Annotated in this window: 62 protein-coding genes and 8 pseudogenes (1 of these 70 only partly in view); 20 read left to right on the plus strand and 50 right to left on the minus strand. The window is 69.7% G+C overall.

Annotated elements, in window-relative coordinates:
• On the plus strand, nucleotides 1-1,015 hold the 3' portion of the coding sequence (locus EJ913_RS17890) for a sugar phosphate isomerase/epimerase family protein (protein ID WP_127000319.1). Its footprint begins 41 nt before the window's first position; 1,015 of the gene's 1,056 nt are visible here — the last part of the coding sequence; the start codon falls outside the window, past its left edge; it ends in the stop codon at nucleotides 1,013-1,015.
• A gap of 16 nt (nucleotides 1,016-1,031) precedes the next feature.
• Nucleotides 1,032-2,258, plus strand: coding sequence for a Gfo/Idh/MocA family protein (locus EJ913_RS17895; protein WP_127000321.1), 1,227 nt, complete (start codon nucleotides 1,032-1,034; stop codon nucleotides 2,256-2,258).
• Here EJ913_RS17895 and EJ913_RS33240 read toward each other — a convergent pair.
• The 4 genes and pseudogenes from EJ913_RS33240 to EJ913_RS17910 form a co-directional block, all read right to left on the minus strand.
• Nucleotides 2,182-2,666: pseudogene (locus EJ913_RS33240) on the minus strand (hypothetical protein); the annotation flags it as partial. The gene EJ913_RS17895 and the pseudogene EJ913_RS33240 overlap by 77 nt on opposite strands.
• A pseudogene (locus EJ913_RS33355) lies at nucleotides 2,662-2,979 on the minus strand (transposase); the annotation flags it as partial. The pseudogenes EJ913_RS33240 and EJ913_RS33355, both read right to left, overlap by 5 nt.
• Nucleotides 2,980-3,048: 69 nt before the next feature.
• A complete protein-coding gene (locus EJ913_RS17905; RefSeq protein ID WP_127000323.1) occupies nucleotides 3,049-6,408 on the minus strand; it encodes a response regulator in 3,360 nt (1,119 codons plus the stop codon).
• A gap of 26 nt (nucleotides 6,409-6,434) precedes the next feature.
• Nucleotides 6,435-7,517, minus strand: coding sequence for an HD-GYP domain-containing protein (locus tag EJ913_RS17910; protein WP_127000325.1), 1,083 nt, complete (start codon nucleotides 7,515-7,517; stop codon nucleotides 6,435-6,437).
• Between the two features lie 327 nt (nucleotides 7,518-7,844).
• Here EJ913_RS17910 and EJ913_RS32155 point away from each other — a divergent pair.
• Nucleotides 7,845-7,976: pseudogene (locus tag EJ913_RS32155) on the plus strand (IS3 family transposase); the annotation flags it as partial.
• 167 nt (nucleotides 7,977-8,143) lie between these two features.
• Nucleotides 8,144-8,278: pseudogene (locus tag EJ913_RS32600) on the plus strand (IS3 family transposase); the annotation flags it as partial.
• A 116-nt stretch (nucleotides 8,279-8,394) separates the two neighbouring features.
• Here EJ913_RS32600 and EJ913_RS17920 read toward each other — a convergent pair.
• From EJ913_RS17920 to EJ913_RS31710, 7 genes are all read right to left on the minus strand, one after another.
• A complete protein-coding gene (locus tag EJ913_RS17920; RefSeq protein ID WP_127000327.1) occupies nucleotides 8,395-9,165 on the minus strand; it encodes a hypothetical protein in 771 nt (256 codons plus the stop codon).
• 15 nt (nucleotides 9,166-9,180) lie between these two features.
• Nucleotides 9,181-10,536, minus strand: coding sequence for a tetratricopeptide repeat protein (locus EJ913_RS17925; protein WP_127000329.1), 1,356 nt, complete (start codon nucleotides 10,534-10,536; stop codon nucleotides 9,181-9,183).
• Between the two features lie 4 nt (nucleotides 10,537-10,540).
• Nucleotides 10,541-12,334: a DEAD/DEAH box helicase gene (locus EJ913_RS17930; RefSeq protein ID WP_127000331.1), complete on the minus strand. Its 1,794-nt coding sequence runs from the start codon at nucleotides 12,332-12,334 to the stop codon at nucleotides 10,541-10,543.
• Between the two features lie 29 nt (nucleotides 12,335-12,363).
• A complete protein-coding gene (locus EJ913_RS17935) occupies nucleotides 12,364-12,966 on the minus strand; it encodes a GNAT family N-acetyltransferase (protein ID WP_127000333.1) in 603 nt (200 codons plus the stop codon).
• Between the two features lie 72 nt (nucleotides 12,967-13,038).
• Nucleotides 13,039-13,362, minus strand: coding sequence for a DUF6916 family protein (locus tag EJ913_RS17940; RefSeq protein WP_127000335.1), 324 nt, complete (start codon nucleotides 13,360-13,362; stop codon nucleotides 13,039-13,041).
• Nucleotides 13,359-14,108 (minus strand): phage tail protein, encoded by a 750-nt coding sequence (locus EJ913_RS17945; RefSeq protein ID WP_238519598.1) that lies wholly within the window; start codon nucleotides 14,106-14,108, stop codon nucleotides 13,359-13,361. The genes EJ913_RS17940 and EJ913_RS17945 overlap by 4 nt, the downstream gene beginning before the upstream one ends.
• Before the next feature lie 704 nt (nucleotides 14,109-14,812).
• Nucleotides 14,813-15,085: a hypothetical protein gene (locus tag EJ913_RS31710; RefSeq protein WP_185909828.1), complete on the minus strand. Its 273-nt coding sequence runs from the start codon at nucleotides 15,083-15,085 to the stop codon at nucleotides 14,813-14,815.
• Between EJ913_RS31710 and EJ913_RS17955 the strand changes: the two genes are divergently transcribed.
• From EJ913_RS17955 to EJ913_RS17975, 6 genes are all read left to right on the plus strand, one after another.
• The gene (locus EJ913_RS17955; protein ID WP_185909829.1) at nucleotides 15,084-28,955 is read left to right on the plus strand and encodes an Ig-like domain-containing protein; all 13,872 of its coding nucleotides are present in this window, start codon (nucleotides 15,084-15,086) and stop codon (nucleotides 28,953-28,955) included. The two genes, EJ913_RS31710 and EJ913_RS17955, sit on opposite strands and share 2 nt — an antisense overlap.
• 86 nt (nucleotides 28,956-29,041) lie before the next feature.
• Entirely contained in the window at nucleotides 29,042-30,733 is a 1,692-nt protein-coding gene (locus tag EJ913_RS17960; protein WP_244939402.1) for a TolC family protein, read from the plus strand.
• Nucleotides 30,734-30,840: 107 nt separating this feature from the next.
• Nucleotides 30,841-31,083 (plus strand): SPOR domain-containing protein, encoded by a 243-nt coding sequence (locus tag EJ913_RS32605; protein ID WP_244939403.1) that lies wholly within the window; start codon nucleotides 30,841-30,843, stop codon nucleotides 31,081-31,083.
• Nucleotides 31,080-31,904 carry an efflux RND transporter periplasmic adaptor subunit gene (locus tag EJ913_RS17965; RefSeq protein WP_238519593.1) on the plus strand — a complete coding sequence of 275 codons (825 nt, stop codon included), beginning with the start codon at nucleotides 31,080-31,082 and terminating at the stop codon, nucleotides 31,902-31,904. Before EJ913_RS32605 ends, EJ913_RS17965 begins: the two co-directional genes overlap by 4 nt.
• Nucleotides 31,901-33,385, plus strand: a complete 1,485-nt coding sequence (locus EJ913_RS17970) for an efflux RND transporter periplasmic adaptor subunit (RefSeq protein ID WP_127000341.1) — start codon at nucleotides 31,901-31,903, stop codon at nucleotides 33,383-33,385. Before EJ913_RS17965 ends, EJ913_RS17970 begins: the two co-directional genes overlap by 4 nt.
• Before the next feature lie 45 nt (nucleotides 33,386-33,430).
• Entirely contained in the window at nucleotides 33,431-35,659 is a 2,229-nt protein-coding gene (locus tag EJ913_RS17975; RefSeq protein ID WP_127000343.1) for a site-2 protease family protein, read from the plus strand.
• Between the two features lie 95 nt (nucleotides 35,660-35,754).
• On the opposite strand, the gene EJ913_RS17980 is transcribed toward EJ913_RS17975, so the two are convergent.
• Nucleotides 35,755-36,744: a LacI family DNA-binding transcriptional regulator gene (locus tag EJ913_RS17980; RefSeq protein WP_238519623.1), complete on the minus strand. Its 990-nt coding sequence runs from the start codon at nucleotides 36,742-36,744 to the stop codon at nucleotides 35,755-35,757.
• A gap of 325 nt (nucleotides 36,745-37,069) precedes the next feature.
• On the opposite strand from EJ913_RS17980, the gene EJ913_RS17985 reads away from it, so the two are divergent.
• The 10 genes from EJ913_RS17985 to EJ913_RS33055 all read left to right on the plus strand — a co-directional run bounded on the left by EJ913_RS17985 (nucleotide 37,070) and on the right by EJ913_RS33055 (nucleotide 48,438).
• Nucleotides 37,070-37,843 (plus strand): SDR family oxidoreductase, encoded by a 774-nt coding sequence (locus tag EJ913_RS17985; protein WP_127000347.1) that lies wholly within the window; start codon nucleotides 37,070-37,072, stop codon nucleotides 37,841-37,843.
• 68 nt (nucleotides 37,844-37,911) lie between these two features.
• On the plus strand, nucleotides 37,912-39,141 hold the full coding sequence (locus tag EJ913_RS17990) for a CaiB/BaiF CoA transferase family protein (RefSeq protein ID WP_127000349.1): 1,230 nt from the start codon (nucleotides 37,912-37,914) through the stop codon (nucleotides 39,139-39,141).
• The gene (locus tag EJ913_RS17995; protein WP_127000351.1) at nucleotides 39,123-40,271 is read left to right on the plus strand and encodes a type 2 periplasmic-binding domain-containing protein; all 1,149 of its coding nucleotides are present in this window, start codon (nucleotides 39,123-39,125) and stop codon (nucleotides 40,269-40,271) included. Before EJ913_RS17990 ends, EJ913_RS17995 begins: the two co-directional genes overlap by 19 nt.
• A gap of 11 nt (nucleotides 40,272-40,282) precedes the next feature.
• Nucleotides 40,283-41,089: an enoyl-CoA hydratase/isomerase family protein gene (locus EJ913_RS18000; RefSeq protein WP_127000353.1), complete on the plus strand. Its 807-nt coding sequence runs from the start codon at nucleotides 40,283-40,285 to the stop codon at nucleotides 41,087-41,089.
• A gap of 13 nt (nucleotides 41,090-41,102) precedes the next feature.
• Nucleotides 41,103-42,290, plus strand: coding sequence for a fumarylacetoacetate hydrolase family protein (locus tag EJ913_RS18005; RefSeq protein WP_127000355.1), 1,188 nt, complete (start codon nucleotides 41,103-41,105; stop codon nucleotides 42,288-42,290).
• Nucleotides 42,291-42,327: 37 nt separating this feature from the next.
• Nucleotides 42,328-43,917 (plus strand): aldehyde dehydrogenase (NADP(+)), encoded by a 1,590-nt coding sequence (locus EJ913_RS18010; protein WP_127000357.1) that lies wholly within the window; start codon nucleotides 42,328-42,330, stop codon nucleotides 43,915-43,917.
• Nucleotides 43,918-44,056: 139 nt separating this feature from the next.
• A complete protein-coding gene (locus tag EJ913_RS18015) occupies nucleotides 44,057-45,310 on the plus strand; it encodes an ABC transporter substrate-binding protein (protein ID WP_127000359.1) in 1,254 nt (417 codons plus the stop codon).
• Between the two features lie 53 nt (nucleotides 45,311-45,363).
• Nucleotides 45,364-46,314 (plus strand): carbohydrate ABC transporter permease, encoded by a 951-nt coding sequence (locus EJ913_RS18020; protein ID WP_211098982.1) that lies wholly within the window; start codon nucleotides 45,364-45,366, stop codon nucleotides 46,312-46,314.
• 4 nt (nucleotides 46,315-46,318) lie between these two features.
• Nucleotides 46,319-47,140: a carbohydrate ABC transporter permease gene (locus EJ913_RS18025; RefSeq protein ID WP_127000361.1), complete on the plus strand. Its 822-nt coding sequence runs from the start codon at nucleotides 46,319-46,321 to the stop codon at nucleotides 47,138-47,140.
• Between the two features lie 62 nt (nucleotides 47,141-47,202).
• The gene (locus EJ913_RS33055) at nucleotides 47,203-48,438 is read left to right on the plus strand and encodes an ABC transporter ATP-binding protein (RefSeq protein WP_127000363.1); all 1,236 of its coding nucleotides are present in this window, start codon (nucleotides 47,203-47,205) and stop codon (nucleotides 48,436-48,438) included.
• Between the two features lie 138 nt (nucleotides 48,439-48,576).
• On the opposite strand, the gene EJ913_RS18035 is transcribed toward EJ913_RS33055, so the two are convergent.
• The 38 genes and pseudogenes from EJ913_RS18035 to EJ913_RS32635 form a co-directional block, all read right to left on the minus strand.
• Nucleotides 48,577-49,113, minus strand: a complete 537-nt coding sequence (locus EJ913_RS18035) for a hypothetical protein (RefSeq protein ID WP_127000365.1) — start codon at nucleotides 49,111-49,113, stop codon at nucleotides 48,577-48,579.
• A gap of 346 nt (nucleotides 49,114-49,459) precedes the next feature.
• A complete protein-coding gene (locus EJ913_RS18040; RefSeq protein WP_127000367.1) occupies nucleotides 49,460-50,242 on the minus strand; it encodes a LamB/YcsF family protein in 783 nt (260 codons plus the stop codon).
• Nucleotides 50,243-50,303: 61 nt separating this feature from the next.
• Nucleotides 50,304-51,326 (minus strand): 5-oxoprolinase subunit C family protein, encoded by a 1,023-nt coding sequence (locus EJ913_RS18045; RefSeq protein WP_127000369.1) that lies wholly within the window; start codon nucleotides 51,324-51,326, stop codon nucleotides 50,304-50,306.
• The gene (gene pxpB / locus EJ913_RS18050; protein WP_127000371.1) at nucleotides 51,323-52,090 is read right to left on the minus strand and encodes a 5-oxoprolinase subunit PxpB; all 768 of its coding nucleotides are present in this window, start codon (nucleotides 52,088-52,090) and stop codon (nucleotides 51,323-51,325) included. Before pxpB ends, EJ913_RS18045 begins: the two co-directional genes overlap by 4 nt.
• 41 nt (nucleotides 52,091-52,131) lie before the next feature.
• Nucleotides 52,132-52,881 carry a substrate-binding periplasmic protein gene (locus EJ913_RS18055; RefSeq protein ID WP_127000373.1) on the minus strand — a complete coding sequence of 250 codons (750 nt, stop codon included), beginning with the start codon at nucleotides 52,879-52,881 and terminating at the stop codon, nucleotides 52,132-52,134.
• An 83-nt stretch (nucleotides 52,882-52,964) separates the two neighbouring features.
• On the minus strand, nucleotides 52,965-53,750 hold the full coding sequence (locus EJ913_RS18060; protein WP_127000375.1) for a putative hydro-lyase: 786 nt from the start codon (nucleotides 53,748-53,750) through the stop codon (nucleotides 52,965-52,967).
• 69 nt (nucleotides 53,751-53,819) lie between these two features.
• Nucleotides 53,820-54,524: an ABC transporter ATP-binding protein gene (locus EJ913_RS18065; RefSeq protein ID WP_127000377.1), complete on the minus strand. Its 705-nt coding sequence runs from the start codon at nucleotides 54,522-54,524 to the stop codon at nucleotides 53,820-53,822.
• Between the two features lie 5 nt (nucleotides 54,525-54,529).
• Complete coding sequence (locus tag EJ913_RS18070; protein WP_127000379.1) at nucleotides 54,530-55,249, minus strand: ABC transporter ATP-binding protein; 720 nt, start codon at nucleotides 55,247-55,249, stop codon at nucleotides 54,530-54,532.
• Nucleotides 55,246-56,268: a branched-chain amino acid ABC transporter permease gene (locus tag EJ913_RS18075; RefSeq protein ID WP_127000381.1), complete on the minus strand. Its 1,023-nt coding sequence runs from the start codon at nucleotides 56,266-56,268 to the stop codon at nucleotides 55,246-55,248. The genes EJ913_RS18070 and EJ913_RS18075 overlap by 4 nt, the downstream gene beginning before the upstream one ends.
• Nucleotides 56,268-57,134: a branched-chain amino acid ABC transporter permease gene (locus tag EJ913_RS18080; protein ID WP_127000383.1), complete on the minus strand. Its 867-nt coding sequence runs from the start codon at nucleotides 57,132-57,134 to the stop codon at nucleotides 56,268-56,270. The genes EJ913_RS18075 and EJ913_RS18080 overlap by 1 nt, the downstream gene beginning before the upstream one ends.
• A 235-nt stretch (nucleotides 57,135-57,369) precedes the next feature.
• Entirely contained in the window at nucleotides 57,370-58,692 is a 1,323-nt protein-coding gene (locus EJ913_RS18085) for an ABC transporter substrate-binding protein (protein ID WP_211098983.1), read from the minus strand.
• A 157-nt stretch (nucleotides 58,693-58,849) separates the two neighbouring features.
• Entirely contained in the window at nucleotides 58,850-59,758 is a 909-nt protein-coding gene (locus EJ913_RS18090) for a LysR family transcriptional regulator (RefSeq protein ID WP_127000385.1), read from the minus strand.
• 151 nt (nucleotides 59,759-59,909) lie between these two features.
• Nucleotides 59,910-61,475, minus strand: coding sequence for a methyl-accepting chemotaxis protein (locus tag EJ913_RS18095; RefSeq protein ID WP_185909830.1), 1,566 nt, complete (start codon nucleotides 61,473-61,475; stop codon nucleotides 59,910-59,912).
• Nucleotides 61,476-62,276: 801 nt separating this feature from the next.
• The gene (locus EJ913_RS18100) at nucleotides 62,277-64,436 is read right to left on the minus strand and encodes a M48 family metallopeptidase (protein ID WP_244939404.1); all 2,160 of its coding nucleotides are present in this window, start codon (nucleotides 64,434-64,436) and stop codon (nucleotides 62,277-62,279) included.
• A 149-nt stretch (nucleotides 64,437-64,585) separates the two neighbouring features.
• Entirely contained in the window at nucleotides 64,586-66,211 is a 1,626-nt protein-coding gene (locus tag EJ913_RS18105; protein WP_127000391.1) for an MFS transporter, read from the minus strand.
• The gene (locus EJ913_RS18110) at nucleotides 66,208-66,663 is read right to left on the minus strand and encodes a DoxX family protein (protein WP_127000393.1); all 456 of its coding nucleotides are present in this window, start codon (nucleotides 66,661-66,663) and stop codon (nucleotides 66,208-66,210) included. The genes EJ913_RS18105 and EJ913_RS18110 overlap by 4 nt, the downstream gene beginning before the upstream one ends.
• A 28-nt stretch (nucleotides 66,664-66,691) precedes the next feature.
• Nucleotides 66,692-68,674 (minus strand): amidohydrolase, encoded by a 1,983-nt coding sequence (locus tag EJ913_RS18115; RefSeq protein WP_127000395.1) that lies wholly within the window; start codon nucleotides 68,672-68,674, stop codon nucleotides 66,692-66,694.
• Nucleotides 68,671-68,943 (minus strand): XapX domain-containing protein, encoded by a 273-nt coding sequence (locus tag EJ913_RS18120; protein ID WP_127000397.1) that lies wholly within the window; start codon nucleotides 68,941-68,943, stop codon nucleotides 68,671-68,673. Before EJ913_RS18120 ends, EJ913_RS18115 begins: the two co-directional genes overlap by 4 nt.
• A gap of 104 nt (nucleotides 68,944-69,047) precedes the next feature.
• Nucleotides 69,048-69,734, minus strand: coding sequence for a hydrolase (locus EJ913_RS18125; protein WP_127000399.1), 687 nt, complete (start codon nucleotides 69,732-69,734; stop codon nucleotides 69,048-69,050).
• Nucleotides 69,735-69,800: 66 nt separating this feature from the next.
• On the minus strand, nucleotides 69,801-70,808 hold the full coding sequence (locus EJ913_RS18130; protein ID WP_127000401.1) for an alpha/beta fold hydrolase: 1,008 nt from the start codon (nucleotides 70,806-70,808) through the stop codon (nucleotides 69,801-69,803).
• Between the two features lie 183 nt (nucleotides 70,809-70,991).
• Complete coding sequence (locus EJ913_RS18135) at nucleotides 70,992-71,948, minus strand: helix-turn-helix domain-containing protein (RefSeq protein WP_244939405.1); 957 nt, start codon at nucleotides 71,946-71,948, stop codon at nucleotides 70,992-70,994.
• A gap of 148 nt (nucleotides 71,949-72,096) precedes the next feature.
• The gene (locus tag EJ913_RS18140; protein ID WP_238519571.1) at nucleotides 72,097-72,732 is read right to left on the minus strand and encodes a response regulator transcription factor; all 636 of its coding nucleotides are present in this window, start codon (nucleotides 72,730-72,732) and stop codon (nucleotides 72,097-72,099) included.
• Between the two features lie 5 nt (nucleotides 72,733-72,737).
• Nucleotides 72,738-74,291 carry an ATP-binding protein gene (locus EJ913_RS18145; protein WP_127000403.1) on the minus strand — a complete coding sequence of 518 codons (1,554 nt, stop codon included), beginning with the start codon at nucleotides 74,289-74,291 and terminating at the stop codon, nucleotides 72,738-72,740.
• Nucleotides 74,288-79,396 carry an AAA family ATPase gene (locus tag EJ913_RS18150; protein WP_244939406.1) on the minus strand — a complete coding sequence of 1,703 codons (5,109 nt, stop codon included), beginning with the start codon at nucleotides 79,394-79,396 and terminating at the stop codon, nucleotides 74,288-74,290. The genes EJ913_RS18145 and EJ913_RS18150 overlap by 4 nt, the downstream gene beginning before the upstream one ends.
• Nucleotides 79,397-79,501: 105 nt before the next feature.
• Complete coding sequence (locus EJ913_RS18160; protein ID WP_342353709.1) at nucleotides 79,502-80,644, minus strand: SDR family oxidoreductase; 1,143 nt, start codon at nucleotides 80,642-80,644, stop codon at nucleotides 79,502-79,504.
• Between the two features lie 58 nt (nucleotides 80,645-80,702).
• Nucleotides 80,703-81,401, minus strand: a pseudogene (locus EJ913_RS33245) (thiolase C-terminal domain-containing protein); the annotation flags it as partial.
• Nucleotides 81,402-81,636: 235 nt separating this feature from the next.
• Complete coding sequence (locus tag EJ913_RS32165; protein ID WP_211098988.1) at nucleotides 81,637-81,795, minus strand: hypothetical protein; 159 nt, start codon at nucleotides 81,793-81,795, stop codon at nucleotides 81,637-81,639.
• A 3-nt stretch (nucleotides 81,796-81,798) separates the two neighbouring features.
• Nucleotides 81,799-81,945 carry a PhlB family protein gene (locus EJ913_RS32170; protein ID WP_211098989.1) on the minus strand — a complete coding sequence of 49 codons (147 nt, stop codon included), beginning with the start codon at nucleotides 81,943-81,945 and terminating at the stop codon, nucleotides 81,799-81,801.
• A 278-nt stretch (nucleotides 81,946-82,223) separates the two neighbouring features.
• Nucleotides 82,224-82,394, minus strand: a pseudogene (locus EJ913_RS33250) (hypothetical protein); the annotation flags it as partial.
• A 52-nt stretch (nucleotides 82,395-82,446) separates the two neighbouring features.
• Nucleotides 82,447-82,803, minus strand: a pseudogene (locus tag EJ913_RS33255) (PTS sugar transporter subunit IIA); the annotation flags it as partial.
• A gap of 31 nt (nucleotides 82,804-82,834) precedes the next feature.
• Nucleotides 82,835-83,533 carry a response regulator gene (locus tag EJ913_RS18180; protein ID WP_127000411.1) on the minus strand — a complete coding sequence of 233 codons (699 nt, stop codon included), beginning with the start codon at nucleotides 83,531-83,533 and terminating at the stop codon, nucleotides 82,835-82,837.
• The gene (locus tag EJ913_RS18185; RefSeq protein ID WP_127000413.1) at nucleotides 83,533-86,283 is read right to left on the minus strand and encodes a DUF4118 domain-containing protein; all 2,751 of its coding nucleotides are present in this window, start codon (nucleotides 86,281-86,283) and stop codon (nucleotides 83,533-83,535) included. The genes EJ913_RS18180 and EJ913_RS18185 overlap by 1 nt, the downstream gene beginning before the upstream one ends.
• Nucleotides 86,284-86,353: 70 nt before the next feature.
• Entirely contained in the window at nucleotides 86,354-86,962 is a 609-nt protein-coding gene (gene kdpC, locus EJ913_RS18190) for a potassium-transporting ATPase subunit KdpC (RefSeq protein ID WP_127000415.1), read from the minus strand.
• A 14-nt stretch (nucleotides 86,963-86,976) separates the two neighbouring features.
• Nucleotides 86,977-89,142, minus strand: a complete 2,166-nt coding sequence (gene kdpB, locus EJ913_RS18195; protein ID WP_127000417.1) for a potassium-transporting ATPase subunit KdpB — start codon at nucleotides 89,140-89,142, stop codon at nucleotides 86,977-86,979.
• Nucleotides 89,143-89,156: 14 nt separating this feature from the next.
• Nucleotides 89,157-90,866 (minus strand): potassium-transporting ATPase subunit KdpA, encoded by a 1,710-nt coding sequence (kdpA, locus tag EJ913_RS18200; RefSeq protein ID WP_127000418.1) that lies wholly within the window; start codon nucleotides 90,864-90,866, stop codon nucleotides 89,157-89,159.
• 10 nt (nucleotides 90,867-90,876) lie between these two features.
• Complete coding sequence (locus tag EJ913_RS18205) at nucleotides 90,877-90,966, minus strand: K(+)-transporting ATPase subunit F (protein WP_126997632.1); 90 nt, start codon at nucleotides 90,964-90,966, stop codon at nucleotides 90,877-90,879.
• A gap of 505 nt (nucleotides 90,967-91,471) precedes the next feature.
• Complete coding sequence (locus EJ913_RS18210) at nucleotides 91,472-91,669, minus strand: hypothetical protein (RefSeq protein ID WP_127000420.1); 198 nt, start codon at nucleotides 91,667-91,669, stop codon at nucleotides 91,472-91,474.
• Nucleotides 91,670-91,787: 118 nt separating this feature from the next.
• Nucleotides 91,788-91,901 (minus strand): annotated as a pseudogene (locus EJ913_RS32635) (IS5/IS1182 family transposase); the annotation flags it as partial.

Genomic DNA, 91,901 nt, shown 5'->3' on the forward strand with positions numbered 1-91,901 from the left:
CGCCGGCGACACGGCGCCGTTCGACAGCCTGGACGGAATCGCCCGCTGGGCCGCCGGGCTCGGCTTCAAGGGCGTGCAGATCCCGAGCTGGGACCGCCGCCTGTTCGATCTGGAGAAGGCCGCGACCAGCCGCACCTACTGCGACGAGATCCAAGGCGTGCTGGCCGAGGCCGGCGTCGCGCTGACCGAGCTGTCGACCCACCTGCAAGGCCAGCTCGTCGCCGTGCACCCGGCCTACGACGCCCTCTTTGACGGCTTCGCCCCGCCGGAGTTGCACGGCCGGCCGCTGGCCCGGCAGGCCTGGGCGGTGGAACAGCTGCGGCTCGCCGCCCGCGCCTCGGCCAACCTCGGCCTGACGGCCCACGCCACCTTCTCGGGCGCGCTGGCCTGGCCCTACCTCTACCCCTGGCCGCAGCGCCCGCCCGGCCTGATCGAGACCGCCTTCGACGAGCTTGCCCGGCGCTGGCGCCCGATCCTGGACGCCTTCGACGAGGCCGGCTGCGACCTCTGCTACGAGATCCATCCCGGCGAGGACCTGTTCGACGGCACGACCTTCTCGATGTTCCTGGACCGCGTGGGCGGGCACCGGCGCTGCAACATCCTGTACGATCCCAGCCATTTCCTGCTCCAGCAGCTCGACTATCTCGGCTACATCGACGCCTTCCACGACCGCATCCAGATGTTCCACGTCAAGGACGCGGAGTTCAACCCGACCGCCCAACAGGGTGTCTATTCGGGCTATGCGCCCTGGAAGGACCGGGCCGGGCGCTTCCGTTCGCTGGGCGACGGGCAGGTCGATTTCGGCGGCATCTTCTCCAAGCTCACCCAGCACGGCTTCGACGGCTGGGCGGTGCTGGAGTGGGAGTGCTGCCTGAAGCATCCGGAGCAGGGCGCCGCCGAGGGCGCCCGCTTCATCCAGGATCACATCATCCGCGTCACCGACCGCGCCTTCGACGACTTCGCCGGGGCGGGAAGCGACGAGGCGGCGAACCGCCGCATCCTCGGACTGGCGTAAGGAAACGAGGGGCATCATGAGCCGGGATTCCGCATCCTCCACACCCCGCCCCACGGCGGCGCCCGTCGCCGCTCCCCCTGCCCGGCGCCGCCTGCGCCTGGGCATGGTCGGCGGCGGACAGGGCGCCTTCATCGGCGCCGTCCACCGCATCGCCGCGCGGCTGGACGACCGCTACGAGCTGGTCGCCGGCGCCCTGTCGTCGGACCCGGAGCGCGCGCGCGCCAGCGGGGCCGAGCTGTTTCTGGCGCCCGACCGCTGCTACACCGACTTCCGCGCCATGGCGACGGCCGAGGCCGCGCGGCCCGACGGCATCGACGTGGTGGCCATCGTCACCCCCAACCACCTGCATTTCCCGATGGTCCGCGCCTTCCTGGAGGCCGGCATCCACGTCATCTGCGACAAGCCGCTGGTCCACACCGTGGAGGAGGCCGAGGAACTGGTGGCGCTGGTGCGGCGGAGCGGCCTCGTCTTCGTGCTGACCCACAATTACAGCGGCTACCCGATGATCCGGCAGGCCCGCGCCATGGTCGCGGAGGGCGTGCTCGGCGCGCTGCGGGTGATCCAGGTCGAGTACGCGCAGGACTGGCTGGCGACGGCGGTGGAGCGGTCCGGCAACAAGCAGGCGGATTGGCGCACCGACCCGGCGCGCAGCGGGGTCGGCGGCTCCATCGGCGACATCGGCACCCACGCCTTCCACCTCGCCGAATTCGTGTCGGGGCTGCGCTGCACGGCGCTGGCCGCCGACCTCCAGAGCTTCGTTCCCGGCCGCCGGCTGGACGACAACGCACACATCCTGATGCGCTACGAGTCCGGCGTGCGCGGTACGCTGTGGGCGAGCCAAATCTGCACCGGCGCCACCAACGGACTGCGCCTGCGCCTCTTCGGCGAGGCCGGCGGGCTCGACTGGCATCAGGAGCAGCCCAACGAGCTGCGCTTCACCCCGCTGGGCGAGCCGTCCCGCATCATCCAGCGCGCCGGGCCGCAAAGCCTGCCCGCCGCCACGGAAATCTCGCGCCTGCCGGCCGGTCATCCGGAAGGCTATCTGGAAGGGTTCGCGCAGATCTACCGCGACGCCGCCGACCGGATCGCCGCCCGGCTGGAAGGCCGCCCGGCACCGGCCGAGGCGCCGCTGCCGACGGTGGAGGACGGGCTGCGCGGTGTCCGCTTCATGCACGCCGCCGTGGACTCGAGCCGGCGCGACGCCGCCTGGGTCGAGCTGCCGGTGACGGAGAGCCTGTCGTGAACGTCCAGGCAAGGAGGCAAACCGGCGCCGGGTCGGGAGACTGAACCGCGCCGGGTTTCCCGGAGGCCATTTGGATCGAGTCCCGCCGCGATGGCGACGCCCTGGGTTCGAGCATAAGAGCGGGCGGAATGTTGCCGATGGGGTCGAGGCGGCGCCGGATCCCCTCGGTCTTGTCGAGGCCGTTGATGGTCTCGGCCAAGGCGTTGCTGCTGCGCTGCCCCTTCGGGTTCGTAGGAGTCGCCGACCCTGCCGACCGACGGTTCGGCGCCGGCGTCGGTGAGACGCTCGGTGTACCGAATGGCAACGGATCGCGACCCGCGCTCGCTATGGTGAATGAGGCCGCTGCCCTTGGGCTGGCCGGCGATCGTGGAGCGCCTGCCCCAGGGCATCCAGGACGAAGCCGGCGTGCTCCGCCTGGGCGAAAGACGCCGATGTTTTGCGCAGGATCTCGTTCGCCTGGCGCAGTTCGCGGTTCTTCCGCTCCAGCGCCTTGCTCCGGCTCCCGCTCCCGCTCGTCCGTTGTTGCACCGGAGCGCTTGCCTTGGTCACTCGCGGCCTGCCGGAGCCAGCCCCGCAGCGTCTCCGCCATTGCCGCCGATCTCTTCGCCGCGATCGAAGCGATCGGCGGCAATGGCGAAGCGTGCTCGCTCTCGTGCTCGAATACCATCCGAACCGCGCGCCCGCGCATTTCAGGGCCGTAGTTGCGTGATGCCGCTTTCATCAGGATGACCCCACCCTCTCAAGGAGCGAGGCCTCCGACAAACCCGGGACGGTTCACATTACCGATCCATTAAGAAACAGTCACCGTTCTCTGCAAAGCTTCGAGCGTTTCGGTGAAAATATCGTCAAGGTCAACGACAAGACGACGCGCTTCTCCCAGTGAATCGGTGCTTTCGATTTCCATGGCCATGCCGCCAAGTCTCTTGGCTCCGATGTTCCAAGCTGCCCCTTTCAATGCATGCGCGACGCGGCGATAATTCATGTCGTTGCTGTCCAGCATATGCCGGAGCGTGACGAGTTGGTTCCTCGCGGATGTAGCAAACCCATTGAGCGCCTCTTGCCACCCATCCGCCTCCAGCAGAGCGGCGATGGAGTCGATCTGCTCCTGGTCGATGAGTTGGCTTGTGCCCGGCACGGAAGCCAATGGCTGATCCGTCAACACCATCCTTCCGGAAAGCGCGTCCGCCATGGCCTGCCACAAGGCGGGGGGACGGATGGGTTTCGTGAGGAAGCCGTTCATGCCGGCGGCTAGGCATTCCGATTGGGTGCCGCCCGAGGCTTGGGCGGTTAGCGCGATGATGGGAACCCGGCTGCCCCGGTTCGCAAGCCGGCGGATACGGCGCGTCGTTTCCAAGCCGTCCATTTCCGGCATCTGCACATCCATCAGCACCAAGTCGATGTCGGATTCCTCCACCGCCCGGAGCGCTTCCCGACCATTCGACGCCGTAAGGACGGTGTGGCCGCTCCGTTCGAGCAACCTCCTTATGATGTCCCGGTTGACGTCGTTGTCATCCACCGCGAGCACTCGCGAAGGAGGAAGCGTCGGCATCGTCGTTGCCGTCTCCACGCCAAGGCTCTTATCGACTCTCCTGCGCGAGACGGCGGGGAGGCACGCGACCGAGAATGCGAACACGCTTCCCTTCCCGAACTCGCTCCGGACATTGATGCCACCGCCCATCGCAGCGCAGAGTTCGCGGCAGATGGCGAGGCCCAGCCCGGTCCCACCATACCGTCGCGTGATGGAACTGTCGGCTTGGGTGAACCGATCGAACAGCGTCGAGGTCGCTTCGGGCCGAAGGCCGATGCCAGTGTCCTCCACCTCGAAACACAGGCCGAAGCGACCATCCTCCCGATCTTCGCCGCGCCACGCCCGCACGGTGACGTGGCCGGTCTCGGTGAACTTGACAGCGTTGCCGACCAAGTTGAAGAGGATCTGTCTCAGCCGCGCAACGTCAGTGACGACGGCGTCCGGAACGGAGGGCGCCAGACACACGGATAGAGCGATGCCCTTCTCCCGGGCTTCCGGCTGAAACACCTCAAGAACGGCTTCCGTGACCTGCGCCGGGATGCAGTCAGCCTCCTCGATCGTGATCCGACCGGCCTCCAGCTTCGAGAAATCCAGGATATCATCCAACAGCCGCAGCAGGCTCTCCGCCGAACGCCGAGCGACCGTGGCCAGATGACGCTCCTCAGGCGCCAGGTGACCGTCGCCGAGCAAGGTGAGCGTTCCGAGCACCCCATTCATCGGCGTGCGGATCTCGTGGCTGATGGTCGCCAGAAACTGGCTTTTCATGCGGTTGGCGTGCTCGGCGCTGTCCCGCGCCTGACGAAGGCTGTCCTCGATCTGCTTGGTCAAGGTAAGATCCCTGAGGATCCCGATGAAATATTCGCCGCCGTCGCTATGCCAACTGGACAGGGCGATCTCGACGGAGACGCTCGTCGCATCCTTCCGCTGGATCGTCAACTCGTGCCGGCCCAGGTCCGGCGTGGGACGGCCAACCACCGGACAGCCTTTCAGAAGGCCGCCTTGGCTGGAGCGATGAGGCTCGGGCAGCAGCATGGCGATGCTCTGTCCGACCACCTCCTCTTCCCGATAGCCGAAGAGATGCTCGGCCGATGGGTTGAAGCCGATGACGACGCCATCCTCGTCGGTGGTGACGATGGGCTGCCCGACCGCCTGAAACATGGCACGGTAGCGCTGTTCGCTGGCCGCCAGCGAGCGCTCGGCCTGATAGCGCTTGGTGATGTCGGTTCCGGAGCCACGGTAGCCTTCGAACTGTCCGGCTTCGTTGAAGAGCGGCTTCCCGCTGACCGACCAGATGCGTGCAATGCCGGATGGCTCGACGCAGGTGACCTCGAAATTGCGGAACGGGCGACGCTCGTCCAGACAGCGCTGATGTTCCTGCCAGATCGCCTCGTCGCCCGGCACGCGCAGGGCGATTTCATCCCGGCGGCGGCCGAGGAAAGCCGACTCGTCCAATGCCTGACCGTCGACGGGCCCTGAAGCGCTGGTGAAACGAAGATCGGTGTCCATTTCCCAGAACCAGTCGGATGCGGTTTCCGCGATGTCCCTCAGCTTCTGCTTGTTGACTTTCGAATGCCGGATGGCCTCGTCCAGCGCCGCTTTCACGCGCTCCTGGACACGGCTTTGCCACGTCACCAGACTGGCCAGGACGGCCAGCAGGATCGATGCGCCGGTGGCGCCGATGACGTAGGCCCGCTGCCGGGTCCAGGTTTCGGCCATGAAGTCGGCCTCGGCGAAGCCGGCGGTGACCACCAGCGGATAGGAGGCAAGGGCGCGGTAGCCGATCAGGCGGGTCACGCCGTCGACCGAACTGGTGCTGCGCAGGAAGCCTTCCGGCGCCTCCTGCGACGCCTTGTAGGCGGAAGAGGCGGAAACATCATGGCCGATGATGTCGTTGGTGAGAACGTTGCGTGCCCGCAGGATGCCGTCGCGCCCGAAGATGGCGATCGTGCCGCGCTCGCCGACATCGATGTCGTCGAAGGTCCGGCTGAAATAGAACGGGTCGAGCGAGGCGACGATGATGCCGCCGAACGCACCGTCCGGGGCGTCGACCTTGCGGCTCAACTGGATCGACCATTTGCCCGAGGCCCGCCCGAACACCGGACGGCTGATGAACAGGCCGTTGACCGTGCCTTCCTTGTGGACCCGGAAATGGTCCCGGTCGGACAAATTCACCTTGGCTGGAGCCCCGTCGATGCTGGTCTGGATCAGGTCGCCGTTGCGATCCACGTGCGCCAGTTGGAGCAACAGGTCCGAGTCCAGGGAGGCGCTCTCCATCAGATCACGCAGCAGCGCGTTGTCGTTGCGCAGGCGCTGCAGATCGTAGCCGACGACATGAAGCATGCGGTCGGCGCTGGAAATGGCGCGGGTGGTCTGCTCGGCGATGATCCGGGCCAGATTGGCGGTGTCCCTCTCGGCCCGTTGCATGGCGTCGCGCTGATCCCGTTCGGACAGCATCCAGGCCGCCCACCAAGTTGAGGCTCCAAGGAAGACGGTCGCCAGCCACACCAGCACGATCAGCGTCTTGGAACGCGCCAGATAGGCGGCGGAGCCATTCCGATTGGCGGTTGGCGGCAGCACGGAGCGGATGGAAGCCGATACTGAGAGGGGAGGCGTGCTCGACATGGGGGCTGTCCGGTGTTGGTGCCGCGTTACGCGGAAAGGAAACCCTGGAGGGTTGCGACCTGTGCCGCTTCGGCGAGTCGATCCGGGATGGCCTGGAAGGTTTCGACCACGGCGCTCCATTGCGCCACGAAAGCGGCGACGCAGGATGGATCGAAGTGGCTGCCGCTGTTGGCGATCAGGAAGGCCCGGGCCTCCTCCAGCGACCAGGCGGGTTTGTAGGCGCGCGCCGAGGTCAGGGCATCGAACACGTCGGCGACGGCGACGATGCGGGCCGGCAAGGGGATGGCGGTTCCGCTCAGCCCTCTGGGATAGCCGGTGCCGTCGAACTTCTCATGATGGGCATGGGCGATCTCGGCCGCCATTTCGATCAGTTTGTGCGCGCTGCCGCGCAGGATGTCATGGCCGATGGCGGGGTGCTGCCTCATCACCAGCATCTCGGGGCCGCTCAGCCGGCCCGGCTTGAGCAGGATGGCGTCGGGAATGCCGATCTTTCCAATATCGTGCATCGGGGCCGCCTGGACGATCTGGTTGCACTCGTCCTCGTCGATGCCCAGTCCTCTGGCGATCAGGCCCGCATAACCGGCCATTCTTTCAAGATGCCCGCCGGTTTCCGGATCTCGGAACTCGGCGGCATGGGCGAGTCGGGTGACCAACTCCTGGGCCTGCTGGCGCAGCAAGGCCGTGGCATCATCGACCTGGACGCGAAGCATGGCCGCCTGATCATTCAGCAGGCGCTGTCCAGTCCGCAGCCGCAGGAGGTTCTGCGCCCGAACCAGAAGCTCCGGAACAATGATGGGTTTGGTCAGGAAATCGGTGCATCCGCGCTCCAAGGCGGCGACTCGCAAGGAGACCGAGGTTTCTGCGGTGATCATTACCACCGGGACTTCGGCCAGATGGGGCCATGACCGGATGCGCTCCAGCATCTCAAGACCATCGAGGGCGGGCATGATCTGGTCGATCAGGATCAGGTCTGGGTTGTTTTCCTTCAGCCAGTCGAGAGCCTCGACGGGGTTGGCGATGGCAACCGGATCGGCGCCGTCGATGCGGCGGAGGACGCAGCTTGCGATGTGCAGAGCCGTCGGGTCGTCATCGACCAGCAGGACTTTCATAATCGGGCTCGCCTTTTCGTCGTGAAGGATCAGACACCATGCCTTCGAAGCGTCCATCGGGCCTGTCAGAGGCCATGATGGCGCACAGAGTGGCATTTCATGGTTGACGAATCCTTGCAACGGCGATTGGTGATTGCACCAATGCGGCTTCCATGTTCAAAAAATTCGCAATATAATTTCAGGATATTATAAAATTATTCAAAGTCTCGGCAATAATTATTGTCAGCGTTCACATGATTACTCTTGAGCGGAACACGGTCCCGAGAGTCTGAACTGAACTGCCCTGGGTTTGTCGAAGGCCCCGCTTCTTGAGAGAATGGGGGCATCATGACGAAGGCGGCATCACGCAAATACGCTCCGGAAGTCCGCGAACACGCGGTACGAATGGTGTTCGAGCATGAGAGCGAGCACGCTTCGCCGTGGGCGGCCGGTTCGATCGCGGCGAAGATCGGCTGCAATGGCGGAGACGTAGCGGGGCTGGGTCCGGCAGGCCGAGCGCGAACAAGGCAAGCAGCCCGGCCCCGCTCACGCCGCCCGGCGAGCCGATCCGTCCAAGGTGCCGGCCCGTTTGCGAAGCGGCGCGGAGCTGAAGGGGGCTATCCGACGGGTCTGGGATGCGGCCCACGGCCGGCCTCGTCCTGAATGCGCTCGACCAAGCGCTCCACGACCGCCGTCCGGCCAAGGGCAGCGGCCTCATTCCCCATGGCGACCGCGGGTCGCGATCCGTTGCCATCCGGTACACCGAGCGTCCCACCGAGGCCGAAGCGCGCTCTTATGCTCGAACCGAGGGCGTCGCCATCGCGGCGTGACTCGATCCAAATGGCCTCCGGGAAACCCGGGGCGGTTCAGTTCCTGCGCGTCGTATTCCTGTGCGTCGTCAGGGATTGCCGTCGACATCCTTCAACCATTTTTTCGCCGCCGCCGCGATCAGCGCCGGATAGGCCGGCATCTCGGGGCCGATCAGCGGCAGGGCGAACTCGTCGACGATGCGGGCAAGACCGGCCGCATCCAGCGGGTCCAGCCCCAGCTCGTTGGCCCGGCGGGCGATATCCATCTCCTGGCCCCAGAAATAGACACGCCTGGCCCCGGTGTTGGCGGCCATGCGCTGGACCTGGGCCACCCTGCCCTCGACATTCAGCGGCATCCAGATATCGGCCAGCAGCGTGTCCGCCGGGGCGGCGGGCGTGTAGGACATCGCGTCGCCCTCGATCACCGAAATCTTCGCCGCCGCCTCGGGCGGCAGTTGGGCGAAGATGCCGAGTTCATCGATCAGCCCGATGATTTCCGGGTCCCGCTCGACGACGGTGACCCGTGTCACCTCCGGGCGCAAGGCGGTATTGGCCGCCGCCCAGCCCATGCCGAGCCCCATCACCACCGTGTCTCCGACCGCGGCGCGGCATCCCAGCTCCTGGCTTTCGACCTCCCGGGCCGACAGCGACATCCAGGTGCTGGAGCGCCCGTCGGCCTCCTTGCGCGCCAGGACTGCCATGTTCTGGATGAGGACGCCGCCGCTCCAGTAACCGGCGCCGAGATTGAGCGGCGACACCGACAGGAACCAGTTGGCGCCCTCGCGCGGCTGGTAGGACGGCATGAACAGGTCGGTCTGGAACAGGGTGGGCATGGACGCGGGGGTAGAGGTCTGGGACATCGATGTCTCTCGTGGTCAAGGATTGCTGCATGGCTCAAGCAGGTCCGCCGCCCGGCGCTCGGCCAGGGCATGCAGATCCCGTTCAACCGCGTCGAACACCGGCTCCCAATCCTCCTCGGGACCCTGGCGGTAGAGGCGCATCGACGGGTACCAGGGGGTCGTCGCACCGGACATGCCGTAGATCCAGTAGGGCACATGCTGGATCAGGGTCCACACCGGGGTGCCGAGCGAACCGGCGAGATGGGCGACCGAACTGTCGGTCATGATGACCAGATCCAACTGCTCCACCACCGCTGCCGTATCGGCGAAATCCTCCAGCTCCGGCCCCAGCGCCGTGATCGGCGTGCCGGAAGGAAGGGCGCTCAGCTCCTCTTCCGGCGGCCCCTTCTGCAGGCTGTAGAGGCAGACCTCGGGGATCCTGGCAAAACGCAGGAAGCGCTTCAGCGAAGTGGCGCGGATCGCGTTGTCGGCGAAGGCGTCGCTTCCCGACCAGACGATGCCGACCTTCAGCCCCCCGCCATCCGCCCCCAGCAGCCGCGCGGCCTTGGCCCGCGCCTCGTCCGGGACGGTCAGGCGCACCGGCGGCGGCACGCTGTCGATGGTGGTGCCGAAGCGCAGCGGCAGGCTCATGATCGAGGTGTGGACGTGGTAGATCGGCGTCGGCGCCGCGTCCTTCGCGATGAAGGCGTCCACCCCCTCCATCGCCGCGAACAGGCGGCGCAGCTCGTCGCGAAGCTCCACGATCACGCGCCGGACGCCCCGCGCCTTCAGCATCGGCAGGTAGCGGGCCATCAGCAGCGTGTCGCCGAAGCCCTGCTCCAGCGTCACCATGACGAAGCGCCCGTCCAGCGGCTCGCCGGCCCAGCGCGGCCCCTGGTGGATGCGGTAATGGTATTCCCGGAGCCAGTAGCGCGTCTCGTAATCGGCGAAGCCCTGCGCATAGTCGCCCTGGTGCAGACGGACCTGCGCCCGCCCCCAGGCCAGGCTGGGATTGTCCGGCTGCAGACGGACCAGCCGCTCCAGCACCGTGAGGTCGGTCGCGAAATCGCCCGACTTGTACAGCGCCGCGCTCAGGTTGAGACAGGCGGTCGGGTGGTCGGGGGCGAGCGCCACCGCCACGCGGGCGCAGGCGATGGCCCGGACGTGCCGGCCCGTCGCCGTCGAAATGAGGGCCAGATTGTTCCAGACCACGGCATGGTCGGGCGCCGCGGCCAGGGCACGGCGGTAATGCAGGATGGCCGCCTCGCGCTCGCCCTCCTGGTTCAGCAGGACGCCCAGCGAGTTCAAGCCGTCGGAATCGCCGGGATGCTCGGCCAGGAACCGCTTGACCTCCGCGAGGGTGGGCTGCGGCTGCGGCGGTTGCATGGTCATGGGTTCACACATCCCGATGCTGCTCCGGTTCGGGCAGGGCGGCCGCCAGGGCGATCCACGGGTCGTCCGCAGGGCCGTCGAGGAAGGCGACCGCCAGCCGTTCCGCCGCCGCCAGCGGATCGCCGGCCGGCAAGCGGGCGAGGCTGCCGTCGGCCAAGCCGTAAAGCGCCGCTCCACCGTCCGACAGGGCCGATTGGCGCCGGGCGACACGGTCGGGATAGGCGAGCGCCAGCAAGTCCCCGATCCGGTCGCAGCCGCTGCGCTCCACCGGCTGGTGGATGCCGATCCGCCACCGCCAAGCCTGCGCGCGTTCCAGGATCGGCCATTCCCGATCCGGAGCGCAGTCCCCCCCGCCTTCCTCGGCGAGCAGCCGGTCGACCCGTCCCCGCAGGTCGGTGCCGTCCCCGCCGCAGGGATGGTCCGGTTCCGCCAGCAGCGCGGCCACCGTGCAGGCGAGCCCGCCCAAGCCGATTTCCGCCCCGCACAGGATCAGCCGGGCCAACCGGGGATGCAGGCCGAGCCGGACCATGCGCTGCCCCAGCGGGGTGATCGCCCCGTCGGCGCCGACCGCTCCCAGCAGGGCGAGCAGGGAGGATGCATGGGTGCCGTCCGGCAGGACATCGGTGTCCTTTTCCCCCCAGGCGGCCAGTTCCAGGGCCAGCTCCAGCGGCGGCGGCTCGGGGGCGGGCGGTTCCGGCAAAACACCGGGCGGTGAAAGACGGTAGCAGACCCCCGGCTCCCGCCGGCCGGCGGCGATGGCCCGGCGCTGCGCCGCGTCGCGGCCGGAGGGCCGCGCGACCGGATAGGCCATGCCGCGGCGGCGGTCGTGGCGCGGCAGCCGGGTCAGGCCACAATCCACCACGATGCGGACATCGGCGATCCCGAGCCCCGCCTCGGCCGACGGTGTGGCCAGCACCAGCTTGCGCCGGCCGGGCGGTGCCGGGGCGATGGCGGCCGTCAAGTCGGACGCCGCCTCGTCGTCCAGGGCGAGGAGAAGGATGTCCGGACCGACCTCCTCCGCCCCCCGGAGCAGGGCGGCGACCCGGCGGACCGCACCGCCATCGGGCAGGACCGCCAGCACGCCGCCGCGCTCCTCCCGCAGGGCACGCCGGACCACCGCCGCCATTGCCACTTCCACTGCGGCGCCTGGGGCGGTGCCTGGGGCAAGAGCGTCGAGGGGACGGATCTCCACCGGGAAGCCGGCTCCGGCACAGCTCACCACGGGGACCGGACCGGCCGCGCCCCCCAGCAGGGAGGCCAGGGAAGCCGCCGGGGAAGCATCCGCCATCGGCTCCGTCATTCCCAGCAGCAGGGTGCGGCCGCACAGCGCCTCGCGGGCCTCCTGCGCGAAGGCGGCACCCAACAGGCCGTCACCCGGGAACCCATCGGTGCGCTGTCCGTCGAGGCCATCGAACAACACCGCGCCGACGTCGGCCAACTCGGGGGAGTCCTGGATGCGGCGCAGGAACACGGCGGCGGGGAGCAGATCGATCCGCGTGCGGGGACTGGTCACGCTGCCCGACAGGGTGTGGAAGCCGACGGTGCAGCCGGGTTCCTCTCCCAGCAGGGCGGCCATCCGCAAGCAGGCGGCGCGGGCGGCCAGCCCGTCGGCGGTCACCACGACGATTCGGTGGCCGGGCAGCCAGGGCTGCTCCAGCAGGACCGGGGGGACCCGCACCGTCTTGCCGGCGCCCGGCGGCGCCTGGAGCACCGCGCCGCCATGCCGGCGCAGGGCATCGAGCAGGCCGGGCAGGGCGGCGTCGATGGGAAACCGGGGTGGGGAGGACGGGGGAATCACATCAGCAACCGGGCGATTCGGGCGGGCGGTCAGGCCGCCGCGCCCGGAGAGGCATGCATGCCGGGAGGGGCAAATCCGGCAAGCGGGTCGGCGGTCACCGGGATCGCGCTGAGGGCCGCGTGCAGCGGATGGCCTGCCGGAGCCCAGGCCATGTGGAAATGCGGGGGATCGACGGCGGTGACGCGGAAGCCCAGCCGTTCGTAGACCTGCCGACCGTGCGAGCCGACGATCGGGGTGGACAGCGTGATCGGTGCCAGCATGTTGGCCGCCGCCGCCTGGATGCCGCGCAGCACGTCGGAGCCGATGCCCTTGCCCCGCGCCCTGGCCAGGATCTGGAGTTCCGACACCCGCCAGTCGGACCGGCCGAGATCGATCACCAGCCGGCCCACCCGGTCGCCGGACTTCTCGATGACGAGATCGACATGCTCGGGATAGATCGCCTCCTGCCCGGCGCGCATCGCCTTGTACTGCTGTTCGTACAGGCTGCGCAGGAAGTCGCGGTCGCCTTCCGCCCAGGACAGCCAGGGCCGGGCTTCGATGAACAGCTCCAGCAGGAAGGTCTCGTCGGACGGTGTGACGAAGCGAAGCGACAGGTTGCCCGGCAGGGCGAAGGATCCGGCGAAACCAGCCATGCGTCGGCAGTCCCTTGATTGAGGGCGTTCGCCCTGCCCCGCCCGACAAGGGACGGGACAGGGCGAACCGTGTCAGTTGAAGATGATCTGGAACCGCGCCACGTCGGGGCCGGAGGCGGCGGAGACGACCCGCTCGACATACAGCGGCCCGACGCTGCCCATCACCGGGTGGGTGATCGTGAACGAGGCGCCGTTGAAATGCGGCACCCCGTCCGCCGGGCATTCCAGGATCAGGTCGAAGGCCGTCCTGGCGGCCCCGCGCATGGTGTTGCGCGGGTATTCCGTGGAAACGACCAGCGTCGCGGCGATCTCCAACCCCTCTTCCGACACCAGCGTGAAGACGCTGTTCAGATGGGGGGTGAAGTCGGCGGACGAGAGGGAGCGCAGATCGGTCACGGGCGGTCCGGGTACAGGCCGTTCATGGCGATGATGAAGCTCATCGCCAGATAGGGCTGCATGGTCGAGAAGGGGAGGCCGCTACCGGTCGGGCCGATCGACACGATGCCGCCGGTGATGCCGCCGCCGCCGCCGCTCACCGGCAGGGTGACCGTGCCGGTGGCGCTGCCGGTGATGCTGCCGCCGCTCACGGTGAGGGTGGCATCCGTGTTCTGCAGGGGTACATCCGAGGCGTTGGGCGTGTAGAAGGTCGCCGAACTGGCGGAGACCCGGCCGATGGCATTGTTGGTGGCGTTCGGGAGGTTGACGCCACCCGATATCTGGGTCGACAGGGCCTTCGGCGCGATCGTGCCGGTGGCCTGAGCGCCGGAGAGGCTGCCCGCAACCGACAGGGTCACCGATCCGCTCGCCGACGCCGGGGTGCCGGAGCCACCGCCGGTGCCGGTGAAGCTGGCACTGTGGGTGTGGGCGGGCATGTTCGTCAGCGACAGGGTCGTCGCCTGCGTGCCGCCGGCGTTGCCCAGGGTGTATTGGGTCGCGTTCAGGATGCCGGTGCCGATCGGCGTACGGCCCTGAAGGTTCGGCAGGTTGAAGTTCGAGCTGCCGTTACCGCCGAACGTGAAGCCCATCAGCGAGTAGAGAGCCTCGTACTGCTGGACGGTCACAAGCTGGCCTTGGCAGAGCTGGTAATTCATCGGAGCCCAGTTCCAAGGCACCATGAAAATCATACCGATCATCGGATCCATAAAAAATCTCCTCCTTTGCAGCGAGCTTTCCTGCCGCGCACAATTGATTGACGACACTCTACGGTTGAAATTCGTAGAGATAGAATTTACATATCAAACATATTCTGTTAAGTCTATTCATTGCAACAATTTCTCGTATGATTTGCATTTCCGTCACAATAACGGATTGTCTTCCCGGATAATTTTTGAAGCGGCTGCCTTGAGAAACCACATACCTCGTAGGGTTTGGCTGTCCCGCCGCAATACATCCGTATGATTGGCGGGGTTGAAGGCGAAGCGTATCGGCAGGATAGGAAAACGTCCAAGCTCCGTCATCCTATCGCTGAAGCCGGATGATGCAAGACATCTCATCTGTTGACGATCCCCATTCCAATGTTCCGCGAAACGGGAGCCATGGCCAGCAGCCAGAACTGGCAAACGCTTGCGCAGGCAGAATATTCTCCGATTCGCACGGACGTGACGATCCTCCGAACAGCCAGGCGACCCCAATGATTTTTCGCAGTGCCGCATTCATTGGTGCAACACCCTTTCCCGATGACGCTCGCAATCTTACACGTCTTGTTAAGGATACAAACCATACCATTCCGCAGCATCCTTCGATGCGCGCGGAACAAGAACAGCGAAGCGTGTCATTCATCGCGGCATTCTTTGCCGTCGCCGTGCGCGGAGGGGCCGTGAGTGACGCCCCTTTGATGCCGAACTTGTCACAGGATTTTCCTTCTCCAGTTGTCAAATGACGGGAATAATTCTGGATCGCATGATACATTTCGGCACATGTTCCCCCGTTGTGTGCGGTGGGTTTCTTTTCTATCAATCAATGATTGGCTTAAACCCCCGATTTTCGGGTTTTTGGCGGGTGTGGTGATGAAGTCGATGTTCACGCGGGCGAAGGGCACGAAGGCCAGGACGGCGGGGCACAAGGCGGAAGCGGCTGCGACCAGGCCGCCGCTGGCCTTTGCTTTGGAACAGCGGTTCATGTTCGATGCCGCCGGCGCGGCAACCGCAGACCCGGCGGCGACCGATCACGCCAGCGATCACGCCATTGACCCGGCGGCGGCCGACCACACGGCCGACCAGTCCCAGCACGACGCGCTCGCCGCCGCCGCCGCGTCCGCCGCGTCCGTCGGCACCCCCCCGGCAACCGCCGCCGCTCCGGTGGAGATCCGCGCCGCCGAACCGGCGTTGAACGACGGCAAACGGGAAGTCGTCTTCATCGAATCCAACGTCGCCGATCGGCAGATCCTGATGAACGGGGTGGCGGCGGGCGTCGAGGTCGTGCTGCTGGACAGTGGCCAGGATGGCTTGTCGCAGATGGCGCAGTGGGCGCAGACCCATACGGGCTACGACGCCGTGCATGTGATCAGCCATGGCGGAGAGGGGCGGATCTATCTGGGAGCGCTCACCCTCGACACGGCGACGGCCGAAGCGCGCGGTGCCGATCTCGCGGCCCTGGGTTCGGCGCTCACCGAAAACGGCGATCTGCTGCTGTATGGCTGCGACGTGGCGACCAACGCCGGTCAGGGCTTCGTCGCGGCGGTCGCCGCCGCCACCAGGGCCGACGTGGCGGCTTCGACCAACGAAACGGGCGCGGCCCGGCTGGGCGGCGACTGGGTGCTGGAATCGGCCTTCGGCTCCATCGAGACGGCCGCCCTCTATGGCGCCGGAGAAGCCGACGGTTACGACCATGTCCTGGGCACCACGCAGGTCGGCACCGAGGCTGCGCTGAACACCGCGATCGCCAACGCGGCGGACGGCGACATCATCGAACTGACGGCGGACATCACGCTGACCGGCGCCCTAAACACCGCAACCAAAAGCATCACGATCCAGGGGAATTACCACAAGATCGATGGCGCCAATGGATACACTGGTTTCTTCGCTGAGAACGCCCCAGCAGGGTCATCAATGTCCATTACCCTCACCGTTGAAAAAGTGGAATTTGTCAATACCAGCGCAGCCGTTGGCGTGGCAGACAATCAAAATACTGACGGCTATTCGATATCCGCCATTGTCCGTGACTGTATCATCCACAATGCCATCGACGACTTTTCAGGATATGGCACCGTCAGCGCGATGGATAATGGCAGGGGCAAGGGGGCGGTATCCCTGACAGTCGAGCGAAGTGTATTTTACGATAATGCTATTTACTCTGTCTACATCAAAACCAATGACAGCCCAACAAATTCAAGCAATACCGTTTCGTCAACCATTCGAGATTCTCTGATTTATAACAACGCGGCAGGCACTTCGGCGGTTTATATTGATTCTCAAGAAACCACTGGAGGATCTTCGTATCTCACGGTCAATTTGATCAATGATACCATTGTCAAAAACGATACGGGCGTAACGGTCAACAAAGCCGGATCAGTCGCACCGACCGTCAACGTCAAAAACTCCATCGTCATCGGCAACACCACCGACACGGTGGGCACCATCACGGCGACGACGAACAGCATCACCACGGGCGCCATCACGGCGGTCAACTTCGTCGACGCCGGCGCCAACGACTACCGCTTGGCTTCGACGGCCTCAAACGCCCTCAATCAGGGCAACAGCAGCGACGCCACCGGTTCCACCGATGTGCGCGGCATGGACCGCATCCGCCAGGGGACGGTGGACATCGGCGCCTACGAGTCCCCCTACACCAACGCCGGCGTCGCCGGCATCGGCCCGGCGAGCGACCTGAACGGCGCCGGCGGCGGCACCAACAACACGGTGACGGTGGCGAACGGCGCCGCGACCAACGTGCCCCTGTTCGACGGCGCGGCGACGGTCACCCAGCCCGACAGCGAACTCAACCTCACCCGCATCACGGTGGCGCTGACCGGCGTCGCGGACAGCGGATCGGAAAAGCTCGCCCTGACGGCGGCCCAGATCGCCGCCGCGCGGCTCAACAACATCACGGTGACGGGCAACGACAGCGCGACGCTGACGCTGTCCGGCGGCGCGTCGCTGGCGAACTACCAGACGGTGCTGCGGCAGATCCTCTACAGCAACGTCGCGGGGACGCCGACGGCCGGCAACCGCACCGTCACCGTGACGCCGACGGACGACATTGCCGGCGCGTCGCCGTCGACCACGACCCTGACCATTCGCGCGGCCAACACCGCCGCCCCGGCGCTCGACGCCTCCAAATCGCCGGCCTTCACCACGCAGGCCCTGTCCACCTCCACCGCCGTGCCGACCGGCGCCGTCGGCACCCTGGTGTCGGCCCTGGTCAACACGACGGGCGTCGCCAACTTCAGCGACGGCGACGGCGATTCGCCGGGCATGGCGATCACCGCGACCGACACGACCTCCGGCAGCTGGTATTACACCACCGACGGCGGCACGACCTGGACCGCGGTCGGCACCGTGTCGAACACCAGCGCCCTGCTGCTGGCGGCGGACGCCAACACCCGCCTGTTCTTCAAGGCGAACATCGGGTACAGCGGCACCCTGTCCAGCGCCGTCACCTTCCGCGCCTGGGACCAGTCGACGGGCACGGCGGGAAGCAAGGTGACGACGGCCACGAACGGGGCCGCCACCGCCTTCTCCACCGCCACCGACACGGCCAGCCTGACCGTCACCGACGACGTCGCGCCGACGGTCAGCGGCGTCACGTCGTCCACCACCGACGGCACCTACGGCATCGGCGGCACCGTCTCGATCCAGGTCAACTTCTCCGAGGCCGTGACCGTCACCGGCACGCCGCAGCTGACGCTGGAAACCGGAACGACCGACCGGACGATCAACTATGCCGGCGGATCGGGGACCGGCACGCTGACCTTCACCTATACGGTCCAGGCCGGCGACACGTCGGCCGATCTCGACTACCAGTCGATCTCCGCCCTCACCCTCAACGGCGGGACGATCAAGGACGCGGCCGGCAACGATGCGACGCTGACCCTGCCGGCGACCGGCAGCGGATCGTCGCTCGGCGGGGCGAAGAACATCGTCATCAACACCGCCCCCACCATCACGTCCGCCACCTACGACGCCAGCACCAACACGCTGGCGGTGACCGGCGCCAACATCACCGACGGCGCCACCATCGACGTCACCAAGTTCACCCTGACCGGCGAGGGCGGCAGCACCTATACGCTGACATCCGACTCCTCGGTCACCTCCACTCCCGGTTCCAACAGCTTCACCATCACGCTGGGCGCGACCGATCAGGCCTATGTGGAAGGGCTGTTGAACAAGAACAGCACCAGCTCCCAGGACAGCACAGCCTACAATCTGGCTGCCGCCGCCAACTGGAACAGCACGCAGTCGGCGGCGTCCGACCTGACCAGCAACGGCATCACCGTGTCCAACACGCAGAAGCCGGCCATCAGCTCGGTCACCTACGACGCCACCACCGGCGTGCTGACGGTCACCGGCACCAACCTGGTCCACCAAGCGGGCGCCGGCAACGACATCGATCTGTCGAAGCTGACCATCGCCGGCCAGGGCGGAACCGTCACGCTGAGCGGCGCGGTGGAGATCACCAGCGCCACCAGCTTCACCGTGACACTGACCGGCGCGGACAAGACCGGCCTCAACGCCAAGCTGGACAAGAACGGCGGCACGTCCACGGGCGGCACCGCCTACAAGATCACCTCGGCCGACAATTGGAACGGCACGATCTACGGCGACATCTCCGATTCCACCGGTGTCGGCATCACCGTGTCGGGCAACAACTCCGCCCCGGCCATCAGCGACCTGAACACCGACAGCGTTGCCTGGGCTGGCGTGGGCGGCACGGTGACGCTGGATGCCGGCACCGCCGTCACCGTGTCCGACGCCGAGAACGGCACCAACAACTGGAGCGGCGCCAGCCTGACCGTGCAGCGGTCGGCCACCAGCGGCACCGCCAGCAATGCTTGGTTGGCCGATGTCTTCGGCTTCGGCGGCGGCTACACCGTCGACACGACGGCGCACACCATCTCCGACGGCGGCACACAGTTCGCGACCTACACCAACACCGGCGGCGTGCTGACCGTCACCTTCGACGGCAACGCCACCGCGGCGCGGATCGGCGCGCTGATGAGCGGCATCAGCTATCGCAACGACACGCCGGCCGGCGACGCGACGATCCGCTTCACCCTGAACGACGGGCACGGCGCCACCACCACCGCCGACGTGACGGTGACGACCAACGTCATCCACGTCACCGTCGACGGCGACGGCGGCACCATCGACGCGACCGACGGCGTCGACCTGCGCGAGGCCGTCGCCATCGCCAACGGGCAGACCGGCACCCAGACCATCGTCTTCGGCGGCGGGCTGGCCGGCCACAGCATCACGCTGGGTTCCGACCTGGCGATCGGCGAGAACATCACCGTCGACGCCGATGCGGCAAGCGGCCTGACCATCACCGGCAGCACGATCACCGTCGCGTCCGGCACCACCCTGACGCTGACCAACGGCAGCGGCGACACGCTGTCCATCGCCAGCAAGATCACCGGCAGCGGCGCCGTCGCCAAGACCGGCGCCGGCACGGCGACGCTGAGCGGCGGTAACGACTACAGCGGCGCCACCAGCATCGGCGCCGGCACGCTGACGGTCAACGGCGGCATCGGCGACAGCAGCGCGGTGACGGTGGCGAGCGGCGCCACGCTGGCCCTGTCCGGCGCCGAGACCATCGGATCGCTGACCGGCGCCGGCGCCGTGACGCTCGGCAGCAGCACGCTGACCGCTGGCGGCGACGACACCAGCACGACCTTCGACGGCATCGTCAGCGGCACCGGCGGCCTGAGCAAGGCCGGCAACGGCACCCTGACCCTGACCGGCGCCAACAGCTACACCGGCACCACCACCGTCGGCGCCGGCACGCTGGAGCTGAACAGCAGCGCCGGCACCGCGCTCGCCGACAGCGGTGCGGTGACCCTGTCGGGCGGCACGCTGAAGCTGTCGTCGGCGAACGAGACCATCGGCACGCTGAGCGGGGCCAGCGGCACGCTGGCGCTGGGCGCCAACGCGCTGACCATCGCCCAGGCAAGCAGCCAGACCTTCAGCGGCGCCATCACCGGCACCTCGTCGGGCAGCCTGACGCTGAACGCCGCCGTCAACAGCACGAGCCTGACGCTGGACGGCACCACCAACAGCACCGGCTTTCTCGGCGGCATCACCGTCACCAAAGGCTGGCTGCAGGTGTCCGCAGACAGCAATCTCGGCGCCGGCACCCTGACGCTGAACGGTGGCACCCTGCGGTTGACCGGAACCGCCGGCACCATCGACAACGCCATCGCCATCGGCAGCGGCGGCGGCACGGTCAGCGTCGCTCCCAGCGGCAGCGCCACCCTGTCCGGCGTCCTCAGCGGGTCGGGCGCCCTGGTCAAGGCCGCACCAGGCGACCTGACCCTGTCGGGCAACAACAGCAGCTTCAGCGGCGCCTTCACCATCAACTCCGGCACGGTGACGGTCAGCAACGCCAACGCGCTGGGCGACACCACCGGCGGCACCACGGTGGCAGACGGCGCCGCACTCGCCCTGTCGGGCGGCATCACCATCGCCGAGAACCTGACCCTGTCGGGCAGCGGCGTTTCGTCGGGCGGCGCGCTGGTCAGCGCCAGCGGCACCAACACGGTCAGCGGCACCGTCACCCTGAACGCCGACGCCACCGTCACCGCCACCAGCGCCCTCACCCTGTCGGGCGTGGTCAGCGGCGGCAACGCCCTGACCAAGGCGGGCAGCGGCACGCTGGCGCTGTCGGGCAACAACGGCTACACCGGCGCCACCACCGTGTCGGCCGGCACGCTGGTCGCCGCACACGCCAACGCGCTCGGCACCACCGCGGCCGGCACGACGGTCAGCAGCGGCGCGGCGGTGGAGATCGCCAACGGCATCACGCTCGCCGAGGCTTTCAGCATCGCAGGCACCGGCGTGTCGAGCACGGGAGCGCTGACGGTCGCTTCGGGCTCCACCGTCACCCTCAGCGGCACCGTCACCCTGACGGCCGATGCGAGCATCGGCGGGGCGGGCACCCTGACCGTCAGCGGCGTGGTCAGCGGCGGCAACGCCCTGACCAAGGTCGGCAGCGGCACGCTGACCCTGTCGGGCAACAACGGCTACACCGGCGCCACCACCGTGTCGGCTGGCACGCTGGTCGCCGCACACGCCAACGCGCTCGGCACCACCGCGGCCGGCACGACGGTCAGCAGCGGCGCGGCGGTGGAGATCGCCAACGGCATCACGCTCGCCGAGGCTTTCAGCATCGCAGGCACCGGCGTGTCGAGCACGGGAGCGCTGACGGTCGCTTCGGGCTCCACCGTCACCCTCAGCGGCACCGTCACCCTGACGGCCGATGCGAGCATCGGCGGGGCGGGCACCCTGACCGTCAGCGGCGTGGTCAGCGGCGGCAACGCCCTGACCAAGGTCGGCAGCGGCACGCTGACGCTGTCGGGCAACAACGGCTACACCGGCGCCACCACCGTGTCGGCCGGCACGCTGGTCGCCGCACACAACAACGCGCTCGGTACCACCGCGGCCGGCACGACGGTCAGCAGCGGCGCCACCTTGGCGCTTGCCAACGGCGTCACCCTGGCCGAGGCGCTGACCATAGGAGGCGTCGGCGTGTCATCGGCCGGCGCCCTGCAGGTCACCAGCGGCAGCGCCACCGTCAGCGGCGCCATCACCATGAGCAGCGCCACCACGATCGGCGTGTCGGGCACCGGGCTGACCCTGTCGAACGCCATCGGCGGCGCGTTCAACCTGACCACGGACGGCAGCGGCACGCTGACCCTGTCGGGCACCAACACCTATACGGGCACCACCACCGTCGGCGCCGGCACGCTGATCGTCACCGGCACCCTGAACGATGCCGCGGCCGGTGCGGTCACCGTCGGCAACGGCGGCACGCTGGCAGGAACCGGCACCGTCAACGGCGGGCTGACCGTGCAGTCCGGCGGCACGCTGTCCCCCGGCATCGCCGGGACCAACAACGGCGTCGGCACCCTGACCGTCAACGGCGGCCTGACTATCCAGTCGGGCGGCACCCTGGCGGTCGATCTGGTCAGCACCGGCAGCCACGATCAGGTGGTGGTCACCGGAGCGGTCGACGTCAGCAGCGCCACCCTGACCACCGGCGGCAGCTACGCGCCGGTGAAGACGGTCAGCGGCGACAGCTTCGCCATCGTCACCAACGACGGCAGCGACGCGGTCACCGGCAGCTTCAACGGGCTGACATCCGGGGCGTCGATCACGCTGAACGGCGGGTCGATCACCGTCAGCTATGCCGCCGGCACCGGCAGCAACGACATCGTGCTGAGCGGACCGGTCAACCAGGCGCCGGCGCTGGGCGGCACCTTCACCACCGCCGGCACGGTCAACGACAACGCCACCACCACGCCTTTCAGCGGCGTGACGGTGGCCGATGCCGACGACACCACCGGCAGCTTCACCGTCATCATCACCTACACCGCGGCCAACGGCACGCTGTCCAGCGGCACCCCCAGCGCCCTGACCGGCAGCGCCGGCAACTACACGCTGACCGCCACCACGCCGGGCGGGCTGCAGACCCTGCTGCAGGGGCTGGTCTTCACCCCCACCGCCAACCAAGTGGTGCCCGGCTCCACGGTGGCGACCAGCTTCACCCTGACCGCCAGCGACGGAACGACCAGCAGCAGCGCCAACAGCAGCACGGCGGTCACCGCCACCTCGATCAACGACGCGCCGGCCGACATCCTCCTGTCGAACAGCTCGGTCAGCGTCTATGACGGCAGCAGCGCCACGGTCGGCACGCTGTCGGCGACCGATGCCGATACCGGCCAGACCCTGACCTACACGCTGGTCAGCGGCGGCGGCGATACCAACAACGGCCTGTTCACCGTCTCCGGCACCTCGCTTGTGGCCAACGACGCCTCCACCCTCACCGCCGGGCAGAGCTATTCGGTCCGCGTGCAGGTCAGCGACGGCACCGCGACCTACGAGAAATCCTTCACCATCAGCGTGAACAACGACTTGGTGGTGGACGTACTCGCCGTCGACAGCAGCGCGCCGGCCGGCACCTACAGCGCCGACAAGGCCGACGGCGGCGGCCTGGATTTGCGGGAGGCGATCACCCTTGCCAACGCCTTCCTCAACGCAAACCCGTCGAGCAGCGTCACCATCCGCTTCGCCGGCACGCTGACCGGCACCATCACGCTGCCCTCCAGCCTGACGGTGAGGAGCGGGGTGGCCCTGGCGATGGACAGCACCTCCGACAACCTGTCGCTCACCATCCAAGGCATCAGCAGCAGCCTGACGATGAACGGCACGCTCAACGTCAGCGTCGCCACCGGCGACACGCTGACCATCGACAACACGCTGACCGGCAGCGGCGCGGCGCTGACCAAGAGCGGCAGCGGCACGCTGGTGCTGGGCGGCAACAACAGCTACACCGGCGCCACCACCGTCAGCGGCGGCGGACTGACGATCAACGGATCGCTCGACGTCAACAACGCGGTGACGGTCGGGACCGGCGCGACCCTGACGGTGGGTGCCAGTGCGCTGGAGATCGGCTCGCTGGCCGGTGCCGGCACCGTGGCCATCAACTCCGGCAAGGAGCTGACCGTCGGAAGCTCAAACGCTCCGACCAGCTTCTCGGGCAACTTCAGCGGGGCCGGCGGCCTGACCAAGATGGGCAGCGGCACGATGACGCTGTCGGGCACCAGCAGCGGCAGCTTCAGCGGCACCATGGCGGTAAGGGAGGGCACGCTGAGCGTCGCCGGCGACGCCAATCTGGGCAGTGGCGCCGTGACCTTGAACGGCGGCACGCTGACGGTGACCGGGGCGGGAACGATCGACAACACCATCACGCTCGGCGTCAACGACGGGTTCATTGACACCTCGGTTGCAGTGACGCTGTCGAACGTGATCAGCGGCAGCGGCGGCCTGACCAAGAGCGGCAGCGGCACGCTGACCCTGTCGGGTGCCAGCACCTACAGCGGCATAACCACCGTGTCGGCCGGCACGCTGCTGGTGACCGGGGCGCTGAACGGCACCAGCGGGGTCTCGGTGGCGTCGGGGGCGACGCTGGGCGGTACCGGCAGCATCTTCTCCTCCGGCTCCAACCAAGTGACGATCAACAGCGGCGCCACCCTGGCGCCGGGCGTGGCCGGGACCAACAACGGCATCGGCACCTTGACGATCAACGGCAACCTGCGGCTGAGCGGCACGCTGGCGGCCGAGATCGGCGGCGGCGGCGGGGTGGGCGGCACCGATTACGACCAGGTGGTGGTCAACGGCACCGTCAGCCTGAACGGCGGCCCGCTGACCGTCAGCCGGATCAACGGATATACGTCGACCAACGGGGCGACCTACCGCATCATCGACAACGACGGCAGCGACGCGATCGCCGGCGCGTCCGGCACCTTCGGCACCATCGCCGAAGGCACCGACACGACGAGCAACGGCGACATCTACACCGTCAGCTACCTGGGCGGCACCGGCAACGACGCGGTGCTGACAGCCGTGGTGAATCCGACGGTGTCCTCGGTGTCGGCGACGACCGCCAACGGCAGCTACAAGGCCGGCGACACCGTCTCGATCACCGTCACCTTCAACCGGGCGGTGACGGTGACCGGCACGCCGACCCTGGCACTGGGCACCGGGCGGACGGCCACCTACTCCAGCGGATCGGGCGGCACCACCCTGACCTTCACCTACACGGTGCAGGCCGGTGACACCTCGGCCGACCTCGACTACGCCTCCACCAGCGCGCTGGCGCTGAACGGCGGCACGATCGCCGACAGCTCCAGCAGCCTGGCGGCCCTCCTGACCCTGGCGGCGCCGGGGGCGGCGAACTCTCTGGGCGCCAACAAGGCGATCGTCATCGACACCACGGCGCCGGGCGCGCCGACCGCTCCGGACATGACCGCGGGCACCGACAGCGGCAGCTCGAGCACCGACAACGTCACCAGCAACACCACGCCGACCTTCACCGGCACGGCGGAGCCGAACAGCACGGTGACGCTGTACGACACCGACGGCACCACGGTGCTGGGCACCGGCACGACCGACGGATCCGGCAATTACTCGGTCACCCCCACCACGGCGCTGACGCCGGGGACCCACACCCTCACCGTCAAGGCCAGGGACGCGGCCGGCAACGTCTCCAGCGTCTCGGGCGGACTGTCGGTGATCATCGACACCAGCGCGCCGGCGGCACCGGGCACGCCGGTCCTGCCGGCGGCGAGCGACACCGGCATCTCCGGCAGCGACGGCATCACCAGGACCGCCACCCCGACGATCACCGGCACGGCGGAGCCGAACAGCACGGTGACGCTGTACGACACCGACGGCACCACGGTGCTGGGCACCGGCACGGCCGACGGCTCCGGCAATTATTCGGTCACCGTCGCCACCGCGCTGTCGACCGGGCCGCACACCATCACCGTCAAGGCGACGGACGCGGCCGGCAACGTCTCCACCGCCTCGCCGGGGCTGACGGTGACGGTGGACACCACGGCGCCGACGGTGACGAGCGTCACCTCCCCCACCGCCGACGGCAGCTACAAGGCCGGCGACACCATCTCGATCCAGGTCAGCCTGTCCGAGGCGGTGATCGTCAACGGCACGCCGACCATCACGCTGAGCAACGGGCGGACCGCCACCTACAGCGGCGGGTCAGGGACCGGCACGCTGACCTTCACCTACACGGTGCAGGCCGGCGACACCGCCGCCGACCTCGATTATGCCTCCACCACCGCGCTGGCGCTGAACGGCGGCACGGTCACCGACACCGCCGGAAACGACGCGGCGACGACCCTGCCGGCGGTCGGCGGCGGATCGTCGCTGGGCGGCACCAAGAACATCGTCATCGACACCACGGCCCCGACCGTGTCGTCGGTGTCGGTGCCGACCGGCGGCACGTACAAGGCCGGTGACGTGATGGAGTTCACCGTCGCCTTCAACGAGGCGGTGACGGTGACGGGCAGCCCGACCCTGCCGATCACGCTGGACGACGGCACGGTGGTGCAGGCGGCCTACGTGTCGGGATCCGGGGGGACCAGCCTGACCTTCCGCTACACGGTGCAGGGCGGGCTGAGCGACACCGACGGCGTCCGCCTGGTCTCGGCCCTGAGCGGCGGCACGATCACCGACCTGGCCGGGAACGCCGCGGTGCGGACGCCGGGCAACGTCGCCGACACCAGCGGCGCCCGGATCGACAGCGTCGCCCCAACGGTGACCAACGTCACGTCGGGCACCGCGAACGGCACCTACACCACCGGCGAGACCATCTCGATCCAGGTGACCTTCAGCGAGGCGGTGACCGTCAACGGCACGCCGACGCTGGCGCTGAACACCGGCCGCACCGCCACCTACAGCGGTGGGTCGGGCAGCAACACCCTGACCTTCACCTACACGGTGCAGGCCGGCGACACCTCGGCCGACCTGGATGCGATCGGCACCGGTGCCCTCGCCGGCTCGGTCGCCGACGCCGTCGGCAACGCCGGAATCCTGACCTTGACGGCACCGGGCGACGTCCGCTCGCTGGGGCAGAACAAGGACATCGTCATCGACACCACGCCGCCGTCGATCCGCGGCGTCGTCGTGCCCAACGATGGCCCGTACGGCGTCGGCAAGACGCTGAGCTTCTTCGTCCAGGTCAGCGAGGTGGTGCTCGTCAACGGCACCCCGACGATCACGCTCGACATCGGCGGACAGACCCGCCAGGCGGTGTACAACGCGGCCGCCAGCACCGGTTCCAGCCTGCGCTTCGACTATGTGGTGCAGGCTGGCGACAGCGATACCGACGGCATCGCCGTCACCGGGCTGAACCTCAACGGCGGCAGCATCACCGACCAGGCCCGCATGCCGCTGCCAACGACGCTGACCGGCCTGCCGAGCACGCAGAACGTCCTGGTCGACACCGTGGCCCCGGACACGCCGTCGGCCCCGGCACTGGCGGCCGGACAGGACACCGGAGTCTCCGCCACCGACGGGGTGACCGGCATCAGCCGTCCGACCCTCGGCGGCACGGCGGAAGCCGGGGCCACCGTCACGGTGCTGATCGACGGTGTGGCCGTCGGCACCACCATCGCCGGATCCGACGGCAGTTGGAGTTTCACGCCGACCACCCCGCTGGCCGACGGCACCCATGCCGTCACCACCCAAGCGACCGACCGGGCCGGCAACAGCAGCGGCACCTCGGCGGCGCTGACCCTGACCATCGACGCCACGGCGCCGGTGTTGTCGACCCCGGCCATCTCCGGCGTCGACAACGCGGCCAACGTCGTCCCCACCCCCCGTCCGACCCTGACCGGCACCGCCGATCCGAACAGCACGGTCACCGTCATCCTGGACGGCGTCACCGTCGGCACGGCCACGACCGGCAGCGATGGCCGCTGGAGCTTCGCCGTCGCCACTCCGCTGGCCGACGGCGCCCACAGCGTCGTCACCACCGCCACCGACCGCGCCGGCAACATCGGCCGGTCGGGCACGCTGAGCCTGACGGTCGACACCCAGGCCCCGACGGTGTCCACCGGCGGGACCGCCCCGACGTTGAACGCCGGTGGCACGGCGACGCTCGGCTCCGCGGTCTCGCTGTCGGACGCCAGTTCGCTGAACCGGGTGACGGTCACCCTGACCGACGCCCACAGCGGCGACGAACTGGTGATCGGCGCCCTGCCGGCCGGCATCACCGCGACCCGCGACGGCAACAGCATCGTGCTGACCGGCGTGGCATCCGCCGCCGACTATCAGGCGGCGGTGCGGGCGATCGCCCTGCGGTCGGGCGCTACGGACCCGAGCTTCGCCGGCACGGCGAGCAGCCGGTCGATCAGCATCCAGGCCCGCGATGTGGTCGGCAACAGCTCGACCGCGGCAACGGTGACGGTCGCCGTACCCCGCGTCACGACAACGACGACGACGACGACCACGACCACCACGACGACGACGACCACGACCACCAATACGACCAACATCAATACGACCAACACTCCGACGACGACCACGCCCGTCACCAGCAGCGGCAACGGCCCGTCGCAGTCCAGCAGTTCGGTGACCGGCTCCTCGTCCAACGGTCCCTCCTCCAACAGCTCGTCGGGCGGGTTCAGCACCGGCGGGTACGGACCCACCCTGCCGGGCGTCAGCGTCGGCACCAACGGCGGTGGGCTCCCCGGCAGCTCATCCAGCACGGACGCCGGCCGGTCGGTGACGCTGGGCAGTGTCGGCGGCAGCTCGTCCAGCACGGATGCCGGCCGGTCGGTGACGCTGGGCAGCGTCGGCGGCAACTCGTCCAGCACGGATGCCGGCCGGTCGGTGACGCTCAACAGCGTCGGCGGCGGCTCTTCCAACTCCAGCAGCGGACTGGGAGGAAGCGGCCTCAGCAACAGCCTGGGTGGCGGTGGCCTGGGTGGCGGGTTGGGCAGCGGCCTGGGCGGCGGCCTGGGCGGCGCTGGCTTGGGCGGCTCTCAAGGCTTCGGCCCCGGAACAGGAACCAGCACCGGCACGGGCGGCACGACGCGCACCGGTACCAACGGCCAGGGTACTCCCGGCCAGACCGGCACGCAGGGCAACGGCCAGAACAATGGTCAGGGCCAGGGTCTTGGCCAGGAACGGAGCAATGGCACCGGGCAGGGCCGCGGCCCGACGGCCGGGCAGCCGGGCTCCGGACAGCCGGGAACCCAAGGGCAAGGCCAACAGGGACAAGGTCAGCAGGGACAGGGCGAGCCGCAGGGCCAGCCCCAGAACCAGGACGCTCCCCAGGATGGCGGTGGCACTCCGGCGGACGGCACCGGCCAGCCGGCGGAACGTGGGGCGGACAATCGCGCCCAGATCATGCCGGCCTCCCCTGGTTTCGCCAGTCAGGTTGCCCGCGCCCATGGCGGTCCGGCCGGCGCCGCCGACCTGCTGGCAGCACTCGCGAGCCACGTTCTGCCCGACAGCTGGGCCGCCTGACGGCGGCCCACCCCCTCCCGGTCCTTTCCTTTCCAGCGTCGCTTTCCTCGTCCAATCCTTTTCCGCCGAACGGAATTGCTCCCACCATGAAGACTTCGACCGTTCACCTTCGCCGCCGCTTGCTTTCTTCGGTGGTTCCCGTCGCCGTCCTGACGGCATCCCTGCTGGCTGCGGGCTGCGCGGTCAAACCCGAGCCGCTGACGGCCGAGGAGAATCTGGCGCGCGTGCGCACGGATCTGGGCGTCGTGCTGGCCCCGCAGGAGCCGCTGACCAAGGCGGTCTCGATGGATGAGGCGATGGCCCGCGCCATCAAGTACAACCTCGACGAACGCGTGAAGCTGATGGAGATGGCGGTCGCCACCGACCAGCTGGAGCTGTCGCGCTATGACATGCTGCCGCGCGTCGTGGCCGCCGCCGGCTATGTCGGGCGCAACAACGATGCCGGGTCGGAGAGCCTGAACCTCGCCACCGGCCGGCGGACGGGCGAAAGCACCACCGCCACCGACAAGCACCGCCGCACCGGCGACCTCGCCTTCACCTGGAACGTTCTGGACTTCGGCGTCAGCTATCTGCGGGCGCGGCAGAACGCCAATCTGGTGCTGATCGCCGACGAACGCCGCCGCCGCGTCGTCCAGGGCATCATGCAGGACGTGCGCACCGCCTATTGGCGCGCCGTGGCCGCCGAACGGCTGCTGAAGCGCCTGGCGCCTCTGGAGAAGCGGGTGGAGGGCGCACGCCGCGACGCCCGCACGCTGGAGGCGCTGCGCGTCCAGGCGCCGCTGCAGGCGCTGAACTACACCCGCACCCTGGTCGAGACGCTGCGCCAGCTGCAGTCGCTGCGCCGCGAGCTGGTGGCGGCGAAGTCGCAGCTGGGTGCGCTGATGGGCTTGCCGCCGGGCGAGCCGTTCGAGATCGAGATGCCGGCGGCCAGCGTCATGCAGGCGCCGCCCAAGCTGGACGTCGGCACCGAAGCGCTGGAGACCTACGCCCTGCTGAACCGGCCGGAGCTGCTGGAGGAGAGCTACAACCAGCGCATCTCCGCCGACGAGACCTGGCGGTCGCTGCTGAAGCTGCTGCCGGGCATCGACGTCAACGCCGCCCTGCGCTACGACAGCAACAGCTTCCTGCTGAACCAGCGCTGGGCCGATTACGGCGCGCGGATCAGCTGGAACCTGATCAACCTGATCTCCGCCCCCGCCACCAAATCCTACGCCGAGGCGCAGGAGGAACTGGTCTCCTTCCGCCGTCAGGCGCTGAGCATGGCGGTGCTGAGCCAAGTGCATGTGGCTGTGCTCCAGTTCCGTGAACTAAAGCAGGAATTCGCCCTGACCGCCGAGCAGGCCGATCTCGACACCCGCATCCGCTCGCAATACACCAACGTCGGCGAGGCCGGACAGGTGGGCGAGCTGGGCGTGATCCAGTCGGAGGTGACGGCGCTGCTGTCCGACCTGCGCCGCGATCTGGTGCTGGCCGACCTGCACAACGCCTATGCCCGGGTCATGGTGTCGGCCGGCGTCGATCCGCTGCCGGAGACGATGGCCGCCAACGACCTGGCCAGCCTGACCCAGGCGGTGGGCAAAGGCCTGTCCTCCTGGCAGGAACGCGCCAACGGCATGCTGCGCGTCAAGGACCTGATGGCCACGCCCAAGGCCGCCGCCAAGGATGCCCCAAAGGATTCAAGAACCGAAACGGTGAAGCCGGAAGCTCCCAAACAGGAGCCGGCCAAGCAGGTGGCTCCGGTTCCGGTGGCCGCTTCGGCACCTGCTCCGGCGGCATAACCAAAGCTTCTGTTGCAGCCTCGGTTGCGACGGCGTCCTTCTCTCCCGTCATCCAGGTCAATCCCGGGGCTTACGCAAGCCACAGGTTTGCAAAGCAGGAATGGGGTATGATCGCCAAACGCCTGGGAACGGACGGCAGCGGGGGTGACGCCCTGTATGTCTCCAGCCGGCGCAGCCAGGACGGCACGACCATCGTCCAGCTGCGTGCAGGCGGCTTCGCCGACCGCACCGCGGCCGAGCGGTTCTGCCATCGTGTCAAGGATAGTCAGCGGGAATGCACCGTTCGTACCCTTTCGGCCCAGGAACAGCCGTCCGACAGCCTGCCGGCCGACCGGCTCGCGTCGCTGTGATCCGTTCCAGAGTTCGGCCCGGCGCCGTGTTCGGCGCCGCCGCCCTCCTGACCGTGCTGCTGGGTGGTGGCCTCGCCTCCACCCCGGCAGCGGCCCAGGACGCTTCGCAGGGACAGGTCCGCGCCCTGATCGAGGCGCGGCGGCACGCCGTCCTCTCGTCCGAGATCCCCGGCCGCATCGCCCGCATGGGCGTCGATGCCGGCCAGAGCTTCAAGGCCGGCGACCTGCTGGTCGCCTTCGACTGCTCCAGCTATCAGGCGGAGCTGGACGGCGCCCGCGCCCAGCTGAACGCGGCCGAGGTGACGGCGCGGGTCAACCGGCGCCTGAACAGCCTGCGCTCCATCGGCGAGGCGGAGGTGCAGCTGGCCGAAGCCAAGGCCCAGGTCGCCCGCGCCGACGTCCGCAAGGCCGAGGTGCAGGCCCGGCGCTGCGACATCAAGGCCCCCTTCGACGGCCGGGCGGTCGAACGCCGCATCCAGGAGCATGAGTCGGTCGCCGCCGGCGCGCCACTGCTGGAGATCCTGTCCGACCGCGACCTGAAGGTGGAACTGATCGTTCCCTCCTCCTGGCTGGTATGGCTGAAGCCGGGGCAGCGCTTCGACCTGCGCGTCGACGAGACCGGGGCCACCCTGCCCGGCGAAGTGGTGCTGCCCGGCGCCAAGGTCGATCCGGCCAGCCAGTCGGTGAAGGTCACCGCCAAGCTGACGGGCAACGGCGTTCCAGCCGGCATGATCGCCGGCATGAGCGGCACCGCCATCTTCCCGGAACCGGCCGTATCGTCGCTTCAGGGAACTCCCAAGCCAGAAACAGTGAGGCCATGAGCGCCGCCATGGCCCAGATCCCTCCCCAGCAGGCGGCTCCGGCGCAGGGCGCTCCCCAGGGGACGCCGCATGGGGCGCCGCAGGGAGGGGCGCCGCAGCCGGTGAACGGCCTGCTGCTGCTGCTGGAGCTGCAGCGGCAGGCCTGGCGGCAGGCGACGGCGCCGGAGCTGCGCTATCACATCGTCAACCAGACGCGCCGGCTGATCGCCTATCGGCAGGCGGCCTTCCTGACGGTGGGCGAGCGGGGGCGGGCGACGCTGGAGGCGGTGTCGAACATCGCCGTGCTGGAGCCGAACACCCCCTTCGCCCAATGGCTGGAGGAGGCGGTGCGCGCCGTCGCCACCGGGGAGCACGCCAACAGCGTCCATGTCGTCGATCCCGCCGCCCTGCCCGCCTCCGTGCGCACCGCCTGGGGCGAATGGGGGCCGGCGCAGGTGCTGTGGTGCCCGTTGCGCAAGCCGGAAGCCCCGCGGGAGGTGCTGCCCGGCGCTGCGGCGGAAAGCCGGGACAAGGCCGTCCCGCCGCCGGCCGGCCTGTGGCTTGGCCGTGACGAGCCCTGGACCGACGGCGAACTCCTGCTGCTGGGCCATCTGACCGAAGGTTACGGCCATGCCTGGTGGGCGCTGTCGGGCAAGCGGGCGAAGCGGCAAGGGCTGCGCCGCGCCCTGCTGCCTCTGGTGCTGCTGCTGGCCATCGCCGGGGCGCTCGCCATCCCGGTGCCGATGTCCACCCTGGCCCCGGCCGAAATCCAGACCAGCAACCCGGTGATCGTCGCCGCACCGCTGGATGGCGTGATCGAGCGCTTCCATGTGCAGCCGAACGAGGCGGTGGCGGCTGGCCAGCCGTTGTTCAGCTTCGAATCCACCGTTCTGCGCAGCCGCTTCGAGGTGGCGCGCAAGGGCCTGACCCAGGCGGAGGCGGAACTGCTGACCGCCTCGCAGGCCGCCTTCGCCGACCCGCAGACCAAGGCCCGCGTCGCCCAGCTCCGCGCCCAGGTGGAGTTGCGCCGGGCCGAAATGGCGCTCGCCCGCGACCTGCTGGACCGGGTGACGGTGAAGGCCGACCGCGCCGGCATCGCCGTCTTCACCGACGTCAACGACTGGCTGGGCAAGCCGGTGTCGGTGGGCGAGCGCGTGCTGACCCTGGCCGACCCGCAGGCGCCGGAGATCGACATCATGGTGTCGGTCGGCGACGCCCTGGTGCTCGAGCCGGGATCCCCGGTGGAGCTGTTCCTGAACGTCGACCCGCTCCACCCCTTGCAGGCGCGGCTGACCCATGCCAGCTACGAAGCCGGCCTGTCGGCCGCCGGCGTGCTGTCCTACCGCGTCAAGGCGGCGCTCGAACCGGGCCGGAGTCCGGGGGAGGCCCCGCCGCGCATCGGTCTGCGCGGCACCGCCAAGATCCTGGGCGACCGCGTGCCGCTGGCCCTCTACCTGTTCCGTCGCCCCCTGGCCCTGCTGCGCCAGTCGATGGGGATCTGAGGCTGCCCCCAAGGCAATGTCCCCCAAGGCAACACAAGGACGCCCGTGTCCATCGCGATTCCCCCCGCTGCCAGTCCCCCCGCCGGTCTCCGCGCCGTCGGTTCCGCCCCGGCCGATCCGCTGGACTCCCTGCGGCTGCCGGGGCTGCGCGACGATCTGGTCCTGCTGCCGGCGCCGGCGGGGCAGGACGGGGCACCGGGCTGGACCATCCATGATCCGGTGCGCAACCGCTATTTCCGCATCGGGCCGGAGGCCTTCGCGCTGATCGCGCACTGGCACCACGCCAACCCGCGCGCGATCGCGGCGGCGGTGGCCGACAACAGCCTGTTCGAGCCAACGGCCCAAGACATCATGGGCTTCTACCAGTTCCTGGTGGCCAACAACCTGACCGTTACCGTCGACACCGCCTTTCTAGCGCGTCAAGCAGCGGCGCGGCACACCGGCTGGTTCTGGTGGCTGGTCCACAACTACCTGTTCTTCCGTATCCCGTTGGTGCGGCCGGACCGTTTCCTGTCGGCGACGGTGGGGTTGGTGGCGCCGCTCTACAGCCGGGGCTGGATGGGCTTGGTGCTGCTGACCGCCGTGCTGGCCGGTCTGCTGGTGGCGCGGCAGTGGGACGCCTTCCTGCACACTTTCCAGCATTTCTTCTCCCCCGAAGGGCTGGCGCTCTACGGCGTTACGCTGCTGGGCACCAAGATCTGTCACGAGCTGGGGCATGCCTACACCGCCAAGCGCTTCGGCTGCCGGGTGCCGACCATGGGGGTGGCCTTCCTGGTGATGTGGCCGGTGCTCTACACCGACACCACCGACGCCTGGAGGCTGGTCTCGCGCCGGCAACGGCTGGCGGTGGGGGCGGCCGGCATGCTGACCGAACTGATGATCGCGGTCTTCGCCACGCTGGCCTGGAGCTTCCTGCCCGATGGGCCGCTGCGCAGCGCCGCCTATTTCCTGGCGACGGTCAGCTGGATCACCACGCTGGCGATCAACCTAAGCCCCTTCATGCGCTTCGACGGCTACTACCTGCTGTCCGACGCGCTCGATGTGCCCAACCTGCAGGAGCGCGCCTTCGCCATGGCGCGCTGGAAGCTGCGGGAGTGGCTGTTCGGCCTTGGCATGGCTCCACCGGAGCAGATGCCGGCGGCGCGGCGCCGCATCCTGCTGGCTTATTCCTACGTCACCTGGGTCTACCGGCTGATGCTGTTCCTCGGCATCGCGCTCCTGGTCTACCATGTCGCCATCAAGGTTCTGGGGATCCTGTTGTTCGCCATCGAAATCGGCTGGTTCGTCGCTCGCCCCTTCCTGAACGAGACCAAGGCTTGGTGGGGCTTGCGCGACCGCTTCCATGTGAACCTGCGCACCGGGCTGACGCTGGCCGGGCTGGCGGCGGCGGTCGGGCTGACGCTGCTGCCGGTGACCTCGACCGTGTCGGTGCCGGTGGTCTGGCGGGCCTCCGGCTTCGCCACCGTCTACGCCCCCTTCCCCGCCCGGCTGGAGGAAGCGCTGGTCGCCCGCGGCCAGAGCGTGGTGGAGGGCGAGCCGCTGTTCCGCCTGACCGCCCCCGACCTGGAGGGCAAGCTGCGCCAAGCGGAGCTGCGCATCGCCTGGATGCAGGAGCAGATCGCCCGCCTGACCGCCAGCCGCGAGCAACTCGACCGCGTGCGGGCGATGGAGGAGGATCTGGCCGCCGCCCTGGCCGAGCGGCAGGGGCTTCTCGACAGCCGCAACCGGCTGGTGGTGCGGGCTCCGCTGTCGGGCACCGTGCGCGACATGGAGGATGCGCTGACCCCCGGCCGCTGGATCGGGCCGAAGCTGCCGCTGGCGATGGTGGTGGCGCCGGGCAACGGCGAGCTGGTCGGCTATGTCGGCGAGGGCGATTTCGACCGGCTGAGCCTGGGGGCCGGGGCGCAGTTCCACCCGGACGACCCGCTGGCTCCCCGCCGCGCGGCGAAGCTGCGCGCGGTCGATCCAGTCGCCGTCTCGGTTCTGGACGTGCCGGCGCTCGCCTCGGTCAATGGCGGCCCGGTGGCGGTGGAGGGGCAGGCGGGACCCCAGCCGGGCCAGCAGCATGGCGGGAGCGGCCGCAGCGCGCTTGCCCCGGTGGAGGCGGTCTACCGCATCACCCTGGACGTCGAACCGGCCGCTGCCAGTACCGCGCGGGAGGGACCGGAGCGCGTCACCCGCGGCATCGTCCGCGTGGCGGGCGAGGCGCGAAGCATCGCCGAACGCTTCTGGCGCATCGCCGCCTCCGTGCTGATCCGCGAGACAGGGTTCTGACCGGCTCTTTCCGGATTGCGTCAGGCGGTTAGCCTACGCCATCCCCACCGACAGCCCCCCTCAGACGCCACCGCGAGCCGGTGGATGCGCCCCGTTCAGGTGCTCCCCCGCACCAGAAGCTCGAATCCGACGTCCAGCGCCCGGTCGTCGACGGTCGCGCCCTGCATGCGGCGCAGCAGCAGCCGGGCCGACTCCACCCCGATCCTTTTGCTGGCGATGGCGACCGTGGTGAGCCCCGGCGTCAGCTGCCCGGCGATGTCGTAGTTGCCGAAGCCGGTGATCGCCAGATCGCCCGGCACGGAAATCCCGAGGCCGCCGCAGGCCAGGATGGCCCCCGAGGCGAGCACGTCGCTGGCGAACACGACGGCGTCGGTTTCCGGGTGCTGCGCGCGCACCAGCGCCAGAAGCTCCACCCCGGTCGCCATCACCATCGGGCTGCTGGCGACGGTCACGACGCGTGGGGTCTCGCCCGGAAAATGGCGGGCGTGGGCATCCTGGAAACCCTTCAGGCGCTCCTTGGCGCGGTGATCGCCCGGCTTCATCACCCCGGCGAAGGTCAGGCGGCGGTAGCCGCGCTCCACCAGATGGTCGACGACGCGGATCAGCGCCGCGTGGTTGGAGAAGCCGACCAGCAGATCGACCGGGCGCGGGGTCCAGCTCCAGCTTTCGACCACCGGCACGCCGGTGCGCTTGAGCAGCGCCGTGGTCTCCTGGGTGTGGCGGGTGCCGATGATGAAGAAGCCGTCCGGCCGCCGTCCGCTGAAGCTGCGCACCAGCGATTCCTCGCGCGCCGCCACGTAGTCGGTGTGGCCGAGGAACACCTGATAGCCCTCCGGCAGCAGAACGTCGGACAGCCCCTGGATGGTTTCCGCGAAGATCGAGGCGGAGATCGTCGGGATGATCGCTGCGACCGTCATGCTGCGGTTCGAGGCGAGGTGACTCGCCGCGAAGTTCTGCACGTAGCGGGTCTCGCGCACCGCCTCCTCGATGCGGGCCAGCGTGTCCGGCCCGACGCTGCGGGGATCGCGCAGCGCGCGCGACACGGTCTGGGTCGAGACCCCCGCCGCCCGCGCCACATCGGCCATCGTCACCGCTTGGGTCGCGGATCTCCGCCGGGAGTCCGCCTTCCTGACCGACAACTGTCCTTCGTCCGACACGTGGGATGACCTCGTTCCTGCCGCCGGTGCCTCCGGGAAGCGGAGGGGCGGCGTTCCTTCTTGTGCAGGACCCCGCCGGCGGTTGCAAGCCGGGCGCTGACCTCCCGCCACCATAGCCGGAAAAATGTTAGCGGTCACGCGAACGCTAACGCACACCATCGACAAAGACGCTTGATCCGTCCAACCAACCATGTTACCGGTCACGTTAGCGGTCACTTTGAAAGGCGGCCGCGGACGGCAACGGAAGGCAGCCATGAACATCCTTGCGGACAGCGTCGTCTGGATCACTGGCGGAGGAAGCGGCATCGGCGCGGCCGGCGCCAGGGCGCTGGCGGAAGCCGGCGCCACCGTCGTCGTCTCCGGGCGACGGCGGGAGGAGCTGGAGCGCGTCGTCGGCACCATCCGCGAAACCGGCGGCCACGCCGAGGCGGCGGTGCTCGACGTGACCGACGAGCCGGCGGTTCGGCGCACGGCGGCGGCGATCCTGGAGGCGCATGGCCGCATCGACACGCTGGTCGCCAGCGCCGGCCTGAACCTGCCCAACCGCAGCTTCCAGTCGCTCGGCCCCGGCGACTGGGCGCGGTTGGTCGACGTCAATCTCAACGGCGCGATGCACGCCATCCAGGCGACTCTGCCCTCGATGCGCGAGCGCCGGTCCGGCACGATCATCCTCATCTCCTCCTGGGTCGGCCGGCACGCGGTGCGGCTGGGCGGCCCCGGCTACAACGCGACCAAGCAGGCGCTGGTGGCGCTCGGCCACTCCCTGAACATGGAGGAGTGCGGCAACGGCCTGCGCGCTTGCGTGATCATGCCGGGAGAGGTCGAGACCGACTTCCTGACGCAGCGCGCCGCCCCGCCGCCGCCCGACGAGCTGGCGCGCCTGCTGCGGCCCGACGACCTGGGCCGGACCATCCGCTTCGTCGCCGAGATGCCGCCCCACGTCTGCGTCAACGAGATCCTCATCAGCCCGACCTGGAACCGCAACTTCCTGCCCCCCGCCCCGGCGGCGGCGGCAGCGTCGGTCTGACGGAACGGCCCCGACCCCACCCTCCGCGCCTCCCTGCGCGGACCGCAAGGCAAGAAGACCCGGAAACCATGGACAACAAACGCAACATCCTCAGCGGTTACCGCGTGCTGGACTGCTCCATCGCGATGGCCGGCCCGCTGGCCGCCCAGCGCCTGGGCGACCTCGGCGCCGACGTGGTGAAGGTCGAGCCGGTGACCGGCGAGTGGCAGCGCCACACGGCGGCCGGCGGCATCACCGGCAATAAGGTGAACGTGTCGTTCCTGTCGCTGAACCGGAACAAGCGCTCGCTGGCGGTGGACCTGAAGAAGCCGGACGGCAAGGCCCTGCTGCTGGATCTGGTGAAGACGGCCGACGTCTTCCTCCAGAACTACCGGCCCGGCGTGGCCAAGCGTCTGGGCGTCGATTACGAATCGCTCTCGGCGATCAACCCGCGCCTGATCTACGTCTCGATCTCCGGCTATGGCGAGACCGGCCCCTACGTCGACCGGCCGGGTCAGGATCTGCTGCTCCAGGGCATGTCCGGCGCCATGCTGTCGGCCGGCCGCGACGGCGAGGCGCCGACCCCCGCCGGGCAGTATCTGGTGGACGCCGTCACCGGCTACACCGCCTTCGAGGGCGCGCTCGCCGCCCTGCTCCACCGCGAGCGCACCGGCGAGGGCCAACTGGTCCAGGTCAACATGCTGGACGCGATCACCACGCTCCAGATGCAGGAATTGTCGGTCTTCACGGTCGGGGCCAAGCCGCAGACCCGCTCGGCCGAGCCGCACGCCCATGTCTACATCCGCGCGCCCTACGGCGCCTTCGCGACCAGCGACGGCTTCATCATCGTCGCCTTCCCCTCGCTGCGGCTGCTGGGCGAGCTGATCGGCGAGCCGTCCTTCCTCGACATGGTGGACGAGACCGACAGCTGGTCGCGCCGCGACGAAATCTTCGCCAAGACCCGCGCCCGGCTGACGGCGAAAACCTCGGCGGAATGGCTGGCGCTGTTCAAGGCGAACGACATCTGGGCCGGGCCGGTCTACGGCTACGCCGACCTCGTCAACGACCCGCAGATCGCGCACAACGGCACCTTCGTCGAGTACGACCACCCGACCGAGGGGCGGGTCAAGACGCCGGGCTTCCCGATCAGGTTCTCCAAGACGCCGTCGGCCGTGGAGCGCGGCGCGCCGCTGGCCGGCGAACACACCCGCGAGGTGCTGGAGGCCGCCGGCTATTCCGCCGCCGACATCGACCGCCTGCTGTCGTCCGGTGCCATCGCCGCGACGGAAGAGGAGCCGGCATGCGTTACCGCGCCCTGACCTGGGACCACCCACGCGGCTACAACGCGCTGGCCGCCGCCGCCGCGCGGTTGGACGAGAAGCGCGACGGGCTGGCCATCGCCTGGGACAAGCAGCCGCTGGAGGGCTTCGAGGAGCACCCGATCGGCGACCTCTGCGCCCGCTACGACCTCGTCGTGCTGGACCATCCCCACATCGGCGAGGCGGTGGCGCAGCGTTGCCTCGTGCCGCTGGAGGATCTGTTCCCGGAAGACGAGATCGCCGCCTGGGAACGCGACAGCATCGGGCCGAGCCTCGCCAGCTACCGCTTCGGCGGACGCCATTGGGCGCTGCCGCTGGACGCGGCGACGCAGGTGACGGCGTTCCGCGCCGACCTGACCGGCGGGCCGGCGCCGGCCACCTGGGACGGTGTCGCCGCGCTGTCGGACCAGGCGCCGGTCGCCCTGTCGCTGGCCGGGCCGCACGCCTGCCTGAGCTTCCTGTCGATGGCCGCCGCCTTCGGCGAGCCGCCGGCCGTGGCCGATCCCGACCGGCTGGTCTCGGCCGAGACCGGCAAGCGCGTGCTCGACCTGATGGCGCTGCTGGCCGGACGGACTCCGGATTTGGTGCGGGGCAGGAACCCCATCGGCCTGCTCGGCCACATGGCGCGCCACGACGACGTGGCGCTCTGCCCGCTGGTCTACGGCTACGTCAACTACGCGGCCCCGGCCGATCCGGCGGACAAGGCCATCGCCTTCGCCGACGCGCCACGCGCCACGGCCGATGGCCGGCCCGGCTCGACGCTGGGCGGCACCGGCATCGGCGTCTCGATCCGCTGCGAAGTGACGCCAGCCCTGCGCGACCATCTGCGCTGGCTGCTCGGCGCCGAGGCGCAAGACCGCTTCATCCCCGATCACGACGGGCAGCCCAGCCGCCGCGCGGCGTGGCACGACGACCGGGTCAACGCGCGCTGGGGCGGCTTCTACCGCAACACGGCGGCGACGCTGGAAGCGGCCTACGTCCGCCCCCGCCATGACGGCTACATCGCCTTCCAGGCCGCGGCGTCCGCCATCCTGCGCGACGGCCTCGCCGGGGGCGAGCCGCACGCCGCGATCCTCGACCGCCTGCAACGCCGCTACGCCGAAAGCCGGACCGTCGGCACCGAACGATAAGGCAACACACCATGGACACCAGCATCGCCCCGCCGGCCACCACCCCGGCCACCGGTGAAATCTCCTTCACGGTCGACGGCTTCGTCGCCACCATCGTCCTGAACCGCCCGCAGAAACTCAACGCGGTGACGCCGGAGATGGCGGCGGATCTCGTCGCCGCCGTGCGCCGCTGCAACGAAGACGATCAAATCCGCTGCGTCGTGCTGACCGGGGCCGGGCCGAAGTCCTTCTCCTGCGGGTCCGACATCCGCGACCTGGACCGCTACGACACCGCCTGGAACTTCCGCAACCGCGAAGACTATTGCGACGCCGTCCGGGCGCTGCGCAAGCCGTCCATCGCCGCCGTCAACGGCTACGCCTTCGGCGGCGGGCTGGAGACGGCGATGAGCTGCGACATCCGCCTCGCCTCGGAGAACGCGCAGTTCGCGGCGCCGGAGATCAAGCTCGGCTGGATCGGCGGCGGCGGGGTCGCGGCCTTCCTGTCGCACTCCATCGGCGCGTCGAACGCGGCGCTGATGATCATGACCGGCGACCCGGTGGACGCCGCCCGGGCGCTGGCCTGGGGGCTGGTCAGCGAGGTGGTGCCGGCCGACCGCCTGCTGGCCCGCGCGCAGGAGATCGCCGCCGTCATCGCCAGCCGCGCGCCCATCGCGGCGGAAACGGCCAAGCTGAACCTCAAGGCCGCCCACACCATGCCGATCGAGAAGGCCATCGGCTACGAGCGCGACCTCCAGACCATCTGCTTCGCCACCGAGGACGCGCTGGAAGGCCGCGCCGCCTTCAAGGACAAGCGCCCGCCGGTCTTCCGGCGCAAGTGAGGGGAACCGGACCATGAGCAAGCGCCCTCTGCACCTCGACCCGGCCGTCGCCCTGCCGGCCGACCGCGACGCCCTGCTGGTCGGCCGCGTCTGGCGGCCCGAGCTTGGCGGCCCGTCGGTGGTCGCGATCCGCGACGGCGGGGTGTTCGACATCACGTCGCGCGACGCGCCGACCGTGCGCGACCTGATCGAGACCGGCGAGGCCGCCGCGCTGGCGCGCAGCCTGCCCGGCGAACGGATCGGAAGCATCGCCGACCTGCTCGCCAACGCCGACGAGGACATGCGCCGGACCGACCGGCCCTGGCTGCTGGCGCCCATCGACCTCCAGGCGGTGAAGGCGTCGGGCGTGACCTTCGTGGTCAGCCTGCTGGAGCGCGTCATCGAGGAGCAGGCGCGCGGCGCCCCGGAAAAGGCGCTGGCCATCCGCGCCGACATCGACGCGCTGATCGGCCGCGACCTGTCCACCCTGAAGCCCGGCTCCCCCGAGGCCATGGAGGTCAAGAAGGCGCTGATCGCGCGGGGCGTCTGGTCGCAGTACCTGGAGGTCGGCATCGGCCCCGACGCCGAGATCTTCACCAAGGGCCAGCCCCTGTCGGCGGTCGGCACCGGCGCCCATGTCGGCATCCCGCCCAGCTCGACCTGGAACAACCCGGAGCCGGAGGTCGCCATGGTGGTGTCCAGCCGGGGCGTCATCGTCGGCGCCACGCTGGGCAACGACATGAACCTGCGGGATGTGGAGGGCCGGTCCGCCCTGCTGCTCGGCAAGGCCAAGGACAACAACGCGAGCTGTTCGCTCGGCCCCTTCATCCGTCTGTTCGACGACCGCTTCACCCTGGATTCGGTGCGCAACGCCGAGCTTGGGCTGACGGTGGAGGGCAGCGACGGCTTCCGGCTGGAGGGCGCCTCCTCCATGGCGCGGATCAGCCGCGACCCGGTCGATCTGGTGGCGGCCACCATCGGCGAGAACCACCAGTACCCGGACGGCTTCATCCTGCTGCTGGGCACCATGTTCGCGCCGGTGCAGGACCGCGACCGGCCGGGCGAGGGCTTCACCCACAAGATCGACGACGTGGTGACGGTCGCCACGCCGGCGCTTGGTGCCCTGTCCAACCGGGTCCGCCATTGCGCGGCCTGCGCGCCGTGGGAGTTCGGCGCCGGCGCCCTGATGCGCAATCTGGCCGGCCGGGGCCTGCTCGGCTGAGGCCGGGCGACCGGAACGAGGAAAAAGGACGACGTCCATGACCACCGCCACCATCACCGGCTCCATGCTGATCGGCTCCACCGCGCTGCGCGGCGGCGACGGCGACCTTTACGCGGTCGACCCGGCCACCGGCGAACGGCTCGACCCCGCCTTCGGCGGCGGCGGGGCGGCCGAGGTCGAACGCGCCTGCGCGCTCGCCGGGCAAGCCTTCGACGCCTACCGCGAAACCGGCCTGGAACAACGCGCCGCCTTCCTGGAGGCCATCGCCCAGAACATCCTGGACATCGGCGACGCCCTGATCCAGCGCGCCATGGCCGAGAGCGGCCTGCCGCGCGCCCGTCTGGAGGGGGAGCGCGGCCGCACCGTCGGCCAGCTCCGCCTGTTCGCCCAGACCGTGCGCGAGGGAAGCTGGCTCGACGCCCGCATCGACCCGGCCCAGCCCGAGCGCAGCCCCCTGCCCCGCGCCGACCTGCGCCAGCGCCAGATCCCGCTCGGTCCCGTCGCGGTGTTCGGCGCCAGCAACTTCCCGCTGGCCTTCTCGGTGGCCGGTGGCGACACCGCCTCGGCGCTGGCCGCCGGCTGCCCGGTGGTGGTCAAGGCGCATTCCGCCCATCCCGGCACGTCCGAGCTGGTCGGCCGCGCCGTCCAGGCCGCCGTCGCGTCCTGCGGCCTGCCGGAGGGCGTGTTCTCGCTGCTGTTCGGCGCCGGCAGCCGCATCGGCACGGCGCTGGTCGCCGACCCGCGCATCAAGGCGGTCGGCTTCACCGGCTCGCGCCGGGGCGGCGTCGCGCTGATGCGGGTCGCCGCCGACCGGCCCGAACCGATCCCGGTCTACGCGGAGATGAGCAGCATCAACCCGGTCTTCCTGATGCCGGCGGCGCTGGCTGCCCGCGCCGACGCGTTGGGCCGGGCCTTCGTCGCCTCGCTGACCATGGGCGCCGGACAGTTCTGCACCAACCCCGGCCTGCTGCTGGCGGTGGACGGTCCCGACCTCGACCGCTTCCTGGCCTCGGCCGCCGAGGCGCTGGACGGCAGCGCCGCGCTGACCATGCTGACGCCGGGCATCCACGCCGCCTACGACGAGGGCGTCGCCGCTCTGACCGGCAACGCGTCGGTCGAAACGCTGGCACGCGGCACGGCCTGTTCCGGCCCCAACCAAGCGCGGGCTGCCCTCTTCGCCACCTCGGCCGCCGCCTTCCTCGCCGACCCGGCGCTTCAGGAGGAGGTGTTCGGCTCGGCCTCGCTGGTCGTCCGCTGCCCGGACCTCGCCACGTTGCGGACGGTGGCGGAACGGTTGGAGGGGCAGCTGACCGCGACACTCCAGATGGACGCGGACGACGCGGCGGCGGTGGCGGCCCTGCTGCCGGTGCTGGAGCGCAAGGCCGGCCGCATCCTCGCCAACGGCTGGCCGACCGGGGTGGAGGTCTGCCACGCGATGGTGCATGGCGGCCCCTTCCCGGCCACCTCGGACAGCCGCTCCACCTCGGTCGGCACGGCAGCGATCAAGCGCTTCCTGCGCCCGGTCTGCTACCAGGACCTTCCGGCCGCCCTGCTGCCCGAAGCCTTGCGCGACGGCAACCCGCTGGCCCTCTGGCGGCGGATCGACGGCGCGCTCGCCAAGGCCTGAAGCGGGGGATGGGATCGGGGGATTCACGAACGATCCCAAGGCGCAACAAACGAGCGACATACTCTGGTAGGCTCCCCAAAACGCCGCCCGAGACACGACAACCGAACAAATCGAACGAAAATCCGGAGGAGGACGCAGCATGAAGCCGTTTCTGACCATCATTTCGAGCGCGGCACCCATCCTGGCGGCGGGCGTGGCGCTGGCGACGGCTTCCGGCGCCATGGCCCAGTCGCCGGGCAAGACCGTGGTGACCTTCGCCGCCTCCCACTTCGCGGAGGTCGGACGCGGCGACCGGCTGAAGGCCTGGGTCGAGACGTTCAACAAGGCCAACCCCGACATCGAGGTCAAGCCGGTCACCATCCCGTTCTCCTCCTTCGCAACCACCATCTTCACGCAGATGGGCGGCAACGGCGGCCCCGACATCGTCCGCTTCGATCTTCCCGAATTCTACGCGGCGGTCGCCGCCAAGTCGGTGCTGCCGATCGACGACATCGTCAAGGACGGCGAGCACAACTTCACCAGCGCCGACACGTACATGAAGATCGACGGCAAGCGCTACGGCTTCGCCTTCGACACCGCCAACTACGCGATGGTCTACAACGCGGCGCTGCTGCCGGGCGGCACCCCGCCCAAGACCTTCGAGGAGTTCGTGAATCTCGCCAAGGCGGCGACCAAGGACGGCAACTACGGCTACGCCTACCGCGCCACCATGGCCGAGCGGGGCGGCTTCTGGTACGACCTGACCAACTTCGTCTACGGCTTCGGCGGGCGCTGGTCCAAGCCCGACGGCACCCCGACCTTCAACAGCCCGGAGGTCGTCGCCGGCGTCGCCGCCTACAAGACCGTCTACGACGCCGGCATGACGCCCAAGGGCACCGACGCCGCCACCTATCGGCGGATGTTCTGGGAAGGCAAGGTCGCCATGGAGATCGACAACGGCGGCGTCGCCACCATCCTGACCTCGCAGGGCAAGGCGCACCCGATCTCCGCCGCCCCCTCGCCCTTCCCGCACAAGGAGCAGGGAATGATCCTGGCTCCGGTCACCATCAACGCCAACACCAAGGTGAAGGAGGCCGCCGGCAAGTTCCTGCGCTGGAGCCTGCAACCCCAGCAGCAGCAGGAGTTGCAGACCCTGCTCGGCGCCGCCAACGTCGCGATCACGGTGGAGCGCACGCCCGAGGAGCTGGCGGCGATGCCCTGGCTGAAGGTCTACGACGCGCAGACCCCCAACAGCGTCCCGGCCCTGCCCCAGGGGCTGGAGACCAAGGCGCCGGAGATCCAGCAGGTCGTGGTGCAGCAGGTGCTGAAGGTGCTGCAGGGCGGCGTCGCCCCGCAGGCCGCCATGGACGAGGCCCAGCGCCAGATCACCTCCCGCGTCCTCGCCCAGAAGTAACGCTCCGGCCGGCGGCGCCCCGGCGCCGCCGGCCCTTTTCCGGAAACCGCATCATGATGAGCAGGACCGCGAACCAACCCAAGGCCCGGCCCGAGGCCGTCCCGCGCGCCGCGCCGCTCGACCACGGCCGCTGGGTTCCCGCCTTCTTCGTCGCCCCGGTGGCGCTCTATCTCCTGGTCTTCCAGGGCTACCCGCTGATCCAGGAATTCCTGCTGAGCGTCACCTCGACCTCGCTGCTGGATCCGACCAAGCATGCCTTCGTCGGCTTCGAGAACTACCGCGAGCTTCTGCTCGATTCCGAATTCCATCAGGTGCTGCGCGTCACCGCGATCTACACGGTGGTCTGCGTCCTCGCCTCCATCGGGCTCGGCCTGCTGGCGGCGCTGCTGCTCGACGGGGCGTTTCCCGGGCGCGGCCTCGCGCGCGCCCTGGTGACCATCCCCTGGGCCGCCCCGCCGGTCGCGGCGGCGCTGATCTTCGTGTGGATGTTCAACGCGCAGTACGGGCTGTTCAGCCATCTGGCCCAGTTCCTCGGCCTGTCCTCGGGCGGCACGAACTGGCTGGACGAGCCGTCCTACGCCCTGCCCGCCATCCTCATCACCACGATCTGGCAGATCTTCCCCTTCTCCTCCGTCGTCATCCTGGCCGCCCTCCAGGGCGTGCCGTCGGAACTGCGCGAGGCGGCGGTGATCGACGGGGCCGACCGGCTCAGCGTGTTCCGCGCGGTGGTCTGGCCGACCATCCGCCCGTCCGTCGCGCTGCTGACGCTGCTGATCACCGTCTGGTCGCTGCGCCGCTTCGACGTGATCTGGCTGATGACCCAGGGCGGCCCGCTGGGCGAGACCAACACGCTGGTCATCGACCTGTACCGCCGCGCCTTCGTCTACCTCGACCTCGGCCGGGCGGCGGCGGTCGGCATCGTCGGGCTGGTGATCGCCATCCTGGTGACCTTCGCCTATTTCTGGCTGTCGCTGCGCGCCGAAAAGGCCAGCGGGAAACGGTGACCCCATGATCAAGACCCATACCGCCCGCCTGATCGCCGTGCTGGCCCTGCTGGGCGTCGCGGCCTTCCCGCTCTACTGGATGTTCGTCACCTCGCTGACGCCGTCCGAGCAGCTCTTCTCCCCCTCCCCCCGGATGCTGCCGACGCTGTCGCAGATCGCCACCTACGCCGACGCCTTCACCGAAACCTCGCTGCGGCTCTGGCTGGTCAACAGCCTGATCGTCGCGGTCGGCACGACGGCGCTCAGCATCGGTCTGGCGGTGCTGCCCGCCTACGCGCTGTCGCGGCTGGACTTCCGGGGCAAGCTGCTGCTGGGCTTCGCGCTGTTCATGACGCAGATGCTGCCCGAGGCGATGCTGGTGGTGCCGCTCTACGACATCTTCACGCAGCTCTCGCTGCTCAACACGCTGCTCGGCCTGATCTTGGCCAACACGGCCTTCACCGTCCCGGTGGTGACCTGGATCCTGAAGGGCGCCATCGACGGCGTGCCCTCGGAGATCGAGGAGGCGGCGCGGATCGACGGCTGTTCGCGGCTCGGCATCGTGCTGGCGGTGGTGCTGCCGCTGATCGCGCCGACGCTGGCGGCGGCGGCGGTGATCGCCTTCTTCCACGGCTGGAACGAATACGTCTTCGCCCAGACCTTCATCAGCGACGACACGTTGCGCACCGCCTCGGTCGGGCTGGCCAGCTTCGTCGGCGAGCTGAGCACCCCGGTCCACACCGTCATGGCGGTCGGCATCGTCTACACGCTGCCGGCGGTCGTCTTCTACCTGTTCGTCCAGCGCTACGTGGTCGCCGGCATGACCTCCGGCGGCGTCAAGGGCTGATCCCGCCCCTCCCCCATCCTCCCGGCCCGCGCCGGACCGCAAGACTTCGAAGGGAAAAGCCCATGGCTATCAAATTGGAGAATGTGACCAAGTCGTTCGGCGCCCTGACGGTGATCGACAACGTCAGCCTGGAGGTCGGCGACGACGAGTTCCTGGTGCTGCTGGGGCCGTCCGGCTGCGGCAAATCCACCATCCTGCGCATGATCGCCGGGCTGGAGACCGTCAGCAGCGGCCAGATCCATCTGGGCGGCAAGCGCGTCGACCAGTTGCCGCCGAGCGGCCGCGACATGGCCTTCGTCTTCCAGTCCTACGCGCTCTACCCGCACATGACGGTGCGCCGGAACATCGCCTTCCCGCTGATCATGCGGCAATTCCGCTGGTGGTTCCACATTCCGGTGATCGGCGACCTCTTCAAGCGCCGCATCGAGAACTCGCCCGAGGTGCGCGGTCTGGTGGAGCGCACCGCCGACATGCTGGCCCTGACCAAGGTGCTGGACCGCCACCCCCGCACCCTGTCGGGCGGCCAGCGGCAGCGCGTGGCGCTGGGCCGCGCCATGGTGCGCCAGCCCTCGGCCTTCCTGATGGACGAGCCGCTGTCGAACCTGGACGCCAAGCTGCGCACCGCCATGCGGGCGGAGATCACGCAACTGCATCAGCGGGTCGGCGGCAACTTCGTCTACGTCACCCACGACCAGATCGAGGCGATGACGATGGGCACCCGCATCGCGCTGATGCGCGACGGGTCGCTGCAGCAGTTCGGCACCCCGCGCGAGATCTACGAGAAGCCCGCCAACACCTACGTCGCCCGCTTCATCGGCACGCCGCCGATGAACCTGATCGAGGCCGAGGTGGAGGGCATGACCGTTCGCGTCGGAACCAGCGTTCTCCCCCTACCCGACGGGGCCGAAAGACCAGTGTCCGGGGCGGCCTCCGGGACGGGGCGCAGCCGGGTGTGGCTCGGCCTGCGGCCCGGCGCCTTCGGCATCGTGCCGCCGGGCCAGGGCAAGAGCCTGGCCGGCACCGTCACCCTGGTCGAGCATGTCGGTGCGGAATCGCTGATCTCGGTGAAGCTGTCCGGCATCCGCACCGCGCACGACGACGACGGCGCCCCGACCGACGAGGTGATGGTGTCGGTCCCCGGCTACAGCGAGCTGCGCGTCGGCGAGGCGGTCGGCCTCGACTGCCACCTGAAGGACTTCTCGCTGTTCGACCAGGACAGCGGCCTGCGCGTCGGCGGGCGCGCGGCCGAGGACTTCACGACGAACGGCCGGGTCGGCGCCATCCGCACCGCCTCCTGACGGCCGTTCTTGCCGGGGATCGCATCCCGGCGGGAGGCGCCAGCGCAGCCTGCCGGGACCGGACGGGGCACGGCCATCGGCGGTTCCTCGGGAAGCCGGGCCGCTCCGCCCGGCGCGTCGAAACGGTCGCGCCGGGCGTCATTCGATCTGGGACGTCATGACGAAGACCCCCGGCTGCGCCACCGTCTCATAGGAGATGACATAGAGCGAGTTGGCGGGGAAGGAGCAGGCCTGCTCCGGAATGACCCCGGTGCCCGGCCGGAAGGCGTAGGGGCGGGGTGGCGCCGCCGTTTCCGAACGTTTCGTCCGCATGACCGCCGGGGAGGCCAATGCCGTGGACTCCTCCGTCCAAAGCCATGCCGCCGGATCGCCGGAGCCGAGCTCATCGGCAAAGCTCCGCAACATATGCTGGCAGGTTTCCCGGCTCAGGCTGTGCACGGCCCGCTCGGTCAGCGTTCGTTCCGGCACCGCCGATGGGCCGGGAAGGAGCATGGTCACGACCAGGGCGCTGGAGAGAAGGCCAGCCAGCCCCCAACCGGCGGCGATGGAGAAATCCTGACCATCGATCATGGCATCACCCCCCTCCTTTCCCATGCGCGCCCACCAAGGCGGCGCGGCCCGTTGCCGTGCCCACGCCTGCAACCACAAACAGCCGACGACCGCCACCGGCACCATCGGGGACTCCCCCAGCCGCAGTCATCAACCATCTCTGTGGACAGATGGTCCAGGAGCGCTCGACGAAACCCGTCCGACACCAAGCGACGTCATCGGTTTCGGTGCGCGGGGCTGGATTGCCCCACGGGCGCCCCAAGGATTGCCAATCCAAGATAGGGCGCCGGTCGACACAGGTAAAAGGAATTTGCTTGATGCCATCCATCGACGAAATCGATGGATCTTGGGAAAGACCGACCTTTCATTTCCCGGCACCGCGACGGCACTCCGATTCACGTCCGCATCGGCACCACCCACGGTCACCCCGCAGCCGAAACCTTCCTTCGCCCGATCCTCTGGGTGGCGGGCCTCAGGCCGTCGCGCTCTGCACCGGATGCGGGGGACGGACGAGAACGCCCGCCTTCTCCAGCGCCACACGCACCGCTCCGGCCATGGCGACGGCCGTCGGCGTGTCGCCGTGGACGCAGATGGTGTCGGCGACGATCGGGAGGCGGGTGCCGTGGCGGCTGGTCACCGCTCCGTCCAACACCATCCGGACCACCCGCTCCGCGGCCAGTTCCGGCGCGTGGATGACCGATCCGGCCACCGAACGCGGGGTCAGGGTGCCGTCGTCCTCGTAGGTGCGGTCGGCGAAGGCCTCGCGCAGGACGCGCAGGCCCAGCGTCGTGCCGGCCTTGTCCATCGCGCTGAGCGGCGGAACGACGAACAGCAGGGCCGGGTCCACCGCCTTGACCGCGCGGGCGATGGCCATCGCCAGATCCGCCTCGACCGCCGCCATGTTGTACAGCGCCCCGTGCGGCTTCACATGGGTGACGCGGTGGCCGGCGAGCGCGGCGCAGCCTTGCAGCGCGCCGATCTGGTAGGCGACCATGCGCTCGATCGCCGCCGGGCTGTCGCCCCGGATGGTGCGGCGGCCGAAGCCGGCGCGGTCGTCGAAGCCGGGATGGGCGCCGATGCGCACCCCCTTCTCCAGGGCCAGCCGGGCGGTCTCCGCCATGATCGACGGATCGCCGGCGTGGAAGCCACAGGCGATGTTGGCGGAGGTCACGATGTCGAGCATCGCCCGGTCGTCCCCCATCGCCCAAGCGCCGAAGCCTTCCCCCATGTCGCAGTTCAGATCGATGACCGCCATGCAAATGGTCCTTTTGTTGCGTTCGCGTGCGTCTCTCCCGGAGCGGGACAGGGAAGACGGATCAGTCCCAGCCCGTCACCACGCCGCCGATCAGGTTGAAGCCGAGCAGCCGCTCGCTGCCGTAGAGGGCGAAGGCGCCGGCCGGGCGCAGCAGGCCGGGCAGCCCCGCCAGGACGTCCCGGTGGCGGGCGTGCAGGGCCTGGGCCTCGGCGGTGGCGACGGCGCGGAAGCGCAGGCGTTCGCCCGGCCGCTTCTGCGCCAGCGCCCCCACGTCCGGGCCGATCACGCAGGCGATCTTCGGGTAGCCGCCGGTCGTCTGCCGGTCGGCCAGCAGCACGATCGGCTGGCCGGTGCCCGGCACCTGCACCGCCCCCAACGGGATTCCGTCCGAGGTGATGTTGAAGCCGCGCGCGTGCTCGATGACCGGGCCGTTCAGCCGGTAGCCCATCCGGTCCGCCTCGTGGCTGACGGTGAAGCTCTCCTCCAGGAAGGCGGCGATGCCCGCCGGGGTGAAGGCGTCGTCCTGCGGGCCGAGCACCACGCGGATGTCCGCCCCGCGCGCCGGCAGCAGGGACGGATCGAGCGTCAGTTCGCCCCGGTCGGCGGCGTCGTCGAGACGCAGCGGCAGGCGGTCACCCGTCTTCAGCGCGCCGCCGGCCAACCCGCCGAGCCCGGTGCGGGCGTGGGTGGCGACGCTGCCCAGCACGGGGGCCAGGGCAAGCCCGCCCTCCACCGCCCAATAGCCGCGCGTGCCCTCGCGCAGGGCCCCGATCCGCAGGGTCTGGCCGTCGCGCAGCCGCAGGCTGGTCCAGGCCGGGGCCGGCTCGTCGTCGATGGTGAGGGCGGCGTCGCCGGCCACCGCGACGCGGACCGGACCGCCCTCGACCGTCAGGCTGTCGCCGGCCATCGTGAACTCGACGGCGCCTTCGCCGGCCGGGTTGCCGACCAGCGCGTTGGCGGCGGCGTGCAGCAGCGGATCGACCGCCCCCGCCACCGAGACGCCGTAGCGCTGGTAGCCGACCCGCCCCCGGTCCTGCACGGTGGAGCTGGGACCGGCGGCGGCGACGCGCAGATGGCTGCTCATGCCGCCACCCCCGCAACGTCGCCCGCGACCGTCTCGCTGTCGGGCAGCAGCCCGTCGCAGGCGGCCATCCGGTCGAATTCGACGACCGGCACCGACGCGAAGCGGACGCGGTCGCCGGGCGCCAGCAGGAAGGGCTGGTCGCGGCGCAGGTCGAAGATCCTCACGGGCGTGCGTCCCAGCAGATGCCAGCCGCTGGGCATGGCGATGGGGGAGATGGCCGCCTGGGCGCCACCCTGGATGACGCTGCCGGCCGGGGTCATCATGCGCGGATTCTCGCGGCGGGGTTGGTGCAGCGCCTCCGGCAGCCCGCCGAGATAGGCGAAGCCGGGGGAGAAGCCCAGCATGTAGACCCGGTAGTCGGCGGCGCAGTGCAGGGCCGTCACCTCGGCTGTCGTCAGGCCGGCGCGGCGGGCGACGTCGTCCAGATCCTCGCCGTGGATCCCGCCGAAGCAGACCGGGATGACCCAGCGCCGCTGCGGTTCCGGCGAGGGCTGGGACAGCCCCTCGGTCAATCCCAGCAGGGCTTGGCCCAACCGGTCCGGATGCGTCCGCGCCGGGTCGAAGACGACCAGCACCGAGCGGTAGGTCGGCACCGTCTCCACCACCCCCGGCAGGGCGGCGTCGGCGATGCGGCGGTCGAGTCGGTGGACGGCGGCGTTGAGGGCGGGGGCGATGCCCTCGCCCAGTTCGACGATCAGCGCGCCGTCGCCGGCCGGCAGCAGGCGCGGGGACAGGCCGGGCGGCGACGCGGGTGTCTCGCTCATGGTCGGTCTCGAAGAAGAGGGGGGCGGAAGGGTCGACGGCGTCAGCGCGCGTGTTTGTCGAGGATGCGCTGGTAGTCGCCGCTCGCCTTCATCGCCGCCACCCCGGCGTCGAAATCGGCCTTGAGCTTGGAGGTATCGCGCGCCTTGGTGAAGGCGATGTAGCTCGGCAGGGTCTGCGCCTCGGGCTTCAACTCCTTCACCTGGTCGAGCGCGCCCTGCTGCTTGAGGAAATACTGGGCGACGTAGCGGTTGCTCGGCATCACGTCGAAGCGGCCGGAGAGCAGCTTCTTCACGTTGCTGTCGCTGTCGTTCGATTTCTCGACGTTGGGCAGCACGCCGGCCTTGATCGCGTCGTCGATGACCGAGCCGTAGCTGATCTGGTTGACCACGCCGATCCTGTAGGCCGACAGCTTGGCGAGGTCGCCGTCGAAGGCGACCGGCGAGTCCTTGGCGACGAAGAAGGACACCACCTGGGGGACCAGAACCTCGGTCGAGTAGTTCAGGAACTGCTCGCGCTCCGGCGTCTTGTAGGCGGTGAAGACCGCGTCGGCCCCGCCCTCCTTGACCGTGTCGAGGGCGCGCGCCCAGGGCATGATCTCGACCGACACCGTATGGCCGGCCTTCCTCATCGCCTCGGTGACGATCTCGTAGGCGATGCCGGTGGGCTTGCCGCCGTCGTCGTGGATCAGGGGCGGGAAGCTGAGCGCCACCATGCGGAGCTGGTCGGCGGCGGCCGGCAGGGCGGCCAGGGACAGGGTCGCGAAGACGGTGGTCATGAGGACGGCGCGCATGGAGAACCTCCGCTGTTCGTCGGGTCGGATGGCCGCTTCCGGCCGGCCGTTTCCAGTCGGCCGGTCCGGTCGGTCTCGGGCAGTCACAGCACGGAAAGCTGGGTGTTCAGCAGATCGGTGATCAGCATGGCGCCGGGGCTGTGGGCGATGGCGATGGGCGGTCGGGCGTTGCGGATCGCGACCTGCGGGGTCACCCCGCAGGCCCAGAAGACCGGGACCTCGCCGGGCTCGATGGGAACCGCCTCGCCATGCTCGGGGGCGGCGATGTCGCGGATGCCGATGGCGGCCGGATCGCCGAAATGCACCGGCGCGCCGTGGACGGACGGGAAGCGCGAGGTGATCTGGATGGCGCGGATCGCGTCGCGCGGCGTCATCGGCCGCATCGACACCACCATGTTGCCGGAGAAGCGCCCGGCCGGGACGCAGGCGATGCCGGTCTCGTACATCGGGACGTTGCGGTCGAGCGCGATGTGGCGCACCGGCACGCCGTCGGCCAGCAGGGCCTCCTCGAAGGAGAAGGAGCAGCCGATCAGGAAGCTGACGAAATCGTCGCGCCACAGCGCGGCGATGTCGGTCGGCTCCTCCGTGAGGACGCCGTCGCGGTAGACGCGGTAACGCGGCACGTCGGTGCGGATGTCGATGCCCCGCCCCAGCGTCGGCAGCGCCTGGTCGCCGACCTCCGACACCGCCAGCACCGGGCAGGCCTTCGGGTTGGCTTGGCAGAAGCGCAGGAAGTCGCCCGCCCAGTCGGCCGGCAGGATGGCGAGGTTGGCCTGGACATGGCCGGGAGCGAGCCCGGCGGTCGGGCCGCTGTGGGCGCCGGACCGGATGCGCTGGCGCTCGGCGGCGGAGATGAGGGGCGTGGTCATGGTGGGTGTCCCAGGGATCGGGTTTTCAAAAAGCATGAGGGGCTCGTCGCGGGCTTCGGGGACGCCGCGTCACATGCCGAGATAGGCCTGACGGACCTCGTCGTTGCCGAGCAGGTCCTTGCCGCTGCCCTCCATCACCACCCGGCCGGTCTGGATGACGTAGCCGCGGTCGGCGATCTCCAGCGCGCGGTGGACGTTCTGCTCGACCAGCAGGATGGTGATCCCGCGTTCGCGGATGGTGTGGATGGTCTCGAAGATGCGGGTCACCAGCTTGGGCGCCACGCCCCAGGAGGGCTCGTCGAGCATCAGCAGGTCGGGCTGGCTCATCAGGCCGCGGCACATGGCGAGCATCTGCTGTTCGCCGCCCGACAGCGTGCCGGCCTGCTGGCGCCGCCGCTCCCCCAGCACCGTGAAGGTGTCGTAAGAGTATTGCAGCGTCTCCTGCCGCTTGTGCGCGTCGGAGGTGGCGAAGGCGCCCAGCATCAGGTTCTGTTCCACCGTCAGCCGGGGAAACAGGCGGCGCCCCTCTGGCACCAGCACCAGACCGTGCTTGACCCGGTCATGCGCCGGGACGCTCGCCAGATCCCGGCCCTTGAGGGAGATCGCGCCGCCGTCGAGCGCGTTCAGCCCGGCGATGGCGCGCAGCGTGGTGGATTTGCCGTTGCCGTTGCCGCCGACGATGGCGACGATCTCGCCCTTTTTGATGTTCAGGCTGACGTCGCGGATGGCGGGAACGCGGCGGTAGCTGGATTGGATGTTGCGGACGTCGAGCATGCGCGTCACTCCCCCAGATAGGCGGCGATGACGGCGGGATTCTCGGCGATCTCCGCCGGGGTGCCGTCGGCGATCTTGGCGCCGTAGTCGAGAACCAGCATGCGGTGGGCGATCGGCATGATGCCTTCCATCACATGCTCCACGATGATGCTGGCGATGCCGCGCTGGTGGATGCGGTGGACGAGCTGCGAGGCCTCGCGCACCTCGGTCGGGTTGAGACCGGCCATCACCTCGTCCAGCAGGATCAGCTTGGGTTCGGTCGCCAGGGCGCGGGCGACCTCCAGCCGCTTCTGCTCCGACACGGTCAGGTCGGACGCCTGGGTGTCGGCGCGGTGGGTCAGCCCGACGAAGGCCAGTTCCGCCTCCGCCTTGCGCCGCGCCTCGGGCACCCGCTTGTTGCGCAGCATGGCGCCGACCATCACGTTCTCCAGCGCCGTCATCGAGTGGAAGATGCGGACGATCTGGAAGGTGCGGGCGATGCCGAGCGCCGCCGCCGCCTCCGGCGTCGAGCCGGTGATGTCGTGGCCCTCGAAGGTGATGCGCCCGGTGGTCGGCGTGTGGAAACCGGCGAGGCAGTTGAACAGCGTCGTCTTTCCCGCCCCGTTGGGGCCGATCAGCCCGACGATCTCCGCCGCGTGGATGACGAAGCTGATGTCGCGGTTGGCGACGAGGCCGTCGAAGGACTTGCCCAGGCCGTCCACGGCCAGCAGATGAGGGGCGTTCATGGCCGGATCTCCGCGCTCTTGGTCGCCTTCTTGGGCTTGGCGCCGCCGCCCGGCAGATGGCGGCGCAGGTCGGACAGCAGACCCAGCACGCCGGACGGGCTGAACACGGCGACCAGGATGATCATGGCCGCGTAGATGATCATGTCGGTGCCGGACCCGGTGCTGCCGAACAGGGTGCGGCTGTACTCCTCGATGGTGATGAGGATGACCGCGCCCAGCACGGGTCCCAGCAGCGTCCCCACCCCGCCGAGGATGGCGACCAGCGCGATCTTGATCGAGATCGACGTCGCCAGCACCGAGCCCGGATCGATGAACATCTCCTTCTGGGCGTAGAAGCTGCCGCCCATCGCCGTCAGGAAGGCCGACACGCTGAGCGCGATCAGCTTGTAGCGCGTCAGGCTGACGCCCAGCGCGCGGGCGGCTTCGGGCTCGTCCTTGATGGCGCGGAAATAATAGCCGATGTGGCTGCGCTCGATGGCCCAGGCGACCAGCACCGTCACCACAAGCAGGCCCAGGATGATGTAGTAGTAGGGCAGCTTGGAGAGGAAGACCATGGCGGCCGGCCCGCTGCGGTCCAGCGGCAGGGAGAGGCCGACGGCGCCCTCCAGGAAGTCGCTGTTGGTGACCAGGATCTGGACGATCTCGGCCACCGCGATGGTCGCCATGGCGAAGTAATGGCCCTTCAACCGGAAGCAGGGCCAGCCCACGGCGAGCGCGAACAGCACCGCCACGGCGCCGCCGGCCAGCCAGCCGAGCCAGGGCGACAGCCCCAGTGACAGGCCCAGCATGGTCGAGGTGTAGGCACCGATGCCGAAGAACACCGCGTGCCCCAGAGAGACCTGCCCCGCGTAGCCGCCGACGATGTTCCAGGCGACGCCCATCTGGGCGGCCATCAGGATGAGGACCAGGAAGTTCAGCCGGGCCGGGTCGCTGATCAGCAGCGGCAGGACGGCGGCGCCGGCGAGGAGGGCGAGCGCCCCCATGGCCTTGCGCGGATTGACGAGGGGTCCGTTCGACATCACGCTTTCCCCAACAGGCCCTTCGGGCGCACCAGCAGCACGATCAGCAGCAGCGACAGCACCAGCGCGGTCTTGTATTCCGGGCCGATCAGGAAGCCGCCCATGACCTCGATCAGGCCGACGATGATGCCGGCCAGGAAGGCGCCGGTGACGCTGCCGAAGCCGCCCAGCACGACGACCACGAAGGCGATCAGGATGAAGTTGGATCCGACCTCCGGGAAGATCGGGAAGAAGGTGGCGATCAGCCCGCCGGCGACGCCGGCGCAGGCGGCCCCGATGCCCCAGGCCAGCGCGAACATCTTCTGCCCGTCGATGCCCATCAGGGTGGCGGCCTCGCGGTCGATGGCGGTGGCTTCCAGGGCGGTGCCGAGCCGGGTGCGGTGCAGGAAGAGCCACAGCGCCCCGGTGACGCCGACGGCGCCCAGCGCGGCGACGACCTGCGGCAGGCCGAGCTGGACCGGACCGAGGACGACGTTGCCGCCGACCAGCGTGTGCGGGATCAGCCGGTGGTCGGGCTTCCAGAAGAACTGGGCGAGCCCGCGCAGCAGGATCATCAGGCCGAAGGTCGCGAAGATTTGCGACAGCATCGGCGCCTTCAGGATGCGGCGGATGACCGTCTGGTAGACGACGACGCCGACCGCGAAGAGCAGCAGCGCCGTGAAGGGCAGCGCCACCACGGGATCGATGGCGAACAGCGCGAAGGCCCAGAAGCTGGCGTACATGCCGAGCATCAGGAATTCGCCGTGGGCGAAGTTGACGATGTCCATCACGCCGAAGATCAGCGTCAGGCCGACGGCGACCAGGGCGTAGATCAGCCCGATCAGCAGGCCCGAGACGAGCACTTGGAGAAGAATGTCGGCGGTCATTGCCGCGCCCCCATCGAAAAGGGTGGGCCGGAGGAGTGGTGCCGGCACACGTTCCCGCCCTTGCGTGCGGAGCCCTTCTCCCCTTGTGGGAGAAGGGTTGGGATGAGGGGTATTCGCCGTAGGCGAAAAGATTTGCGCCCCCTCACCCCAACCCCTCTCCCGCAAGGGGAGAGGGGCTTTGCCGGAACGGCGGTCACATGAAACGGCGCGCCCTCATGCGGAAGTGCTCAGCGCCTCAGCGCTTGTCCCAGGCGGGCATCGGGTAGACGATGTCCTTGGTCGCCACGTCGAACGGCCACACCGTCACGTATTTCCCGTCCTGGACCTGGACGATGATGCCCTGCCCCAGCTCGTTCTGGCCGGTGGCGTCGAACTTGACGCCCTTCCAGGGCAGGATCAGGCCGCTGGCCGGAATGTCGGTCTCCTGCAGCGCCTTGCGGATGGCGTCGGGGGTGGTCGCCCCGGCGCGGTCGATGGCGTCGGCCAGCACGGCGACGGCGGTGAAGGCGCGGGCCGAGTTGCCATTGAAGTTCACCCCGGACTTGGCGAACATCAGCTCGTTGACGCTTTTGATCAGCGGGTTGCGTTCGGCCTGATCCAGCGCCCAGACCTCGCGGCTGATGATGTACTCACCATCCTTGCCGAGCGTCTTCAGGAACTCGCTGTCGTTGAAGCCGGCGTCGTTGGCCAGCAGCATGCTCGGCGAGAAGCCCAGCTCCTTGTAGGTCTTCATCGACAGGATGGCGTCGCCCAGATAGGACGACTGCATGATGACCGCCGGGTTGGCCGCCTTCAGGCGCTGCACCTCCGAGGTCATCTGGGTGGTCTTGGCCGGGTAGAGGATCTTCTCGGCGATCTTGAACTTTCGTTCGTCGGACAGCTTGATCTGGAGCTTCGTCGTCTCGTTGCCCCACAGCGTGTTCTCGTTGAACAGGCCGATGCTGCGCAGGTCCTTGCCGGTCTTCTTCTCCATGTCGCCGAGGAAGGTGAAGAAGTTGGTGACGAACAGGTCGTCGTGCGGCGTGGTGCGGAAGAACCATTTGAAGTTGCGCTGTGTCAGCGTCGCCGACGAGGACTCGCCGTTCAGGAAGGGGACGCCGTAGCGTTCGGCGACCTGGCTGGCGGTGGCGGTGACGTTGGAGAAATAGGCGCCGGTCAGCGCCACGACCTTTTCGCTGGTGATCAGGCGCTCCGCCTCCGTCGCGCCGACCTGCGGGTTGCCCTGGTGGTCGCCGAAGATCAGCTTGATCTTGGCGCCCTTCATGCGGGGCATGCCGGCGCCGGCCACCAGCCCCTGCGGGGCCGCGATCTCGCCGTTGGCGATCGAGGCGGCCAGTTCTGCCGCCGCCTTCAGCTCCACCCCGGTCGAGGCCGCCGCCCCGGTCAGCGGGTAGATCACGCCGATCCGGATCTCGTCCTCGGCCCGCGCGCTGCCGGCGCCCAGCGTCAGGCCGCTCAGCGCCGTGGTCGCCAGCAAGGCCGCCGCCCCCATCATCCGCTTGATCGTCTGCCGGCGGGTGGCGCCACGGCCCATGGCCTTCGCAACCGTAAACCGCATCGTGAATTCTCCTCTGTTCAGTGCCGTCGTTCTTTGTCGCTGGCTCTGGCGCTTGCCTTTGCGGCTGGTGCTGATTGCGCCATGACCGAATGATGCCATGAACCCTATTGATCCCGTCCAATCGTTTCTTTTGATCCGGATTGATAAGCGCGCGCTATCAGTCGGCCGTCTGGGCCTGCAGGGCGCCGTATTCGATGGCGACCTCCACGGCGAGCTGGGCGACGACCGCCGACATGTGGTTGTCGTGGTTGGCCGGATAGGCGGCGGAGAAGGACAGCCCCGGCAACGGGGCCTGCGAACGGAGCAGCCGCAGCCGCCCCTCGCTCAATTCGCGCTGGACGATGGCGGTGGGGATGACGCTGACCCCGACCGAATCCAGCGCCATCCGCACCACGCTGGCGAGGGAACTGTTGCCGAACATCCGCACCGGCAGGCCGACGGAGGAGAACAGCTCGCGGATGGCGCCGTAGGGCTGGGTGGTGCGGGAAAAGGTGATGATCGGCCACGCCGCGAGGTCCTGAAGCGATACCGGCTCCGGCGGGATGGCGAGCGAGGGACTGACCACCCATCCCAGCGGGTAATTGCCCACCGGGACCGTCTTGAAGCGGATGTCGGTGTAGGATCCCAGCATCACCGCGACGTCCAGCTCGTGGCGCAGCAGCGCTTCGCGCAGGCTGGGCGACGTCTCGACCTCGATCTCCAGCGACACGGCCGGGTAGAGGAGGTTCAGCCGCTCGATCAGCCGGCTGAGCCATGTGTGGACGACGGTCTCCGCGACTCCCAGCCGGATGACGCCACGAATGGCTTTGCGGTCCGCCACGGCATCCAGCAGTTCGGCGCGCAGCGTCATCATGCGCTCGGCGTAGGTCAGCAGGATCATCGCCTGCGGCGTCGGCGCGACCCGGCGCCCGACCCGCTCGAACAGTTGGACGCCCAACTCGTCCTGAAGCTGCGCGATGCGCGCGGAGATGGCCGGCTGGGTGGTGTTGAGCCGTTCCGCCGCCCGGCGAAAGCCGCCCAGCCGCATGGTCCAGATGAAGGTCTCCAAAGACTTCAGATCCAGCATCGCTTATCCACGCGGTCAGAGCCGAGCCATCATACCATGCCCGAGGACCACGTCCCGGCCAATCCTCGACGTGCCTGCGTCGGTTGAAGGGGCTGGCCGGGCGAGGCCCTGCGATGCGGTGGAAGCCCCCCCAAACGGACGCGTCACACGGTCAAGCCGCCCGCAGCGATGCGACGAAGCCGGTGACCTGGCTCTGCATGGCCGTGACGCGGCCTTGCAGCGTGTCGACCGCCTCGCGCAGGCGGCGGCTGGCATCGCCCGTCTCGCCGGCGGCCGAGGTGGTGGCGTTGACATCGCCCAGCAGGGCGCGCACGCCATGCGCCGCTTCGCTCACGCCGCGCCCGATCTCGCCGGTGGCGGCGTTCTGCTCCTCCACCGCCGCCGCGATGGAAGCGCTGATGGCGCTGACCGAGGCGACGGCCCTGGCGATCTCGGTGATCTCGGCGGCGGCGGCGCCGGTGGAGTCCTGAATGGCGCGGATCTGGCTTTCGATTTCCTCCGTCGCGCGGGCGGTCTGGTTGGCCAGGGCCTTCACCTCTCCGGCCACGACGGCGAAGCCCTTGCCGGCCTCCCCCGCCCGCGCCGCCTCGATGGTGGCGTTCAGCGCCAGAAGGTTGGTCTGGTTGGCGATGGACGTGATCAGGGTCACCACCGCGGTGACCTTGTCGGCCGCCTGCACCAAGCCGGCCACCCGCTCCTCCGCCCGGTCGGCGCGTTGGGACGCCTCGCCGGCCATCCGTTGCGAGCGCTGCGCCTGGTCGGAGATTTCATGGATCGAGGCGGCGAGTTGCTCCACCGCCGCCGCCATGCTGTCCACGTTGCTGTTGACCGACGCGGCGTTGCCGGCGGCCTGCTGGCTGACATGGCCGTTGCGGTCGGCGGCGGCGGACAACAGGCTGGTGGAGCCGTCCATGCGCGCCGTGGTCGCGTGGACCTCGGCCAGAACCGAGCTGACCTGCCGTTCGAAATGGTCGGCGACGCTGGCGGCCGTAGCGCGGCGGTCGTGCTCGGCCTGTTGGCGCATCCGTTCCCGTTCGGCTTGAAGGCGTTGCTTTTCCGCCCCCTGTTCCTTGAAGACCTGGACGGCCGCGGCCATCCGGCCGATCTCGTCGTTGCGGTCGCGCGACGGCACGTCGACGGCACCGTCCCCGGCGGCCAGCCGGGACATCACCGCCGTCAACCGGACGATCGGCCGCGTGGAGCCGCGCACGGTGGCGAACAGCACGCCGCACAGCGCCAGTTGCACGATCCCGCCGATGGCGGCGACCGTCCAGGCGCGTTCGACGGCCACCCGTTCGGCCCGCGCGGCGGACAGATGGATTTCGACGCTGCCGAGCCGCGCGGTCTTTCCATCGGCCCGGCGCACCACCTCCGCCTTGCGGACCAGCACCAGGGCGTCGCCGTCGTCCGGCTTGCCGTGCCGGGTGAATTCCTGCCCCTTCGGCCCCATCACCTTGCTGCCGACATAGTCGGGATCGTTGGCCAGCGCCGCCAATTGAGACCGGGCGGCGTCCTGATCGACGTTCCACAACGCCTCGGTCAGACCGCCCGCGATGACCTTGGTGGTCACGTCGGCGCGCTCCTCCAGCGACGCACGGGCGTCGCTCATGTTCATGGCCGCCACCCCGGCAATGGCCAGCCCCGCCATCGCCGTCACCATCAGCGCGATCGGCATCACCACCCGAAGGGCCAGCGTGCGCGTCAACAGGCTCATCATGCTCATTCCGCTCCTATGCTGCTTTTATCAGCGTATGGGTCTGCCGATGATCGTCTGGTTGATTCCGTTGGCGCTTGGACGCTTGTTTGTTGTGATCAACGGACACTGTGTCGGTGGAAGGCACGCCAGAGAAACGCGTGCCTACGAATTCATCGTCTGCACACGATTAAAATTGATCGAACATTATTTTCTTGAAAAAATTTTCTTATGCTAAACTATTCGGAATGACGACTCGGGTTTCGATATAACCGTATATAACTTTCAGAAATCCCTCCTTCATCACTCTATTTATAGACCGTGAAGCTTTGGGTTTCTGTGATGTTCATGCAGAAATTCGTGTGGACGTCTTTTTTTTGACATGATGGCATAGCCATCACTCATTGCGTCCAATCTTATTTTTGGATCATCATTGAAAAATTTCATTTATCGGTTCAAGCGCCGGGGCGCTGTCAGGGTGGCGAAAACCGCGCCGGATCCAGCGACCCCACGCCCTTCACCCTCTTCTTGGCGCGTCGCAATCCCCGATGGCCTTGATTTATGAACATCGGACCGTCCGACGCGATCTTCTCCACCATGAGGTCGCAACAGCCCGGCAGCTTACTTGGCTTGGTGCATCCGGTTCTCACGCTGAAAGGGGCCGGCTTGACCGGCAACACGGAACTGGCCTCCGGGATCGGACTGAAGGCGGAGCGGCGGACGCAGGCGTTGGAGGGGGGAAACGCACCGCCCTGCCGCCGCTTGGCTCCGGGCAAGGCGCAAGAGGCATCGCATGGTGGTCGACGGCCTCTCAGGATCGGGAACTCAATCGCCCGCGAGTTGGCGGCGGGCATAGGCGGCGGACAGATAGCGGCTCACGAGCGCCTCGAAATCGGCCGCCTTCATGTCACGGATGCCCATCGCCTCAAGCACCACGATCCGCTTGCGCCGATTCACCTTGTTGTAGAGGGAGAAGCCGATCCGGTTGGGCAGCGGCGCCTCATCGCGCAACGCCAGCACCAACGCCAGCCGTTGCGACGCCGTCACCCGCATCGCCACGACATCGGTCCAGGCGATGGCCTCCCGCAGCCGCGCCGACACCAGCCCTTCGGGGGTGAAGGTCATCAGCGGCGCCTTCGTCGCGTGGCGGATCCAGAGCGCGTAGAGCAGCGCGCCGCCGGCCGAGACGGCGGTCACCACCCCGATGATCGCCGTTGCGCCCGGATCATGGTTGAGGCCGAGCACCGGCGCGAAAAAGGTGGCGCAGAGGGCGAAGGCGACGCAGAGGACCGCGATGAAGGCCATGGCCCACATCATCGGCTTTCCATTCTCGTAAAGCACCGTGTGCTCGGCCGGGACGGCGGCGGCCGCCGCCTCCAGCTCCTGCCGGTTCAACTGGTGCGCCTGCCGCGACTCCCCGAGAAACGCCGCGGTCAGTGCGTGGCAAAGGCCGCTCCAGTCCGAGAACAGCGCGTGGGGAAGGAGGGTGTCCTCCGCCGCCGGCCCGCGCGCGGCGCGCGCCAGAAGGCGGTCGTCGAGCGGGACGCCGAGGGCATCGATCCGCTGAACGGCCGGCGGATGGCTGTCGGTCGGGTGAGGCTGGCGCTCCTCGAGGCGCGCGGCCGGGTCGGGAAGGCCGTTGCCCGCGCGCCGCAGGATTTCGGCCATCAGATCCGGGGGACCCGCCTCGGGAGCGTGGAAGGCGTCGTCCAGCACCCCGACGATGACGGGCGCCAGGGCGGCGGTGCGAAGCAGGGTGAGGGGAACGCTCTCCGGGCCGCTGACCAGACTGCTCTTGCGGTCGGCCTCCAGCTCGCGGGCCCGGCTGATCTGGGCGACCGCAAGGTCGAAGGTCTCCAGGGTGTGGAAGCCGAGCCGCAAGGCGGGGTGAAGCACGAAGCTGCCGGCGCCGGTGTTTCGGTCGAGCGCGCCCATGGTCCGCCAGAACCCGGCGTGGATCGGGGCGAAGCGGCGGCTGTAGGCCGTGTCCTCGCCCGAGAAGTGGGCCAGCTCGTGCCCGATGACGGCGGCGAGTTCCGTCTCCCCGATCAGCGGCAGGTAGGGAGCCGGCAGATGGAGGATCCGGCCCGACAGGACCCGCTCCTGCCCCGCCAGCCGGACCGGCGCCTCGGTGACGAAGAAGCCGTCGATCAGGCCGACCAGGATGGTGTCCGGCATCAGCGCCTTGTGCCGGGCCGCCAGATCCTCGACGAAGCGCCAGAGACCCGGCGCCTCGTCCCGGCCCGCCACCACGCCACGGACGTCCAACGGATCCAGGGTGTAGAGCGCGAAGACGCGGCGCATCGCGATCATCGCCATCACGGCGCTGTAGGCGGCGAAAGCCGCGAGCACCACGCCGAGGCCGAAGAGCTTGGCGCTGCCGGTGGACAAATGGTCCCAGAACCACAGGCTGGCCGCTTCGAACAGCACGGCCGCGATACCGGAAACGCTGAAGCCGACGAGCAGGGCGCCCAGCGTGAAGGGCAGGATCCGCCTCAACCCGTCGAAGCTCCGGACCAGGGCGTCGCGCGACCGCCGCGCCCGGACGGCCGCGATCCGCGCCGCCGCCAGCCCGACGAGCCCGGCGAGGAAGGCCAGCAGGCCGCCGGCCATCGTGATCCAGCTCAAAGGATAGCGGATCACGGACACCTCGACGCCCTCGTCGACCGTGCCGATGGCGTTGCGGACCTGCGCGACGGCCATGGACACGGGGAACCTCCGGCTGTCCGGTCCCTCCGTGGCGACGAAGGCCGATGGATTTCCGGCTTCGATCCTCTGGAGTTGGGCAAGCGTCCCCGGCAGTTCCTGGCTGGCCTGCCGGTAATGGTCGCGCGTCTCGGCTCCCCTCCGCTCCTGCCAGCCCCCGAGCGCCACAAGCGCCAGCGGAACGACCAGCATCCAGAGGACGAGGGTGATCCACGATGGAAGACGAAGGACGCGGCGGCCCGGTCCGGCCGCACCGCCGGAAGCGATTGTGACTGCCACGCCCTGTCCTCCGTCATCGACGCCCACGCCGGAGGATCGCCCAGCGCGCCGTGCGGGACCAGCCACCCGGAAGAGTTAGCAATTCCGGATCGTGCCCCTGGACAGGGTGACCGATCGCCGCGCGGACCTTGGCGATCAGGATGCTGCACTCAGGATGCCGGCTTGCCGTGCCGGTGGAAGGCGAGGTAGTGCGAGACGGCCGGCGGTGCGTCGCCGTAGTGGAAGGCGCGGGTCTCCTCCTGGAGATCGGCGTCGGCGTGGGAGACGCGGCGGTGCTGGCGCTGATGCTCCGCCCAGGATTCCACGAAGAACCATTCCAGGACGCGTTCCGGATCGCCGGAATCCTGGCTGGCGCCCCAGGCGTAGGCGCCGTCGCGCCGGCGTCCCTCGGCCAGCCGGTGGAGCACCGCCAGGAAGGCGTCATGGTCGGCGGCGGCGACCCGGTACTCGATGGTGATCAGCACCGGGCCGCGGTCGCCGGGAACCGGTTCGGCGACCGCCGGCTCCGGCCAGTGGTTCGACGGGGTCAGGTCGGCCTCGCCGGACGGCAGGTGATGACGGCGCACGACGGCGGCCACGGCCAGCAGCGCCACGGCGCCGGCCCACAGGGTGGCCGGGACGCCGATGGCCTCGGCCAACACGCCCCAGGCGAGGCTGCCGGCGGTGAGCGCGCCGTTGAAGACGGTCAGGTAGAGCGCCAGCCCACGCCCGCGCACCCAGTTGGGCAGGATCGCCTGGGTGGTGGCGTTCAGCGTCGTCAGCACCGCGATCCAGGCGGCGCCGGCGACCAGCAGGATCGGCACCGCCGCCCAGCGCGGCGGGGCGAGCGCCAGCAGGACCATCGCCGCCGCGATGGCGAGCGCCGCCGCCAGCATGATCCCCTCCTGGCCCAGCCGCGCGCGCAGCCGGGGCAGCAGCACGGCGCCGCCGATGGCGCCGGCCCCGACCGCGCCCAGCAGCAGGCCGTAGAAGCCGGGGCCGCCGCCGAGGATGCGGCCGGCGATGATCGGCAGCAGCGCCCACAGGGCGCTGGCGGCGGCGAAGAACAGGCCGGCGCGCAGGAACACGCGGTGCAGCTCGCGGCTGGCGCGGGCGTAGCGCAGCCCGGCGCGCAGCGCGCCGCCGAACTGCTCCGACAGCTCGTCGCGGGCGTCGGGGCGGCGCTTCCACCACAGCAGCGTCAGCAGCACGACGGCGTAGCTCGCCACGTCCATGCCGTAGGTGGCGGCGGCCCCGAAGGCGGTGAGGATGGCGCCGCCGGCCGCCGGGCCGATGGCGCGCGCGATGTTGATGCCCAGGCTGTTGAGGGCGACCGCCCCCTTCAGCTCGGTTCGCGGCACCAGCTCCGGCACGATGGACTGCCAGACCGGCGCCATCAGCGCGGCGCCGACGCCGCCGAGGAAGGTCAGCCCGACGATCGAGGTGACGCTGGCCATCCCGGTCGCCGCCTGGAGCGCCAGGGTCAGGCTGACGCAGGCCAGCCCGATCTGAATCATGATCAGCATGCGCCGCCGGTCCATGATGTCCGACAGCACCCCGGCGGGAATCGCCAGCAGGAAGATCGGCAGCGTCCCCGCCGTCTGGACCAGCGCCACCATCGCGGGCGAGCCCGACAGCTCCAGCACCAGCCAGGAGCTGGCGACGTCGCGCATGAAGGTGCCGACGTTGCCCAGCACCGTCGCCATCCACAGCACGGCGAACAGCCGGTTGCGCAGCGGCGCGAAGGCGGAGGGGAGCGGCTTTGCGCCGGTTCCGGGCGCGGTGTCGGCGGTCATGACGCCCTCCGTCGATGCGTCAGCGCGGCGGCGGCGGCAAAGCCGCCGACGATGGCGAGATGCTCCAGGAAGGTGGCGGCCTGCCGCGCCCGGTCGAGCCCCTCGAAGGTCCAGAAGGCGTGGGCGATCAGCGTCGCCACCACCGTGAAGCCGGCCAGCAGCCCGGCGCCGAGCCAGCACCAGCGGCGCGTCAGGAACAGCGCGCTGCCGCCGAGCTGCGTGACGATCACCGCCGCCGCGACCAGCGCGGGGGAGCCGAGACCCAGCCCGGCGGCCTCCGCCGTCGCCCCGCCGAAGTCGAGCAGCTTCGCGAGGCCGCTGACCGCGTAGGGGCTGGCCAGCGCCAGCCGCGCCAGCGGCCCGAGCCCCGGCCAGTCGAGGATCGCGGCGATGGGCGCCGGGGCGCCGTCATCGCTTGGCTGGCCGGACAGCCGGCTCACGGTTCCGCTCATCGCAGCGCCTCCCTTTCCGTCCGCATCGTCACACCGCCCAGCAGCCGCAGCCGAAGACGCCCCAGAAGCTGCGGGCGTCCGCCACCGGCACGTCGGCGGCCAGCGCCGCCGCGTGGTCGTGGCCGTGCACCGCGCAGCCGGACTGGCAGCCGCAGGATGCTGCCTGCCTCTGCGTCACCTTGGGGTCCTGGTGGTAGCCGCCGAAGGTGGCGACCGGCGACCAGTCGGGCATCGCCTTGGGCAGCGGCGGGGCGAGCGGGCCATAATCGCCCGAGCCGTGCACCGGCTTGCCGCCCAGCAGGGTCAGCACCGAGCGGATGTGGGGGATGCGCTCCTCCGGCACCGACAGATAGTCGTCGCTGAGCAGCACGGCGTCGGCCAACTGGCCGGCCTTGATCTGGCCCTTCTTGCCCTGGTCGTTGGAGAACCAGGTGTTGGCCTCGGTCCACAGCCGCAGCGCCGTCTCGCGGTCCAGGCGGTTGGCGACCGGGTAGAGCCCGAGCCCGCCGACGGTCTTGCCGGTGACCAGCCAGGACAGCGAGACCCAGGGGTTGTAGCTGGCGACGCGCGTCGCGTCGGTGCCGGCGCCGACCGGCACCCCGGCGGCCAGCATCCTGGCGACCGGCGGCGTCGCCTCCGCCGCCTTGGCGCCGTAGCGCTCGACGAAATACTCGCCCTGGTAGGCCATGCGATGCTGCACGGCGATGCCGCCGCCCAGCGCCGCGATGCGGTCGATGTTGCGGTCGCTGACCGTCTCGGCGTGGTCGAAGAACCAATTCAGCCCCTGGAGCGGCACGTCGCGGTTGACCTTCTCGAACACGTCGAGCGCGCGGCCGATGGTCTGGTCGTAGGTGGCGTGCAGCCGCCACGGCCAGCGGTTCTCGGCGAGCAGGCGAACGACCGGCTCCAGCTCGGCCTCCATGTTCGGCGGCATCTCCGGCCGGGCGACCCGGAAATCCTCGAAGTCGGCGGCGGAGTACACCAACATCTCGCCGGCGCCGTTCAGCCGGTAGGTGTCGTCGCCGTGGCCCGGCTTCACCTGTTTCGACCAGCTCGCGAAGTCGGACAGCTCCTCCTTCGGCTTCTGGGTGAACAGGTTGTAGGCGATGCGCAGCGTCATCTCGCCGTCGGCGTGGAGCTTCTCGATGATCGCGTAGTCGTCGGGGTAGTTCTGGTAGCCTCCGCCGGCGTCGATCACGCTGGTGACGCCCAGCCCGTTCAGCTCGCGCATGAAGTGACGGGTCGAGTTGACCTGGTACTCGGGCGGCAGCTTCGGCCCCTTGGCCAGCGTCGCGTAGAGGATCGTCGCGTTGGGCTGGGCCAGCAGCAGGCCGGTCGGGTTGCCGGCCGCGTCGCGCGCGATCTCGCCGCCCGGCGGGTTGGGCGTGTCCTTGCCATAGCCAACGGCGCGCAAGGCGGCGGCGTTGAGCAGGGCGCGGTCGTAGAGGTGCAGGATGAAGACCGGCGTGTCGGGGGCGGCGGCGTTCAGCTCCTCGATGGTCGGCAGGCGCTTCTCGGCGAACTGGTGCTCGGTGAAGCCGCCGACCACGCGCACCCATTGCGGGGCCGGCGTGTTGGCGACCTGCCGGCGCAGCATCGCCATGGCGTCGGCCAGCGAGGGCACGCCGTCCCAGCGCAGCTCCATGTTGTAGTTCAGCCCGCCGCGGATGACGTGGATGTGGCTGTCGATCAGGCCGGGGATCAGCCGGCGCCCCTTGGCGTCGATCACGGCGGCGTCGGGCGTCGCGGCGGCGCGCGCCTCGGCCTCGCTGCCGACGGCCAGGAAGCGGCCGTCGCGGATCGCCACCGCCTCGGCGACCGGGTTGGCGCGGTCGAGCGTGGTGATCTTGGCGTTGACGACGATCAGGTCGGGGATCAGGTCGGTGGACGGCATGGCGGCTCTTCCGGGGCGGGATCCGAGGGAGATCAGGGGGGAGGACAGGATGGGCGCGGCGAGCAGGGAGGTCGCGGCGGCTCCGGCCATCGCCCGGCGGCGGGTCGGCCCGCTCATGCGTGGCCGCCGGGGTGAGGCTGCTCCGCAGTTGCGGTTTTCCCGGCCTGCGGGCCGAGGACGTGGCGCGCGCAGTCGCCTTGGATGAAGGCGAGGATCGGCTGGCCGGCGATCAGCCGCTTGGCGACCGGCACGACCTGCTCGCCGACCAGCATGCCGAGCAGCCCGATCAGGGCGATGGTCGGCGGGGCCGGCGAGCGCACCCCGATCAATGCGTAGATGACGCCGACCAGCAGGCCGGCGCCCAGGGAGAGAAGGTAGGGCATCATGGCGTTCCGTCCTGGGATCGTGTCCGCCGGATCGGCAGAGGATGGAGCCGGGAGCGGCGGGAAGCCCCTCTCCCGCAAGGGGAGAAGGGCCCAAGTTTTCCCGGTCAGGCGTGCTCGTGCGTGGCGGCGCCGACGACCTTGTGCGGGAAGGCGCCCCGCTGCGGCGCCTTGTGCACCATGGTGTAGGCGTAGTCGACGCCCATGCCGTAGGCGCCGAAATGCTCGCGCACGATGGTCATGACACCGTCGTAGGTGCCGCGCTTGGCCCAGTCGCGCTGCAACTCCAGCAGCACGGTGACCGAGGTCATCGACTGGGCGCCGGCCTGCTCCATGCGGCGGACGGCGGCGTCGTGCGATTCCTGCGAGGTGCCGCCGGACGCGTCGGTGACGATGTAGACCTCGAAGCCCTCCTCCAGCGCGCACAGCGTCGGGAACAGCAGGCAGGCCTCGGTCCACAGCGCGGCGATGACCAGCTTCTTCTTGCCGGTCGCCTTGATGGCGGCGACCAGCGCCTCCGAATCCCAGCTGTTCATCGAGGTGCGCTCGATCGGCGTCTGCTGCAGCACGTCCATCAGCTCCGGCCAGATGTAGCCTGAGAAGCTCTCGGTCTCGACGGCGGTCAGGATGGTGGTGGCGCCGAACAGCTTGGCGGTCTTGGCCAGCGCGATCGTGTTGTTCTTGAGCTGCTGGCGGTCGATGTTGACGACGCCGAAGGACATCTGCGGCTGGTGGTCGATGAAGAGGAAGACGGTGTCATCGGCGCTCAGCAGCTTCTTGGCCTGGAAGGTCATTGTGTCTGTCCCTTGTGGTCGCGATCGGGGTTGTGGGATTGGAAAAGGGGCGGCCGAACCGAAGGGTCAGGCCTTGAGGAAGGCGAGCAGCGCCTCGTTCACCACGTCCTTGTGCGTGGCGCACAGGCCGTGCGGGGCGCCGGGAACGATGGTCAGCGTGCCCTTCGGCAGCAGGGCGACGGCGGCCTTGCCGGTGGTCGCCAGCGGCACGACCTGGTCATCGTCGCCGTGCAGCACCAGCGTCGGCACGATCATCTTCTTCAGGTCCTCGCGCAGGTCGGTCTCCGAGAAGGCCTTGACGCACTCGTACTGGGCGAGCAGGCCGCCCTGCATGCCCTGCGTCCAGAAGCTGTCCATCACGCCCTGCGAGGGCTTGGCGCCGGGGCGGTTGTAGCCGTAGAAGACCGGGGCGAAGTCCTTGAACCACTGGGCGCGGTCGGCCCGCACGCCGGCGCGGATGCCGTCGAACACCTCCGGCGGCACCCCCTCGGGGTTCCAAGCGGTTCTCACCATGATCGGCGTGACGGCGCCGATCAGCACCGCCTTGGCGACGCGCGACACGCCGTGGCGGCCGATGTAACGGGCGACCTCGCCGCCGCCGGTGGAATGGCCGACATGGACGGCGCCCTTGAGGTTCAGCGCCTCGGTGACGGCCGCGAGGTCGTCGGCGTAATGGTCCATGTCGTTGCCGAAGCCCGGCTGCGAGGAGCGCCCGTGGCCGCGCCGGTCATGGGCGATCGCGCGGTAGCCGCGCTGGGCCAGGAACAGCATCTGGTCCTCGAAGGCGTCGGCGGACAACGGCCAGCCGTGGCTGAAGACGACCGGCTGACCGCTCTGCGGCCCCCACTGCTTGACGTGGATCTGGACACCGTCCTTGGTGGTCACGTAGCTGCCCTGCAACATGGCGTGCGTTCCTTGTGGCTTGGTGTGGGGTGCCTTGGTGTCGGGGCCGGCGGGCGCGGTCTGCGCGGCCGCCGGGGGTGCGAGCGCTCCCAGAAACCCGCTGCCGGCGAGGGAAAGGGCGGCGGCGGAAAGAACCGCCCGGCGTGACGGGTGGAGATCGTGGCTGTCCATGCGGATTCCATTGAGGCGTCGCCGGACCCGGCGTCGAAGACGCGGCCGGCAGGTCCTGTCGTGATTCGGCGATGCTAGCGAAGCGGCGGGCGGGCGGATTGCCTCTTCGGAACGGCTTTTGACTGTTCCGCGCATTCCGGCGAGCGGCACGCCGGCCCGGACGGGTCGGTCGGACACGGGCAATCAGACGGGCAGGCTGTCCGCCGGCCTCGCCGAAGCGTGCGCCGTCGCCCCCGCGGCGGCGTTGCGGTGACGCCAGGCGCGGGGCGTGACGCCGGTCAGGCGCCGAAACGTGCGGGAAAAATGGCTCTGGTCGGCGAAGCCGCAGGCGAGCGCCACGTCGGCCAACGTTTGCCCGCCGTCCCGCATCAGCGTCTTGGCGTGCTCGACGCGGCGCTGGAGCAGCCATTGGTGGGGGGAGGTGTCGGTGGTCTGCCGGAAGGCGCGGGCGAAATGACCGACCGACAGCCGGCATTCGGCCGCCAACTCGGCCAGCCGGATCTCACCGTCCAGCCGGGCGGCGATCATCTCCTTGGCCCGGCGCTCCTGCCAGGGGGCGAGCGCGCCGCCGGTCCGGGCCGTGGACAGCCGGCCATAGACGGCGGCGACGTGCGTCGCCAGGGCGCAGCTCACATGGTCGAGGAACAGCAGGCTGATCCGTTCCGGCATGGCGAGCGCCGGCAGCATGGCGGCGGCCACCGCCGCGATGGTCGGGTCGGCGACGCAGCCGCTTGGCTCGATGTCGAGATCTTCGAACTGCTCCGGCCCATCGTCCGGGAAGACCGCTTCCAGCACGACGCGCGGCAGGTGGAAGGTCATCGTGTCGAAGGCCGTGTGGATGTGGCAGGCGATGTCGTGCCGGAAATCGTGGATGGTGGTGAGCCCGGCGATGTCGCGCGGCTTCACCACCGGCTTGCCGTCGACCCGGATGTCGGAATGAAAATGCGACAGGTGGTGGCTGATCAGGAAGGCGTTCTCGATCGCCGGGGCGTCGAGCGGACCCAGCCCGTCGGTGGCGCAGCGGACCCGCGCGATCCCCACCGTCCCCCGCCCGAGCCGGCGGGTCAGAACCTCCGGCTTGGCCGGCGCCGGAATGAAGCTCAGGTCGAGATTGCTTCCAGCGGCCATCGCCGTCGCCATCGTTGCCTCCCTTGTCCGGTCCGGGCGCCTCCGGCCCCGGCGGCCGACTGCTTCCTTGTGTCGCAGGGTAAGCGATGGTCGTTGCGCAAAACTACTGAACGGAGATTGGGTTTCGCCATGCTTGGGGCGAGCGGTCCTAGACCTTGGTCTAGGATGCGGGGCGGTAGGCCGGCGGTATCAGGCTGTCGACGATGCGGACCAGCTCCACGACCGACTGCGCCTCCAGCTTGCGCATGGCCTGCCCGCGGTGCAGCTTCACCGTCGCCTCGCTGAGGCCGAGATCGCCGGCGATCTGCTTGTTGCGCCGGCCGGACACCACCATCAACGTCACCTCGCGCTCGCGCGCCGTCAGGCTGTCGAAGCGGGTGCGGTGGGCGACGAGGCCGCGCTCGCGGTCGCATTGCTCGCGGCTGCTCGCCATGGCCGCGTGGATGGCGTCCAGCAGTTCCTGGTGATGGACCGGCTTGGTCAGGAATTCGAAGGCCCCGGCCTTCATGGCGCGCACCGACATCGGCACGTCGGCGTGGCCGCTGATGAGGATCACCGGCAGGCGGGCCGGGGAGCGGGCGAGTTCGGCGTGGAAATCCAGGCCGCTGCGTCCGGGCAACCGGACGTCCAGCACCATGCAGCCGGCGTCGATGGCCGGGCCGAGATCGACATACTGCTGCACCGACGCGAAGCTCCTTACCCGAAGCCCCACGGAATCGAGCAACCCTTCCAGCGCCTCGCGCACCGCCTCGTCGTCGTCGATGATCACGACGGTCGCGCTGTCCTCGGCCCTCATTCCCATCATTCCCTCCCGGGTTTCACGGGCTTCACAGGCAGCACGAATTCGAACACGCTTCCGCGCGGCACGGCGGGCTCCGCGGTCAGCCGCCCGCCGTGAAGCTCGACGATGGACCGGCTGATCGACAGGCCCATGCCCAGCCCGTCCGGCTTGGTGGTGTAGAGCGCCCGGAACAGGGTCTCGGCGTCGGCCTCGGCGATGCCGACGCCGCTGTCCTCGACGCGGACGCGGATGCGGTCCTCTTCGGCGTCGGTGGTGATGCGCAGCCGCCGGTCGTCGGTCTCCGGCGCGGCCATCGCCTCGATGGCGTTCATCACGAGGTTCAGCACGAGCTGCTGGAGCTGCACCCGGTCGCCGTGGACCCAGGGCGGCCCCTGGATCAGGTCGGTTTCCACCCGGATCCGCGCCCGCCGCAGCTCGGCCCGCACCAGCGCCAGCGTGTCGGCGATCAGCGCGCTGATGTCGACCCAGCCGGGTTCGGCCGGGGTCCTCCGGGCCAACGCGCGGATGCTGCGGACGACATCGCCCGCCCGCTGGGCGTCGCGGACGATCCGCTCGACCACGGCGCGGGTCTTGCCCTGATCGGGCTTGGCCTTCGAAAGGTGCTGCAGACAGGTGCCGGCGTTGGTGACGACCGCCATCAGCGGCTGGTTGACCTCGTGGGCGATCGCCGCCGCCAGCTCTCCCATCATGGTCAGGCGGCCGATATGGGCGAGGTCGGCCTCGGCCCGGCGCAGGGCCTCGGCGATCTGCCGGCGCTGGGTCAGGTCGCTGAACACCAGGATGGCGCCCGCCACCTGGCCCCGGTCGTCGATGACGGCCGAGCAACGCTCCTCCACCACCACGCCTGGGAGCACGACGCCGGGGACCACGGCACCGGCGGTTCCGGCCGGTGCCTCGCGCGGCAGCAGCCTGGACAGGCGCTCCGGCGGGGCGAGCGGGCCGCTGCGCAGGGCGAGCGCGGCGAAATCCTCCAGCGGCTCCTGCGTCTCCTCGTCCACGGCGACGAAGACCGTGGCGAGCGGCAGGCCCGCCGCCTCCGCCGCCGTCCAGCCGGTCATCGTCTCGGCCGCCCGGTTCATGAAACCGATCCGACCGTCGCCGTCGCACAGGATGACGCCGTCTCGGATGCTGGCCAGCGTGGTGGCGTAGCGCCGCTCGCTCATCCGCAGCTTGGCGTCGCTGGCGTGCTTGTACAGCGCCATCTGGATGACGGTCCGCATCTGCGGTTCCTCGAACGGCTTCAGCAGATAGCCGAAGGGCTCGGTCAGGCTGGCGCGGCGCACGGTCTCGTCGTTGGCGTAGGCGGTCAGGAAGACGATCGGGATGCGGTGGGTGTCGCGGATCCGGCGCGCCGCCTCGATCCCGTCCATCTCCCCTTCCAGCCGGATGTCCATCAGCACCAGATCCGGCTGGTGGCGGCCGGCAAGGCGGATGGCGTCCTCCCCGCTGGCGGAGGTGCCGACCACCACATGGCCCATCCGGGCAAGTTGCTGCTGGATGTCGCGCGCGACGATGCGGTCGTCTTCAACGACGAGAATACGAGCCGCGTTCATTCATCCCCCCGGTTCCGACCTTCCAAAGGAAAGGTGACGACGAACTCGGTTCCCGCTCTGGAGTTGTGTTGCAAGGTTCCGTGCAATTGGCTGGTCAAATCATCGACAAGCTGAAGGCCGACGGTGTCCAACTTATCGGGATCATGGTCGCCCGGCAAGCCCACACCGTCGTCGCGGACGGACAAGCGGCCAACCTCCCCATCCGTGGTAAGGGCGACGCGCAGCACCCCGTCCCGCCCGTCGGGAAAGGCGTGCTTCAGCGCGTTGGAGACCAGCTCGTTGACGATCAGGCCGCAGGGCACCGCGCGGTCGAGGTCGAGCTTCAGATCCTCCAGTTCGGTTTCCAGCCGGACCGCCCCGGTCCGCGGGGCGTAGGCCCGCAGCAGATGGGCGCACACCGATTCCAAATGCGCCCGCATCGGCACCCGCGCGAAGTTGCCGAGCCGGTACAGGTTCTCGTGCACCAGCGCCATCGAGCGGACGCGGTCGCGGCTGTCGGCGAACAGGGCCGCCACCTCCGGATCCTCGATGCGGTTCGCCTGGAGGTTCAGGAGGCTGGTCACGAGCTGGAGGTTGTTCTTCACCCGGTGATGGACCTCCTTCAACAGCGCCTCCTTCTCCTCCAGCGTCGCCGTCTCCAGGGAGGCGGCGGCCTGCGCGCCCAGCAGCGTCAGCACGTCGACCCGCTTGCGGGTGAAGGCGTGGGTCGCCAGCGCGTTTTCGAGATGGAGCAGGCCGACGACCCGCGCCTGACGGACCAGCGGCATGCACAGGATGGAGCGCGCCTCGGTGTCGCGGACATAGGGCTCCGCCGCGTAGGGGCCGGGGGCGCGCGTGTCGTCGACGATCAGCGTCTCCTGGTCGCGGATGGCGCCGTGGATCATCGCGTGCGGCAGCGGAACGCGGTCGGCGTCCTCCTGCACGAGACGGACGGACACCCCGTCGAGGCCGGTGGACGCCTCCGCCTCCACCCGCAGCCGGCCGTCGCGGGCAAGGATCAGCAGCCCGCGGCTGGCGCCGGCCTGCTCCAGCACCAGGGTCAGCAGGGTGGTGGTGAGCTGCTCGACGCTCGCCTGATCGGACACCGCCCGCAAGGTCTCCAGCAGCATCGCCAGATCGGCCCCGTCGAGGGTGCGTGGCGGCTCCGGCGGCGCCGCTCCGCCCTGATCGGCGATCAGATCGGGATGACGCTGGTCGAGTTGCCGGACCTTGGCCACGGCCCCCCAGCGCCCGTAGCCGGCCCGCGCCTCGCGCAGGCAGGCGCGTTCGAGCGTGGCCAGGCCGAGCCGGCGGTAGAAGCCGGCGGCGCGTTCGTGGGCCAGCGCCTCGACATGCGGCAGGGCGTTCCGGCGCGCCGCCTGCGCCGCGCGGTCGTAGCCGCGCATCGCCTCCTCGGTCCGGCCGTCGATCCGCGCCGCCTCCGCCTCGACCAGGGCGAAGCGCGCCTCGAAGCCGTCGGGGTTGTGTCCGGCCCACTCCCGCAACTGGTCGCGGTGCCCGGCGAAGGCCGCCGCGTGGCGGGACGCTTCGGCGTCCACGCCGTCGCCCAGCAGGCCCGCCCGCGCCAGCGCGCCATAGAAATGGAACTCGGCCATCTCCAGATGGCCGGAGCTGGTCCACAGCAGCCGTTCGGCCCGTTCGGCGGCCTCGACGGCGGCGGCCGGCTCGCCGGCGATGCAGCGGAGCTGAAGAGTCCGGATCCCGTGCCAGCAGGTGGCGATGTCCAGGCTGGGGTTGGCGAGCAGCCGGGCCTCGAAGGCGGCGTTGTCGAAATCGGGCGCGCCGAGCGACCCGACCGCGCCGGTCAGGCCGCGCAGGGCCCGGACGGTCTGCAACTGGGTGGTCAGGATGTCGATGCACAGACCGAAGCGGACCTGCCGGACATAGGCGAGCCGCGTCTCCGCCGCCCTCTGGACGGCCGCCAGCGGGTCGCCCGCCGCCAGCATGCTGGTGACCAGCGTGACGCTGGTGAAGCCGCCGTAGGTGACGTCGCCGGTCTCGCGCGCCTCCTCGAAGGCGCGCAGCAGCAGCGGCCGTTCGCTGCGGACGTCGCGCGTCCACGGCACCACGTGATAGGCGAAGGTCATCAGCACCCGCGCCCGGTAGCGGGTCCGGCCGCCATGTTCGTCAAGGTCGAAGCCGAGCCGTCCGAATGCGTAGCCGGCGGCGTAGTCGCCGAAATAGGGCCCGGCGACCATGCCGAGATAGGCGAAGCCGAGGGCGGAAGCCTCGCTCTTGCCGCGTTCCAGCGACAGGTTCGCCATGCGGCACAGGATCAGGCAGACCAGATTGCGGTCGCTGAAGAAGGCGGGCGGCAGGGCGGCGGCCAGCACGTCCAGGGTCGCCCGGATGTCCGGGTCGGCGGCGGTGGGGAGCGCCGCCAGGGAGGCGATGGACCGCTCGCCGATGGCCGCCCGCAGCCGCCGATACTCCTGCTCGACCAGCTCGCAGGGCGGATGGGGCGACCAGTCGATCCCGACCCTCCGCAGATAGGCCAGGCAACTGTCGATCGCCCGGTCGCTGCGGTCGGTGGCGGTGTGAACGGTCACCAGCAGCGCGGTGATGGCCGCGCGGTCGGCCGGGGCCTCCGCCCGCCCGACGAGATCGCGAAGGCGCTGCTCGGCCAGCGACAGGTCGCCGTTCAGGAACTCGCACTCGGCGCGCAGATGCTCCAGGGCGAAGCTCAACCGGTGCCGGCGGTCGCCGCCGGGCAGCGGCGCATCGAGCAGCGACAGGCCACCCAGGGCATAGGCCAGGGCCGACCCGTGGGCGCTGGCGGCCTTGGCCCGGTGGCCGGCGGCCAGATGGAGCGCCGCCACCTCCTCCCGCTCGACGGGGTCCTCGACCAGGGGAAGGCAGCGGTCGTACTGGCCGACCACCTCGAACAGCCCCTCGTCGGTACCGGCCACTGCGGCACCGGCCGCCGCAGCGTCGGCGAGCCCGCCGCGCAGGGCGCGGGCGATGGCGAGATGGAGGGCGCCCCGCTCCGCCTCCGGCACCAGGGCGAGGGCCCCCTCCTGCACCCGGTCGTGAAGGAAACGGTAACCCTCCCCGCTCCGCAGCAGCAGCCCCTCGGCGACGACCGCCTCCAGCGACCGCTCGACCGCGTCGGCCGGCAGGCCGCTGGCAAGCGCGAGGGTGGCGAGCCGGACGCCGGCGCCAAGGCCGGCGAGGCGGGCCAGCAGATCCCGCGTCACCGGCGGAAAGCGGCCGAGCCGTTCGGTCATCAGCGTGGCGACGCCGTCGCCCGGCCGCGCCGCCCGGATCGCGTCCCGGACCGCGTCGATGTCCCAGTTCCAGCGTTCACACTCCGGATCGAAGCGCAGACGCCCGGAACGCTCCAGCGCGATCAGGAGCTGCGCCGCGAAGAAGGGGTTGCCCCCCGTCCGCCCGTGCAGCAGGTCGGCGAGCGCCGCCACCTCCTCCGGCACGCGGCCCAGACTGTCGGCGACCATCCGCCGGAGGTCGGCGGGCGCCAGCGGCGCCAGCGCGATCTCCTCGTGGTCGAGGTCGCGCCCGGCCGCCTCCACCCGCTGGATCAGCGCCCGCAGCGGATGCCCGGCCCCGATCTCGTCGCTGCGGTAGGCACCGACCAGCAGCAGATGGGCGACACCGCCCTGGGCGAACAGCCGGTCGAGCAGATCGAAAGTGGCGCGGTCGAGCCACTGCAGGTCGTCGAGGAACAGGACAAGCGGATGCTCGGGACGGGCGAAGACCTGGAGGACCCGGCGGAACAGCCGGTCGAACCGGTTCTGCGTCTCCTGCGGCGGCAGCGCCGCGGCCTCCGGCAAGTCGCCGATCAGCAGGGCGAGGTTCGGGATCAGGGCGGTCATCAACGCCCCGTTGTCGCTGACCGCCTCGCGCAGCTCGCGCCGCCAATGATCCTGCTGCGGAGCCGGCTGGTGGAGGATGCGGTCGACCAGCCCCCGGAAGGCGTCGGCCAGACTGGCGTAGGGCAACTCCCGCCGACCCTGGTCGAACTTGCCGGCGGCGAACAGCCCGCGCGGCGGCACGACCTGCTCCTCCAGGGACCGGACGACGGAGGATTTGCCGATGCCCGAGCGGCCGGCGACCAGGACGACGCCCATCCGGCCGTGCCCGGCGACACGGTCGAAGGCCGCCTGCAGGGTGGACACCGGCTGTTCGCGACCATGGAGCGCCGGCGGCGGGACGAGCCCCTCCGGCCGTTCGCGCTGGCCAACCGGAGGCAGGCCGGCCGGAAAGGACGGGATGCGGCCCTGGGTTTCCCACAGCCGCAACGCCTCGGCAAGGTCGCGCCCGAGGCCCTCGGCGCTCTGGTAGCGCTCCTCGGCCGTCTTGGCGAGCAGCCGGAGCAGCAGGTCGGAGATCGCGGGCGGCAGGTCGGGGCTGTGGTCGGACGGGGGAATCGGGGGGCGGGCCAGATGGCAATGGATCCATTCCATCGGCTCGCGCGCCATGAAGGGCAACGCTCCGGTGAACAGCTCGTACAGGGTGACGCCGAGCGTGTAGAGGTCGCTGCGCCGATCGACCGGGCGGTTCATCCGGCCGCTCTGCTCCGGCGCCATGTAGGCGGGCTGGGGGGGAAACTCGGCCACCGCTTCGCCGGGCGGGGAGACGGCTGACGGCACGCAGGCCCGGCCGAAGCCGGTCAGCCGCACCGTCCACCCGTTGCCGATCCGGCCGGCGCCGCCCCCGTCGCCGCCCCCGTCGCCGCCGACAAGCAGGTTGAAGGGCCGCAGGTCGCGGTGCAGCAGCCCGCGCCGATGCAGCGGCGCGACCGCTTCCACGATCCGCACCGCAAGGGCAAGCCGCTGGTGAAAGGTCATCGTCGCGAGCGCGAGCGCGCAGAGCGGCTGCCCGCCCGGATCCGCCATCGTCAGCACCGGCGGATCGCGGGGATCCCCCAGATCGAGTGGCTTGACCGCCCAGGCGGGATCGAGACGGCGGGCGAGATCGCGCTCCCGCTGCAGAAGGTCCAGAACCGCCGCCGCCCGGCCATCCGGTTCCGCCATCCGGGTCAGGATGGGAAAGGGTTGGCCCGGGCGCGTCACCCGCGCAAGCCGGGTCTCGCCATCGCTCCCCAGAATAATGACGCCGGGACCGGAGTCCGCCGGATAATCCATGTTCGCACCCATGCAACGGCCCTTCTCCACGCGGGCTTCGCGCACAGTGGCATGGGCGGGGTTTTCCGGACAGATGCAAGATGGAGCCGGAACGGGTCCGCCGCGTCACGGCGCCGGATCGGTACGGCGCCCAGCCTGCGAGACGGAGGCTTCCGGGGCGGATCCCGGAGCGCCGGCCGAAAAGAAGGCGATGACATCGTCCGGCGGCATCGGCTCCGTCCGGATCAGGCTCGGCGGCGTGTCGCCGCTGGCCGGCAGCGCCGAGGCGGGTGTCCTCGGCGGCAAGGCTCCGTTCTGTCCGCGCAACAAGCCGACGTCCGTCACACCGGATCCCACCCGAAGACGTCGGACACACGGTCGAGCGGCATCAGCGACGGGCGAAGCGCCGGCAGCAGATGGTCGGCCAGCGTCTCCACCGTCCCCCCCCTCCGACCGGTGCAAGGCGCGCAACGGGCGCGATTGGCTCATCAGGAAAACCTCGTTGCGGCGGACCGCGAAGATCTGGCCGTTGACGTCGCGGGCCGCGTCGCTCGCCAGGAAGACGGCCAGTGGCGCGATCCTATCGGCGGTCATGCTCAAGCGGCGCTGGGCGCGCAGGCGCTGCTCCTCCGTCGCGACCGGCACGGTGTCGCCCATGCGGGTCGCGGCCGACGGCGACACGCAGTTGGAGCGCACGCCGAACGCCTGCATGTCCAGCGCGATGGACCTGGACAGGCCAACCACGCCCAGCTTGGCCGCCATGTAGTTGGCTTGGCCAAGGTTGCCGATCAGCGCCGAGTTCGACGTCATGTGGACGTAGGCGCCGGATTGCTGCTTGCGGAAATGCGGGGCGGCGGCGCGGGCGACGTTGAAGGCACCCTTCAGGTGCACGCCCATCACCGCGTCGAAATCCTCCTCCGTCATCTTGTGGAACATGCCGTCGCGCAGAATGCCGGCGTTGTTCACCACCGCGTCGATCCGCCCGAAATGGTCCAGCGCCGTCTCGACGATGCGATGCGCGCCGGCCCAGTCGGCGACGCTGTCGGCGTTGGCGACCGCCTCCCCGCCCGCTTCGCGGATCCGGCGGACGACCTCGCCGGCCGGGCTTTCGCCGTCGGTCTCCGTTCCGTTCACCGCGACGCCGAGATCGTTCACCACCACCCGCGCGCCGTGGCGGGCGAACTCCAGCGCGATCTCCCGCCCGATGCCGCGCCCGGCGCCCGTCACCACCACCGCCTTGCCCGCCAGCATGCCGCTGTCCCCCGTCATTCGCCGAGCCGCCCAGATTGTGGGTCAGCCCCAGACGCACGTCGGAGCGCTGGCGCGGCCCGGCGCGCCCCAGCCGTTGCAGGTACAGCTCGTAGACCATCCGCAGGCCCGAGGCGCCGATGGGATGGCCGAAGCATTTCAGCCCGCCGTCGATCTGGCAGGGCAGCGCGCCGTCCGCGTCGAACACCCCGTCGAGCACGTCGCGCACCGCACCGCCCTCGCGCGACAGACCGAGATCCTCCATCGTCACCAGTTCGGTGACGGAGAAGCCGTCGTGCACCTCGGTCAGGCTGAGGTCGCGGCGCGGATCGGCGATGCCGGCCTCGGCGTAAGCACGCTGGGCGGCGACGCGGGCGGTCACGACATGGCTGCCGTCCCAGGCGCCGAAGCCCATCTCCTCGCCGTTCGACACGGCCAGCTGCAAGGCCTTGACGCTGACCGTCCCGCGCTTGCCCAGCCCCCGCGCGATGTCCGGCGTGGTGACGATGGCGCAGGCCGCCCCGTCGCTGACGCCGCAGCAGTCGAACAGCCCGAGCGGGTCGGCCACCATGGGCGCGTCGAGCACCGCCCGTTCGGTGATGGCCTTGCGCAGATGCGCCTTGGGGTTCCCCACCCCGTTGGCGTGGTTCTTGACCGAGACATGGGCCATGGCGCGCTTCAGATCCTCGCGCGACAGGCCGTGGCGGGCCCGGTAGACTTCGGCCAGCTGCGCGAAGGCTCCGGGCGCCGTGTAGGACGGCCACCACAGTGCGTTCAGCGCCCCGCGCGTTGCGGCAACCCGCCGTAGCCGGTGTCCTTCAGCTTCTCCACCCCCAGCGCCAGCGCCACGTTACAGGCGCCCGACGCCACGGCGTAGACCGCGCCGCGCAGGGCCTCGGTGCCGCTGGCGCAGAATTTTCCACCCGCGTCACCGGGATGCGCGGCAGCCGCAGCATGGTCGCCAGCGGGATGCCGCTGCGTCCGACATGCAGATCCTCGTTGGCGGTGGCGAGCTACGCCGCCTGGATCTCCCTGGTCGCCAAACCAGAAGCGGCCAGTGCCTCGGCGTAGGCTTCGGCCATCAGATCCTCGGCGCCGTCGTTCCAGCGTTCGCCGAAGCGGGTGCAGCCCATGCCGACGATGGCGACCTTGTCCCGGATTCCCGTCGCCATCGCTCAGAGCCCCCCGCCGCGCACAGGCGCGGCCTTCCAGAAATAACGACGGAAATTCCGGCGCGGGTCGTGGTCCTTGACGCGGAACACCATGCGCAGCCGAGCCCCCACCGACAGGTCGCCCGGATCGACGTCGGCGTAGCTCGCCAACAGCCGCCCACCAGCCCCAGCAGCATGTCCCGCTTGCGGTGCAGCACCGTCATCGGGGTTTGCAGATCCAGCTCGGCGCGCATGCCCTCATCGCGCTCGACACTGCCGGTCAGGGCTGCGAAGCGGCCATAGCCGCTCTCCACCCGCCCGGCGGCCAGCGCCGTCTCCACCCCCGCGCCGGACCACGCCGCGCCGGTGGCCCGGAAGACCAGCGCGTCGGCGCCCTGCCCAAAGCCGACGGCGCGGATGAGGTCCCCCGCCTTCGCCTGCTCCAGCGCGTGGGCCAGCATCAGCGGCGCGTGCGCCGCGCCGCTGTCGCCGATGCGCGAGTCCAGCCCGTCGCGGACGGCGGCGGCCGGAATGCCCAGCCGCTCCGCCACCGCCGAGGCGATGCGTGGCTGCCGTTGCGCCGCGTAAGTGCCAAATGGATGGCCGATGCATCCTCGCACGGCGCAGCTCGGCCAACAGGGTGGGATCGCGCAACGAACGCGACACGCAGGCCAGGGCTTGCAGGTGCTCGTGCGTTGCCGTCAACGGAACCAGGAGCAAAAACACCAAGTCTACCGGCTTGTCATCGATCGCATCGAAGTCCAGCGCGTGTTCCAAACGGGTGAAGATGCCAAGGGATTGGTCGAGAGCCGCGAGCCGGGCGTGGGGAATAGCCACCCCCCGCCGATTCCGCTGGAGCCCAACGCTTCCCTGGCGAGGATTCTCTCCTGAATGCTTTCTTGCGGCAAACCCGTTGCATCGGCGGCCCGACGCGCCAGTTCGGCCAGAAGATGCGGCTTGTCCACGACGCGCGGTACGGTGACGACCCGCGCGGGGATGAGACGTTGGCAAAGGTCCAGCTCGTCGCATTCGCCGAGCGCCGCCCCGAGGCGCGCCGGTGTCAGTCCGGCGCGCTCAGGCGGTAACCGACCCCGGTCTCGGTCAGGATGTGGTGGGGCCGCTCCGGATCGGGCTCGATCTTCTGGCGCAGCTGGCGGATGTAGATGCGCAGATACTGGATGTCGGTCTCGCCGCCCCACACCTCCTTCAGGATGAGGCGGTGGGTCAGCACCTTGCCGGCATGCGCCACCAGCAGCCGCAGCAGGTCGTATTCGCGCGGCGACAACCTCACCTCCGTCCCCTGCACCGTCACGATCCGCCGCACCAGATCGACCGCCAGGGCGCCGCTGCGGAACACCGGCTTCTCGCCCTGCTGCTGCAGCTTGTGACGCATGGCGGCGCGGATGCGGGCCAGCAGCTCGTCGACGCCGAAGGGCTTGGTCACGTAGTCGTCGGCGCCGAGATCGAGCGCCTCGACCTTGCCGGCCTCGTCGGCCCGGCTGGACAGCACGATGATCGGCAGGGACGCGCCGCCGCCGCGCAGGCGCCGGATCACCTCCAGACCGTCGACGCCCGGCAGCCCAAGGTCGAGCACCAGCACATCGGGAAGCCGCCGCCGGACCTCATCCAGCGCCTTGGCGCCGTCCTCGGCCTCGGTGATGTCGTAGCCCTGGGCAGACAGGCTGGTGCGCAGGAAGCGGCGGATCGGCGGCTCGTCGTCGACGACGAGCACCCGCAACGGTGCGGACTCCGATTTCATCACGCGGCCTCCTCATCCAGTCCAGGGTCAGGTTCGGGGTCCAGCCCGGGCATCCCGGCGGCTTCGGGAAGGGTCAGAGAGAAGACGGCCCCGCTCCGGTCCCGGCGGTTGCCGGCGGCGATGGTTCCGCCCATCGCCTCCACGAAGCCCCGGCAGATCGCCAGCCCGAGGCCCGTGCCGGCCCGCTGCCGGTCCTGGGCGTGGACACGATAGAACTTGTCGAAGATGCGGTCCACATCCTCGGGCGGTATTCCGTCGCCCTCGTCCAGCACCTCGATGCGCACGCGCCCGTCTTCCCGCCATGCCCGCACCGTGATCGGCGAGCCGTCCGGCGCGTATTTGCCGGCGTTGTCGAGCAGGTTGAACAGGACCTGCTCGAACAGCACCGCGTCGATCTCGACCATCGGCAGGCCGGCGGCGAGGTCGATCTCCACCCGATGCCCGGCGAGGATCCGGCGCACCCGTTCCAGCGCGCTGCCGACCACCTCGGCCGGATCGACCGCGCCGGTGCGCGGCCGGATCGCCCCGGATTCCAGCCGGGTCATGTCGAGAAGGTTGGCGATGAAGCGGTTCAGCCGCTCGGCCTCCTCCTGGATCGTCATGGCCAGCTCCCGGCGGGCGGCCTCGTCGAGCATCGGCCCGTAGCCGCTGAGGCTGGTGGCCGAGCCGAGGATGGAGGCCAGCGGCGTGCGCAGATCGTGCGAGATCGAGGTGAGCAGCGCCGAGCGCAGCCGTTCGGTCTCCGCCGCCAGCTTGGCGCGGTCGACGTCCTCGGCGAGCGTCACCCGCTCGATCGCCAGGGCGGCCTGATCGATCAGCGCGTCGAGCAGCCGGCGCTGGTCGGGGGTCAGCAAGCCGCCGGGCCGCCCCCCGCTTCCGCCGGTGTCGATGCCGACGACGCCGACCGGGCCACGCCCGGTGCGCATCGGCAGGAACAGCCACTTGGCGCCGGGCAGCGTGTCGGCGCCCCGGCCGGTCGGCCGGTTGTTCTCCCAGGCCCAGACCGCCGCCGCCAGATCGGCGTCCGCGATGACGTCCTCGGGCGGGTAGCCGGCGCGCACCGCCACGCTGCCGCCATCGGGAAGCAGCAACACGACATGGACCTTCAGCATCGCCGCGATCTGGTAGGCGGTGGCCCACAGCAGGTCGTCCATGGTGACGACGCCGGCCAGCTTGCGGCTGAACAGGTAGAGGTCCTCGGTGGTCTTCGCCCTTGCCCTTGCCGTCACCGCCTGGGACCGCACGCGGGCGGTCAGGTTGCTGGCGATCACCGCGACCACCGCGAAGAAGAACAGCGCGACGATGTTCTCGGGATCGGAGACGTCGAGCGTGTAGAGCGGCGGCAGGAAGAAGTAGTTGAAGGTCAGCACGCTGGCGACGCTGGCGTAGAGCGACGGCCCCAGCCCGCCGGTGACCGCGCTGGCCAGCACGGCGGTGAGGAAGACCAGCGCCATGTTGTTCAGCGCCAGCACCCGTTGCAGCGCCTCGCCGACGCCGAGCGCCGCCACGACGTAGCCGGTGCTGGCGACGTAGGGCCACCACGCGCCGGGCCGCCGCCGGGCCGTGGCGGTCTTGACCGTCTTGGGCGGGATCGGCTCGCCGGAGGTGGCGGCGATCACATGGACGCTGATGTCGCCGGCCCGGCGGATCAGGCTGTGCGCCACCGACCCGTGCAGCAGCTCCGACCAGCGCGGACGCCCGGACTTGGCGATGACGAGATGGGTGACGTTGTTGGCGAGCGCGTGTTCGACGACGGTGTCGGCGACGTCGCGGCCCGGCACCGTCACGGCCTCGCCGCCCAGCCGTTCCACCAGCCGCAGCGTGTCGGCGATGCGGTCGCGTTCGGCTTCGCTCAGGCGCAGCGCGCGGCTGGTCTCGACGTGGATCGCCCCCCAGCGGGCGCGCAGCCGCTCGGCTTGGCGGCGGGCGTAGCGGACCAGAGCGGCGCCGGTGGCGTCCTCGTTGATGCAGACCAGCAGGCGTTCGCCGGCCGCCCAGGGGCCGGAGATCGCGTGCGCCTGCATGTGGGTCAGCAGTTGCTCGTCGACCCGCTCGGCCGTGCGCCGCAAGGCGAGTTCGCGCAGGGCGGTGAGGTTGCCGGGGGAGAAGTAATGGCGGATCGCCCGCTCGGCCGTGCGCGGGACGTAGACCTTGCCTTGCCGGAGGCGCTGGATCAGGTCGTCCGGCGTGATGTCGATGACCTCGATGTCGTCGGCGCGGTCGAGGATCGAGTCCGGCACGGTCTCGCGCACGCGCACGCGGGTAATCTTGGCGACGACGTCGTTCAGGCTCTCGACATGCTGGATGTTCAGCGTCGTGTAGACGTCGATGCCGGCCGCCAGCAGCTCCTCGACGTCGAGGTAGCGCTTGGCGTGCCGGCTGCCGGGGGCGTTGGTGTGGGCCAGCTCGTCGACCAGCGCGATCCCCGGCCGCCGCGCGAGGATGGCGTCGAGGTCCATCTCGTCGAGGCCGTGGCCCTTGTGGTCGATGCGGCGGCGCGGGATCGCCTCCAGCCCGGCGAGCAGCGCCTCGGTTTCCCGGCGCCCGTGGGTCTCCACCACGCCGACGACGAGGTCGATCCCCTCGCGGCGCCGGCCTTGCGCCGTCTGCAGCATCTCGAAGGTCTTGCCCACGCCGGGGGCGGCGCCGAGGAAGATCTTGAGCCGGCCGCGCGCCTCCCGCGCCGCTTGGCGCAGCAGCGCGTCCGGCGATGGCCGGCCGTTGCGGTGGTCGGAATGGCCCTCGGTCATCGCGTCGTTCTCATCCGGGAAGGGCTCCCTCTCCCGCCCCGGGAGAGGGCTTTGCCATCGTCAGGCCCTGCTACCGTCCCCCGGCGGCCTTGTCCAGGGCGAGGTTGAGCCTCAGCACGTTGACCGTTGGTTCGCCGAGAAACCCCAGGGCGCGCGGCGTCGTGTTGGCGGCGGCCACCTGGCGGACCGCCGCCTCCGTCATTCCGCGCGCCTTGGCGACGCGCGGCACCTGGAAATCGGCGGCGGCCGGCGACAGATCGGGGTCGAGACCGCTTCCCGAGGCGGTCACCAGCTCCACGGGCACCGGCACGCCCGGATTCTCCGCCTTGAGCCGTTCGGCCTCGGCCTGGACCCGCTCGACCAGGGCCTTGGAGGTCGGGCCGAGGTTGGAGCCGCCGGAGTTCGCGGCGTTGTAGGGCTGGGACACGGTCTTGGACGGATCCGCCGGGTCGGGGCCGCCGGTCGCCGACGGGCGCGGCTGGAAATAGCGCGCGCCGGTGAAGGGCTGGCCGATCCGCTCCGACCCGATCACCGCCCCGCCGCGCTCGATCAGGCTCCCCTGGGCCTGATGGGGAAACAAACCTTGAGCGATGCCGGTGACGGACAGCGGATAGACGAGACCGGTGACGACCGTCAGGGCGGCGGTCATCACCAGGGCGGGACGCAGTTCTTTCAGCATGATGTCCGTTTCCTTCAGACGAGGCCGATGGCGGTGACGAGCAGGTCGATCGCCTTGATGCCGGCGAAGGGAACCGCCAGACCGCCCAGACCGTAGATCAGCAGGTTGCGCCGCAGCAGCGCCCCGGCGCCCACCGCGCGGTACGGGACGCCCCGCAGGGCCAGCGGGATCAGCGCGACGATGATCAGCGCGTTGAAGATGATCGCCGACAGGATGGCGCTCTCCGGGCTCGCCAGCCCCATGACGTTCAGCGCGCCGAGCTGCGGGTAGAAGGCGAGGAACATCGCCGGGATGATGGCGAAGTACTTGGCCACGTCGTTGGCGATGGAGAAGGTGGTCAACGCGCCGCGCGTCATCAGCAGTTGCTTGCCGATCGCGACGATCTCGATCAGCTTGGTCGGGTCGCTGTCGAGGTCCACCATGTTGCCGGCCTCGCGCGCCGCCATGGTGCCGGTGTTCATCGCCACCCCGACGTCGGCCTGGGCGAGCGCGGGGGCGTCGTTGGTGCCGTCGCCGCACATGGCGACCAGCTTGCCCTTCGCCTGCTCGTCGCGGATCAGCTGGAGCTTGGCCTCCGGCGTCGCCTGGGCCAGGAAATCGTCGACCCCGGCCTCGGCGGCGATGGCGGCGGCGGTCATCGGGTTGTCGCCGGTGATCATCACCGTGCGGATGCCCATCTGGCGCAGCGCGGCGAAGCGTTCGCGGATGCCGCCCTTGACGATGTCCTTCAGGTGGATGACGCCCAGCAGCCGGCCATCCTGGGCGACCGCCAGCGGCGTGCCGCCGGCCTTGGCGACCCGCTCGGCGATGGTCAGGATTTCACGCTCGGCCGGGTCGGCGGGGGTTGCCGTGCGCAACGCCGCGCCGCGGCCGGCGGCGACCAGACGGTTGCTGTCCTGTGCCTGCTCCCGCGCATGCGCCAGCACCGCGTCCACCGCGCCCTTGCGGATCACCGTCCCTTCGGCGTCGATGCCGCTGAGCCGGGTCTGGGCGGTGAAGGGCACGAAGAAGGCGTGGAGTTCCGCCATGTCGCGGGCGCGGATGCCGTACTTCTCCTTGGCCAGCACGGTGATAGAGCGGCCTTCCGGCGTCTCGTCGGCCAGCGAGGCGAGTTGGGCGGCGTCGGCCAGGTCGCGCTCGGTCACCCCGGCCAGCGGCAGGAACTCGGTCGCCTGCCGGTTGCCCAGCGTGATGGTGCCGGTCTTGTCGAGCAGCAGCGTGTCGACGTCGCCCGCCGCCTCCACCGCGCGGCCCGACATCGCCAGCACGTTGAAGCGCACCAGGCGGTCCATGCCGGCGATGCCGATGGCCGACAGCAGCGCGCCGATGGTCGTCGGGATCAGCGTGACGAACAGCGCCACCAGCACCAGCACGCCGACCGACCCGCCGGCGTAGGCGGCGAAGCTGGGGACGGTCGCCACGGCGATGACGAAGATGATCGTCATGCCGGCCAACAGGATGTTGAGCGCGATCTCGTTGGGCGTCTTCTGGCGCTGAGCGCCCTCGACCAGCGAAATCATCCGGTCGAGGAAGGTCGATCCCGGCGCCGCCGTGATCCGCACCTTGATGCGGTCGGAGAGCACCTGGGTGCCGCCGGTCACCGCCGAGCGGTCGCCGCCGCTCTCGCGGATGACCGGGGCGGATTCGCCGGTGATGGCGGCCTCGTTGACCGAGGCGACGCCCTCCACCACCTCGCCGTCGGACGGGATCAGGTCGCCGGCCTCGACCAGCACCACGTCGCCGGGCTTGAGACGCGTGGCGGAAACGACGTCGTAGCCGCCGTTGAAGCCATGCCCCAGCGTGGCGTCCGGGTCGGTCAGGCGCTTGGCGTCGGTTTCGGTCCTGGTCTTGCGCAGGCTGGCGGCCTGGGCCTTGCCGCGTCCCTCCGCCACCGCCTCGGCGAAGTTGGCGAACAGCAGCGTGAACCACAGCCACGCCACGATCTGCACGCCGAAGCCGGGGTTGCCGGCCCCCGTCGCCACGTCGCGCAGCAGCAGGATCGTGGTCAGGACGGCGACGGCCTCGACGCAGAACATCACCGGGTTGCGGGCCATGACGCGCGGGTCGAGCTTGCGGAAGGACCCGGCGACCGCCGGGCCGAGGATGGCGGGGTCCAGCAGCGTGCTCGCCTGCGCCCGGCTGGCTTTCTCGGTTCCGGATTTTTTCGTTTTGGCTTCCATGGGATGGGTCCCGATCAGAAGAGGGTGCCGGCGGACATCGCGAGATGCTCGACGATGGGGCCGAGTGCCAGGGCCGGGAAGAAGGTGAGGCCGCCGACGATCAGGATGACGCCGACCAGCAGCCCGACGAACAGCCCGTCATGGGTGGGAAAGGTGCCGGCCGAGGCGGGCGCGCGAGCCTTGGCCGCCAGCGAGCCGGCGATGGCCAGCATCGGCACGATCACCAGGAAGCGGCCGACCAGCATCGCGACGGCGAGCGTCAGGTTGTACCACAGCGTGTTGGCGCTCAGCCCGGCGAAGGCGCTGCCGTTGTTGGCGGCGGCCGAGACGTAGGCGTAGAGCGCCTCGGAATAGCCGTGCGGGCCGGCGTTGGCCATCGACGCGGTGCCGGTGTCGGTCACCACGGCAAAGGCGGTCCAGCCCAGCATCATCACCGGCAGGCAGAGCACGGCGAGCATGGTCATCTTGACCTCCTTCGCCTCCAGCTTCTTGCCGAGATACTCCGGGGTGCGGCCGACCATCAGCCCGGCGACGAACAGCGCGACGATCGCGAACATCAGCATGCCGTAGAGGCCGGCGCCGACGCCGCCGATGATGACCTCGCCCAGCATCATGTTGATCATCGGCACCATGCCGCCCAGCGGCATGAAGCTGTCGTGCATGGCGTTGACCGCCCCGCAGGAGGCCGCCGTGGTCACCACCGCGAACAGCGCGGAAGCGGCGACGCCGAAGCGGGTCTCCTTGCCCTCCATGTTGCCGGCCAGCCCGTCGACGCCGAAGGCGGCGAAGGCCGGGTTGCCCTGGGCCTCGGCCCAGTAGCAGACGGCGGCGCCGGCGACGAACAGCACGCCCATGGCGGCGAGGATCGCCCAGCCCTGGCGCTCGTCGCCGACCATGCGGCCGAAGACGTTGGTCAGCCCGGCGCCGATGGCGAAGATCGCCAGCATCTGCACGAGGTTGGTCAGCGCGTTGGGGTTCTCGAAGGGGTGGGCGGAGTTGGCGTTGAAGAAGCCGCCGCCGTTGGTGCCCAGCATCTTGATCGCCTCCTGCGAGGCGACGGGGCCGAGGGAGATCGTCTGTTTCGCGCCTTCCAGCGTGGTGGCGTCCACCGCCCCGGCCAGCGTCTGCGGCACGCCCTGCCAGACCAGGAAGAGAGCAATCAGAAAGGCGAGCGGCAGCAGCACGTAGAGGGTGGCGCGGGTCAGGTCGACCCAGAAATTGCCGACGGTGCGGGCGGACGCGCGGGCGAAGCCGCGCACCAGCGCGACGGCGAGCGCGATGCCGGTGGCGGCGGAGACGAAGTTCTGCACGGTCAGCCCGGCCATCTGGACCAGATGGCCCATGGTGCTTTCGCCGCCGTAGCTCTGCCAGTTGGTGTTGGCGACGAAGCTCGCCGCCGTGTTGAAGGCGAGGTCGGCGGGCACCGCCGCCATGTCCTGCGGGTTCAGCGGCAGCACGCCTTGCAGGCGCTGCAGGACGTAGAGCAGCACCATGCCGGCCACGCTGAACAGCAGCATGGAGACGGCGTAGGTCACCCAGTGCTGCTCGGCCTTGGCGTCCACCCCGGCGATGCGGTAGAGGCCACGCTCGACGGGGCCGAACACCGGTGAGAGAAGGTTGCGCCCGCCGTTGAAGACGCCGGTCATGAAGCCGCCCAGCGGGCGCGTCACGGCGACCACGAGGGCGATGAAGACGAGGATTTGGATCCAGCCGTTGACGGTCATGGGAGGCTCCTCAGAACCGTTCGGGGCGGATCAGGGCGTACACCAGATACGCCAGCAGGCCGGCGGTGACGAGACCGGCCAGCGCGTGGTCGAGGATCATGGATGCCTCCTCACAGCCGGTCGCAGGCGTGGACGTAGGCGACCGACCCGGCGAAGAAGCCGACGGTGAGCGCCAGGACAAGGATGTCGAGCATGGTTCGTCTCCGAAAAGGCGCGTCCCGACGCCGCCGCGAGCGGGACGGCGGGGGCAGACGCGGACAGGCCGGGCACGCCGCCCGCCCCGTGATCACGGAGTGGAAGGCATGCCCGGCCCACCGACGATGCGCCGGAAGCGCATATAAATTCGAGGAGGGGCGGCGGGCGGCCAGCGTATAAATTCCATATACGCGGCGATGACAGGATCGGTTGCGGCTGCGGCAATACACACGTCGACCGACGGTCCGACGCCGTCGTGCTCTCCGCCCTTTCGGTCACGCGATACCGGACGGACGCGCCGACCAGCAGGATGAGCGGACAGCCCAAGGCATGATCGACGGTCATGGAGGGCGTTCCATGCTCCTCCGGCCGCCGGGCGGATGGTCGGGACCCACGCGGTCAGGCGGGATTCAAACCGCGACCCTGTCGAACAGGACATGCATGACCAGCGCGATCGCCAGGAACACGGCGATGGTCACCGCCATTTCGCCGAACACGTCTCCGGGGGTGGGGAACGCCTCGCCCACAGACGGCTCCGGCACCGTCCCCGACGGTGCCGGCTGCCGGTCGTGCCGATCAAGTTCCGCGTGATCCAATTTCCAAGACATGGAACCCTCGCAACCAATCATGGAACGGCTTTTGCCGATCCCCTAGAAGAGGGCCGCCGGCCATATAAAAGCGATGGTGCGCGCGAGGGGTGCGGAATAGTAACGGGCCTTAGAGCGCCTAACAGAACCTTTCGAGCCGTCTACAGGCGATGAGGGCGCAGGCGAGTGTTGAGAAGGCTTGGTGGATATCAGCGCGTCGTTCATAGCGGACGGTCAGGCGGCGGAAGCGGCT

Source organism: Azospirillum doebereinerae (genome assembly GCF_003989665.1).
Lineage (GTDB): Bacteria > Pseudomonadota > Alphaproteobacteria > Azospirillales > Azospirillaceae > Azospirillum > Azospirillum doebereinerae.

Excerpts from the sequence above, each read along its gene's own strand:
- EJ913_RS18025 (WP_127000361.1), top strand. The coding sequence starts at position 46,319 with ATGATCAAGACCCATACCGCCCGCCTGATCGCCGTGCTGGCCCTGCTG.
- EJ913_RS18105 (WP_127000391.1), bottom strand. The coding sequence starts at position 66,211 with ATGACCGCCGACACCGCGCCCGGAACCGGCGCAAAGCCGCTCCCCTCC.
- EJ913_RS18150 (WP_244939406.1), bottom strand. The coding sequence starts at position 79,396 with ATGGATTATCCGGCGGACTCCGGTCCCGGCGTCATTATTCTGGGGAGC.
- EJ913_RS18135 (WP_244939405.1), bottom strand. The coding sequence starts at position 71,948 with ATGGCGACGGCGATGGCCGCTGGAAGCAATCTCGACCTGAGCTTCATT.
- EJ913_RS31710 (WP_185909828.1), bottom strand. The coding sequence starts at position 15,085 with ATGAACCGCTGTTCCAAAGCAAAGGCCAGCGGCGGCCTGGTCGCAGCC.
- EJ913_RS18000 (WP_127000353.1), top strand. The coding sequence starts at position 40,283 with ATGGACACCAGCATCGCCCCGCCGGCCACCACCCCGGCCACCGGTGAA.
- EJ913_RS32165 (WP_211098988.1), bottom strand. The coding sequence starts at position 81,795 with ATGGCGACGGGAATCCGGGACAAGGTCGCCATCGTCGGCATGGGCTGC.
- EJ913_RS18075 (WP_127000381.1), bottom strand. The coding sequence starts at position 56,268 with ATGTCGAACGGACCCCTCGTCAATCCGCGCAAGGCCATGGGGGCGCTC.
- EJ913_RS18065 (WP_127000377.1), bottom strand. The coding sequence starts at position 54,524 with ATGCTCGACGTCCGCAACATCCAATCCAGCTACCGCCGCGTTCCCGCC.
- EJ913_RS17995 (WP_127000351.1), top strand. The coding sequence starts at position 39,123 with ATGCGTTACCGCGCCCTGACCTGGGACCACCCACGCGGCTACAACGCG.
- EJ913_RS18060 (WP_127000375.1), bottom strand. The coding sequence starts at position 53,750 with ATGACCACGCCCCTCATCTCCGCCGCCGAGCGCCAGCGCATCCGGTCC.
- EJ913_RS18160 (WP_342353709.1), bottom strand. The coding sequence starts at position 80,644 with ATGACGGGGGACAGCGGCATGCTGGCGGGCAAGGCGGTGGTGGTGACG.
- EJ913_RS18130 (WP_127000401.1), bottom strand. The coding sequence starts at position 70,808 with ATGGACAGCCACGATCTCCACCCGTCACGCCGGGCGGTTCTTTCCGCC.
- EJ913_RS18095 (WP_185909830.1), bottom strand. The coding sequence starts at position 61,475 with ATGATGAGCCTGTTGACGCGCACGCTGGCCCTTCGGGTGGTGATGCCG.
- EJ913_RS18210 (WP_127000420.1), bottom strand. The coding sequence starts at position 91,669 with ATGTCTTGGAAATTGGATCACGCGGAACTTGATCGGCACGACCGGCAG.
- EJ913_RS18090 (WP_127000385.1), bottom strand. The coding sequence starts at position 59,758 with ATGCTGGATCTGAAGTCTTTGGAGACCTTCATCTGGACCATGCGGCTG.
- EJ913_RS18035 (WP_127000365.1), bottom strand. The coding sequence starts at position 49,113 with ATGGTGCCGGTGGCGGTCGTCGGCTGTTTGTGGTTGCAGGCGTGGGCA.
- EJ913_RS18020 (WP_211098982.1), top strand. The coding sequence starts at position 45,364 with ATGATGAGCAGGACCGCGAACCAACCCAAGGCCCGGCCCGAGGCCGTC.
- kdpC (WP_127000415.1), bottom strand. The coding sequence starts at position 86,962 with ATGCTGAAAGAACTGCGTCCCGCCCTGGTGATGACCGCCGCCCTGACG.
- pxpB (WP_127000371.1), bottom strand. The coding sequence starts at position 52,090 with ATGAGCGAGACACCCGCGTCGCCGCCCGGCCTGTCCCCGCGCCTGCTG.
- EJ913_RS18145 (WP_127000403.1), bottom strand. The coding sequence starts at position 74,291 with ATGAACGCGGCTCGTATTCTCGTCGTTGAAGACGACCGCATCGTCGCG.
- EJ913_RS17980 (WP_238519623.1), bottom strand. The coding sequence starts at position 36,744 with ATGGCCGATGTGGCGCGGGCGGCGGGGGTCTCGACCCAGACCGTGTCG.
- EJ913_RS17895 (WP_127000321.1), top strand. The coding sequence starts at position 1,032 with ATGAGCCGGGATTCCGCATCCTCCACACCCCGCCCCACGGCGGCGCCC.
- EJ913_RS17945 (WP_238519598.1), bottom strand. The coding sequence starts at position 14,108 with ATGGATCCGATGATCGGTATGATTTTCATGGTGCCTTGGAACTGGGCT.
- EJ913_RS32605 (WP_244939403.1), top strand. The coding sequence starts at position 30,841 with ATGATCGCCAAACGCCTGGGAACGGACGGCAGCGGGGGTGACGCCCTG.
- EJ913_RS18010 (WP_127000357.1), top strand. The coding sequence starts at position 42,328 with ATGACCACCGCCACCATCACCGGCTCCATGCTGATCGGCTCCACCGCG.
- EJ913_RS18205 (WP_126997632.1), bottom strand. The coding sequence starts at position 90,966 with ATGATCCTCGACCACGCGCTGGCCGGTCTCGTCACCGCCGGCCTGCTG.
- EJ913_RS18085 (WP_211098983.1), bottom strand. The coding sequence starts at position 58,692 with ATGCGGTTTACGGTTGCGAAGGCCATGGGCCGTGGCGCCACCCGCCGG.
- EJ913_RS18110 (WP_127000393.1), bottom strand. The coding sequence starts at position 66,663 with ATGAGCGGAACCGTGAGCCGGCTGTCCGGCCAGCCAAGCGATGACGGC.
- EJ913_RS17985 (WP_127000347.1), top strand. The coding sequence starts at position 37,070 with ATGAACATCCTTGCGGACAGCGTCGTCTGGATCACTGGCGGAGGAAGC.
- EJ913_RS17920 (WP_127000327.1), bottom strand. The coding sequence starts at position 9,165 with ATGTCCCAGACCTCTACCCCCGCGTCCATGCCCACCCTGTTCCAGACC.
- EJ913_RS17910 (WP_127000325.1), bottom strand. The coding sequence starts at position 7,517 with ATGAAAGTCCTGCTGGTCGATGACGACCCGACGGCTCTGCACATCGCA.
- EJ913_RS18015 (WP_127000359.1), top strand. The coding sequence starts at position 44,057 with ATGAAGCCGTTTCTGACCATCATTTCGAGCGCGGCACCCATCCTGGCG.
- EJ913_RS18040 (WP_127000367.1), bottom strand. The coding sequence starts at position 50,242 with ATGGCGGTCATCGATCTGAACTGCGACATGGGGGAAGGCTTCGGCGCT.
- EJ913_RS18115 (WP_127000395.1), bottom strand. The coding sequence starts at position 68,674 with ATGAGCGGGCCGACCCGCCGCCGGGCGATGGCCGGAGCCGCCGCGACC.
- EJ913_RS17955 (WP_185909829.1), top strand. The coding sequence starts at position 15,084 with ATGTTCGATGCCGCCGGCGCGGCAACCGCAGACCCGGCGGCGACCGAT.
- EJ913_RS17970 (WP_127000341.1), top strand. The coding sequence starts at position 31,901 with ATGAGCGCCGCCATGGCCCAGATCCCTCCCCAGCAGGCGGCTCCGGCG.
- EJ913_RS18070 (WP_127000379.1), bottom strand. The coding sequence starts at position 55,249 with ATGAACGCCCCTCATCTGCTGGCCGTGGACGGCCTGGGCAAGTCCTTC.
- EJ913_RS18180 (WP_127000411.1), bottom strand. The coding sequence starts at position 83,533 with ATGAAATCGGAGTCCGCACCGTTGCGGGTGCTCGTCGTCGACGACGAG.
- EJ913_RS17960 (WP_244939402.1), top strand. The coding sequence starts at position 29,042 with ATGAAGACTTCGACCGTTCACCTTCGCCGCCGCTTGCTTTCTTCGGTG.
- EJ913_RS17935 (WP_127000333.1), bottom strand. The coding sequence starts at position 12,966 with ATGGCTGGTTTCGCCGGATCCTTCGCCCTGCCGGGCAACCTGTCGCTT.
- EJ913_RS18080 (WP_127000383.1), bottom strand. The coding sequence starts at position 57,134 with ATGACCGCCGACATTCTTCTCCAAGTGCTCGTCTCGGGCCTGCTGATC.
- EJ913_RS18140 (WP_238519571.1), bottom strand. The coding sequence starts at position 72,732 with ATGAGGGCCGAGGACAGCGCGACCGTCGTGATCATCGACGACGACGAG.
- EJ913_RS17925 (WP_127000329.1), bottom strand. The coding sequence starts at position 10,536 with ATGACCATGCAACCGCCGCAGCCGCAGCCCACCCTCGCGGAGGTCAAG.
- EJ913_RS18045 (WP_127000369.1), bottom strand. The coding sequence starts at position 51,326 with ATGAGCAGCCATCTGCGCGTCGCCGCCGCCGGTCCCAGCTCCACCGTG.
- EJ913_RS18005 (WP_127000355.1), top strand. The coding sequence starts at position 41,103 with ATGAGCAAGCGCCCTCTGCACCTCGACCCGGCCGTCGCCCTGCCGGCC.
- EJ913_RS18055 (WP_127000373.1), bottom strand. The coding sequence starts at position 52,881 with ATGCGCGCCGTCCTCATGACCACCGTCTTCGCGACCCTGTCCCTGGCC.
- EJ913_RS33055 (WP_127000363.1), top strand. The coding sequence starts at position 47,203 with ATGGCTATCAAATTGGAGAATGTGACCAAGTCGTTCGGCGCCCTGACG.
- EJ913_RS17905 (WP_127000323.1), bottom strand. The coding sequence starts at position 6,408 with ATGTCGAGCACGCCTCCCCTCTCAGTATCGGCTTCCATCCGCTCCGTG.
- EJ913_RS18125 (WP_127000399.1), bottom strand. The coding sequence starts at position 69,734 with ATGACCTTCCAGGCCAAGAAGCTGCTGAGCGCCGATGACACCGTCTTC.
- EJ913_RS18120 (WP_127000397.1), bottom strand. The coding sequence starts at position 68,943 with ATGATGCCCTACCTTCTCTCCCTGGGCGCCGGCCTGCTGGTCGGCGTC.
- EJ913_RS17990 (WP_127000349.1), top strand. The coding sequence starts at position 37,912 with ATGGACAACAAACGCAACATCCTCAGCGGTTACCGCGTGCTGGACTGC.
- kdpA (WP_127000418.1), bottom strand. The coding sequence starts at position 90,866 with ATGACCGTCAACGGCTGGATCCAAATCCTCGTCTTCATCGCCCTCGTG.
- EJ913_RS18185 (WP_127000413.1), bottom strand. The coding sequence starts at position 86,283 with ATGACCGAGGGCCATTCCGACCACCGCAACGGCCGGCCATCGCCGGAC.
- kdpB (WP_127000417.1), bottom strand. The coding sequence starts at position 89,142 with ATGGAAGCCAAAACGAAAAAATCCGGAACCGAGAAAGCCAGCCGGGCG.